The 95,069-nt window shown below is 74.1% G+C and carries 96 protein-coding genes and 1 pseudogene; 77 read left to right on the top strand and 20 right to left on the bottom strand.

Annotated elements, in window-relative coordinates; translation table 11 throughout:
• Positions 1-230: 230 nt before the first annotated feature.
• From ACFY3U_RS09975 to ACFY3U_RS09885, 19 genes are all read left to right on the top strand, one after another.
• Positions 231-854: a hypothetical protein gene (locus ACFY3U_RS09975; protein ID WP_387198832.1), complete on the top strand. Its 624-nt coding sequence runs from the start codon at positions 231-233 to the stop codon at positions 852-854.
• A gap of 147 nt (positions 855-1,001) precedes the next feature.
• Entirely contained in the window at positions 1,002-1,463 is a 462-nt protein-coding gene (locus ACFY3U_RS09970; RefSeq protein ID WP_387197942.1) for a DUF948 domain-containing protein, read from the top strand.
• A 31-nt stretch (positions 1,464-1,494) separates the two neighbouring features.
• The gene (locus ACFY3U_RS09965; RefSeq protein WP_387197939.1) at positions 1,495-1,800 is read left to right on the top strand and encodes a hypothetical protein; all 306 of its coding nucleotides are present in this window, start codon (positions 1,495-1,497) and stop codon (positions 1,798-1,800) included.
• The gene (gene alaS, locus ACFY3U_RS09960) at positions 1,797-4,475 is read left to right on the top strand and encodes an alanine--tRNA ligase (RefSeq protein ID WP_387197936.1); all 2,679 of its coding nucleotides are present in this window, start codon (positions 1,797-1,799) and stop codon (positions 4,473-4,475) included. Before ACFY3U_RS09965 ends, alaS begins: the two co-directional genes overlap by 4 nt.
• Before the next feature lie 73 nt (positions 4,476-4,548).
• Positions 4,549-5,010, top strand: a complete 462-nt coding sequence (gene ruvX, locus ACFY3U_RS09955; protein WP_387197933.1) for a Holliday junction resolvase RuvX — start codon at positions 4,549-4,551, stop codon at positions 5,008-5,010.
• Positions 5,007-6,209, top strand: a complete 1,203-nt coding sequence (gene mltG / locus ACFY3U_RS09950) for an endolytic transglycosylase MltG (protein WP_387197930.1) — start codon at positions 5,007-5,009, stop codon at positions 6,207-6,209. The genes ruvX and mltG overlap by 4 nt, the downstream gene beginning before the upstream one ends.
• A 25-nt stretch (positions 6,210-6,234) precedes the next feature.
• Positions 6,235-7,053 (top strand): shikimate dehydrogenase, encoded by an 819-nt coding sequence (locus ACFY3U_RS09945; protein WP_387197927.1) that lies wholly within the window; start codon positions 6,235-6,237, stop codon positions 7,051-7,053.
• Between the two features lie 121 nt (positions 7,054-7,174).
• Positions 7,175-8,722 (top strand): family 16 glycosylhydrolase, encoded by a 1,548-nt coding sequence (locus ACFY3U_RS09940; RefSeq protein WP_387197924.1) that lies wholly within the window; start codon positions 7,175-7,177, stop codon positions 8,720-8,722.
• 90 nt (positions 8,723-8,812) lie between these two features.
• On the top strand, positions 8,813-10,048 hold the full coding sequence (locus ACFY3U_RS09935; protein WP_387197921.1) for a hypothetical protein: 1,236 nt from the start codon (positions 8,813-8,815) through the stop codon (positions 10,046-10,048).
• Positions 10,049-10,333: 285 nt separating this feature from the next.
• Entirely contained in the window at positions 10,334-11,161 is an 828-nt protein-coding gene (locus ACFY3U_RS09930) for a phosphatase PAP2 family protein (protein WP_387197918.1), read from the top strand.
• Positions 11,162-11,245: 84 nt separating this feature from the next.
• Positions 11,246-12,187, top strand: a complete 942-nt coding sequence (locus tag ACFY3U_RS09925; protein ID WP_387197915.1) for a glycosyltransferase — start codon at positions 11,246-11,248, stop codon at positions 12,185-12,187.
• Positions 12,188-12,219: 32 nt separating this feature from the next.
• On the top strand, positions 12,220-14,271 hold the full coding sequence (locus ACFY3U_RS09920) for a hypothetical protein (protein ID WP_387198829.1): 2,052 nt from the start codon (positions 12,220-12,222) through the stop codon (positions 14,269-14,271).
• A 148-nt stretch (positions 14,272-14,419) separates the two neighbouring features.
• Positions 14,420-16,060: a Wzz/FepE/Etk N-terminal domain-containing protein gene (locus tag ACFY3U_RS09915; RefSeq protein ID WP_387197912.1), complete on the top strand. Its 1,641-nt coding sequence runs from the start codon at positions 14,420-14,422 to the stop codon at positions 16,058-16,060.
• 34 nt (positions 16,061-16,094) lie between these two features.
• Positions 16,095-16,991: a glycosyltransferase family 2 protein gene (locus tag ACFY3U_RS09910; RefSeq protein ID WP_387197909.1), complete on the top strand. Its 897-nt coding sequence runs from the start codon at positions 16,095-16,097 to the stop codon at positions 16,989-16,991.
• Positions 16,984-18,504: an O-antigen ligase family protein gene (locus tag ACFY3U_RS09905; protein ID WP_387197906.1), complete on the top strand. Its 1,521-nt coding sequence runs from the start codon at positions 16,984-16,986 to the stop codon at positions 18,502-18,504. Before ACFY3U_RS09910 ends, ACFY3U_RS09905 begins: the two co-directional genes overlap by 8 nt.
• On the top strand, positions 18,501-20,129 hold the full coding sequence (locus ACFY3U_RS09900) for a lipopolysaccharide biosynthesis protein (protein WP_387197903.1): 1,629 nt from the start codon (positions 18,501-18,503) through the stop codon (positions 20,127-20,129). The genes ACFY3U_RS09905 and ACFY3U_RS09900 overlap by 4 nt, the downstream gene beginning before the upstream one ends.
• 13 nt (positions 20,130-20,142) lie before the next feature.
• Entirely contained in the window at positions 20,143-21,030 is an 888-nt protein-coding gene (locus ACFY3U_RS09895) for a sulfotransferase domain-containing protein (protein WP_387197901.1), read from the top strand.
• A gap of 121 nt (positions 21,031-21,151) precedes the next feature.
• Positions 21,152-22,330 (top strand): chorismate synthase, encoded by a 1,179-nt coding sequence (gene aroC, locus ACFY3U_RS09890; RefSeq protein ID WP_387197898.1) that lies wholly within the window; start codon positions 21,152-21,154, stop codon positions 22,328-22,330.
• Between the two features lie 61 nt (positions 22,331-22,391).
• A complete protein-coding gene (locus ACFY3U_RS09885) occupies positions 22,392-22,898 on the top strand; it encodes a shikimate kinase (RefSeq protein ID WP_387197895.1) in 507 nt (168 codons plus the stop codon).
• Here ACFY3U_RS09885 and ACFY3U_RS09880 read toward each other — a convergent pair.
• Positions 22,888-23,625, bottom strand: coding sequence for an alpha/beta fold hydrolase (locus tag ACFY3U_RS09880; RefSeq protein ID WP_387197891.1), 738 nt, complete (start codon positions 23,623-23,625; stop codon positions 22,888-22,890). The two genes, ACFY3U_RS09885 and ACFY3U_RS09880, sit on opposite strands and share 11 nt — an antisense overlap.
• Positions 23,626-23,706: 81 nt before the next feature.
• Between ACFY3U_RS09880 and ACFY3U_RS09875 the strand changes: the two genes are divergently transcribed.
• Positions 23,707-24,687 carry a helix-turn-helix transcriptional regulator gene (locus ACFY3U_RS09875; RefSeq protein WP_387197887.1) on the top strand — a complete coding sequence of 327 codons (981 nt, stop codon included), beginning with the start codon at positions 23,707-23,709 and terminating at the stop codon, positions 24,685-24,687.
• 39 nt (positions 24,688-24,726) lie between these two features.
• On the opposite strand, the gene ACFY3U_RS09870 is transcribed toward ACFY3U_RS09875, so the two are convergent.
• Positions 24,727-25,497, bottom strand: a complete 771-nt coding sequence (locus ACFY3U_RS09870; protein WP_387197884.1) for a cytochrome c oxidase assembly protein — start codon at positions 25,495-25,497, stop codon at positions 24,727-24,729.
• Positions 25,494-26,015: a DUF2243 domain-containing protein gene (locus tag ACFY3U_RS09865; protein WP_387197881.1), complete on the bottom strand. Its 522-nt coding sequence runs from the start codon at positions 26,013-26,015 to the stop codon at positions 25,494-25,496. The genes ACFY3U_RS09870 and ACFY3U_RS09865 overlap by 4 nt, the downstream gene beginning before the upstream one ends.
• Positions 26,016-26,169: 154 nt before the next feature.
• Here ACFY3U_RS09865 and aroB point away from each other — a divergent pair, with 154 nt between their 5' ends.
• From aroB to nusB, 4 genes are all read left to right on the top strand, one after another.
• On the top strand, positions 26,170-27,246 hold the full coding sequence (gene aroB / locus ACFY3U_RS09860; RefSeq protein ID WP_387197879.1) for a 3-dehydroquinate synthase: 1,077 nt from the start codon (positions 26,170-26,172) through the stop codon (positions 27,244-27,246).
• The gene (aroQ, locus tag ACFY3U_RS09855) at positions 27,243-27,683 is read left to right on the top strand and encodes a type II 3-dehydroquinate dehydratase (RefSeq protein WP_387197876.1); all 441 of its coding nucleotides are present in this window, start codon (positions 27,243-27,245) and stop codon (positions 27,681-27,683) included. The genes aroB and aroQ overlap by 4 nt, the downstream gene beginning before the upstream one ends.
• Before the next feature lie 564 nt (positions 27,684-28,247).
• Positions 28,248-28,805, top strand: coding sequence for an elongation factor P (gene efp, locus ACFY3U_RS09850; RefSeq protein ID WP_358042926.1), 558 nt, complete (start codon positions 28,248-28,250; stop codon positions 28,803-28,805).
• Positions 28,806-28,828: 23 nt separating this feature from the next.
• Positions 28,829-29,239 (top strand): transcription antitermination factor NusB, encoded by a 411-nt coding sequence (gene nusB / locus ACFY3U_RS09845; RefSeq protein ID WP_387198826.1) that lies wholly within the window; start codon positions 28,829-28,831, stop codon positions 29,237-29,239.
• An 81-nt stretch (positions 29,240-29,320) separates the two neighbouring features.
• Here the strand turns inward: nusB and ACFY3U_RS09840 are convergent, their stop codons facing one another.
• Positions 29,321-29,809 carry a transcriptional regulator gene (locus ACFY3U_RS09840; protein WP_013285505.1) on the bottom strand — a complete coding sequence of 163 codons (489 nt, stop codon included), beginning with the start codon at positions 29,807-29,809 and terminating at the stop codon, positions 29,321-29,323.
• A 289-nt stretch (positions 29,810-30,098) separates the two neighbouring features.
• On the opposite strand from ACFY3U_RS09840, the gene pyrR reads away from it, so the two are divergent.
• From pyrR to ACFY3U_RS09745, 19 genes and pseudogenes are all read left to right on the top strand, one after another.
• Entirely contained in the window at positions 30,099-30,683 is a 585-nt protein-coding gene (gene pyrR / locus ACFY3U_RS09835; RefSeq protein WP_387197873.1) for a bifunctional pyr operon transcriptional regulator/uracil phosphoribosyltransferase PyrR, read from the top strand.
• Positions 30,680-31,606: an aspartate carbamoyltransferase catalytic subunit gene (locus ACFY3U_RS09830; protein ID WP_387197870.1), complete on the top strand. Its 927-nt coding sequence runs from the start codon at positions 30,680-30,682 to the stop codon at positions 31,604-31,606. Before pyrR ends, ACFY3U_RS09830 begins: the two co-directional genes overlap by 4 nt.
• Entirely contained in the window at positions 31,603-32,880 is a 1,278-nt protein-coding gene (locus ACFY3U_RS09825; protein ID WP_387197867.1) for a dihydroorotase, read from the top strand. The genes ACFY3U_RS09830 and ACFY3U_RS09825 overlap by 4 nt, the downstream gene beginning before the upstream one ends.
• Before the next feature lie 175 nt (positions 32,881-33,055).
• A complete protein-coding gene (gene carA, locus ACFY3U_RS09820) occupies positions 33,056-34,252 on the top strand; it encodes a glutamine-hydrolyzing carbamoyl-phosphate synthase small subunit (protein WP_387198823.1) in 1,197 nt (398 codons plus the stop codon).
• The gene (gene carB, locus ACFY3U_RS09815; protein ID WP_387197864.1) at positions 34,245-37,622 is read left to right on the top strand and encodes a carbamoyl-phosphate synthase large subunit; all 3,378 of its coding nucleotides are present in this window, start codon (positions 34,245-34,247) and stop codon (positions 37,620-37,622) included. Before carA ends, carB begins: the two co-directional genes overlap by 8 nt.
• A 100-nt stretch (positions 37,623-37,722) precedes the next feature.
• Entirely contained in the window at positions 37,723-38,748 is a 1,026-nt protein-coding gene (locus tag ACFY3U_RS09810; RefSeq protein ID WP_387197862.1) for a quinone-dependent dihydroorotate dehydrogenase, read from the top strand.
• A 122-nt stretch (positions 38,749-38,870) separates the two neighbouring features.
• The gene (locus ACFY3U_RS09805; protein ID WP_387197859.1) at positions 38,871-40,145 is read left to right on the top strand and encodes an adenosylmethionine--8-amino-7-oxononanoate transaminase; all 1,275 of its coding nucleotides are present in this window, start codon (positions 38,871-38,873) and stop codon (positions 40,143-40,145) included.
• 25 nt (positions 40,146-40,170) lie between these two features.
• A complete protein-coding gene (pyrF, locus tag ACFY3U_RS09800; RefSeq protein ID WP_387197856.1) occupies positions 40,171-41,007 on the top strand; it encodes an orotidine-5'-phosphate decarboxylase in 837 nt (278 codons plus the stop codon).
• A gap of 178 nt (positions 41,008-41,185) precedes the next feature.
• Complete coding sequence (mihF, locus tag ACFY3U_RS09795; protein WP_387197853.1) at positions 41,186-41,503, top strand: integration host factor, actinobacterial type; 318 nt, start codon at positions 41,186-41,188, stop codon at positions 41,501-41,503.
• A 25-nt stretch (positions 41,504-41,528) separates the two neighbouring features.
• A complete protein-coding gene (locus tag ACFY3U_RS09790; protein WP_387197850.1) occupies positions 41,529-42,068 on the top strand; it encodes a guanylate kinase in 540 nt (179 codons plus the stop codon).
• Positions 42,069-42,115: 47 nt separating this feature from the next.
• On the top strand, positions 42,116-42,379 hold the full coding sequence (rpoZ, locus tag ACFY3U_RS09785) for a DNA-directed RNA polymerase subunit omega (protein ID WP_007075826.1): 264 nt from the start codon (positions 42,116-42,118) through the stop codon (positions 42,377-42,379).
• A 15-nt stretch (positions 42,380-42,394) separates the two neighbouring features.
• On the top strand, positions 42,395-43,603 hold the full coding sequence (gene coaBC, locus ACFY3U_RS09780; protein ID WP_387197847.1) for a bifunctional phosphopantothenoylcysteine decarboxylase/phosphopantothenate--cysteine ligase CoaBC: 1,209 nt from the start codon (positions 42,395-42,397) through the stop codon (positions 43,601-43,603).
• Between the two features lie 100 nt (positions 43,604-43,703).
• Complete coding sequence (gene metK, locus ACFY3U_RS09775) at positions 43,704-44,894, top strand: methionine adenosyltransferase (RefSeq protein WP_387197844.1); 1,191 nt, start codon at positions 43,704-43,706, stop codon at positions 44,892-44,894.
• A gap of 59 nt (positions 44,895-44,953) precedes the next feature.
• Complete coding sequence (locus ACFY3U_RS09770; RefSeq protein WP_387197841.1) at positions 44,954-46,873, top strand: primosomal protein N'; 1,920 nt, start codon at positions 44,954-44,956, stop codon at positions 46,871-46,873.
• A 217-nt stretch (positions 46,874-47,090) separates the two neighbouring features.
• Positions 47,091-48,068 carry an AAA family ATPase gene (locus ACFY3U_RS09765; RefSeq protein WP_387197838.1) on the top strand — a complete coding sequence of 326 codons (978 nt, stop codon included), beginning with the start codon at positions 47,091-47,093 and terminating at the stop codon, positions 48,066-48,068.
• 265 nt (positions 48,069-48,333) lie between these two features.
• Positions 48,334-48,540 (top strand): annotated as a pseudogene (locus ACFY3U_RS09760) (cytochrome P450); the annotation flags it as partial.
• Between the two features lie 42 nt (positions 48,541-48,582).
• The gene (gene def / locus ACFY3U_RS09755) at positions 48,583-49,143 is read left to right on the top strand and encodes a peptide deformylase (RefSeq protein WP_387197835.1); all 561 of its coding nucleotides are present in this window, start codon (positions 48,583-48,585) and stop codon (positions 49,141-49,143) included.
• Positions 49,144-49,150: 7 nt separating this feature from the next.
• Positions 49,151-50,077 (top strand): methionyl-tRNA formyltransferase, encoded by a 927-nt coding sequence (gene fmt, locus ACFY3U_RS09750; RefSeq protein WP_387197832.1) that lies wholly within the window; start codon positions 49,151-49,153, stop codon positions 50,075-50,077.
• The gene (locus tag ACFY3U_RS09745; protein ID WP_387197829.1) at positions 50,074-51,705 is read left to right on the top strand and encodes a transcription antitermination factor NusB; all 1,632 of its coding nucleotides are present in this window, start codon (positions 50,074-50,076) and stop codon (positions 51,703-51,705) included. Before fmt ends, ACFY3U_RS09745 begins: the two co-directional genes overlap by 4 nt.
• Before the next feature lie 52 nt (positions 51,706-51,757).
• Here ACFY3U_RS09745 and ACFY3U_RS09740 read toward each other — a convergent pair whose 3' ends face one another.
• Together ACFY3U_RS09740 and ACFY3U_RS09735 are read right to left on the bottom strand one after the other, a co-directional pair.
• Complete coding sequence (locus tag ACFY3U_RS09740) at positions 51,758-52,648, bottom strand: septum formation family protein (RefSeq protein ID WP_387197826.1); 891 nt, start codon at positions 52,646-52,648, stop codon at positions 51,758-51,760.
• Between the two features lie 76 nt (positions 52,649-52,724).
• Positions 52,725-53,606 (bottom strand): septum formation family protein, encoded by an 882-nt coding sequence (locus ACFY3U_RS09735; RefSeq protein WP_387197824.1) that lies wholly within the window; start codon positions 53,604-53,606, stop codon positions 52,725-52,727.
• Positions 53,607-53,863: 257 nt separating this feature from the next.
• Here ACFY3U_RS09735 and rpe point away from each other — a divergent pair, with 257 nt between their 5' ends.
• The 7 genes from rpe (at position 53,864) to ribH (ending at position 60,049) form a co-directional block, all read left to right on the top strand.
• The gene (gene rpe, locus ACFY3U_RS09730; protein ID WP_387197821.1) at positions 53,864-54,544 is read left to right on the top strand and encodes a ribulose-phosphate 3-epimerase; all 681 of its coding nucleotides are present in this window, start codon (positions 53,864-53,866) and stop codon (positions 54,542-54,544) included.
• 1 nt (position 54,545) lies between these two features.
• Positions 54,546-55,505 (top strand): response regulator, encoded by a 960-nt coding sequence (locus ACFY3U_RS09725; protein WP_387197818.1) that lies wholly within the window; start codon positions 54,546-54,548, stop codon positions 55,503-55,505.
• 381 nt (positions 55,506-55,886) lie between these two features.
• The gene (ribD, locus tag ACFY3U_RS09720; RefSeq protein WP_387197816.1) at positions 55,887-56,948 is read left to right on the top strand and encodes a bifunctional diaminohydroxyphosphoribosylaminopyrimidine deaminase/5-amino-6-(5-phosphoribosylamino)uracil reductase RibD; all 1,062 of its coding nucleotides are present in this window, start codon (positions 55,887-55,889) and stop codon (positions 56,946-56,948) included.
• Positions 56,949-56,950: 2 nt separating this feature from the next.
• Positions 56,951-57,562: a riboflavin synthase gene (locus ACFY3U_RS09715; protein WP_387197813.1), complete on the top strand. Its 612-nt coding sequence runs from the start codon at positions 56,951-56,953 to the stop codon at positions 57,560-57,562.
• The gene (pnuC, locus tag ACFY3U_RS09710; RefSeq protein WP_387197810.1) at positions 57,559-58,257 is read left to right on the top strand and encodes a nicotinamide riboside transporter PnuC; all 699 of its coding nucleotides are present in this window, start codon (positions 57,559-57,561) and stop codon (positions 58,255-58,257) included. Before ACFY3U_RS09715 ends, pnuC begins: the two co-directional genes overlap by 4 nt.
• Before the next feature lie 17 nt (positions 58,258-58,274).
• Positions 58,275-59,546, top strand: a complete 1,272-nt coding sequence (locus tag ACFY3U_RS09705; RefSeq protein WP_387198820.1) for a bifunctional 3,4-dihydroxy-2-butanone-4-phosphate synthase/GTP cyclohydrolase II — start codon at positions 58,275-58,277, stop codon at positions 59,544-59,546.
• 2 nt (positions 59,547-59,548) lie between these two features.
• Positions 59,549-60,049 carry a 6,7-dimethyl-8-ribityllumazine synthase gene (gene ribH / locus ACFY3U_RS09700; RefSeq protein WP_387197807.1) on the top strand — a complete coding sequence of 167 codons (501 nt, stop codon included), beginning with the start codon at positions 59,549-59,551 and terminating at the stop codon, positions 60,047-60,049.
• Positions 60,050-60,098: 49 nt separating this feature from the next.
• Here ribH and ACFY3U_RS09695 read toward each other — a convergent pair whose 3' ends face one another.
• From ACFY3U_RS09695 to ACFY3U_RS09685, 3 genes are read right to left on the bottom strand one after another with little or no spacing between them, the layout of a single operon-like run.
• On the bottom strand, positions 60,099-60,842 hold the full coding sequence (locus ACFY3U_RS09695) for an amino acid ABC transporter ATP-binding protein (protein WP_387197805.1): 744 nt from the start codon (positions 60,840-60,842) through the stop codon (positions 60,099-60,101).
• Position 60,843: 1 nt separating this feature from the next.
• Entirely contained in the window at positions 60,844-61,689 is an 846-nt protein-coding gene (locus ACFY3U_RS09690) for an amino acid ABC transporter permease (RefSeq protein WP_387197802.1), read from the bottom strand.
• Entirely contained in the window at positions 61,686-62,555 is an 870-nt protein-coding gene (locus ACFY3U_RS09685) for an ABC transporter substrate-binding protein (RefSeq protein WP_387197799.1), read from the bottom strand. Before ACFY3U_RS09685 ends, ACFY3U_RS09690 begins: the two co-directional genes overlap by 4 nt.
• Positions 62,556-62,728: 173 nt before the next feature.
• On the opposite strand from ACFY3U_RS09685, the gene ACFY3U_RS09680 reads away from it, so the two are divergent.
• The 9 genes from ACFY3U_RS09680 to pheT all read left to right on the top strand — a co-directional run bounded on the left by ACFY3U_RS09680 (position 62,729) and on the right by pheT (position 70,876).
• On the top strand, positions 62,729-62,992 hold the full coding sequence (locus ACFY3U_RS09680) for a phosphoribosyl-ATP diphosphatase (RefSeq protein WP_088973679.1): 264 nt from the start codon (positions 62,729-62,731) through the stop codon (positions 62,990-62,992).
• A gap of 46 nt (positions 62,993-63,038) precedes the next feature.
• Complete coding sequence (hisG, locus tag ACFY3U_RS09675) at positions 63,039-63,884, top strand: ATP phosphoribosyltransferase (protein WP_387197796.1); 846 nt, start codon at positions 63,039-63,041, stop codon at positions 63,882-63,884.
• A 117-nt stretch (positions 63,885-64,001) separates the two neighbouring features.
• Positions 64,002-64,475 (top strand): PH domain-containing protein, encoded by a 474-nt coding sequence (locus tag ACFY3U_RS09670; RefSeq protein WP_387197793.1) that lies wholly within the window; start codon positions 64,002-64,004, stop codon positions 64,473-64,475.
• A 373-nt stretch (positions 64,476-64,848) separates the two neighbouring features.
• Positions 64,849-65,499, top strand: coding sequence for a translation initiation factor IF-3 (gene infC / locus ACFY3U_RS09665; protein ID WP_387197790.1), 651 nt, complete (start codon positions 64,849-64,851; stop codon positions 65,497-65,499).
• 19 nt (positions 65,500-65,518) lie between these two features.
• On the top strand, positions 65,519-65,713 hold the full coding sequence (gene rpmI, locus ACFY3U_RS09660) for a 50S ribosomal protein L35 (RefSeq protein ID WP_387197787.1): 195 nt from the start codon (positions 65,519-65,521) through the stop codon (positions 65,711-65,713).
• Between the two features lie 32 nt (positions 65,714-65,745).
• Entirely contained in the window at positions 65,746-66,138 is a 393-nt protein-coding gene (rplT, locus tag ACFY3U_RS09655) for a 50S ribosomal protein L20 (RefSeq protein WP_387197784.1), read from the top strand.
• A gap of 32 nt (positions 66,139-66,170) precedes the next feature.
• Positions 66,171-67,010: a TrmH family RNA methyltransferase gene (locus ACFY3U_RS09650; protein ID WP_387197781.1), complete on the top strand. Its 840-nt coding sequence runs from the start codon at positions 66,171-66,173 to the stop codon at positions 67,008-67,010.
• 212 nt (positions 67,011-67,222) lie between these two features.
• Positions 67,223-68,290, top strand: coding sequence for a phenylalanine--tRNA ligase subunit alpha (gene pheS, locus ACFY3U_RS09645; protein ID WP_387197778.1), 1,068 nt, complete (start codon positions 67,223-67,225; stop codon positions 68,288-68,290).
• Positions 68,291-68,329: 39 nt separating this feature from the next.
• A complete protein-coding gene (gene pheT / locus ACFY3U_RS09640; protein ID WP_387197775.1) occupies positions 68,330-70,876 on the top strand; it encodes a phenylalanine--tRNA ligase subunit beta in 2,547 nt (848 codons plus the stop codon).
• A 147-nt stretch (positions 70,877-71,023) separates the two neighbouring features.
• Here the strand turns inward: pheT and ACFY3U_RS09635 are convergent, their stop codons facing one another.
• Together ACFY3U_RS09635 and ACFY3U_RS09630 are read right to left on the bottom strand one after the other, a co-directional pair.
• Positions 71,024-71,332: a hypothetical protein gene (locus ACFY3U_RS09635; RefSeq protein WP_387197773.1), complete on the bottom strand. Its 309-nt coding sequence runs from the start codon at positions 71,330-71,332 to the stop codon at positions 71,024-71,026.
• Positions 71,329-71,556 carry a ribbon-helix-helix protein, CopG family gene (locus ACFY3U_RS09630; RefSeq protein WP_387197771.1) on the bottom strand — a complete coding sequence of 76 codons (228 nt, stop codon included), beginning with the start codon at positions 71,554-71,556 and terminating at the stop codon, positions 71,329-71,331. The genes ACFY3U_RS09635 and ACFY3U_RS09630 overlap by 4 nt, the downstream gene beginning before the upstream one ends.
• Positions 71,557-71,721: 165 nt before the next feature.
• Here ACFY3U_RS09630 and argC point away from each other — a divergent pair, with 165 nt between their 5' ends.
• The 8 genes from argC to argH are packed head-to-tail and all read left to right on the top strand — an operon-like array spanning position 71,722 to position 80,183.
• The gene (argC, locus tag ACFY3U_RS09625; RefSeq protein WP_387197768.1) at positions 71,722-72,723 is read left to right on the top strand and encodes an N-acetyl-gamma-glutamyl-phosphate reductase; all 1,002 of its coding nucleotides are present in this window, start codon (positions 71,722-71,724) and stop codon (positions 72,721-72,723) included.
• On the top strand, positions 72,720-73,892 hold the full coding sequence (gene argJ, locus ACFY3U_RS09620; protein WP_387197765.1) for a bifunctional glutamate N-acetyltransferase/amino-acid acetyltransferase ArgJ: 1,173 nt from the start codon (positions 72,720-72,722) through the stop codon (positions 73,890-73,892). Before argC ends, argJ begins: the two co-directional genes overlap by 4 nt.
• Positions 73,889-74,815, top strand: coding sequence for an acetylglutamate kinase (gene argB / locus ACFY3U_RS09615; RefSeq protein ID WP_387197762.1), 927 nt, complete (start codon positions 73,889-73,891; stop codon positions 74,813-74,815). The genes argJ and argB overlap by 4 nt, the downstream gene beginning before the upstream one ends.
• A complete protein-coding gene (locus tag ACFY3U_RS09610; RefSeq protein ID WP_387197759.1) occupies positions 74,812-76,071 on the top strand; it encodes an acetylornithine transaminase in 1,260 nt (419 codons plus the stop codon). The genes argB and ACFY3U_RS09610 overlap by 4 nt, the downstream gene beginning before the upstream one ends.
• Entirely contained in the window at positions 76,068-76,994 is a 927-nt protein-coding gene (argF, locus tag ACFY3U_RS09605) for an ornithine carbamoyltransferase (protein WP_387197756.1), read from the top strand. Before ACFY3U_RS09610 ends, argF begins: the two co-directional genes overlap by 4 nt.
• Positions 76,991-77,503, top strand: coding sequence for an arginine repressor (locus tag ACFY3U_RS09600; protein WP_387197753.1), 513 nt, complete (start codon positions 76,991-76,993; stop codon positions 77,501-77,503). The genes argF and ACFY3U_RS09600 overlap by 4 nt, the downstream gene beginning before the upstream one ends.
• On the top strand, positions 77,500-78,705 hold the full coding sequence (locus tag ACFY3U_RS09595; protein ID WP_387197750.1) for an argininosuccinate synthase: 1,206 nt from the start codon (positions 77,500-77,502) through the stop codon (positions 78,703-78,705). Before ACFY3U_RS09600 ends, ACFY3U_RS09595 begins: the two co-directional genes overlap by 4 nt.
• A gap of 14 nt (positions 78,706-78,719) precedes the next feature.
• A complete protein-coding gene (gene argH, locus ACFY3U_RS09590; RefSeq protein WP_387198817.1) occupies positions 78,720-80,183 on the top strand; it encodes an argininosuccinate lyase in 1,464 nt (487 codons plus the stop codon).
• A 33-nt stretch (positions 80,184-80,216) separates the two neighbouring features.
• Here argH and ACFY3U_RS09585 read toward each other — a convergent pair whose 3' ends face one another.
• Positions 80,217-80,573 (bottom strand): MmcQ/YjbR family DNA-binding protein, encoded by a 357-nt coding sequence (locus tag ACFY3U_RS09585; RefSeq protein WP_387197747.1) that lies wholly within the window; start codon positions 80,571-80,573, stop codon positions 80,217-80,219.
• Positions 80,574-80,732: 159 nt separating this feature from the next.
• Positions 80,733-81,191: a hypothetical protein gene (locus ACFY3U_RS09580; RefSeq protein ID WP_387197744.1), complete on the bottom strand. Its 459-nt coding sequence runs from the start codon at positions 81,189-81,191 to the stop codon at positions 80,733-80,735.
• Between the two features lie 176 nt (positions 81,192-81,367).
• Here ACFY3U_RS09580 and ACFY3U_RS09575 point away from each other — a divergent pair, with 176 nt between their 5' ends.
• From ACFY3U_RS09575 to ACFY3U_RS09565, 3 genes are all read left to right on the top strand, one after another.
• Positions 81,368-81,997 carry a DNA-3-methyladenine glycosylase gene (locus ACFY3U_RS09575; protein ID WP_387197741.1) on the top strand — a complete coding sequence of 210 codons (630 nt, stop codon included), beginning with the start codon at positions 81,368-81,370 and terminating at the stop codon, positions 81,995-81,997.
• 87 nt (positions 81,998-82,084) lie between these two features.
• Positions 82,085-83,164 (top strand): WD40/YVTN/BNR-like repeat-containing protein, encoded by a 1,080-nt coding sequence (locus tag ACFY3U_RS09570; protein WP_387197738.1) that lies wholly within the window; start codon positions 82,085-82,087, stop codon positions 83,162-83,164.
• 88 nt (positions 83,165-83,252) lie between these two features.
• Entirely contained in the window at positions 83,253-83,444 is a 192-nt protein-coding gene (locus ACFY3U_RS09565) for a MoaD/ThiS family protein (protein ID WP_387197735.1), read from the top strand.
• 81 nt (positions 83,445-83,525) lie between these two features.
• Here the strand turns inward: ACFY3U_RS09565 and ACFY3U_RS09560 are convergent, their stop codons facing one another.
• Both ACFY3U_RS09560 and ACFY3U_RS09555 read right to left on the bottom strand, forming a co-directional pair.
• Complete coding sequence (locus ACFY3U_RS09560) at positions 83,526-84,068, bottom strand: DapH/DapD/GlmU-related protein (RefSeq protein ID WP_387197731.1); 543 nt, start codon at positions 84,066-84,068, stop codon at positions 83,526-83,528.
• Positions 84,069-84,109: 41 nt separating this feature from the next.
• On the bottom strand, positions 84,110-84,508 hold the full coding sequence (locus ACFY3U_RS09555; protein WP_387197729.1) for a DUF3224 domain-containing protein: 399 nt from the start codon (positions 84,506-84,508) through the stop codon (positions 84,110-84,112).
• 131 nt (positions 84,509-84,639) lie between these two features.
• On the opposite strand from ACFY3U_RS09555, the gene ACFY3U_RS09550 reads away from it, so the two are divergent.
• Together ACFY3U_RS09550 and ACFY3U_RS09545 are read left to right on the top strand one after the other, a co-directional pair.
• Positions 84,640-85,782 (top strand): LLM class flavin-dependent oxidoreductase, encoded by a 1,143-nt coding sequence (locus ACFY3U_RS09550; protein WP_387197726.1) that lies wholly within the window; start codon positions 84,640-84,642, stop codon positions 85,780-85,782.
• Positions 85,779-86,399, top strand: a complete 621-nt coding sequence (locus ACFY3U_RS09545; RefSeq protein WP_387197723.1) for an FMN reductase — start codon at positions 85,779-85,781, stop codon at positions 86,397-86,399. The genes ACFY3U_RS09550 and ACFY3U_RS09545 overlap by 4 nt, the downstream gene beginning before the upstream one ends.
• Before the next feature lie 3 nt (positions 86,400-86,402).
• Here the strand turns inward: ACFY3U_RS09545 and ACFY3U_RS09540 are convergent, their stop codons facing one another.
• Positions 86,403-87,278, bottom strand: coding sequence for a universal stress protein (locus ACFY3U_RS09540; RefSeq protein ID WP_387197719.1), 876 nt, complete (start codon positions 87,276-87,278; stop codon positions 86,403-86,405).
• 215 nt (positions 87,279-87,493) lie between these two features.
• Here ACFY3U_RS09540 and ACFY3U_RS09535 point away from each other — a divergent pair, with 215 nt between their 5' ends.
• The 4 genes from ACFY3U_RS09535 (at position 87,494) to ACFY3U_RS09520 (ending at position 90,664) form a co-directional block, all read left to right on the top strand.
• The gene (locus tag ACFY3U_RS09535; RefSeq protein ID WP_387197716.1) at positions 87,494-87,964 is read left to right on the top strand and encodes a cyclic nucleotide-binding domain-containing protein; all 471 of its coding nucleotides are present in this window, start codon (positions 87,494-87,496) and stop codon (positions 87,962-87,964) included.
• Positions 87,965-88,047: 83 nt separating this feature from the next.
• Positions 88,048-88,551: a GNAT family N-acetyltransferase gene (locus ACFY3U_RS09530; RefSeq protein ID WP_387197713.1), complete on the top strand. Its 504-nt coding sequence runs from the start codon at positions 88,048-88,050 to the stop codon at positions 88,549-88,551.
• Positions 88,552-88,561: 10 nt separating this feature from the next.
• The gene (locus ACFY3U_RS09525) at positions 88,562-89,194 is read left to right on the top strand and encodes a hypothetical protein (protein ID WP_387197710.1); all 633 of its coding nucleotides are present in this window, start codon (positions 88,562-88,564) and stop codon (positions 89,192-89,194) included.
• Positions 89,195-89,338: 144 nt separating this feature from the next.
• A complete protein-coding gene (locus tag ACFY3U_RS09520) occupies positions 89,339-90,664 on the top strand; it encodes a hemolysin family protein (protein WP_387197707.1) in 1,326 nt (441 codons plus the stop codon).
• 18 nt (positions 90,665-90,682) lie between these two features.
• Here ACFY3U_RS09520 and ACFY3U_RS09515 read toward each other — a convergent pair whose 3' ends face one another.
• The 4 genes from ACFY3U_RS09515 to ACFY3U_RS09500 all read right to left on the bottom strand — a co-directional run bounded on the left by ACFY3U_RS09515 (position 90,683) and on the right by ACFY3U_RS09500 (position 93,100).
• Positions 90,683-90,991 carry a PRC-barrel domain-containing protein gene (locus tag ACFY3U_RS09515; protein ID WP_387197704.1) on the bottom strand — a complete coding sequence of 103 codons (309 nt, stop codon included), beginning with the start codon at positions 90,989-90,991 and terminating at the stop codon, positions 90,683-90,685.
• Positions 90,978-91,358 carry a hypothetical protein gene (locus ACFY3U_RS09510; RefSeq protein ID WP_387197701.1) on the bottom strand — a complete coding sequence of 127 codons (381 nt, stop codon included), beginning with the start codon at positions 91,356-91,358 and terminating at the stop codon, positions 90,978-90,980. The genes ACFY3U_RS09515 and ACFY3U_RS09510 overlap by 14 nt, the downstream gene beginning before the upstream one ends.
• The gene (locus ACFY3U_RS09505; RefSeq protein ID WP_387197698.1) at positions 91,355-92,581 is read right to left on the bottom strand and encodes an NRAMP family divalent metal transporter; all 1,227 of its coding nucleotides are present in this window, start codon (positions 92,579-92,581) and stop codon (positions 91,355-91,357) included. Before ACFY3U_RS09505 ends, ACFY3U_RS09510 begins: the two co-directional genes overlap by 4 nt.
• A 129-nt stretch (positions 92,582-92,710) precedes the next feature.
• A complete protein-coding gene (locus tag ACFY3U_RS09500) occupies positions 92,711-93,100 on the bottom strand; it encodes a PaaI family thioesterase (RefSeq protein WP_387197695.1) in 390 nt (129 codons plus the stop codon).
• A gap of 99 nt (positions 93,101-93,199) precedes the next feature.
• On the opposite strand from ACFY3U_RS09500, the gene tyrS reads away from it, so the two are divergent.
• Entirely contained in the window at positions 93,200-94,483 is a 1,284-nt protein-coding gene (gene tyrS, locus ACFY3U_RS09495) for a tyrosine--tRNA ligase (protein WP_387197692.1), read from the top strand.
• Positions 94,484-95,069 lie beyond the last annotated feature (586 nt).

The following is a 95,069-nucleotide window of genomic DNA, read 5'->3' as shown; positions in this document are numbered from 1 at the left end:
ACTCGGGCCGGCTCACGCGCCCCCGGCCCGGCGAGGACGAGAACTCCGGTCGGATCACCCGCCCCGGGCCGGCCGGTGGCGCGCCCGGGGCGGGCGACGACGCCCCGGTGGTACGCGCGGCGGCCGTGGTCCGGCCGGCGGGTGGCCCACCCACCGACGACGGCGGTGACTCCGGCGAGGCCGTGGGCGCGGGCGGACTGCGCGGCGCCCGCTCCGAGCTGCGCCGACAGATGCGCGAGCGGCGCCGGCTGCGGCTCGGCGTCCTGGTGCTGGTCACCCTGGTGGTGCTCGGCGCGGTGCCGCTCTACTTCGGGGTCCGGACGCTCAGCCACGACCCGGTCTTCGACACCCTGGACGGGCTGGCGGTGCCCGGCTGGGCGGCCACCAAGACGGTGGACAACGTCAGCGGCAGCCGGTGGTGCCTGCAGGACTGCCGGCTGCGGGAGCGCACCGTGGAATCCGAGCGGGCGCCCGAGGAGACCGCGCGGGTTTACCAGCAGGCGCTGGCCGCCGACGGATGGCAGCCGTGGCAGGTCGCCCGCTGCCCCGAGGAGAAGCAGAAGGGCAGCTACACCTGCTGGCGACGGGACGAGCTGACCCTGGATCTCTGGGTCCGCCAGCCGACCTGCGTGCCGCCGCCGGTCAACGGCGAGCCGGCCGTGCCGCCGTCCCCGGTGGCCAAGCCCGCTGCGGGCGACTGCGCCGGCTCGTTGGTGTCGGTGAAGGTGCGTAACGCGATCGACGACGAGCGGACCCGGCCCCAGCCGAGCACCGATCCGTCGCTGACCGGTGAGGATCCGTACCCGACGTTCACCGATGACCCGCTCGGGGAGCTGACCCGCTCACCGTCGTGAGCCGGTTTCCATCACGGACGGTAGGGTCTGGGGCTGGCACGCCCCGCTGACCGGGTCGGGCCACCTGCGGGTGGCCGGGCGGCGGCGGGGTAGGAACGGTCGCGCGTTCGGGGCGCCGGGTCCCGGACCTGTTTGAGGAGGACATGCGTGGATGGTGGACAGATCGCTGCGCTGATCGCGGCCGGCGCGTTCCTGATGCTGGTGCTCGTGCTGGCGGTGCCGATCCTGCGGCTGCGACACACCGTGGACGCCACGACCCGCATGATCACCGAGCTGAACGACCGCACCGGCCCGCTGCTGGGCGACGTCAACACCACGGTGAAGAACGTCAACACCGCGCTGGAGCAGGTGCAGACCTCGCTCGACGGGGTCAACCTGCAGCTCGCCAAGGTCGACACCATGACCACGCACGCGCAGAACGTCACCGCGAACGTCGCCAACCTGGCGACCGTGGTCTCCGCCGCCGCCGCCAACCCGCTGGTCAAGGTGACCGCCTTCGGTTACGGCCTGCGCCGGGCCGCGTCGGCCCGCCGCAACGCGGAGACCGAGCGCGAGGTGCGCGACACCATCAAGTCCCAGCGTCGCGCCGCGCGTCGCGGCAACCGCTGACCGCGCCGGGGCGAGCAGGAGGGATCGAGGCATGAGGCGACTGTTCTGGCTCGGCATCGGGGTGGCCGTGGGTGTGCTCGTGGTCCGCAAGGTGACCCGCACCGCGCACGCGTACACCCCGGCCGGCATCGCCGGTGGGCTGTCGCAATCCGCTGGCGGTCTGCTGGAGGAGCTGCGTAGCTTCGTGGAGGACGTCCGGCTCGGGATGGCCGAGCGCGAGCAGGAGATCCACGACGCGTTCGCCCGCGGCGAGGCGTTCGACGACCAGTTCGCCGAGCTGCGGGAAGACCCGCGCATCGGCGACCGAGAGATCTTTCCGGAGGAGCACCAGCGATGAAGACGGCGGAGATCAAGCGGCGGTACCTCGCCCACTTCGAGGCGAACGGGCACACCGTGGTGCCGTCCGCTCCGCTGCCCGCCATCAGCGACCCGAACCTGCTGTTCGTCAACGCCGGCATGGTGCAGTTCGTCCCGTACTTCCTGGGCCAGCAGAACCCGGCGTACCGGCGGGCGGTCAGCGTGCAGAAGTGCCTCCGCACGCCGGACATCGACGAGGTCGGCAAGACCAGCCGGCACGGCACGTTCTTCCAGATGAACGGCAACTTCTCCTTCGGTGACTACTTCAAGGACGGGGCAATCCCGCTGGCCTGGGACCTGGTCACCAAGCCGGTCACCGAGGGCGGCTACGGCCTCGACCCGGAGCGGATCTGGCCGACGGTCTACCTCGACGACGACGACGCGTACCAGATCTGGCGGTCGGTCGGGGTGCCCGCGGAGCGCATCGTGCGCCGCGGCAAGAAGGACAACTACTGGTCGATGGGCATCCCCGGCCCGTGCGGGCCGTGCTCCGAGCTGTTCTACGACCGCGGCCCGGAGTACGGGCGCGAGGGCGGCCCGGAGGTCGACGAGGACCGCTACATGGAGTTCTGGAACCTCGTCTTCATGCAGTACGAGCGGGGTCCCGGCGCCGGCAAGGAGGACTTCCCGATCCTCGGGGAGCTGCCGGCCAAGAACATCGACACCGGCATGGGCCTGGAGCGGATGGCCTCCATCCTGCAGGGCGTCGACAACCTGTACGAGATCGACGAGGTGCGGCCGATCCTGGACCGGGCGGCCGAGCTGACCGGCAAGCGTTACGGCGCGCACTCCGGCCACGTGGCCAGCGAGTCCCACCCGGACGACGTGCGGCTGCGGGTGGTCGCCGACCACGTGCGCACCGCGCTGATGCTGATCGGCGACGGGGTCACCCCGAGCAACGAGGGCCGTGGCTACGTGCTGCGCCGGATCATGCGCCGCGCCATCCGGGCGGTCCGGCTGCTGGGCTGGCAGGAGCGGGCCCTGCCCGAGCTGCTGCCGGTGGCCCGGGACTGCATGTCCCCGTCGTACCCGGAGCTGGCGCAGGAGTTCGACCGGATCTCCCAGTACGCGTACGCCGAGGAGGAGGCCTTCCTCTCCACCCTGCGCGCCGGCACCACCATCCTGGACACCGCGATCGCCGAGACGAAGTCGGCCGGCAAGCCGGCGCTCTCCGGCGACAAGGCGTTCCAGCTGCACGACACGTACGGCTTTCCGATCGACCTGACCCTGGAGATCGCCGGCGAGCAGGGCCTGCAGGTGGACGCCGAGGGCTTCCGCCGGCTGATGGCCGACCAGCGCAACCGGGCCAAGGCCGACGCGCAGGCCCGCAAGACCGGGCACACCGACGTGTCGGCGTACCGGTCGGTGCTGGACGACGGCGGCGCGGTGGAGTTCACCGGCTACACCGAGCTGAACCGGGAGTCGCGGGTCCGCGCGCTGCTGTCCGGCGGCGCGCCGATCGGCGCGGCGGCCGAGGGCGACACGATCGAGCTGGTGCTGGACACCACCCCGTTCTACGCCGAGGGCGGTGGCCAGCAGCCCGACCAGGGTGTGATCACCGTGGGCGGCGGGCAGGTCGAGGTCTTCGACGTGCAGCAGCCGGTGCCGGGCCTGATCGTGCACCGGGCCAGGGTGCTGCGCGGCGAGGTGCGCGCCGGCGAGACCGGGTACGCCGAGATCGACGTGACCCGGCGGCGGGCCATCTCCCGCTCGCACACCGCGACCCACCTGGTGCACCAGACCATGCGCAACTTCCTCGGTGAGTCGGCCACCCAGGCCGGTTCGCTGAACGCGCCGGGTCGGCTGCGGTTCGACTTCAACACCCCCAGCGGGGTGGCGCCGAGCGTGCTGCACGACGTGGAGCAGCAGGTCAACGAGGTGCTGCTGGCCGACCTGGAGGTGCACGCCTTCGTCACCACCCAGGAGGAGGCCCGCCGGATCGGCGCGATGGCGCTGTTCGGCGAGAAGTACGGCGAGCGGGTCCGGGTCGTCGAGGTCGGCGACTACGCCCGCGAGCTGTGCGGCGGCACGCACGTGGCCCGCTCGGCCCAGCTGGGCCTGGTGAAGATCCTCTCCGAGGCCTCGGTGGGTTCCGGCGTACGCCGGATCGAGGCCCTGGTCGGGATGGACGCCTTCGGCTTCCTGGCCCGGGAGCACCTGCTGGTCTCCCGGCTGGCGGAGCTGTTCCGGGTGCCGGGCGAGCAGGTCGCCGACCGGGTGGAGCAGACCGTCACCCAGCTGCGCGACGCCGAGAAGGAGCTGGAGAAGCTCCGCGCCCAGCTGGTGCTGGGCGGGGCGGCTGCGCTGGCCGGGCAGGCCAAGGACGTCCGCGGGGTGGCGTACGTCGGGACCGAGGCGCCGGAGGGCGCGGCCGGCAACGACGTGCGGACCCTGGCCCAGGAGATCCGCGGCAAGATCGACCCGGCTCGGCCGGCGGTGGTCGCCGTGGCGGCCCGGTCGAACGGCAAGGCGTCCCTGGTGGTGGCCGTCAACGCGGCGGCCCGGGGCCGCGGCCTGGCGGCGAACGACCTGGTGAAGGCGGCCTTCTCCGGCCGCGGCGGCGGCAGCCCGGACGTGGCGCAGGGCGGTGGCCTGCCGGCGGCGGAGGCGCCGAAGCTGCTGCTGACGGTCGAGAAGGCGATCGCCGACGCGTGATCGGTTACGGTGTTACGACAGGGCGGACCGGCTGGTCCGCCCTGTCGTGTGTCGTCGGGAAGGGTGACGCTTGGTGAGCGGGTCGTCCCATGGGGTCCGGTTGGGCGTGGACGTCGGCCAGGTGCGCGTGGGCGTGGCCCGCTCGGACCCGCACGGCGTGCTGGCCACCCCGCTGGTGACCCTGGCCCGCGACCTGACCACCGGCCCGGACGCCGTGCCGACCGACCTCACCGAGCTCGCGCACCTGGTCAGGGAGCACGAGGCGGTCGAGGTGGTGGTCGGCCTTCCGGTCAACCTCGCCGGCCGACACGGCCCGGCGGCCCAACACGTTACGGCGTATGTGAGCCGTTTGCGTGATGTGATAGCGCCGGTCCCGGTGACGCTCACCGACGAGAGGATGTCGACGGTCGTCGCGTCTCGTAGGCTGGCGGAGCGTGGCGTCCGGGGGAAGCGCCAACGCGCGGTGGTCGACCAGGCCGCCGCGGTCGAGATCCTGCAGAGCTGGCTGGACGCGCAGCGGAGGCGGACGGAATGATCGACGATCTGGACCTCGGGTTCGACGAGCCGGACCGGAGCGAGAAGGGCCGGCACCGGCGCGGCTACGTCGAGCGACGCAACGGCGGGAAGTCCGGCGGCGGTCGGGGCAAGACGGTCTTCGCCCTGCTGATGGCCCTGGTCCTGCTGGGCGGGATCGGCGGCGGCGCCTACGTCGGGTTCGACCGGATCCGCAACCACTTCGTCACCCCGGACTACGAGGGCGCCGGCACCGGCCAGGCGCTGGTCGAGGTGAAGCAGGGCGCGCTGATCGCCGACATGGGTGACGCGCTGGTCGCGGCGGACGTGGTGAAGAGCACCAAGGCCTTCGTCGATGCGGCGGAGGACAACGCGCTGTCCAAGAACATCCAGCCGGGCCTCTACAAGCTGCGCAAGCAGATGAGCGCCAAGCTGGCGCTGGGCATGATGCTGGACCGGAAGAACAAGGTCACCAACGAGGTGACCATCCCCGAGGGGCGCACCGCCAAGAACGTCTACAAGATCCTCTCGGACAAGACCAAGATCCCGGTCAAGGAGTTCGAGGCGGCGGCGAAGGACCCCGAGGCGCTGGGTGTGCCCGACTGGTGGTTCACCCGCAAGGACGGCAAGCCGGTCACCAAGTCGATCGAGGGTTTCCTCTACCCGGACACTTACGAGATCCCGCCGAACGCGACCGCCGAGGTGATCCTCAAGGACATGGTCGCCAACTTCCTGGACGTCACCACCCAGAGCAAGTTCGTCGAGACGGTGGAGTCGAACCTGGGCGGGGTCAGCCCGTACGAGGCGCTGATCGTGGGCTCCCTCGCGCAGGCCGAGGCGGGCAACAAGGACGACCTGGGCAAGGTCGCCCGGGTGGCCTACAACCGGGTCTACAAGGAGTTCCCCTGCAACTGCCTGGAGATGGACGTCACGGTCAACTACTACCTGGAGCTGACCGGGCAGAAGACCAAGACGTCCGCCCAGATGACCCAGGACGAGCTGACCGACGAGAAGAACCCGTACAGCCGGAAGCTCAAGGGGCTGCCCCCGACCCCGATCAACAACCCCGGCAAGCAGGCGATGCAGGGCGCGATGCAGCCGCCCGCCGGCAACTGGTTCTACTTCGTGGCGATCGACAAGCAGGGCCATTCCGCCTTCGCGGAGACGTACGCCGAGCAGAAGCGCAACGAGGCCAAGGCCAAGCAGGCCGGGATCATCTAGGCGTGCCGGGCGACGGGGGAGGGGCGTGACGGTGCATCGGGCCGCCGTGCTCGGGCGGCCGATCGCGCACTCGCTCTCGCCGGTGATCCACAACGCCGGGTACGCCGCCGCCGGGCTGACCGGGTGGTCGTACACCCGGGTGGAGTGCGGGGCGGCGGAGCTGCCGGGCCTGGTCGCCGGCCTGGGCCCGGAGTGGGCCGGCCTGTCGGTGACCATGCCTGGCAAGGAGGCGGCGCTCGCGGTGGCCGACGAGGTCGCGCCGGTCGCCGCCGCGGTCGGCGCCGCCAACACGCTGGTACGCCGCCCGGACGGCTCCTGGTACGCGGACAACACCGACGTGGACGGCATGGGTGACGTGCTCACCGCGGCGGGAGTGACGCCGGGCGCCACGGTGACCGTGCTCGGCGCCGGCGGCACCGCCCGCGCCGCGCTCGCCGCCTGCGCCCGGCTCGGGACCGGCCCGGTGACCGTGGTGGCCCGCCGCCCGGCGGCGGTCGAGGCGCTGCGGCCGGTCGCCGACGCGCTCGGCGTCGCGATGACCGGCGCCGGCTGGGACCGGGCCGCCGGGGGCGGCGCCGCGGACGTGCTGGTCTCCACCGTGCCGAAGGGGGTCGCCGACCCGCTCGTCGGAACGGTCCACTGGGGACCGTCGACGGTGCTCTTCGACGCCCTCTACGACCCGTGGCCCACCCCGCTGGCCGCCGCCGCGCTGGCCGCCGGTCGGCCGGTGGTCTCCGGCCTGGACCTGCTGCTGGCCCAGGCCGTCGGCCAGTTCGAGCGATTCACCGGCGTGCCGGCCCCGGTGGACGCGATGCGGGCGGCGCTGGCGGCGGCCCGCCGCTGACCAGCGGCGGGCTCTCTTATGCTTTGGTTAAGTCCTGGTGGCGCGCGGGTGGCTCCCGGGCGGCTGGCGGGCCCGTCGCTACGCTGCTGCCGGTAAGCGCCACCGACACAGGGAGTGTTCCTTGAGCGGGAACGGTATACACCGCGTCGCACCGGCCGCCCGCGGCCGCCGCAAGGCCGTCGTCCTCGGCGTGCTCGGCGCCGGCGTGGTCGCCGGGCTGGTCGCCACGATTATGCCCCTGCTGGCGGGGGAGGTGCCGCCGCTGGTGCTGACCGCGAGCGCGGACACCACCGCCACCCAGGTGCCGCAGGACGGCGACAACGGGGTGAAGACCACGCTGGCCAGCTGCCCCCGGCTCTGCGACGGCAACCGCAATGGCCAGCGCGACGCGCTGCTGGAGTTCGCGGTGACCGGGCTGCCGGCCGACGCCACCGACGTGCGCGCCACCCTGCGGGTGTACGCCTGGCAGCCGTTCAGCAGCCGGATCCGGGCGTACGCCGCCCAGGGCACCGCCGCCGGCCCGGGCTCCTGGGACCAGCGGCCGACCCTCGGCCCGGCGCTCGCCGCGGTCGACCGGGTCACTCCCGGCTACAACTCCTGGGACGTCAGCGCCGCGGTCACCGGCAACGGGCGGGTCACCCTCGCGCTGGCCCAGGAGAGCTTGAACACCCGGATCTACTGGGCCTCCCGGGAGAACGCCAAGGCCGCCATCCGGCCCCAGCTGGTGCTGACGTACGGGCGGGACGGCCGGGCGCCGGCCCGCCCGCCGGTCACCGCGATCCCGCCGACGCTCCGGCCGCCCGCGCCGACGCCCGGCCGGACGCCGTCGTCCCGCCCCACCGCCGCCCCCACCACCGCGGCGCCGACCAGTACGGCGCCCACGCCGCCGCCGACCAGCACGGCGCCCACGACCGCCCCCGCGCCGGCGTCCACCGCGCACCCCGACGCCCAGCTGCCGGGCTGGCGGCTGGCCTGGGCGGACGAGTTCGACGGGCCGGTCGTGGACCGGTCCCGGTGGAACCTGCGCAACGGCGAGGCCCGCGACATCGACCGCGGCTGCAACGTGGACGACCCGGCCAACACGTTCACTTCCGGCGGCTTCCTGACCCTGCGCGCCGAGCGGCGGAGCACCGCGTGCGGCTCGCGGACCCGCGAGTACACCCAGAGCTACCTGGACACCATCGGCAAGGCGTCGTTCCGGTACGGCCGCTTCGAGATCCGCGCGCAGTCGCCCAACGGGCCGACCGACTCCCGTGGGCTCTGGCCGGCGTTCTGGCTGCGCCCCGACGACGGCGGCAAGGGCGAGATCGACGTGGTCGAGCTGCCCGGCGGCGCCGACTGGTACCGGGCGGCCACCCAGTCGATCTTCTACGACTACACCCCGGTCAAGCAGGACCAGCGCTGGTACCTGCCGAACGGCGGCTACCCCGGTGACGGCTTCCACACGTACACCGTCGAGTGGGAGCCGGGCGTGCTCCGCTGGTACGTCGACGGCCGCCAGGTCTGGCAGCGCGACCGCGCCAGCACGCCCTGGTTCGACCAGGCCTTCGCCAAGCCGTTCAACCTGCGGCTGAACTTCCAGGTCGGCGGCTGGCTCGGCGACCCGGACGCGGCCACCCGGTTCCCCGCCGACTTCCGCGTCGACTACGTACGCGTCTGGCAGCGCTGACCCGGGATGCGTGACGTGGTGGGCGCCGCCTAACGTGTCCGCCGACACGGTGCCGGCCGGTGGGCCGGCCCCGGGGCGGAGGGGGCGGGGATGACGCGGGCGGCGGATCCACGGGAACGGTGCGACGGGCTGGGCTGGGTGACCCGGGCGGTCCTCGGCGACCCCCGGCTCCGGCTGGAGGTCGGGGGAGCGCCGGCCGAGCCCGGTCACCACGTCGTCGCCCGGTACGCCGTGGTGCCGTCGGTGCAGCGGGCGCGGTTCCTGCTGCCGCTGGCGTCCCGCCGGGTCGGGGCGGCGTCGACGCTGGCGTACAACGCGCTGCGGCCGCCCCGGGTGCGGGCCGACCGGCTGGCCGTCGGCGTGCTGGCCGCGCTGGGCGCCACCCGGCTGGCCGGGATGCCGGTGCTGACCGTCGCCGTGCCGGCCGGCGCGGACCCGGCCGAGCTGCTGCTGGCCGAGCACCTGAGCCGGGTTGAGGGCCGGCCGCTGCACGCGGCGATCGGCGTCCGGCCGCCCGACCCGCACCACAAGCCGACCCTGCAGCTGTTCGACGACCGGGGCGCCGCTGTGGCGTACGCGAAGATCGGTTGGAACGACGCGACCCGGGCGATGGTCCGCGCGGAGGCCGCCGCGCTGCGGGCGCTGCCCCGCGACGCCGGCGCCTTCCCCGACGTGCCGCGGCTGCTGCGCGAGCTGAGCTGGGGTGACCTGGCGGTGACCCTGGTCGAGCCGATGCCGGCCCGGGTGCGCCGGCCGCGCCGACCGGAGCGGCCCGAGGTGGCCGCGATGCTGGCGGTGGCCCGGCGGGGCGGCCCGCCACGGGCGGCGCGACCGCTGGCCGGCTCGCCGTTCCTCGCCGACCTGACCGCCCGCTCGGCGCGGGCCGGCGGGGCGGTCGACGCCGCCCTGGCCGCCCTGCTGGCCCGGGACGGCGCGACCACGATGGAGTTCGGCGACTGGCACGGCGACTGGGTGCCGTGGAACCTCGGCGCCCACCGCGGCCGGCTGGTCGCCTGGGACTGGGAGAACAGCGGAACGGACCGCCCGGTCGGGTTCGACCTCGCCCACCAGGGCTTCCAGTGCGCGCTGTCGCTGCACGGCCGGCCCGCCGCCGAGGCCACCGCGGCGATGGTCGGGGTGCTGGACCGGCACGGCGCCGCCGTCGGCCTCGATCCGGTCCGCCGCCGGCTGGTGGCGGACGCCTACCTGGTCGAGCTGTGGCTGCGGACCGCGGAGCTGGCCGCGGGCGGCGGTGGCTGGAGCGAGAAGCTGCATCCGGCGCTGCTGCAAGTGTTGGACGACCGGCTGGCGCAGCCCGGTCGCTGACCGGCCACTGTCGGCCTGCCGACGCGCAAATGTGAGGAAAAGCCGCGGAATCCCCGCCGGCGCTACCGTTGCCGCCGCTGCGTCCACTACGGTGGCACCACTCGACACGCGGCCAGGGGACGGCCGGAGTCGATCCGGTCCGGGTGGCGTGGGGATGCCGGCGGGCCGCGGGGTGTGGGGACAGGCCCGGCCGTCGGCCGGGACGGCAGGGAGACCGATGGCAACGGCGTTCGTCACCGGACGGGCCGCGGGCGCGCGGGTGCGCCACGACGGCGGTGCCCGCCGGTGACCCTGATCTACACGCTCGCGTTGCTCGCCGTGCTGGTGCCGGTGGTGGCCGTCCCGGCGGCGGCCCGCCGCGCGCCGGCCGTCCGCTCCGGTCGCGCCGCCGAGCGGCTGCGCGCCACCGTCGAGGCGCTGACCGGCGCGCTCGGCCGGCCCGGCGCCGCGCTCGTCGTGCTGCTCGCCGGTGCGGCGGCGGTGGTGGCGGTCTGCTGGCCGCTCGGCGAGGCGCTGTCCCGGCTGGAGCCGCACGTCGACCACCCGGTCTTCGACTACGTGCACGCCCGGCGGGTCACCGGCTGGGCCGAGCTGACCTCGTTCGTCACCGCCATGGGAGACCGGTACCCGCTGAAGTGGGTGACCGTGGTCGCCGCCCTCGCCCTCGCGGTGGCCTGGCGGCGCCGGCGGTGGTGGATCCCGCTGGTGGCGATGCCGCTGCAGTTCGTGGTGGAGCAGTACACCCAGCAGATCCTCGCCCGGGTCGTCGACCGCGGGCACCCGCCCACCGACCTCGGCACCTACCCGTCCGGCGGCTGCGCCCGGGTGCTGCTCACCCTCGGCACCGTCGCGGTGCTCGCCGCGATGACCTGGCGGATCCCGCGCCGCGGCCGGATCGCCCTGGCCACGGCGGTGGCGGTGCTCGCCGCCGTCGAGGGATACACCCGGATCTACGCCGAGAAGCACTGGCTCACCGACGTGCTCGGCGGGTGGATCTTCGGCACCCTGCTGCTCGGCGTGCTGACCGTGACGCTGCTGACCGTCGACGGCCGGCTCCGCCCGCCCCGGCGGCGACCCGTGCCGGCCCGGGAGGACGTCATGACCGGCGGGTGAGCCCCCGGCCCCGGGCGGCGCACCCCTCACCAGCGCCCGCCCGGCGCCGCACCACACCCCTCGACACGGAAGACGGGCAACGACGTGACCACCCTTCTCGTCGCCTCCACCGGCGGGCACCTCGCCGAGCTGCACGACCTGGCGCCGCGGCTCGGCGTGCAGGACGACTGCGTCTGGGTCACCTTCGACTCGCCGCAGAGCCGCTCCCTGCTGACCGGCCAGGAGGTCATCCACGTGCCGCCGGCGACCAGCCGGGACGCGGTCGGCGCGCTGCGGGACCTCGCCGCCGCCCGTCGGGTGCTGCGCGGCGGCCGGTTCCGCCGGGTGATCAGCACCGGCGCGAGCGTCGCCATGTCGTTCTTCCTGCCCGCCGCCCGACGCGGGCTGGACTGCCACTACATCGAGAGCGCCACCCGGACCGAGGGGCCGTCGCTGACCGGCCGGCTGGTCGCCCGGGTGCCCCGCACCCGGCTCTACACCCAGTACCCGGGCTGGGCCGACGGTCGCTGGCGGTACGGCGGCTCCATCTTCGACGGTTACCGGGCCACCCGGTCGGCCCGCGACCGGCCGGTGACCCGGGTCGTGGTCGCGCTCGGCACCCACGAGCGGTTCGGCTTCGCCCGGCTGCTGACCCGGCTGGTCGACGTGCTGCCGCCCGAGGCGGAGGTCCTCTGGCAGGTGGGCGCCACCCGGGTCGATCGGATGCCGCCGGACGCCCACCGCCAGGTGCCGTACGCGCGGATGCAGCAGGCCATGCGGGACGCCGACGTCGTGGTGACGCACGCCGGGGTCGGGTCCGCGCTGGCCGCGCTGCGGGCCGGCAAGCGGGCGGTCTACGTGCCCCGTCGGACGGGGCACGGCGAACACGTCGACGACCACCAGGTCGAGATGGCCCGGGAACTGGACCGGCGGGGCCTGGTCCTCGCCCGGGAGGCCGACGCGGTCACGGTCGAGGACCTGGCGGAGGCGGCATCGTGGACGGTCGCCTCGACCGGTACGGTCACTCCGTTCCGGTGGGCGGCGTGATGCCCGGCCGGGTGGCCCGGGCCGGTCGGTCGATGGCGCGGCACGTGCTGCGCCAGCAAGCTACGCATGATCTCACTTCGTCATTGGGGGCGCCAGTGCTGTCCAGATCGTCGTTCCGCCCGGTGTTGGGGCGGTGGCTCGCCGCGCTCGTCGCGCCGGTCCTCGCCGTGGGGTTGCTCGCCGCGCCGGCCCGCGCGGAGGGACTCCCGCCGGTCGCCAGCACGTTGACGTCGCCCAACCCGGCGGACAACATCCCGCACGCGCAGAACGGTGACACCAAGGCGTTCGCCGAGATCGGCGACACGGTCTACGTGGGTGGCGCCTTCACCTCGATCAAGGCCGCCGCCGACAGCGGCTGGACCGCGCGCCGCTACCTGTTCGCGTACGACCGGAACACCGGCGCGCTGAAGCCCGGCTTCACCCCGGCGCTCGACGGCCCGGTGCACGCCCTCGCGGTCAGCCCGCAGGGCAAGCTCATCGTCGGCGGCGCCTTCGGCACGGTGAACGGGGCGGCCCGCAAGAACCTGGTCGCGCTCGAACCGACCACCGGCGCCACGGTGGCCTCCTTCGTCGGCCGCGGCGACGGCGGCCTGGTGCGGCGGACGGTCGTCGCGGGCGGGAAGCTCTACATCGCCGGCGCCTTCCACTACGTCAACGACACCGCGCACTCGCTGCTGGCCCGGCTCGACGCCAGCACCGGCGCGATCGACCAGGGCTTCAAGATCGACGCGAGCGTCGCCCGCAGCAGCAGCGAGCTGGTCTGGGGCCTGGCCGTCTCACCGGACGCGAAGACCCTGGTGGCGGTCGGCAACTTCACCACGGTGAACGGGCAGGAGCGCAACCAGGTGGTGGTGGTCGACCTGAGCGGCACCCCCGCGGTGGCCAACTGGAGCACCCAGCGGTACGTGGCGCCCTGCTACTCCGGCTTCCCGTTCTACGCCCGGGACGTCGACTTCTCCGACGACGGCAGCTACTTCGTGATCATCGCCGACGGCGGGCGGGGCGACGGGGCGTACTGCGACGCGATCGCCCGGTTCGAGACCTCGGCCCGCGGCAGCGCCCAGGACGCCACCTGGGTCAACTACACCGGCACCGACTCGGTGACCTCGGTCGAGGTGGCGGACAACGTGGTCTACGTCGGCGGCCACTTCCGCTGGCTGAACAACGCCAACGGCAACGACAGCGCCGGGGCCGGCGCGATCAACCGGTTCGGTCTGGGCGCGCTCGACCCGATCAACGGCTTGCCGCTGAACTGGAACCCGACCCGCTCCGGCGCGCCCACCGGCACCACCACCTGGGGACCGATCATGTGGGAGCTGTGGCGCGGCAGCAACGGACTGCTCGCCGGCTTCGACTCCGACGGCCTGGGCAACGAGTACCACGGCCGGATGGGCCTGTTCCCGCTGGCCGGCGGGCGGACCGCCCCGGCCGTCAACGCGCCCGCCACCGCCTCCGGGAACCTGTACGTCTCCACCGGGTCCGGCAAGGCGACCATGGTGCCGTTCAACGGCACCACGCTCGGCACCCCGGTCGCCACCAGCCAGCCGAGCCTCACCGGGGCCGGCGCCGCCTTCTCGGTCGGCAACAAGCTCTACTGGTCGAAGACCGACGCGAGCGCGCCCAGCGGCAGCTACCTGGACGTGTCGATCTTCTCCGCCGGCGCGGTCGGCTCGCCGTGGATCAGCAGCGGCTACAACAACTGGTTCGACGCCGCCGCGATGACCGGGGCGTTCTACCTCGACGGCCGGATGTACTACACCAGGGCGGGCGCCAACCAGCTGTTCTACCGCTACCTGGAGCCGGACGGCTACATCGTCGGCTGCACCGAGTTCACCCTGCCCAGCCAGGGCGTCGCCTGGGGTTCGGTGCGCGGCATGGCCTGGGTCAACGGCAAGATCCTGTACGGCAACACGGACGGCTCGCTGCGCGCCGTACCGTTCGACGCGACGGCGGTCGACGGCGCCGCCTCGGTGCAGCTCGCGGCGGCCGGCTCCGGCGTGAACTGGTCCAGCCCGACGCTGTTCTTCGTGAGCGGCTCGGCGACCAGCCGCAACCGCGTCGGCGTCCCGTCGACGAACCGCTGACCGGTCGGGCCGCCCCGCACCCGGCGGGGCGGCCCGGACGGCTGTCGACCACAGGTGAACGGTCGGCGACAATGAGACGACACCCGCCCCCGGCGCCGCCCGCGCGCCGGGGGCACCGGCCTACCAGCAGCACCCGAGGACCTGACTGATGGACCTGACCGACGTCGCTCCCGCCCGGCAACGCCCGGTCGGCCTGGTCGAGCTGGCGCGCATCCCGCTGCGGCGGTGGCGCACCGTGCTCGCCGTCGCCGGGCTGGTGCTGCTTGCTGTGCTCGGCTACGTGTTCGTGCTGCCGGCGTCGTACACGGCGACCACCTCCGTGGTGGTGCGGCCGGTGGTCACCGACCCGTTCTCGGTGCCGTCCGGCGGGGCCGACCGGGCGGTCAACATGACCGCGGAGACCGGCATCGCGGCCAGCAACGACGTCATCGACCGGGTCTCGGCGATCACCGGCCGGGACACCGAGGACGTGGCCGACAGTCTCGAGGTGGAGACCCCGGTCGGCGGCCAGGTGCTGCGGTTCAGCTACACCGCGCACCACGAGCGGGAGGCGGTCGACGGCGCGAACGGCGCCGCCCGTGGCTACCTGGAGCTGCGCCGGGGCATCTACGAGACCCAGCGGGCCGCGGTGCTCAAGTCCTACGACGACACCATCGCCCTGGTCACCGCCCAGCGCACCACGACCCAGCGGTCGTTGCCGGCCAACCAGAACACGGCCGACCCGTCCCCACGCACGAGCGCCCTGCTCGATCAGCTGCGGGCGCTCAACGATCAGCTCGCCACCCTCGCCGAGCAACGCTCCAAGATTGCCTCGGCCGACCTGAGCCCCGGCTCGGTCACCAGCGCGGCCCGCTCCCCGGTGCCCTCCAGCCGGGACGCCGCCCCGCTGATCCTGGCCGCCGGGCTGCTCGGGGGGCTGCTGCTGGGTGCGCTGGTGGCCTTCGTCCGCGAGTCGCTGGACCGCCGGGTGCGGACCTCCGCCGAGGCCGGTGCGATCGCCGGCGTGCCGGTGCTCGGCACGGTCGGCCGGGACCGGCACGGCATGCTGGACGAGCCCGACCTGCGCTATCTGGTGCTGGCGCTGGGCAGCTGGGCGGACGGCAGCCGGCCGAAGCCACTGGTGCTGCTGTCCACCGTCGCGGACGAGGGGCGCGAGCAGGTCGCCGCGGGCGTCGCCACGGTGCTCGCCCAGGACGGGCACACGGTCCGGCTCGGCGTCACGCCCGAGGCCCGGGAGCGGATCCGCCCGCTGCTGCAGGACGCCGCGCGCCGCCACCCGGCGGTCGAGCCGGCCCGCTCCCGGACGCCCCGACCCCGACCGGCGCCGACGCCGACGGGCGCGGAGCCCACCCCGTCCAGGCCCGAGGACACCGTGGTGATGCCGGCGGTCCGCAAGCCGCGGCCGTTCCCCACCCCGGACGCCAAGAACGGCGGCGTCTACCGGTCCACCACCACGACCACGTCCGACAAGACCGAGGTGATCCCCGTCCGGCCGGTCCAGTCCGCGACCGGCGCCCCCGCCGAGGGCGGCGAGCAGGTCCGGATCGGGACCGGCACGGTCCGCCTGGTCGAGCTGAACGCGCCGGCCGGCGACGGCCTCACCGTGCTCGACGCGCCGTCCGCGCTGCACGACGAGCGGGGCGTACGGGCCGCCCGGGACGGCCGGGCGGTGCTGGTGGCCGGCCGCGACCGCACCCGCACCGACCAGCTCGGGCGCCTCGCCGAGCGGTTGCGCGCGGTCGGGGTGGAGCCGTTCGGCCTGGTGGTGACGGGGGCCGGCCGTGACTGACCGGCCCGGGGGCCTGACCACGGGGTACCCGCCGGTGACCGTCGTCGTGGCCACCCGGGACCGGCCCGGCCTGCTGGAGCGGGCGGTCCGCGCGGTGCTCGACCAGGACTACCCCGGCCCGGTCGACTGCGTGGTGGTGTACGACCACACCGAGCTGCGGCCGCTGGAGCTCGACGTGCCCGCCGGGCGGACCCTGCGCTACGTGCCCAACACCCACCGGCGGGGGCTGCCCGGTGGCCGCAACACCGGCGCCGAGGTGGCCACCGGCGAGTTCATCGCGTTCTGCGACGACGACGACGTCTGGCTGCCGGCCAAGCTGCGCCGCCAGGTCGAGCTGCTGGCCCGACGACCGGACGCCGCCGCGGCCAGCTGTGGCATCCGGCTGGAGGGGCCCGGCATCGCCAAGGAGCGGCGGCTGGACCGGCCCGAGGTCACCCTGGCCGACTTCGTCGAAGACCGGGTGATGGAGGTGCACTCCAGCACGATCCTGGTCCGGCGTACCAGCTGGGCCGCGATCGGCCCGGTGGACGAGGAGCTGCCCGGCGGCTACGGCGAGGACTACGAGTGGCTGCTGCGGGTCGCCGCGCACGGCCCGGTGGCGCTCGTCCCCGAGGTGCTGGTGGTGGTGGACTGGCACGGCGGCTCCTTCTTCTTCGGCCGCTGGGCGATGATCGTCGACGCCACCCGTTACCTGCTCGACAAGCACCCCGAGCTGGCGGGCAGCCGCACCGGCCTGGCCCGGCTGCACGGCCAGATCGCCTTCGCGCTGGCCTCCGGGCGGCGCCGCCGGGAGGCCGTCCGGGAGCTCGGCCGGGTGGTCCGGCTCAACCCGCGGGAGAAGCGGGTGCTGGTCACCGTGCCGGTGGTGCTCGGAATGCTGTCCGGGGAACGGGTGCTGCGGCTCGCCCAGCGCCGGGGCCGGGGTGTCTGACCACCGGCCCGGTGCCCGCCCGGCGCCGCCCGGGCCCCCGCCCCTGCCGACCTGGCCGCTGCTGGCCATGTTCGGCCTGGTGCCGATCTGGTGGGCGCTCGGCGCGTTCTACCTCGGCTGGTCGGTGTTCGGGGTGCTGCTGCTCGCGCTGCTGGTCGCCCGGGGACGGGTCGCGCTGCCCGCCGGCGCCGCCTGCTGGCTGGTCTTCCTCGCCCTGGTGCTGCTGAGCGCCACCCGACTGGACCGGGGCACCGCGTACCTCACCTCCGGGCTGCGCCTCGGTTACCTGGTGACGGCGCTGGTGGTCGGCGTCTACGTCTACAACCTGGTCCGCGACGGCGTCCCGTGGGACCGGGTGCTGCGCCCGCTGGGCTGGTTCTGGCTGGGGCTGGTGGCGCTCGGCTGGCTGGGCGTGCTGATGCCCCGTTTCGCGCTGACCACCCCGGTGGAGCTGCTGCTGCCCGGCGGCATCTCCGGGGAGCGGTTCATCCAGGCGCTCACCCACGTGCGGGCCAACGAGTTCAACCCGGTGTCCCGCAACCCGATCTACCGCACCGCCGCGCCGTTCCCGTACACGAACAACTGGGGTACGGCGTACGCGCTGCTGGTGCCGGTGGTGCTGGCGTACCTGGCGTCGGTGCGTACCGGGCGGTTCCGGGTGCTGCTGATGGTGTCGCTGCCGCTGTCCGTGGTGCCGGCGTTCCTGACGCTCAACCGGGGCATGTTCCTCGGCCTCGGCGCCGGGCTGCTCTACCTCGGGCTGCGGGCGCTGGTCCGCGGCAACGCCAGGCTGATCGCCTCGATCGTCGGCCTGGTCCTGCTGGTCTGGGTGGTCAGCCTGGTGGTGCCGGTGCAGGATCTGATCACCGACCGGGTGAGCAGCACCGACACCAACGTCGACCGGCTCGACCTGTACCTGCGTACCTGGCAGGCGGTCCAGCGGTCGCCGCTGCTCGGGTACGGCGCGCCGAACAACGTCGACACCACGCTGGCCGAGGAGCCGTTGGGCACCCAGGGCATGGTGTGGCAGGTGCTCTACAGTCACGGCATCCCCGCGCTGCTGACGTTTCTGCTGTGGATCGTCCTGGTCACCCGGCGGTTGGCCGTCGCGGTCTCCCCGGCGGGCCACTGGCTCAGCACCATTCCGGTGATCGCGGTGGTGGTGATCCCGGTGTACTCCTACATCGACCCGAACATGTCGGTGATCTTCTTCGCCGTCGGGGCCGGCCTGGCGGCGGTCAGCGGCCCGGTCAACCGGGCGGTGACGCCGGCGTCCGGAGTCCGCCTCGGCCGCCTTCGCGGGCCGGCCCGGCCGGCCCGCGAACCGGTGGTCGCGACGGCCCGGGTGACCGCCACCGGCACCGCCGTGCCGAAGGCGGTGGCCTCGGCGTCGGTGCCGCTGACCGACCCGGCCGTGGCGGCCCGCCCGCCGGCGATCCCGCGCCCCCGCGCCGGCGAGACCACGTCACCGACCCCGCCGGGCACCCGGAAGGCCGAGGGGGAGCGCCGATGAGCCGACCCGACGCGGAGCCGACGGCGCTCACCAGGATCCCCCGCCAGGCCGCCCCACCCGCCGTCGAGACCGCCCCGCCGGGCGTCGACGGACATCCGCCGGCCGGCCCGGGCGGCGGGGCTCGGCTGCCGTCGTCGGGCGGGGTCGAGGTGCGCCGCAGCGCCCGCAACGGCGCCGTCGGGCTGGCCGGCGCGGCGGTCAACGGTCTGCTGGGCTTCGTCCTCACCGTGGTGATCGTGCGGGGCTTCGGCGCGGCCGGCTCCGGCGCGCTGTTCACCGCCATCGGCGTGGTGTCCATCCTCGGCGCGGTCTGCTGCGCCGGCGCGGACACCGCGCTGGTCTGGGCGCTGCCCCGCCGGCGGGCCGGCGCCGACGGGGACGCCGCTCGGCTGCTGCCGGTCGCGGTGCTGCCCGCGCTGCTGCTCAGCGCGGTGGTCGCCGCGGTCGGGGCGGCGACCGCCGGCCGGCTGGCGCCGGTGCTGCTCGACGACCCGGCCGGGCCCGCGCTGCTGCGGCTGGCCTTCCTGGCATTGCCGGCCCTGGTCGCGATGACCGTGCTGCTCGCGGCCGTCCGGGCGGTCCGGCCGGTGACGGCCGTGGTCGGCATCCAGTACGTCCTGGTGCCGCTGGCCCGGCCCGCGCTGCTGCTCGCCGCGGTGGCGACCGGTGCGGGCGTGCTGACCGGCTTCGCCGGCTGGCTGCTGCCGGTGGCGCTGGCGGTGCTGGCCGCCACCGCCCTGCTGGTCCGGCCGCTGGGGCTGACCGCGGGCGCGCGGCTGCGGCCCACCGGCGCGGACTGGCGCACCCTCTGGGGCTTCGCGCTGCCCCGGGCGGTGTCCGCCGCGATCGACGCCAGCGGCATGTGGGTCGGGGTGCTGCTGACCTCCGCGCTGGCCGGGGCGGCCCAGTCCGGCGTGTTCGCCGCCGCCGGCCGGTACGCGCTGGCCGGGCTGCTGGTCATGCAGGGGCTGCGGGTGGCGGTCGCCCCGCAGCTGTCCCGGCTGCTCGGGCAGGGTCGGGCGGCCGACGCGGCGCTGGTCTACCGGCGGGTCACCATCGCGGTGGTCGTGCTGAGCTGGCCGGCGTACCTGCTGCTGGCGGTGTTCGCGCCGGGCTTCCTGAGCCTGTTCGGCGACGGGTTCGCGGCCGGGGCCGGCCCGCTGGCCGTGCTGGCCGGCGCGATGATGGTCAACTCCGGGGTCGGCATCGTGCAGACCATGCTGCTGATGAGCGGCAACAGCCGCCGCCACCTCCAGGCCACCCTGGCCGGGCTGGCGCTCACCGTCGGGCTGGGCGTGCTGCTGATCCCCGGCCACGGTGCGCTCGGGGCCGCGTACGCGTGGACCGCCGGCGTGGTGGCGGAGAACGTGCTGGCCGCGGTGGCCGCCCGGGCGGCGGTGGGTGAGCCGCTGCTCACCCGGTCGGTGCTGCTGGCCGCGGCCGGCGCCGGCGGGGTGGCCGGCGCGGTGGCGGCGGCGAGCGCGCTGCTGGCCGGGCGCGGGGTGGCCGGCCTGGCGCTGGCCCTGGCGGTGCTGGCGGCGGTCGCCGTCGGGCTGCTGCTGGACGGTCGGGTCCGCCGGCTGGTCCGCTCCGCGGTGGCGATGATCCGGCCCAGGCCGGCGTGACGAAAGGACGAGCATGACGATCCGGGACCGGCTCAAGGCGGCGGTGCCGCACCAGGTCAGCGCCGGGGTCCGCGGCGGCCTGGTCCGGTACGGGGAGCACACCGCCGACCGCCGGCCGCTGCCGGACTTCCTGATCACCGGCACCAAGCGCGGCGGCACCACCTCGCTCTGGCGGTACCTGCTGGAGCACCCGCTGGTGCCCCGGCTCTTCCCCGCCTGGAACACCAAGACCTCGCACTACTTCGAGGAGAACTGGGGTCGGGGCGAGACCTGGTACCGGTCGCACTTTCCCACCGAGCGGCAGCGTCGGGCCCTGGAACGGCGGCACGGCGGGCCGGTCCGGGTCGGCGAGGCGGCACCGCTGTACATGTTCCACCCGCTGGTGCCGGGGCGGGTGGCCGAGCTGATGCCCGACGTACGACTGATCTTCCTGCTCCGCGATCCGGTGGAGCGGGCGTACTCGCACTGGAAGGAGCGGCGCACCGAGGGGAAGGAGCCGCTGGGCTTCGCCGAGGCGTTGGCCGCCGAGCCGGAGCGCACGGCGGGGGAGCGGGAGCGGCTGATCGCCGACCCGACGTACGTCAGCGAGGCGTACGACTGGTACACCTACCGGGCCCGGGGTCGCTACCTGGAGCACCTGCAGCCCTGGCTGGAGCTGTTCCCGGCGGAGCAGCTGCTGATCCTGCCCAGCGAGACGCTCTACGCCGAACCCGCCGCCACCCACGCCCGGGTGTTGGAGTTCCTCGGCCTGCCGGCGCAGCGGCTGACGCGGTACGAGGCGCACAACCACCGGCGCAGCGGCTCGATGGACGAGTCGGTCCGGGCGGAGCTCGCCGCCCATTTCGCCCCGCACAACGCGGCGCTGGCGAAGCGGCTGGGCATGCGCTTCGACTGGTCCTGACCGGGTCGGCGGCCGGCGACGGGGCTGCGGGAACGGCCGCGCCGGGCGCGGTCGGCGTCCGCAGGACGGGACGCGGCGGCCGGCACGTCGCGGCCACCCTGGGGCGTGACAGACTGACGCGGTGTTGCGCTGGCTGACTGCAGGTGAATCCCACGGACCCGCTCTCGTCGCGATGCTCGAGGGGGTGCCCGCCGGGATCGAGGTGACCACCACCGAGATCGCCGACGAGCTGGCCCGCCGCCGGCTCGGCTACGGCCGGGGCGCCCGGATGGCCTTCGAGCGGGACGAGGTCGAGGTGATCGGCGGGCTGCGGCACGGTGTGACGCTGGGCAGCCCGGTCGCGATCCGGGTGGGCAACTCCGAGTGGCCCAAGTGGCAGACCGTGATGGCCGCCGACCCGGTCGACGCCGACGAGCTGGCCGGTCAGGCCCGCAACGCGCCGCTGACCCGACCGCGGCCCGGCCACGCCGACCTTGCCGGCATGCAGAAGTACGGCCACACCGACGCCCGCCCGATCCTGGAGCGAGCCAGCGCGCGGGAGACCGCCGCCCGGGTCGCGGTCGGCACCGTCGCCAAGGCGCTGGTCCGGCAGGCGCTCGGCATCGAGATCGTCTCGCACGTGGTCGAGCTCGGCCCGGTCGCCGCCAAGCCGGGCCTGCGCCCCCGCCCGGAGGACGCCGAGCGGATCGACGCCGATCCGCTGCGCTGCCTCGACCCGGAGGCCAGCGCCCGGATGGTCGCCGAGGTCGACGCCGCGAAGAAGGCCGCCGACACGCTCGGCGGCGTGGTCGAGGTGCTGGCGTACGGGGTGCCGCCGGGCCTGGGCAGCCACGTGCAGTGGGACCGCAAGCTCGACGCCCGCCTGGCCACCGCGCTGATGTCCATCCAGGCGATCAAGGGCGTGGAGATCGGCGACGGCTGGCAGCAGGCCCGCTCCCGGGGCTCCGAGGCGCACGACGAGATCATGCCGACCGCGACCGGCGTCCGCCGGGTGACCGACCGGGCCGGCGGCCTGGAGGGCGGCATCACCACCGGCGAGCCGCTGCGGGTACGGGCCGCGATGAAGCCGATCTCCTCGCTGAACCGGGCGCTGGCCACCGTGGACGTCACCACGGGCGAGCCGGCCACCGCGATCAACCAGCGCTCCGACGTCTGCGCGGTGCCCGCCGCCGCGGTAGTGGCCGAGGCGATGGTGGCGCTGGTGCTGGCCGAGGCGGCCACCGAGAAGTTCGGCGGCGACTCGGTGGCGGAGATCCGCCGCAACCTCGCCGGCTACCTCGACGCGCTGGTGATCCGGTGACCGGCCGGGCCGCCGGGGACGCCCGGGCGCCGCTGACCGCAGGCACCCGGCGGAGCGTGCGGTGACGAGGCCGGTCTGCGTGCTGGTCGGTGCCCCCGGCTCGGGCAAGACCACCGTCGGCGAGCGGCTCGCGACGCTGCTCGGGGTGGGGTTCCGGGACACCGACGCCGACATCGAGGCGATGGCCGGCAAGCCGATCCCGGAGATCTTCATCGACGAGGGGGAGGCGCACTTCCGCGCGCTGGAGCGGGCCGCGGTGGCGGCGGCGCTGGCCTCGCACGCCGGCGTGCTCGCCATCGGCGGCGGCGCGGTCCTCGCCGAGGAGAACCGCGCCGCGCTGATCGGCCAGCCGGTGGTGCACCTGTCGGTGGAGTTGCCGGACGCGGTGAAGCGGGTCGGGCTGGGCGCCGGGCGACCGCTGCTGGCGATCAACCCGCGGGCCACCCTGAAGCACCTGATGGACCAGCGCCGACCGCTCTACGCCGAGGTGGCCACGGCGACCGTGGCGACCGACGGGCGCACACCCGAAGAGATCGCCGCGGAGATCGCCGCCCTGCTCAAGGCGTGACCCCGGCGGCGATCTCGTCGAGCAGCCCGGCGAGCGCCGCCGGCTCGCTCAGCATCGGCCAGTGGCCGGTGGGCAGGCCGCGCAGCTCGGCGCCGGCCAGGCCGGCGAAGAACGGGTGCCCCTGGTCGATCATCTCGGCGACCGTGTCGACCGGGAACGTGCAGGCGACCAGCGCGGCCGGCACCGGCCGGCCACCGGTGCGCCGGACCGGGTCGGTGGCGGCGCGCAGCGGCTGCGGGGTGGACCGCCGGCGCAGCAGGGCCAGCGCTTCGTCGTCCAGCCCGGCCAGGCCGTCCGGGTTGTCGGCCGGCCGCCAGGCCGGCGGTGGCAGCAGGTGCCCGTCCCCGATCTCCGCCCGTAGCCGCTGCTGCTCCTGCGGCGGGTTGCTGTCGAACTGGGCCGTCCCGTCCGGCAGCGGGCCGCTGTCCACGTAGACGACCTTCCCGATCCGGTCCGGGATCCGGTCGGCGGCCTGGGTCACCGGCATACCGCCGCCGGAGTGCCCGACCAGCATCACGTCCCGCAGCTCCTCGGTCTCGATCAGCGCGGTGATGTCGGTGGTGTGGGTGTCCAGCCCCACCTCCGGGTCGGCCAGGTGGGCCCGCTCGGCGACCCCGGTGAGGGTCAGTGGGAACACCTCGTGGCCGCGCCCGCGCAGGTCGGCGGTCACCTCCCGCCATGCCCACCCGCCCAGCCAGAATCCTGGTACCAGCACGAACGTCGCCATCTCGACTCTCCCTCGCTCGATGTCCGGCTGCACCGTAGGCTCGATACCGGACAGTTTCCGCCCGGAATCGCGAGGTGTCCCGTGTCACATCCTGCCGGCCGGGTGCTGGCGATGCTCGAACTGCTGCAGAGCAACCATCGGCTCACCGGCGCGGAGCTGGCCGACCGGCTCCGGGTCGACGAGCGCACCGTGCGCCGGTACGTCACCACCCTGGTCGACCTCGGCATCCCGGTCATCGCCGAGCGGGGCCGGTACGGCGGCTACCGGCTGGGCCCCGGCTACAAGCTGCCGCCGCTGATGCTCACCGACGACGAGGCGGTCGCCGTGCTGCTCGGCCTGGTCGCGGCGGAACGGCTGGGGCTGGGCACGGAGGCGCCGGCCACCGCCACCGCCCTCGCCAAGATCCGGCGGGTGCTGCCGGCCCCCCTCGCGGAGCGGCTCGCCGCCGTCCAGGACCACCTCGGCTTCACGCTGCGCCGGGCCGACCCGGCGCTGCGCCCGGCCACCGACACGCTGCTCGCCCTCGGTGCGGCCGCCCGGCGGCGGCGTCGGGTGACGCTGGACTACCGCTCCTGGCGGGGCGAGCCGTCGCGGCGGCAGCTCGACCCGTACGGGCTGGTCTTCCACACCGGGCGCTGGTACGTCACCGGGTACGACCACCTACGCGCGCAGGTGCGCACGTTCCGGCTGGACCGGATAGCCGCGGTCGACACCGGACCGGAGACGTTCACCGTGCCCGACGATGTCGACCCGGTGGCCCAGGTGACCCGGGCGCTGGCCGACGTGCCGTACACGCACGCCGTCGAGGTGCTGCTGGAGACCGACGCGGCCACCGCCCGACGCCGCCTCCCGCCCACCGTCGGCGAGCTGACCGAGGTCGCGGGCGGGGTGCTGCTGCGGACCCGCGCCGAGCGGCTCGACGGAATGGCGCAGCTGCTGGCGGGGCTCGGCTGGCCGTTCACCGTCCGCCACCCGGACGCGCTGCGCGACGCCGTCCGCGTTCACGCGACCCGTCTCGCGGCCTGGGCGGATCGGCCGGATGACGCCGCACCGCCCGACTGAGCACGCCGTGCCGGCACCGGCCACGGACGGACTCCCGCTTCACGCCGACGACGGCACCGGCCCGGGGCGGGCCCGTCGGGCCGCCGGCCGCCAGGTGGCCAGCAGGGCGAGGGCGAGCAGGATCTCGGCCAGGTCGCCGCCGTAGTACATCAGCGTCGCCGCCGACCGCAGCTGCGCCGCCGGCGCGACGGTGTCGACCAGGCCGGCGTACATCAGCTGGGCCAGGGTGGCGTGCGCGGCGACCGAGAGCCCGAGCACGACCAACCGCAACGGCACCCCGGGCCGGTGCGGGCCGGGGTCTGGGCCGGCGATCGCCCAGGTGAAGACGTACCCGCTCGCGAGGAAGTGCAGCAGGACCAGGCCGTGCAGCCCCGGGTGGGCCAGGGTGGCCCGGTACAGCGGGGTGAGGTGCAGCGCGTACAGGCCACCGGCGGTGAGCAGCAGACCGGTGATCGGGTGGGCCGCCGTCCGGGCGACCGGGCGGCGCAGCACCCGCAGCACCGCCCGCCCGACGTCGCGCCGTACCGTGCGCAGGGCCAGGGTGCCGGGCGCGCCGAGCACCAGGCCGAGCGGGGCGAGCATGCCGACCAGCAGGTGTCGCCACATGTGCCCGACCGGGTCGTGGCCGGGCACCAGCAGCGCCGCGGCGAGCAGCGCGCAGCCCGCGCCGAAGCTCGCGGTACGCCGGTGGCTCCACCCACCGCGCCCCGGGTCGCGCTGGCGCAGCGCCGTGGCCAGGTAGACCCAGAACACCACCAGGGGTACGAGCAGCAGCGGGTCGACGCCGCCACCGGGTCCGGTGTGGCTCACCGCCGGTCGGCGGTGACGTCCACCGTGCCGGCCCGGCGCTGCACCCCCCAGCCGGCCGCGACCAGGGCCGCGCCGAGCACCAGGAAGCCGACGTCCCACGCGGTCTGGTGCGGGCCGCCGCGCACGTGGTGGATGCCCAGCAGGTGGTGGTCGACCACCCCCTCGACCAGGTTGAACAGTCCCCAGCCGACCAGCGCCCAGCCCCACAGCGCGGGGGAGCGCCACAGCCGGCCGCGTGAGCGGGTGACCCGGGCGTACAGCAGGGCCAGCCCGGCGAGCACCGCGACCCAGGTGACCACGTGGAACAGCCCGTCCCACAGGGTGTTCATCCGCAGCCCCGGCACGGTGTCCACCGGGTAGGCCTTCACCCCGATGTGGTCGCTGCCGGTGCTGCTGAGCATGTGGTGCCACTGCAGCACCTGGTGCAGCACGATGCCGTCGACGAACCCACCCAGCCCGACGCCGAGGATCACGGCGGGCAGCCGGATGTCCGCCCCGTCGATCGTGGTGCCCGCCATCGGACCACCTCCAGCTCGTCGGGCCTGTGCTCTCGCCGCGTCCGCGGCCCCACCGGTTGAACGCCGCAGGGCGGCGGCGGGACGCGTCCCGGGCCGCCACCAGCAGGTGGACGCCGGCGGTCCGGGGGCAGATCCTCGACTAGGCTGCCGGACGATGGACGAGGTGACCCGGATCCCGGTCGGCGGCGAGCGGCCGTACGACGTACTGGTCGGACGCGATCTGCTCGACCCGCCGCTGCGGCTGCTGCCCGGCGCGGAGCGGGTGGCGGTGCTGCACGCGCCGCCGCTCAAGGCGCTCGCCGACACGCTGGGCGAGCGGCTGCGGGCCGCCGGCGTGGTGCCGCTGCCGATCGAGGTGCCCGACGCCGAGGCCGGCAAGCGGATCGAGGTGGCCGCCGACTGCTGGGAGCGGCTCGGCGCGGCCGGCTTCACCCGGGTCGACGCGGTGGTCGGGGTGGGCGGCGGCGCGGTCACCGACCTGGCCGGGTTCGTCGCGGCCTGCTGGTTGCGCGGGGTGCGCTGGGTGCCGGTGGCCACCTCGCTGCTCGGCATGGTCGACGCCGCCGTGGGCGGCAAGACCGGCGTGAACACCTCGGCCGGCAAGAACCTGGTCGGGGCGTTCCACCCGCCGGCCGGGGTGATCTGCGACCTGTCGACGCTGGACAGCCTGCCGCCCGCCGACCTGGCCGCCGGCCTCGCCGAGGTGGTGAAGTGCGGCTTCATCGCCGATCCGGTGATCCTCGACCTGATCGAGCGGGACCCGGTCGCGGCGGTGGACCCGACCGGGCCGGTGGCCCGGGAGCTGATCGAGCGGGCGATTCGTGTGAAGGCCGACGTGGTCGCGGGAGACCTGCGCGAGTCCGGGGTACGCGAGGTGCTCAACTACGGGCACACCCTGGCCCACGCCATCGAGAAGGTGGAGGGCTACCGCTGGCGGCACGGCCACGCGGTGGCGGTCGGCACGATGTACGCGGGGGTGCTCGGCCGGCTGGCCGGTCGGCTCGACGCGGCCACCGCGCGGCGGCACCGGGACGTGCTGGCCGCGCTCGGCCTGCCCACCAGCTACCCGGCCGACGCCTGGCCGGCGCTGCTGGCCGCCATGCGGGTGGACAAGAAGGCCCGGGGCAGCCGGCTGCGGTTCGTGGTGCTGGACGGTCTGGCCCGCCCGGGAATCCTGGACGGCCCGGACGACGACCTGCTGCACGCCGCCTACCGGGAGATCTCCTCGTGAGGGTGTACGTGCTGAACGGGCCGAACCTCGGTCGGCTGGGCACCCGCCAGGTCGACGTGTACGGCCTGACCAGCTACGCCGACCTGGCGGCGGGCTGCGTCGAGACCGGTCGGGAGCTGGGCCTGGACGTGGTGGTGCGGCAGACCGACGCCGAGCACGAGCTGCTCGGCTGGCTGCACGAGGCGGCCGACGAGGGCGCCGCGGTGGTGCTGAACCCGGCCGCCTGGTCGCACTACTCGATCGCGGTACGGGACGCCTGCGCGCTGCTGCGCGGCCCGCTGGTCGAGGTGCACATCTCCAACATCCACGCCCGGGAGGAGTTCCGGCACCACTCGGTGGTGTCGGCGGTGGCGACCGGGGTGATCTGCGGGCTGGGCGTGGACGGGTATCGGCTGGCCCTGCAGCACCTGGCGGCCCGCCGGGACGCGGCCGGCTGAACCGGCCACCCCGGCTGATGGCCCCCGCGCCGGCCGCCCCTGCGGTGCCGTGCCTCGCGCCCGCGGGCTTTGGGTCGTGCCTTGTGCCCGCGTCGGTGGCACCTCGGACGCCGTCCCTCCCGCCGGCCGTACCGGCGGGGTCCGGTTCTCGCGGCACCGAGCCGTGCCGGGCCGTCCCGCCCACGGAGGCGAACCGACACGGTCACTGCACGTGACCTGGGTGATAGTCACCCTCGGTGAGGAGCTCGACCCGGAGCGATCCGCCACCGCCGGCCGCTTTGCTCTGCTGCCATATGCGCACCACCACGGTGAGCTGGGCAAACCTGAAGTGCTGTGGCAGGTGTCACCGGAGGCGTGGATCACCGAAGGTGACTGTCGCGTCGGTGGCAGCAGAGCAAAGCCGCCGGCGGGGGGTGGCGGGGGTGCCGAAGCGCGACAACGGTGAGTGGTCACCGCTCGGGGCACGGGTGTCGAGGGCCGGGCCCGACCAGCGCCGGAGTCACCGGTTGGCGGCAGCTAGTAGACTTGCCAGGTCTGTCCGCCAATTGATGATCAAGGCAGGAAATGGCATCCACCAACGACCTCAAGAACGGCCTGGTACTCAACCTCGACGGGGAGCTCTGGGCCGTCGTCGAGTTCCAGCACGTCAAGCCCGGTAAGGGTGGGGCGTTCGTCCGCACGACGCTCAAGAACGTGCTGTCCGGCAAGGTCGTCGACAAGACCTTCAACGCGGGCACCAAGGTCGAGACCGCCACCGTCGACAAGCGCACCATGCAGTACCTGTACGCCGACGGTGAGGACTTCGTCTTCATGGATCTGGAGACGTTCGACCAGATCACCGTGCTCGGCGGCACCGTCGGCGAGGCCGCCAACTACCTCCTGCCGGAGGCCGAGGCGACCGTCGCCACCCACGAGGGCGTGCCGCTCTACATCGAGCTGCCCACCTCGGTGGTGCTCGAGGTGACCTACACCGAGCCGGGCCTGCAGGGTGACCGCTCGACGGGCGGCAACAAGCCGGCCACCGTCGAGACCGGCGCCACCGTCCAGGTGCCGCTGTTCATCACCACCGGCGAGAAGATCAAGGTCGACACCCGCGACGGCCGTTACCTCGGCCGATCCTGATGGCCGAGGGTCCCAAGCAGCAGATGCCGTCGCGCCGCAAGGCGCGGAAGCGGGCGCTGGACGTGCTCTACGAGGCCGATCTGCGCGACCGGCCGGCCGCCGAGGTGCTGGCCGGCTACGTCGAGCGGATCGAGCAGCCGCGACCCGAGCACCTCGGGTACGCGGTCGGCCTGGTCGAGGGGGTGGCCACCCACCTCGACCGGATCGACGAGCTGATCGCCAGCTACGCCGAGGGCTGGACGCTGGACCGGATGCCGGTGGTCGACCGCAACCTCGCCCGGATCGCCGTCTACGAGCTGCTCTACGTCGACGAGATCGACGACGCGGTGGCGATCAGCGAGGCCGTCGAGCTGGCCCGGCAGATGTCCACCGACGACTCGCCGCGCTTCCTCAACGGCATCCTCGGCCGGATCGCCGAGTACGCCACCCGCTGAGCCGCGGCGGCGTCCCGCTGGCACCCGTACCACGAGAAGGGCCCGAGCCGGTCGGCTCGGGCCCTTCTCGGTGCGGGTGGTTCAGGAGGCGAAGAACGCCCGCGGGTCGGCGACCAGCACGCCGTGCTCGGTCAGTCGCTCGATCAGGCCGGACGGCGAGGCGTCGTAGACGATCGCCAGCGCGCGCAGGTCGTCGGCGCGGATGGAGAGCACCCGGCCGTTGTAGTCGCCGCGCTGCTGCTGGATGGCGCGGGCGTACCGGGCGACGTAGGCGAGGTCCTCGGAGGCCTCGTCGTAGAGCCGTTCCAGGTCCAGGACGATCTTGCTGGTGGGCTCGTGGCGCACCCCGCTGCCGTCGGGCAGCAGCTCCGAGACGGGAACGCGGTAGAAGTCGGCCAGCTCCGCCAGGCGGGACACGGTGACGGCCCGGTCGCCGCGCTCGTACGAGCCGACCACCACGGCCTTCCACCGACCGTTCGACTTCTCCTCCACCCCCTGCAGGGACAGGCCCTGCTGCTGGCGGATGGAGCGCAGGCGGGCGCCCAGCGACTTGGCGTATTCAGAGGGCATTCGGACACTCCCAGTGCTGTGCTTTGGGGTTCTCCCAGCGATCGCTACGGAGCGTGACGGTACGGGGATTGCGACACGCGGTCAAGTGGTGACGTCGCGAGCGCCGGAAAGCCCGGTGCCAGTTGTCCGCATTTCGCCACGCTGATCCGGGGATCAGCGGGTGCCGGCGAGGAAGCCGGTGACCGCTGGTAACGTGGCGTGAAGCTCCGGCCCGGGCCGTCCGCGACCCGACCGGAGACCCCGACGTCCTTTAACGACCCGTCCCGTGAGGCGGGGAAGGAGGTCCGCCGTGGCCTGCCCACCGGCTGTCCAATCGTCGCAGGAGCGACAACCCTCGGTGAAGGTGATCCTCGCCAGCGCCGACGTCCAGCGCGTCGTCGACCGGATCGCCCACCAGATCCTGGAGAAGACCCAGGGCGCCGCCGACACCGTGCTGCTCGGCATCCCCACCCGGGGCACCCCGCTCGCCCGGCGGCTCGCCGCCCGGATCAGCACCTTCGAGGACGTCGACGTCCCGGTCGGCGTGCTCGACATCACCCTCTACCGCGACGACCTGCGCCGGCACGCCACCCGCGCGATCGGCCCGACCGAGCTGCCGCCCGGCGGCATCGACGGCAAGAGGGTGATCCTCGTCGACGACGTGCTCTTCTCCGGTCGCACCGTGCGCGCCGCCCTCGACGCCCTCAACGACGTCGGCCGCCCCGCCTCGGTGCAGCTCGCCGTGCTGGTCGACCGCGGCCACCGGGAGCTGCCGATCCGGGCCGACTACGTCGGCAAGAACATCCCGACCTCGCTCGCCGAGAGCGTCAGGGTCACCCTCGCCGAGACCGACGGCGCCGACGAGGTCAAGCTCTTCGGGGGGTCCCCCTCATGATCAGGCACCTGCTCTCCGGCGCCGACCTGGACGCCGACACCGCCACCCGGATCCTGGACACCGCCGCCGAGATGGCCACGGTCGCCGGCCGCGAGGTCAAGAAGCTCCCCGCCCTGCGCGGCCGGACCGTGGTGAACCTCTTCTACGAGGACTCCACCCGGACCCGGATCTCCTTCGAGGCGGCCGCCAAGCGGCTCAGCGCCGATGTGATCAACTTCTCCGCCAAGGGCTCCAGCGTGACCAAGGGGGAGAGCCTCAAGGACACCGCGCTCACCCTCCAGGCGATGGGCGCCGACGCGGTGGTCGTCCGGCACCCGGCCTCCGGCGCCCCGCACCGGCTCGCCAACTGGGTGGACGGGTCGGTGGTCAACGCCGGCGACGGCACCCACGAGCACCCGACCCAGGCGCTGCTCGACGCGTACACGATGCGGTCCCGGCTGGGCCGGCTCGCCGGCCTGCACGTCGCGGTGGTCGGGGACGTGCTGCACTCCCGGGTGGCCCGCTCCAACGTGCTGCTGCTGTCCACCCTCGGCGCGAAGGTCACCCTGGTCGGCCCACCCACGCTGATCCCGGTGCACATCTCGCCCGCGCTCGCGCCCGGCACCGACGTGTCGTACGACCTCGACGCCGTGCTGCCGAACGTCGACGTGGTGATGATGCTGCGGGTGCAGCGGGAACGGATGAACGACTCCTACTTCCCCTCCGCCCGCGAGTACGCCCGCCGCTACGGGCTGGACGGCCCGCGGATGCGCCGGCTGCCGGAGCACGCGATCGTCATGCACCCCGGCCCGATGAACCGGGGGATGGAGATCACGCCCGAGGTCGCCGACTCGCCCCGCTCCACCATCGTCGAACAGGTCGCCAACGGGGTCTCCGTGCGGATGGCCGTGCTCTACCTGCTGCTCGGAGGGAACAACCGGTGACCGCGTACCTGATCAAGAACGTGAGCGTCGTCGGCGCCGCGCCGACCGACCTGCTGATCCGCGACGGCGTGGTGGCGCGGACCGGCGCGGGCCTGACCGCGCCGGACGCCACCGTGCTCGACGGGACCGGGCTGGTCGCCCTGCCCGGCCTGGTCGACCTGCACACGCACCTGCGCGAGCCCGGCCGGGAGGACGCCGAGACGGTGGAGACCGGCTCCCGCGCCGCCGCGCTGGGTGGCTACACCGCGGTCTGCGCGATGGCCAACACCTCGCCGGTCGCGGACACCGCCGGCGTGGTCGAGCAGGTGTGGCGGCTCGGCCGGGAGGCCGGTCTGGTCGACGTGCAGCCGATCGGCGCGGTCACCGTCGGACTGGCCGGTGAGCGGCTGGCCGAGGTGGGCGCGATGGCCGACTCGGCGGCCCGGGTGCGGATCTTCTCCGACGACGGGCACTGCGTGGCCGACCCGAAGCTGATGCGCCGCGCCCTCGAATACGTCAAGGCGTTCGACGGGATCGTCGCGCAGCACGCCGAGGAGCCCCGGCTCACCGAGGGCGCGCAGATGCACGAGGGCGAGGTCTCCACCCGACTCGGCCTCACCGGTTGGCCGGCGGTCGCCGAGGAGGCGATCATCGCCCGGGACGTGCTGCTGGCCGAGCACGTCGGCAGCCGGCTGCACGTCTGCCACGTCTCCACCGCCGGCAGCGTCGAGGTGCTGCGGCACGCCAAGGCACGCGGGGTACGGGTCACCGCCGAGGTGACGCCGCACCACCTGCTGCTCACCGACGAGCGGGCGGAGACGTACGACCCGGTCTTCAAGGTCAACCCCCCGCTGCGTACGGCCACCGACATCGCCGCGCTCCGGGCCGCCCTCGCCGAGGGCGTGATCGACGTCATCGCCACCGACCACGCCCCGCACGCGGTGGAGGACAAGGAGTGCGAGTGGGCGTACGCCCGGCCGGGCATGCTCGGCCTGGAGACCGCGCTCTCCGTCGCGCTCGACGTGCTCGGCCCCGAGTGGGACCTGATCGCCGAGCGGATGTCCCGGGCCCCGGCCCGGATCGCCGGCCTCGACGGGCACGGGATCGACCCGGCCCCCGGCGTGCCGGCCAACCTGACCCTGGTCGACCCGGCCGCCCAGCGGGTGATCGAGCCCGCGGAGCTGGCCAGCCGCAGTCGCAACACCCCGTACGCCCGCATGACGCTGCCGGGTCGCATCGTGGCGACCTTCCTGCGCGGCGAGCCGACGGTCCTGGACGGAAAGGCTGTCAAGTGATCCGAGCGAGGAACGTAGCGGAGCGGAGTCCCGCAGTCCGGATCGAAGGGGATCTGATCCGAGCGAGGAACGTAGCGGAGCGGAGTCCCGCAGTCCGGATCGAGGGGGATCCGATCCGAGCGAGGAACGTAGCGGAGCGGAGTCCCGCAGTCCGGATCGAAGGAGGCACAGCATGGTGAAGCGTAGAGGCGCGATCCTCGTGCTGGAGGACGGGCGGACGTTCCACGGCGAGGCGTACGGCAGCGTCGGTGAGACCTTCGGCGAGGCGGTCTTCAACACCGGCATGACCGGCTACCAGGAGACGCTGACCGACCCGTCGTACCACCGGCAGGTGGTGGTGCAGACCGCGCCGCACATCGGCAACACCGGCGTCAACGCCGAGGACGACGAGTCGTCCCGGATCTGGGTCGCCGGGTACGTGGTGCGCGACCCGGCCCGGATCGGCTCGAACTGGCGGGCCACCGGCGGCCTGGAGGACAGGCTCGCCGCCGAAGGCGTGGTCGGCATCAGTGGCGTGGACACCCGGGCGCTCACCCGGCACCTGCGCGAGCGGGGCGCGATGCGGGTCGGCATCTCCAGCGTCGACGACGACCCGGCCGCCCTGGCCGACCGGGTCCGCCGGTCGCCGCAGATGGTCGGCGCGGACCTGTCCGCCGAGGTGACCACCGAGAAGCCGTACGTGGTCGAGGCGGTCGGCGAACACCGGTTCACCGTCGCCGCGCTGGACCTGGGCATCAAGCGCAACGTGCCGCGGCGGCTGGCCGCCCGCGGCGTCACCACCCACGTGCTGCCCGCCGGCTCCTCCATCGACGAGCTGCTGGCCACCGGCGCCGACGCGGTGTTCCTCTCGCCCGGCCCGGGCGACCCGGCCACCGCCGACGTGCCGGTGACGCTGGCCCGCGAGGTGCTCGCCCGGAAGGTGCCGCTGTTCGGCATCTGCTTCGGCAGCCAGATCCTCGGCCGGGCGCTCGGCTTCGGCACCTACAAGCTGGGGTACGGCCACCGCGGCATCAACCAGCCGGTGCTCGACCGGGCCACCGGCAAGGTCGAGGTGACCAGCCACAACCACGGCTTCGCGGTCGACGTGTCGGGTGCCGGCCAGGGCGCGGTCGTGCCCGACCAGGTGATCGACACCGACTTCGGCGGCGTGCGGGTCTCGCACGTGTGCCTCAACGACAACGTGGTCGAGGGGCTGCGCGCGCTCGACGTGCCCGCCTTCACCGTCCAGTACCACCCGGAGGCGGCGGCCGGCCCGCACGACGCGGACTACCTCTTCGACCGCTTCGCCGAGCTCATCGAAGGCCGCACCGGCGGCGGCAGCCGTACCGGCGGCGCCGGCCGCACCGACAGCGAGGGGCGCAGCGATGCCTAAGCGCAAGGACCTCAAGCACATCCTGGTGATCGGCTCCGGGCCGATCGTGATCGGGCAGGCCTGCGAGTTCGACTACTCCGGCACCCAGGCCTGCCGGGTGCTGCGCAGCGAGGGGATCCGGGTCAGCCTGGTCAACTCCAACCCGGCGACGATCATGACGGACCCGGAGTTCGCCGACGCCACCTACGTCGAGCCGATCACCCGGGAGTTCGTCGAGCTGGTCATCGCCCGGGAGCGGCCCGACGCGCTGCTGGCCACCCTGGGCGGCCAGACCGCGCTGAACACCGCGGTCGCCCTGCACGAGGCCGGCGTCCTGGACAAGTACGGCGTGGAGCTGATCGGCGCCAACATCGAGGCGATCAACCGGGGCGAGGACCGCCAGCTGTTCAAGGAGATCGTGGCCAAGGCCGGCGTACGGCTGGGGTTGCCCGACCCGGCGGGCCTGGTGCCCCGCTCGCGGGTCTGCCACTCGATGGACGAGGTCCGCGAGACCGTCGGCGAGCTGGGCCTGCCGGTGGTGATCCGGCCGTCGTTCACGATGGGCGGCCTGGGCTCCGGCATGGCGCACACCGATGAGGACCTGGAGCGGATCGCCGGCTCCGGCCTGGCGGCCAGCCCGGTGCACGAGGTGCTCATCGAGGAGAGCGTGCTCGGCTGGAAGGAGTACGAGCTCGAGCTGATGCGCGACCGCAACGACAACGTGGTGGTGGTCTGTTCGATCGAGAACGTCGACCCGATGGGCGTGCACACCGGCGACAGCGTCACCGTGGCGCCGGCCATGACGCTCACCGACCGGGAGTACCAGAACCTGCGCGACCTGGGCATCGCGGTGCTGCGCGAGGTCGGGGTGGACACCGGCGGCTGCAACATCCAGTTCGCGGTGAACCCGGTCGACGGCCGGATCGTGGTGATCGAGATGAACCCGCGGGTGTCCCGCTCGTCGGCGCTCGCGTCCAAGGCGACCGGCTTCCCGATCGCCAAGATCGCGGCGAAGCTGGCCATCGGCTACACCCTGGACGAGATCCCGAACGACATCACGCTGAAGACCCCGGCGGCGTTCGAGCCGACCCTGGACTACGTGGTGGTGAAGATCCCCCGGTTCGCGTTCGAGAAGTTCCCCGGCGCCGACCCGGAGCTGACCACCACGATGAAGTCGGTCGGTGAGGCGATGAGCCTCGGGCGCAACTTCACCGAGGCGCTGAACAAGGCCATGCGCTCGATGGAGACCAAGGCAGCCGGCTTCTGGACGGTGCCGGATCCGGCCGGCGCGACGAAGGAGAACACCCTCGCCGCGCTGAAGATGCCGCACGACGGTCGGCTCTACACCGTCGAGCGGGCGCTGCGGCTCGGCGCGTCGATCGCCGAGGTGGCCGAGGCGTCCGGCGGGATGGACCCCTGGTTCCTGGACCAGATCGCCGGCCTGGTCGAGCTGCGCGCCGAGATCGTGGACGCGCCGGTGCTCGACGCCGACCTGCTGCGCCGGGCCAAGCGGGCGGGGCTGTCCGACCGGCAGCTCGCCGCGCTGCGCCCCGAGCTGGCCGCCGAGGACGGCGTCCGGACCCTGCGCCACCGGCTCGGCGTCCGCCCGGTCTACAAGACGGTGGACACCTGCGCCGCCGAGTTCGAGGCGACCACGCCGTACCACTACTCGACGTACGACCAGGAGACCGAGGTCGCGCCGTCGGACCGGCCGAAGGTGCTCATCCTCGGCTCCGGCCCGAACCGGATCGGCCAGGGCATCGAGTTCGACTACTCCTGCGTGCACGCGGTGCAGGCGCTGCGCGGCGCGCCGGTCGGCCCCGGCACGGACGCCGTCGGCTACGAGACCGTGATGGTCAACTGCAATCCGGAGACCGTCTCCACCGACTACGACACCGCCGACCGGCTCTACTTCGAGCCGCTGACCTTCGAGGACGTGCTGGAGGTCTGGCACGCCGAGGACACCTCCGGCAAGGCGGCTGGTGGGCCGGGCGTGGTCGGGGTGGTCGTGCAGCTCGGCGGGCAGACCCCGCTGGGCCTGGCCCAGCGGTTGAAGAACGCCGGCGTGCCGATCGTGGGCACCTCGCCGGAGTCGATCCACCTGGCCGAGGAGCGCGGGGCGTTCGGCGCCGTGCTCGCCCGGGCCGGCCTGCGCGCGCCCGCGCACGGCATGGCCACCTCGTACGACGAGGCGAAGGCGATCGCCGACGAGATCGGCTACCCGGTGCTGGTCCGGCCGTCGTACGTGTTGGGCGGGCGGGGCATGGAGATCGTCTACGACGACCCGACGCTGCGCGACTACATCGGCCGGGCCACCGACATCTCCCCGGACCACCCGGTGCTGGTGGACCGGTTCCTCGACGACGCGATCGAGATCGACGTGGACGCGCTCTGCGACGCCGACGGCGAGGTCTACCTCGGCGGCGTGATGGAGCACATCGAGGAGGCCGGCATCCACTCCGGCGACTCGTCCTGCGCGCTGCCGCCGATCACCCTGGCCGGCTCGCACCTGAGCGAGGTGCGCCGCTACACCGAGGCGATCGCCCGGGGCGTCGGGGTGCGGGGCCTGCTCAACGTCCAGTACGCCCTGAAGGACGACATGCTCTACGTCCTCGAGGCGAACCCGCGGGCGTCCCGGACGGTGCCGTTCGTCTCCAAGGCGACGGCGGTGCCGCTGGCCAAGGCGGCGGCCCGGATCGCGCTCGGCGCGACCATCGCGCAGCTGCGCGCCGAGGGGCTGCTCCCGGCGACCGGGGACGGTGGCAGCCTGCCGGCCGACGCCCCGATCGCGGTCAAGGAGGCGGTGCTGCCGTTCAAGCGGTTCCGCACCCCGGCCGGCAAGGGCATCGACTCGCTGCTCGGCCCGGAGATGAAGTCCACCGGCGAGGTGATGGGCATCGACACCAACTTCGGCCACGCCTTCGCCAAGAGCCAGTCCGCCGCGTACGGGTCGCTGCCGACCAGCGGCAAGATCTTCGTCTCGGTGGCGAACCGGGACAAGCGGGGCATGATCTTCCCGATCAAGCGGCTGGCCGACCTGGGCTTCGAGATCGTCGCCACCGCCGGCACCGCCGAGGTGCTGCGCCGGCACGGCATCGCCTGCGAGCAGATCCGCAAGCACTACGAGGCGGGCGAGGGCGAGGACGCGGTGTCGCTGATCCTGGGCGGCGACGTGGCGCTGGTGGTGAACACCCCGCAGGGCTCCGGCGCGAGCGCCCGCTCCGACGGGTACGAGATCCGCAGCGCCGCCGTCACCGCCGACATCCCGGCGATCACCACCGTCCCCGGCGCCGCCGCCGCGGTCATGGGCATCGAGGCGAGGATCCGCGGCGACATGCGGGTCCGCCCCCTCCAGGACCTGCACGCCACCCTCCGGGCGGCCACCCAGTGACCCGCCAGAGCTGGTTGATCATGACGTTGACCGCGGTCAGGGAGATCGACTTCGCCGGTAACCTCATGATCAACGCGAGGTTTGCACCCGGGAGGGTGCGGTGATCTTCGAGCGCGGGGTTCGGCCGGTGCTGTTCCGGCTGGGGGGCGGGGACGCCGAGGCGGCGCACGAGTGGACGTTGCGGCGGCTGGCCGCCGTGTCCCGGCGGCCGGGGGCGGTGGCGGCGCTGCGGGCGCGGTACTTCCGGCGGGCGCCGCGGACAGTGTTCGGGGTGGAGTTCCCCAACCCGGTCGGGCTGGCGGCGGGGATGGACAAGGACGGGGTGGCCCTGCCCGCCTGGTCGGCGCTCGGCTTCGGCTTCGTCGAGGTCGGCACGGTCACCGCGCACGCCCAGCCGGGCAACCCCCGGCCGCGGTTGTTCCGGCTGCCCGACAGCGAGGCCGTGGTCAACCGGATGGGCTTCAACAACGCGGGGGCCGCAGCACTGGCCGCCCGGCTGGCGGCGCTGCCCCGGCCGCTCGGCGTGCCGCTGGGCATCTCGCTGGGCAAGTCCAAGGTCACTCCGCTGGACGAGGCGGTCGAGGACTACCTGGCCTCGTACCGGGCGCTGCGCGGGCACGGCGACTACTTCGCGGTCAACGTCTCCTCACCGAACACCCCCGGTCTGCGCTCGTTGCAGGACCGGGCGCACCTGGACGCGCTGCTCGCGGCGCTGGTGGGGGAGAAGCCGGTGCTGGTGAAGATCGCCCCGGACCTGACCGACGCGGCCGTCGCCGAGCTGCTGGAGGTGTGCCTGGCCCGGGGTGCGGCCGGCGTCATCGCCACCAACACCACGCTGGGCCGCGACGGCCTGGCGCCGGCTGACCGGGAGGGCGGCGCGCAGACCGGTGGCCTGTCCGGCCGTCCGCTGGCCGCCCGGGCCCGCGAGGTGGTCGGCTTCGTGCACCGGGAGACCGGCGGGCGGCTCCCGGTGATCGGCGTCGGCGGCATCCTCGACCCGGACGACGCGACCCGGATGTTCGACGCTGGCGCGTCCCTGGTGCAGCTCTACACCGGCTTCATCTACCGCGGCCCGGCCCTGATCCGCGCCGCGGTCGCCCGCGCCACCCCCCTTCCGCCCCCCTGACCCCCGCGCCCGACCCGCGCCTCGCGATCTTGCACTTTGTGCCCCGGCGAAACGGGCGTAACGGGGCAGCACGGGGGCCGAAAGTGCAAGATCGCCGGGGCAGGTGAGAGGGAGGGGGAGAGGTGCGGGCTGAGGAGATCATCGCCGCCGATCGGGCGCACGTGTGGCACCCGTACGCGGCGGTGCCGGCGGCGGGCGATCCGTACGTGGTGGAGAGCGCCCGGGGGGTACGGCTGCGGCTGGCCGACGGGCGTGAGCTGGTGGACGGGATGTCGTCCTGGTGGGCGGCGATCCACGGTTACCGGCACCCGGTGCTCGACGCGGCGGTCACCGACCAGCTCGGCCGGATGAGCCACGTGATGTTCGGCGGGCTGACCCACGAGCCGGCCGTCCGGCTGGCGCGGACCCTGGTCGAGCTGGCGCCCGAGGGGCTGGAGCACGTCTTCCTGGCCGACTCCGGGTCGGTCAGCGTCGAGGTGGCGATCAAGATGTGCCTGCAGTACCAGCGGGCCACCGGCCGGCCCGAGCGGCGCCGGCTGGCCACCTGGCGCGGCGGCTACCACGGCGACACGTTCCATCCGATGAGCGTGTGCGACCCGGAGGGCGGCATGCACCACCTCTGGGGCGACCTGCTGCCCCGGCAGGTGTTCGCCCCGGTGCCGCCCGGCGGGTTCGACGATCCGCCGGACCCGGCGTACCTGACCGCGCTGACCGACGCGGTGGCCCGGCACGCCGACGAGCTGGCCGCGGTGATCGTGGAGCCGGTGGTGCAGGGCGCCGGCGGGATGCGCTTCCACCACCCCGGCTACCTGCGCGCGTTGCGCGAGGTGACCCGGCGGCACGGGGTGCTGCTGATCTTCGACGAGATCGCCACCGGGTTCGGGCGCACGGGCGCGATGTTCGCCGCCGACCACGCCGGGGTCAGCCCCGATGTGCTCTGCGTCGGCAAGGCGCTCACCGGCGGCTACCTCACCCTGGCCGCGGCGCTGTGCACCCCGCGGGTCGCCCGGGGCATCTCGGCGGACGGGGTGCTGGCGCACGGGCCGACGTTCATGGGCAACCCGCTCGCGTGCGCGGTGGCCAACGCCTCGCTGGACCTGTTGCGGGCCGGGGACTGGGCCGGCCGGGTGGCCGGCATCGCCGAGGGCCTGCGCGCCGGTCTGGAGCCGCTGCGCGGCGCGCGGGGGGTGGCCGACGTGCGGGTGCTGGGCGCGATCGGCGTGGTGCAGCTCGACCACGAGGTGGACGTGGTCGCCGCGACGGCCGCCGCGGTGGACCGGGGGGTCTGGCTGCGGCCGTTCCGCGACCTGGTCTACACCATGCCGCCGTACGTGACCGACGACGCCGACCTGGCCCGGATCGCGGCCGGGATCGCGGCGGCGGTCGCGGCCGGCTGAACAGCGCGAGGAGAGAGGGAGACGGATGGACAGCTTCGGGACCCGGTTGCACCGGGCGGTCGCCGAGCGGGGACCGCTCTGCGTGGGGATCGACCCGCACCCCGGATTGTTGGCCCGCTGGGGGCTGCCGGACGACGTCGACGGGCTGGACCGGTTCGCCCGAACGGTGACGGAGGCGATCGGTGACCGGGTTGCGGTGGTCAAGCCCCAGGCGGCCTTTTTCGAGCGTTTCGGCTCCCGCGGAGTGGCCGTTTTAGAGTCAACTATCCGACAGTTGCGCGAGTGTGGATCGCTCGTTCTGCTTGATGCTAAGCGCGGGGACATCGGTTCCACGGTCGCCGCGTACGCCTCGGCGTACCTCGACCCATCCAGCCCGATGCATGTCGACGCGATCACCGCGAGTCCCTACCTCGGGGTCGGCTCGCTGGCGCCGATGTTCGACCTGGCGGCTACTTACGGTGGCGGCGTCTTCGTGCTGGCGCTCACCTCGAACCCGGAGGGCGCCGAGGTGCAGCGCGCCCGCACGGCCGGCGGTCGGACCGTGGCGCAAACCGTGATCGACGAAATTTCCCAGCTCAACCGGGGTGCCGAGCCGCTCGGCAGCTTCGGTCTGGTGGTGGGTGCGACGATCGGCGAGACCGGTCACGACCTGTCCGCGGTCAATGGCCCACTCCTCGCCCCGGGGCTCGGCGCACAGGGCGCGACGGCGGCGGACCTGCGGACCGTGTTCGGTCCCGCCCTCCCCGCGGTGCTGCCGTCGTACTCCCGGGAGGTCCTCGGAGCGGGCCCCGATCCGGCCGCCCTGCGGGCCGCGGCGGACCGCGCGCTGACCGACTGTCGGGCCGCCCTGGGTGGGGGCTGACTGACTGACGGCTCGGTCACTTTATGTTGATCTCCGTGCGCTCACGTTGCCGAAAGCGCCGACGACCGCTAGTTTTCCCCGCGCTGGGAACCACTGACCCCTTTGGTTGCCAGCAACCACACGTTTCACGACAGCGGCGGGGTTTCCGCCCGTCGCAAGAGGGACCCGAGGAGAACTGGTGCCGCTCCCGTCACTGACCCCCGAGCAGCGCGCTGCCGCGCTGGAGAAGGCCGCGGAGATCCGCAAGGCCCGTGCTGAGCTGAAGGAGCAGCTCAAGCAGGGCAAGATCACGCTCGCCTCCGTGCTCGACCGGGCTGAGTCCGACGACGTCGTCGGCAAGCTCAAGGTCTCGGCCGTCCTGCAGTCGATGCCGGGCATCGGCAAGATCCGGGCGACCCAGATCATGGAGAAGCTCAAGATCGCCGACAGCCGTCGGCTGCGCGGTCTGGGCGAGCAGCAGCGCAAGGCGCTGCTTGGAGAGTTCGCCGCCAACTGACCGCGGCAGCGTGTAGAAACAAGCGGTGAGCACGGATGGCGAGGCGCGCCCGGCGGCCCGGCTCACCGTCCTGACCGGCCCTTCGGGTGCCGGTCGGGGCGGTGTCGTCGAGGTGGTCCGGGCGCGTTTCCCGTTCGTGTGGGTCTCCGTCCCGGTGACCACCCGGGCACCGCGCCCCGGGGAGGTCGACGGCGTCGACCGGGTCTTCCGGGACGGGCCCGGCTTCGACCGGATGGTGGCCGCCGGCGAGCTGCTGGAGTGGTCCCGGATCGGCCCGTTCCGCCGGGGCACGGCCCGCGAGCCGCTGTGTTCCCGGCTCGCCGACGGGCACCCCGTGCTGCTGCCGATCGACCTGTCCGGCGCGCTCGCCGTCCGGGCCGAGCTGCCCGACGCGCGGGTGGTGCTGCTGGTGCCGCCCGGCCGGGCCGCGCCGGTCGCCGACGCCGCACCCGCCATCGCCGGACACACCGTCACGAACGACCGCACCGAGCGCGCCGCCGACGAACTGGTAGGCTTGCTCGGTTCTTCCTATCTGGCCCCCGCCCCGCCGCGCCTGCGCGGTTGAGCGACCAGCCGCGCTCGCGCGGACACTTCAGACGCAGAGGGTATTTCGTGGGATCCATCGCCAACCCCGAAGGCATCACCAACCCGCCGATCGACGAGCTGCTCGAGAAGACCACCTCGAAGTACGCCCTGGTGATCTTCGCCGCCAAGCGCGCGCGCCAGGTCAACGCCTACTACAGCCAGCTCGGTGAGGGCCTGCTGGAGTACGTCGGCCCGCTCGTGGAGACCACCCCGCAGGAGAAGCCGCTCTCCATCGCCATGCGCGAGATCAACGCGGGCCTGCTCACCGCCGAGCCGACCGACCAGCCGTAACAACCCGGCCCGCCGATGTCCGCCGAGATCGTCCTCGGAGTCGGCGGTGGCATCGCCGCCTACAAGGCGTGCGAGCTGCTGCGACTGCTCACCGAGTCCGGCCACCGGGTCCGGGTCGTGCCGACCGCGTCGGCGCTCCGCTTCGTCGGGGCGCCGACCTGGGCCGCGCTGTCCGGGCAGCCGGTCGCGGACGACGTCTGGGCCGACGTGCACGAGGTGCCGCACGTCCGGCTGGGCCAGCACGCCGACCTCGTGGTGGTCGCGCCGGCCACGGCCGACCTGCTCGCCAAGGCCGCCCACGGGCTCGCCGACGACCTGCTGACCAACACCCTGCTGACCGCCCGCTGCCCGGTGCTGCTCGCCCCGGCCATGCACACCGAGATGTGGGAGCACCCCGCCACCGTGGCCAACGTCGCCACGCTGCGCGCCCGGGGCGTGCGGGTGATCGAGCCGGCGGTGGGCCGGCTGACCGGGGCCGACAGCGGCAAGGGCCGGCTGCCCGCCCCGGCGGAGATCTTCGCGGTCGCCCGCCGGGCGCTGGCCCGGGGCGTCGAGGCGCCCGCCGACCTGGCCGGTCGGCACGTGGTGGTCACCGCAGGCGGCACCCGGGAGCCGCTGGACCCGGTGCGCTTCCTCGGCAACCGGTCCTCCGGCAAGCAGGGGTACGCCTTCGCCCGCGCGGCCGTCGCCCGGGGTGCCCGGGTGACCCTGGTGTCGGCCAACGTCGCGCTCGCCGACCCGGCCGGGGTCGACCTGGTCCGGGTGGGCACCACCGAGGAGCTCCGCAAGGCCACCCTGGAGGCGGCCGCCGACGCGGACGCGGTGGTGATGGCGGCCGCTCCGGCCGACTTTCGCCCGGCGGCCTACGCGCCCGGCAAGATCAAGAAGACCGACGACGGCAGCGTGCCGACGATCGAGCTGGTCACCAACCCGGACATCGCCGCCGAGCTGGGCGCCCGCCGCCGCCCGGAGCAGGTGCTGGTCATCTTCGCCGCCGAGACCGGGGACGCCGAGGCCAACGGGCGGGCCAAGCTGGCCCGCAAGCGCGCCGACCTGGTCGTGGTCAACGAGGTCGGCGTGGACCGGGTCTTCGGCGCCGAGACCAACGCGGCGACCGTGATCGGTGCGGACGGCTCGGTCGCCCGGTTGACCGAGCGCGCCAAGGAGGACCTGGCCGACGACGTCTGGAATCTCGTGGTCGCCCGCCTGCCCGGTCCTGCTTGATTTCTGCTCACTTACTGAATCGCCCGACCCGGATACGGCCCGCGATGGCTAAACTGCCGCGGAGCGACCGTTAGAGAGTTTCCACATGCTTAGGAGTGCCGTGACACGTCTCTTCACGTCCGAATCGGTCACGGAAGGCCACCCGGACAAGATCGCCGACCAGATCAGCGACGGCATTCTGGACGCCCTGCTCACGCAGGACCCGCACAGCCGCGTCGCCGTGGAGACCCTGATCACCACCGGTCAGGTGCACGTCGCCGGTGAGGTCACCACGAAGGCCTACGCCGACATCCCGACCATCGTCCGGGAGACCATCCTCGGCATCGGGTACGACTCGTCGAAGAAGGGCTTCGACGGCGCCTCCTGCGGCGTGAGCGTCTCCATCGGCTCCCAGTCGCCGGACATCGCCCAGGGCGTCGACAACGCCTTCGAGCTGCGGACCGGCTCGTCGGAGAGTGCGCTGGACGCGCAGGGCGCCGGCGACCAGGGCATGATGTTCGGCTTCGCCTGCTCGGAGACGCCTGAGCTGATGCCGCTGCCGATCGCGCTGGCGCACCGGCTGGCCCGCCGGCTCTCCGCGGTGCGCAAGGACGGCACCATCCCGTACCTGCGGCCGGACGGCAAGACCCAGGTCACCATCGAGTACGAGGGCCTGCGACCGGTCCGGCTGAACACCGTGGTGGTGTCCAGCCAGCACGCCGCCGACATCTCGCTGGACTCGCTGCTCACGCCGGACGTGCGGGAGCACGTGATCGCGCCGGAGCTGGAGGGCCTGGGTCTGGAGACCGACGGCTACCGGCTGCTGGTCAATCCGACCGGCCGGTTCGAGATCGGCGGCCCGATGGGTGACGCCGGCCTGACCGGCCGCAAGATCATCGTGGACACCTACGGCGGGTACGCCCGGCACGGCGGCGGCGCCTTCTCCGGCAAGGACCCGTCGAAGGTGGACCGCTCGGCCGCGTACGCGATGCGCTGGGTCGCCAAGAACGTGGTCGCCGCCGGCCTGGCCGAGCGGTGCGAGGCCCAGGTCGCGTACGCGATCGGCAAGGCGCACCCGGTCAGCCTCTTCATCGAGACGTTCGGCACCGAGACCGTGCCGGTCGCCTCGATCGAGAAGGCCGTCGCCGAGGTGTTCGACCTGCGCCCGGCCGCCATCATCCGCGACCTGAACCTGCTCCGCCCGATCTACCAGCAGACCGCCGCGTACGGCCACTTCGGCCGGGAGCTGCCGGATCTCACCTGGGAGAGCACCGACCGGGCCGCCGACCTCAAGTCGGCCGCGGGAGCCTGACCGGCACCAGGCACGGCGACCGGCGACCCGCACCGGGGTCGCCGGTCGCTCGCGTCTGCGTGGATGTGCCGCTGCCGCACCTGGACCGCCCCTTCGACTACCTCGTCCCGGCGAACCTCGACGCCGAGGCGGTGCCCGGCGTCCGGGTCAAGGTCCGTTTCGCCGGGCAGCTGGTGGACGGCTGGCTGCTGGAGCGGGTCGAGGAGTCGAGCCATCCGCGGTTGGCGTACCTGGAGAAGGTCGTCTCGCCGGAGCCGGTGCTGACCCCGGAGATCGCCGCGCTGGCCCGGGCCGTCGCCGACCGGTACGCGGGCAGCCTCGCCGACGTGCTGCGGCTCGCCGTCCCGCCCCGGCACGCCCGGGTGGAGAAGGAACCCCGCCCGACGCCCGCCCCGCCCGCCGAACCCGCGCCCGTGGAGGGCGCCCCCGACCCGCGTGGCTGGCGGGACTACCCGGCCGGGCCGGCGTACCTGCGGGCGCTCGCCGCCGGACGGTCCCCCCGGGCGGTCTGGTCCGGCCTGCCGGGTGAGGACTGGCCGGCCCGGTACGCCGACGCGGTGGCCGCCACCGTGGCCGGCGGCCGGGGCGCGGTGGTCGTGGTCGCCGATGCCCGGGACCTGGAGCGGTTGGACGCCGCGCTGACCGACGTCCTCGGGCCGGGCCGGCACGCCTGCCTCTCCGCCGCGCTGGGCCCGGCCCGGCGGTACCGGGCGTTCCTGACCGCCAGCCGGGGCGAGGTGCCGGTGGTGATCGGCACGAGGGCGGCCATGTTCGCCCCGGTGCCCGACCTGGGGCTGGTGGCGATCTGGGACGACGGCGACGACCTGCACGCCGAGCCGCGTGCCCCGTACCCGCACGCCCGGGACGTGCTGCTCACCCGGGCCCGGCTGGTCGACGCGGGAGCGCTGGTCGGCGGCTTCACCCGGACGGCCGAGGCCCAGCTGCTGGTGGAGACCCGCTGGGCGCACGAGGTGGCCGCGGACCGGGCCACCCTGCGGGCGCGTACCCCGTCGATCGCGCCGACCGGCGACGACCCGCAGCTGGCCCGCGACCCCGGCGCGGCCACCGCCCGGCTGCCCAGCCTGGCCTGGACCACCGCGCGGGACACCCTGCGGGCCGACGCCCCGGTGCTGGTGCAGGTGCCCCGCCGCGGCTACCTGCCCTCGGTGGCCTGCGCCCAGTGCCGCACCCCGGCCCGCTGCCCGCACTGCGCCGGCCCGCTCGCGCTGCCCTCGGCCACCGGCACGCCGGCCTGCCGCTGGTGCGGCCGGGTGGCCGCCGCGTACGCCTGCCCGGAGTGCGGCGGGCGGCGGCTGCGCGCCTCGGTGACCGGCGCCCGGCGTACCGCCGAGGAGCTGGGTCGGGCGTTTCCCGGCGTGCCCGTGCGCACGTCCGGACGGGAGGAGGTGCTGGCCACCGTCCCCGGCGGCGCCGGGCTGGTGATCGCCACCCCGGGCGCCGAGCCGGTCGCCGAGGGCGGCTACGGGGCGGTGCTGCTGCTGGACGCCTGGGCCCTGCTCACCCGGGCCGACCTGCGCGCCGGCGAGGAGACCCTGCGCCGCTGGCTGGCCGCCGCCGCGCTGGCCCGGCCGGCGCCGGCCGGCGGCCGGGTGGTGGTGGTGGCCGACGGCGCCCTTGCCCCGGTCCAGGCGCTGCTGCGCTGGGACCCGGGCTGGTTCGCCGCCCGGGAGCTGGCCGAGCGGCGCGAGCTGGGCTTCCCTCCGGCGATGAAGATGGCCAGCGTCACCGGCCCGGCCGCGGCGGTCGCCGACCTGCTGGCCGAGGCGCGGCTGCCCGACGACGCGGAGGTGCTCGGCCCGGTGCCGGCCGAGGAGGACCGGGAACGGCTGCTGGTCCGGGTGCCGCGGGCCCGCGCCGCCGCCCTGGCCGAGGCGCTGCACCTGGCCGCCGGCGCGCGCAGCGCGCGCAAGGCGGCCGAACCCGTCCGCCTCCAGGTCGACCCGCTCAGCCTGTTCTGAGACCCGGCTCACGACCCGCTCAGGGCGTCGGCTCGGGGGTCCGCGGCGGGGGTGGTCATCGAGGCGTCGCACACCGCGTCCGGTAAACAGCTGGCCGGTGCGTGATAGCATCGCCCGTCATGCCCGGGCGCACGGATGGCGCGAAATTCGGTGGAGCGCCTCGACCCGACGCCAGATCGATGATGTCAATCAGCCGGTGAGCAGGGGTGGACCAGTCGTGACCGTTCGTCAATCGATCGTCTTCAACGGTGACCTCGGCAGCGGCAAGAGCACCGTCTCCGTCGAGATCGCCAAGCGGCTGGGGCTGCGCCGGGTCAGCGTCGGCGACCTGTACCGGCAGATGGCCCAGGAGCGGCAGATGACCGCCCTGCAGCTCAACCTGCACGCGGAGCTGGACCAGGCGGTGGACGGCTACGTCGACCAGCTCCAGCGGGACATCGCCGCCTCCGGCGAGTCGCTGGTGATGGACTCCCGGCTGGCCTGGCACTTCTTCACCCATGCGCTCAAGGTGCACATGATCACGGAGCCGGGTGAGGCGGCCCGGCGGGTGCTCGCCCGCCCGTCCGGCCCGGCCGAGAGCTACACCTCGCTGGAGGAGGCGACGGCCAAGCTCCGCGAGCGCAGCGAGAGCGAGCGCAACCGGTTCATCGTCCGGTACGGGGTGGACAAGGCCCGGCTGCGCAACTACGACCTGGTCTGCGACACCACCCGCGCCCCGGCGACCGAGGTGATCGAGCGGATCGTCGACGCGTACGAGGGCCGGCTCGGCGCCGACGTGCTGCGCGCGGCGCCCCCGCTGCTGCTGCTCGACCCGGCCCGGGTCTACCCGACCGAGGACATCGCCACGCTGCGCGGGCTGTGGGAGTCGGAGTTCGTCGGCGAGGTCGCCGAGGCCGGCGACGAGGGCTTGGAGCCGCTGCGGATCGGTTACACCGGCGAGTACTTCTTCGTGGTCGACGGCCACCGCCGGCTCAGCGCCGCGCTGCAGAACGGCTTCCGCCTGGTGCCGGCCCAGCTGGTGGCCGAGGTCGACGAGCCGGTGGCGGGCGGGATGAGCGCGGTCGACTACTTCGCCGCGCACGTGCGCCCCGGCCTGGTCTACGACTGGCAGGCCGCCCACGGCACCAGCCTGCCGCTGCCCGAGCACGCCCTGCTCGGCGGCACCGTGCTGGCGGGGGAACCGGGCAGCGCCTGACCGGCTGCTGGGAAACCAGTCGCCGACTGCTCGTCCGCGCGGCCAGCGGGTCGCCCGCTGGCCGGGTGTCTCCATCCACCGGGCCGCTGCCTCGAAGGTGTCCTCCGGGGTGGAGTTGACCGCGATCGCCGCGCCGGGAGCATGCCGGCGTACCGGGTTGACCACGCCCGTACGGGATCGGCGGATCGACCGGAGCGGAGCAGAATGGGGGCTCGGGTCCGAATCGGGGAGGCCGGCCATGGATCCTGCCGACGCCCTCGCGGAGTTACGGGCCGCGCTGGCCCGGCTGGAGGCGCAGGTGGCCTTCCCGCTACTGCTGCGGCGGTTGCCCGGGCTGGCCCTCGCCGGCGAGCCGGAACGCCGGGTCCGGCTGACCCTGCGGGGGTACGCCACCCTCCCGGTCACCGTGGGTGCGCCGGTGCCGGACCCGGATCGCGGTACGCCGGCCGGAGCGGTCTCCGGCACTCCGTAGACTGGTACGGCAGCAGTCCGCCCAGCGAAGGAGCCACACCGAGTGACCGTCCAGCCCATCCGTCTGTTCGGGGACCCGGTGCTGCGCACGCCGGCCGATCCGGTCGTCGACTTCGACGTCGAGCTGCGCAAGCTCATCGCCGACCTCACCGACACGATGCGCGAGCAGAGCGGCGCCGGCCTGGCCGCGCCCCAGCTCGGCGTGGGCCTGCGGGTGTTCACCTTCGAGGTCGACGACGTGCTCGGCCACCTGGTCAACCCGGTGCTGGAGTTCCCCGACGCCGAGGAGCAGGACGGCCCGGAGGGCTGCCTGTCCATCCCCGGCCTCTACTTCGACACCAAGCGCCGGCAGAACGTGGTCGCCAAGGGCTTCAACGGCTACGGCGACCCGCTGCAGATCGTCGGCACCGGCCTGATGGCGCGCTGCGTGCAGCACGAGACCGATCACCTCGACGGGGTGCTCTTCGTCGACCGGCTGGACCCGGCCGGCCGCAAGGAGGCGATGAAGGCGATCCGCCAGGCGGAGTGGTACGACGCCGCCGCCCCGCCCACGGTCAAGCTCAACCCGCACGGCGCGGGCAGCCCCTTCGGTCTGGGTCGGTGACCGGCCGGTGCGTGTGATCTTCGCCGGCACGCCGGCCGTCGCCGTTCCCGCCCTGGCCGCCGTCGCCGCCTCCCGGCACGAGCTGAGCGCCGTGGTGACCCGTCCCGACGCGCCCGCCGGCCGAGGCCGCGGCCTGCTGCGCTCCCCGGTCGGCGCCTGGGCCGACGAGCACGGCGTCGAGGTGCTCACCCCGGCCCGTCCCCGCGAGCCCGACTTCCTCGACCGGCTGCGTGAGCTTGCCCCCGACTGCGTCCCGGTGGTCGCGTACGGCGCGCTGGTGCCGCCGGCCGCGCTGGAGATCCCCCGGTACGGCTGGATCAACCTGCACTTCTCGCTGCTGCCCGCCTGGCGGGGCGCGGCACCGGTGCAGCATGCTGTGCTGCACGGCGACGAGCTGACCGGCGCCAGCGTCTTCCAGCTGGAGGCGGGGCTGGACACCGGCCCGGTGTTCGGCACGCTGACCGACGAGATCCGCCCCACCGACACCTCCGGCGACCTGCTGGAGCGGTTGGCGCACTCCGGAGCCGGCCTGCTGGTCGCCGTCCTGGACGCGATCGAGGCGGGCGCCGCCCGGGCCGAGCCGCAGCCGGCTGACGGGGTGTCGCTGGCGCCCAAGCTGACCGTCGAGGACGCCCGGGTGCGCTGGACCGACCCGGTCTTCGCCGTGGACCGGCGGATCCGGGCCTGCACCCCGGCGCCTGGGGCGTGGACGACCTTCCGGGGCGAGCGGGTCAAGCTCGGCCCGGTCACCCCGGTGGCGAACGGCCCCGAGCTCAAGCCGGGCGAGCTGCTGGTAGAGCGCTCCCGGGTGCTGGCCGGCACGGCCACCCTGCCGGTGAGCCTGGGCGAGGTCCGGGCGGCCGGCAAGAAGGCGATGCCGGCGGCCGACTGGGCGCGCGGCGTCCGGGTCGGCGCCGGCGAGGAGCTCGCGTGACGGCCCCGAGCGACCGCCCCGAGCGGCCCACCGACGACCGCGCCGGGCGGCCCTCCGGCGGCCACCGCGGCCACGACGATCGCGCCGAACGGCCCGAGCGCCGCCACGACGATCGCGCCGAACGGCCCGAGCGCCGCCACGGCGACCGCACCGAACGGCCCGAGCGGCGGTACGGCGACCGGGGCGAGCGGTCTTCCGGCGGCCCGCGCGGCGACCGGCCCCAGCGCGGCGGCTTCGGCGCCGAGCGGCGGAGCTTCCGCCCGGCCCGGCCGGCGGTGGACCTGCCCCGGCACGCGGCGTACCAGGCCGTGGCGGCGGTGCACCGCGACGACGCGTACGCCAACCTGGTGCTGCCGTCGATCCTGCGGGAGGAGGGGTTGACCGGTCGGGACGCCGCCTTCGCCACCGAGCTGACCTACGGCTCGCTGCGGCACACCGGCACGCTGGACGCGATCCTCACCGACGCGGCCGGCCGGGACGTCGGGCGGATCGACCCGCCGGTGCGGGATGCGCTGCGGCTCGGGGCGTACCAGCTGCTGCACACCCGGGTGCCGGCGCACGCCGCGGTCTCCTCGACCGTCGACCTGGTCCGCTCGGTCGGCCCGGGCGCCACCGGCTTCGCCAACGCCGTGCTGCGCGAGGTGGCCACGCTGGACTCCGACGGCTGGGTGGCGAAGCTCGCCCCGTCGATGGAGAGCGACCCGCTGGGGCACCTCGCCCTGGCGTACAGCCACCCGCGCTGGATCGTCCGGGCCTTCGCCGACGCGCTCGGCGGGGACCTGGGCGAGACCACCCGGCTGCTGATCGAGGACAACGAGCGGCCCCCGGTGCACCTGTGCGCCCGACCCGGCCTGGCCGACCCGGTCGAGCTGGCCGACGAGGCGGGCGGCGCCCCGGGCGCCTTCTCCCCGTACGCGGTCTACCTGTCCGGCGGCGCGCCCGGCGACCTGCCGGCGCTGGCCGACGGCCGGGCGCACGTGCAGGACGAGGGCTCGCAGCTGGTGGCGAACGCGCTGGCCACCGCGCCGCTGGACGGCCCGGACGGGCGCTGGCTCGACCTGTGCGCCGGCCCGGGCGGCAAGGCGGGGCTGCTCGGCGCGTTGGCCGCGCAGCGCGATGCCCGGCTGACCGCGGTCGAGGTCGCCGAGCACCGGGCCCGGCTGGTCGCCCAGGCCACCCGGGGGTTGCCGGTCACCGTGCTGCACACCGACGGCCGGACGGTCGGGGCCGACCCGAAGCTGCCCGAGGAGCACTTCGACCGGGTGCTGGTGGACGCCCCGTGCACCGGGCTGGGCTCGCTGCGCCGCCGGCCGGAGTCCCGCTGGCGCCGGCAGCCGTCCGACCTGCCGCCGCTGACCCGGTTGCAGCGGGAGCTGCTCGCCGCGGCGCTGCGGGCGGTTCGGCCGGGCGGGCTGGTCGCGTACGTCACCTGCTCGCCGCACACGGTCGAGACGCACGTGACGGTGACCGAGGCGGCCCGCCGGGCCGAGGTGCCGGCCGACTTCGTCGACGCGCGTACGCTGCTGCCGGCCGGCATGCCGGGGCTGGGTGACGGGCCGACGGTGCAGCTCTGGCCGCACCGGCACGGCACCGACGCGATGTTCCTCGCGGTGCTGCGCCGCGGCTGACCGCGGGCGGTCCGGCCCGCGGCCACCGTCTCCCGTCGCCGGGGCCGGTGGGTCAGCGGGCCGGCAGGCCCCGGGTGCCGGCGGCGCGCAGCGAGCGGGTCAGCGTCCGGTCGCCGACCCAGAGGAAGCACTGCACGCCGCGGTTGCCGGCGCGCCACTCCCGCTCGAACGGGTGGTAGAAGATCGAGCCGGCGCGGTACGGCAGGTCGCTGTTGTCCGCTACGCCGGTGTAGCGCGCGATCACGCCCTGGCAGCCGCGGTGGACCGGGGTGCGGTCCCGGGTGAACGCGGCGTAGCTGACGTCCGGGGCCTGCCACACGCCCGCGAACTCGGCGTGGTGCTTCGCGGTGCAGGCGACCGGGACCATCGCCTCGACGTCGTCCTGCCGCACCGTCGGGTTGAAGCAGCCGAGCTTCAGCGGGCCGTTCCCGGCCAGCGCGCCGCGCAGGCTGCCGGTGCGGGTGTTGGCGGCCGGCTCGTCGAGGCTGCGCAGCTCGACCAGGTCGCAGCGGTACCAGCGGGCCCCGCCGCCCCAGGCCGGCGCGGACGGCAGGACCAGCGACAGGGCCAGCAGCCCCGAGCGCCAGTCCGCGCCGACCACCCGGCGGACCTGCCGGTCGCAGTCGGCGCGGGCGGTGCGGACGGCGGGCGAGCCGGCGGCCGGCGGGGTGGTCGGCCTGGCGTCGGCGCCGCGCAGCGTGCCCACGTGCACGGTCTCGGCCCGGTGCGGCCCGGCGCAGTCGACCGGGTTCCAGCCGCTGAGGTAGCCGACGTCCGACACGCCCGGGTGGCACGCTCCCACCGTGGGGACGAAGCCGCGCGGCGCGGCCAGCGCGGGCCAGTCGTCGGTGAGGTTCCGGTCCACCCCGACCGGCGCGCCGCAGCCGGACAGCGCCAGGGCCGTCAGCGCGCCGATCGTGACCGCCGTCCACCAGCGCCGCATGGCACCGACCTTTCCACCTCGCCACCACCTCGGCCGCAGCGGGCAGCCACGGAGCGGCAGCATACGGCACCGAGGCTCAGATCGCGGGGAGTCCCTTGGGCCCGGCGTCGCGCATCGAGCGGGTCAGCTTCCGGTCGTCGCTCCACAGGAAACACCGGATGCCCCGGTCGCCCTCGTCCCACTCGCGCCGCGACGGCGGATAGAAGATCGAGCCCGCGCGGTACGGCAGGTCGCTGTTGTCGGGCACCGCGGCGAAGCGGGCGATCAGCGCCATGCAGCGCCGGTGCACCTGCTGGTCGATCCGGAGGAACTCGGCCCAGCTCAGGTCCCGCTCGACGTAGACGCCGACGAACTCGGCCCGGTGCGGCTCGGTGCACAGCACCGGCGCCATGTAGTTGAGGTTGTCGCCGATCAGTTTCGGGTCGAAGCAGCGGTGGGTGAGCGGGTTGTCACCGACCAGCGCGCCGCGCAGGCTGCCGGTCCGGTTGACCGGGCGGGTGTTGTCGATGCTGTCGGTCTCGCTGAGGTCGCAGCGGAACCAGCGGGCGCCGCCGTTCCAGGCCTGGGCGGACGGCAGGGCGATGTTCAACGTCAGTCGGGCCGCGTGCCAGTCCCCGCCGATCACCTCCCGGGCGCGCTGGTCGCACTCGGCGCGTGCCGGCCGCAGCGCGGGCGAGCCCGGCTCGGGCCGCGTGCCGCCCGCGGCGGCGCCGGTGAAGGTGCCCACGTGCACCGCCTCGGCGAGGTGGCTGCGGGCGCAGCTCACGGTCTCGTAGGTGCCGGCCTGCACGACCGCGGTTATCCGGGGCAGGCAGGCGTCGGTGGCCGGCACGAACATCGCCGGTACGGGCAGCGCCGGCCAGTCGTCCACCAGATCGCCGTCGGCGCGGTGCGGCACGCACCCGCCCAGCATCGTCGCCGCGCCGGCCAGCGCCAGCGCCACGAGCCACCGTCGCATCGTCCGCCCTTCCGCAGGAGATGGCAGCCGGTCGCCGCCGCCCGCCGGCGTGGCGCGCCGCGGGGCGTCGGCATAGTGACCGTCCCTGATGGAGTGTTGCCGCGTTTCGGTCGATCGGCCAGTCACGGGTGGCCGATCGTCCGGTTTCCGGCCCCCTCGGGGGCCCATTCTGCACCACCGGTCACGCGCGGGTCACCGCGCGTTCCCGATGCCGCCGCGATGTCCACGGCCGGTTGCCGCGTTCGTACACTGGCCCGGTGACCGTACCGCCGCCGATCGTCGCGCCCAGCATCCTCGCCGCCGATTTCGCCCGCCTCGCCGAAGAAGTCCGCGCCGTCGAGGGGGTCGCCGACTGGTTGCACGTCGACGTGATGGACGGCCACTTCGTGCCGAACCTGACCATCGGCCTGCCGGTGGTGCAGAGCCTGCGGGCCGCCACCCAGATCCCGTTCGACGTGCACCTGATGATCACCGATCCGCGGCGCTGGGCGCCCGGCTACGCCGACGCCGGGGCGTACAACGTCACGTTCCACGCCGAGGCCTGCGACGATCCGGTCGCGCTCGCCAAGGACCTCCGCTCGGCCGGCGCGAAGGCGGGGCTGGCGATCGACCGGGACACCCCGATCGAGCCGTACCTGGACCTGCTGCCGAGCTTCGACACGCTGCTGATCATGACGATCAAGGCCGGCTTCGGCGGGCAGCGCTTCATCCCGCAGCTGCTGGACAAGGTGCGCGCCGCCCGCCGGCACGTCGACGCCGGTCACCTGGAGCTGCGCGTCGAGGTGGACGGCGGGATCGCCGCCGACACCATCGAGCAGGCCGCGGCGGCGGGCGCGGACGCGTTCGTCGCCGGCACCGCCGTCTACGGCGCGGCCGACCCGGCCGAGGCGGTCCGTCGCCTGCGCGGGCTCGCGGAGCGCGCGTCCCGCGGAGCCTGAGATGGAGCCGGCCGGCGACCGACCCGACGTCATCCTGGTCGTCGACGACGACGCGGACATCGCCCGGTTCGTCGAGTTCAACCTGCGGCTGCACGGCTTCGAGGTGATCCACGCCTCCGACGGTCAGGAGGCGCTCGAGGTGATCGAGCGGCAGCGACCGGACCTGGCCGTGGTCGACCTGATGATGCCCCGGATCGACGGCCTGGAGCTGACCCGCCGGCTGCGCGCCGACCCGATGACCTCGGCCCTGCCGGTGATCATGCTGACCGCGAAGGGGATGACCGTCGACAAGGTGCACGGGCTCAGCGCCGGCGCCGACGACTACCTGGTCAAGCCGTTCGACACCGCGGAGCTGGTGGCCCGGGTCAGCTCCACGCTGCGCCGCAACAAGGAGTTCCGGGAGGTCTCCCCGCTGACCGGGCTGCCCGGCAACAGCCGGATCCGCCGGGAGATCACCGACCGGGTCCGCAGCGGCGTCGACTACGCGGTCGGATACATCGACATCGACCGGTTCAAGAGCGTGAACGACCGGTACGGCTTCGTCCGCGGCGACGAGTTCATCTCCGCGCTGGCCCGCAGCCTGCACCGGGCGGTGGTCTCGATCGGGCTGCCGCCGGCCTTCCTGGGCCACGTGGGCGGTGACGACTTCGTGATCGTCTGCACCCCGGAGCAGATCCGCCCGCTGACCTCCCGCGCGGTGGTCGACTTCGAGAAGTCCGCCGACACCCTCTACGACCCGACCGACCGGGAGCGGGGCTTCGTCGAGCTGAAGGACCGCCGGGGCAACGTCCGGCGCGCGGCCCTGGTCACCCTCTCCATCGGGGTGTCCCTCTCCGACGCCGAGAAGCGCCTGACCGACCCGCTCGCCGCCATCGCGGTCGCCTCCGAGATGAAGACCGTGGCGAAGAGCCAACCCGGGTCGTACGTCGCGGTGGACCGGCGACGCGCCCAGGGTGTGTGAGGTAGGACGCGAGGAGTGGCGTCGAACCCGGCGGAACGTGTAAGACTTCCCATGTACCCACCACGCGCTGGCGGGGCTCGGTGAAATTCCGAACCGGCGGTGATCCACGGCCCGACCGTGGTAAGCCCGCGACCCGGACGGCTCAGGCCGCCCGGTGGACCTGGTGAGAATCCGGGGCCGACGGTTGGGGGCGGGAGGTTTCCGCACCCAGAAAGTCCGGATGGGAGACAGCGCGCGGGGACGGGGCGGGCCCGTGCGGCGCTGTGTCGGCGCGTGGGCTCCCCGGGGGCCGGCCACGCCGTACCCTCCGGTCCGCCGCCGCCTGCCCGCGGCTCCTCCCGTACCGCCCGCGCGCGGCTCGGCGAGTGAGAGGGCAGGGGCATGGCCGCGGTGTCCGTGGACGAGGCGATGCGCCGCGCCGTGGCGCTGGCCGCCCGCGGGCTCGGCACCACCAGCCCCAACCCGCTGGTCGGCTGCGTGCTGCTCGACCCGGACGGCACGGTCGTCGGCGAGGGCTTCCACGCGTACGCCGGCGGGCCGCACGCCGAGATCGTCGCGCTCGCCCAGGCCGGTGAGCGGGCCCGCGGCGGCACCGCGGTGGTCACCCTGGAACCCTGCGACCACACCGGCCGCACCGGCCCCTGCAGCCTCGCGCTGATCCAGGCCGGCGTCGTCCGGGTGGTGATCGCCGTACCGGACCCGAACCCGGTGGCCTCCGGCGGCGCGGCCACCCTGCGGGCCGCCGGCGTCCAGGTCGACCTGGGGGTACGCCGGGACGAGGCGGAGGCCGGCAACGTCGCCTGGCTGACCTCGATGCGCCGCGGCTGGCCGTACGTGATCTGGAAGTACGCGGCGACCCTCGACGGGCGGTCCGCCGCGGCCGACGGCACCAGCATGTGGATCACCTCCGAGGCGGCCCGGACCGACGTGCACGCGCTGCGGGGCACCGTCGACGCGGTGGTCGTCGGGGTGGGCACCGTGCTCGCCGACGACCCCCGGCTGACCGCCCGCAACCTGCGCGACGGCTCGCTGGCCATCCGGCAGCCGCTGCGGGTGGTGGTCGACTCGGCGGGGCGTACCCCGGCGGACGCCCGGGTCCGCGACGGGGCCGCCCGGACCTGGATCGCCACCGCCGCGGAGGTCGGCGCCGGCCCGGACGGCCGGGTGGACCTGCCGGCGCTGCTGGCCGAGTTGCACCACCGCGGCGTCCGGGCGGTGCTGCTGGAGGGCGGCCCGGCGCTGGCCGGCGCGTTCCTCGCCGCCGGCCTGGTCGACCGGGTGGTCGGCTACGTCGCGCCGAAGCTGCTCGGCGCCGGCCCGGCCGCGCTGGCGCACGCCGGCGTGACGACCATCGCCGATGCCATCGATCTGGAACTCACCGACGTTACGGCTGTCGGTCCCGACCTGCGGATCACCGCGCTGCCCCGGAAGAGGGAGGCCTGACTATGTTCACCGGCATCGTCGAGGAGTTGGGCGAGGTCGTCCGGATCGCCGACACCGGAGCCGACTCGGCGCTGGTCGCGATCCGCGGCCCGCTGGTCACCTCGGACGCCCGGCACGGCGACTCCATCGCGGTCAACGGGGTGTGCCTGACCGTGGTCGAGACCGACCAGGGGGTGTTCACCGCCGACGTGATGGGGGAGACCCTGCGCCGCTCGTCGCTCGGCGCGCTGCGGCCCGGCGCCCCGGTCAACCTGGAGCGGGCCGCCGCGCTGAACAGCCGGCTCGGCGGCCACCTGGTGCAGGGGCACGTCGACGGGGTCGGCGAGCTGCTCTCCCGGGAGCCCGCGCAGCAGTGGGAGACGCTGCGTTTCCGGCTCCCCGCCGCCCTGGCCCGGTACGTGGTGGAGAAGGGCTCGATCACCGTGGACGGGGTGTCGCTGACGGTGGCCGGCGTCGGGGACGACTGGTTCTCCGTCGGCCTGATCCCGACCACCCTGAAGCTGACCACCCTGGGCGGCCGGGCCGTCGGCGACCCGGTCAACCTGGAGGTCGACGTGCTGGCCAAGTACGTCGAGCGGCTGCTCGGCGACCGGCTGCCGGGAGGTGCCCGGTGACCGGGCCGCTGGGCTGGCTGCTCGAGGCGCAGGTCCACGTCGCCGGCTCGCCGGTGCTGGTCCGGGAGATCGTCGGCAACGTCTTCGGGCTGGCCTCCGCGCTGCTCGGGCTGCGCCGGCTGGTCTGGGCCTGGCCGGTCGGCATGATCGGCAACGCGCTGCTGTTCACCGTGTTCCTCGGCGGCGTCTTCGCCACCCCGCAGGCGCACGACCTGTACGGCCAGGCCGGCCGTCAGGTCTTCTTCTTCGCGGTCAGCGTGTACGGCTGGTGGCGCTGGTCGCGCAATCGCCGGGCCGGGGCCGGTGACGCGCCCGCGGTGACGCCCCGCTGGGCCACCGGCCGGGAGCGGCTGGGGCTGCTGCTGGCCGCCGCCGTGGGCACCGTCGCGGGGTACCCGGTGCTGGCCGCGCTGGGCTCCTGGGGGCCGCTGCCGGACGCCTGGATCCTCACCGGCAGCCTGCTCGCGACGTACGGCATGGCCCGCGGCTGGGTGGAGTTCTGGCTGATCTGGATCGCGGTGGACGCGGTCGGCGTGCCGCTGCTGCTGCGCGGGGGGTTCTATCCGTCGGCCGCCATGTACCTGGTCTACGGCGGCTTCTGCGTCTGGGGCTTCGCCGCCTGGTGGCGCGCCTCCCGGGTGGCCCGCACCGAGTCCCGGCCGATCCCGGCCACCTACACGGAGGTCGTGGCATGAGCGATCGGAGCGGCGGCATGGGCGAGCGGATCTTCGCGAGCATCGAGCAGGCGGTGGCGGATCTGGCCGCCGGCCGGCCGGTCGTCGTGGTCGACGACGAGGACCGGGAGAACGAGGGCGACCTGATCTTCGCCGCCGAGCTGGCCACCCCGGAGCTGGTCGCGTTCACCGTCCGGTGGACCTCGGGCTACATCTGCACGGCGCTGACCGAGGCGGAGTGCGACCGGCTGGACCTGCCGCCGATGCACCACACCAACCAGGACCGCCGGGGCACCGCGTACGCGGTCACCGTGGACGCCCGGGAAGGGGTCACCACCGGCATCTCCGCGGCCGACCGGGCGCGCACCATCCGGCTGCTCGCCGACCCGGGCACCGATCCGGCCGACCTGTCCCGCCCTGGGCACGTGGTGCCGTTGCGGGCCCGCTCGGGCGGGGTGCTGCATCGGCCCGGGCACACCGAGGCGGCGGTGGACCTGACCCGGCTGGCCGGGTTGCGCCCCGCCGGTGTGCTGTGCGAGCTGGTCAACGAGGACGGCACCATGATGCGGCTGCCGGATCTGGAGAAGTTCTGCGCCGAGCACGCGCTGACCCTGATCACCATCGCCGACCTGGTGGCGTACCGGCGGCGGCACGAGAAGCAGGTCGAGCAGGTGGCCGATGCCCGGATGCCCACCCCGTACGGGGTGTTCCGGGCCCTGGGCTACCGGGCCGAGCACGACCCGGCCGAGCACGTGGCGATGGTCTTCGGGGACCTCGGCGAGGGGGACGACGTGCTGGTCCGGGTGCACTCCGAGTGCCTGACCGGGGACGTGTTCGGCTCGCTGCGCTGCGACTGCGGGCCGCAGCTGCAGGCCTCCCTGGCCCGGGTCGCCCGGGAGGGGCGGGGCGTGGTGCTCTACCTGCGCGGGCACGAGGGGCGCGGCATCGGCCTGCTGCGCAAGCTGCAGGCGTACCAGCTGCAGGACCAGGGCCGGGACACCGTGGACGCGAACCTCGACCTGGGGCTGCCGGCCGACGCCCGGGACTACGGCACCGGCGCGCAGATCCTCTACGACATCGGCGTCCGGTCGATGCGGCTGCTGACCAACAACCCGGCCAAGCGGGCCGGCCTGGAGGGGTACGGCCTGACCGTCACCGGTCGCGAGGGCCTGCCGATCCGGCCGCACCCGGAGAACGTGCGCTACCTGCGGACCAAGCGGGACCGGATGGGGCACCTGCTGGACGAGCTGGACGAGGTGACCGAGGCCCCGCTGGGCCGGCCGGTCCCCGGCGACGAGATCGGAGCGTAGACATGGCGGGTTTCGGTGAGCCCGGGGTGGCGACGGTGGACGCCGCCGGGATGACGGTGGGGGTGGTCGCCGCGCGCTGGCACGGCGAGCTGACCGACCACATGCTGGACCGCGCGATCGCCGCCGCGGAGGCCTGCGGCGCCCGGACGGTGGTGGCCCGGGTGGCCGGGTCGGTGGAGCTGCCGGTGGTGGCCCAGGCGCTGGCCCGCCGGTGCGACGTGGTGGTCGCCCTCGGTGTGGTGGTCCGCGGCGCGACGGCGCACTTCGACTACGTCTGCCAGTCGGTGACCGAGGGGCTGACCCGGGTGGCGCTGGACGAGGGCCGCCCGGTGGCGCACGGGGTGCTCACCGTGGAGACCATCGAGCAGGCCCGGGACCGGGCCGGGCTGCCCGGTTCGGCGGAGGACAAGGGCTGGGCGGCCACCGTCGCCGCGCTGGACGCCGCCCTGGCGATCCGCGGGGTCGCGGCGGCCGGCACGCACCGGGTCGGCTTCGGCGGCTGAGGCCCCGAGGGCCCGGGCCGGCGGTGCCGCTCAGCGCCGGCGGTGCCGCTCAGAGCCGGCCGGCCTCGATGATGCGCCGGAGGAACTGCCGGGTACGCGGCTGGGTCGGCTCGCCGAGCACCTGCTCGGGTGGGCCGGCCTCCACCACCCGACCGCCGTCGAGGAAGCAGACCTGGTCGGCGACCTCCCGGGCGAAGCCCATCTCGTGGGTGGCCAGCACCATCGTCATGCCGTCGGCCTTGAGGTCCCGGATCAGCGCGAGCACCTCGCCGACCAGCTCCGGGTCCAGCGCGGAGGTCACCTCGTCCAGCAGCATCAGCCGCGGCGAGTTGGCCAGCGCCCGGACGATCGCCACCCGCTGCTGCTGCCCGCCGGAGAGCCGGTCCGGGTAGGCGTCGGCCTTGGCGCCGAGTCCCACCCGGTCGAGCAGCTCGCGGGCCTGCGCCTCGGCCTGGGCGCGGGCCCGCCGGTGCACCCGGCGCGGCGCCAGCGTGACGTTCTCCAGCACGCTCAGGTGCGGAAAGAGGTTGTACGCCTGGAAGACCATCCCGATCCGCCGGCGGACCACGTCCGGGTCCACCCGGGGGTCGGAGATCTCCTCCCCGTCCAGCTCGATGATCCCGTCGTCGATCTGCTCCAGCAGGTTGACGCAGCGCAGCAGGGTCGACTTGCCCGACCCGGACGCCCCGATCAGCGCCACCACCCGGTGCTCCTCGACGGTCAGGTCGAGCCCGTCCAGGACGACCTGGTCGCCGAACTCCTTGCGCAGGCCCCGGCAGGTCAGCACGGCCATGTCAGCCCCCGGACTGGCGTCGGGCCGAGCGCAGCGTCACCCAGTCGGTGACCGCGATCAGCGGAATGGCGAGCAGCACGAACAGCACTCCGGCCAGCAGGTACGGGGTGTAGTTGAAGGTCTGCGCGGTGGCGATCTGGGCGGCCCGGACGGCGTCGATCGGGCCGGCCAGGGAGACCAGGCCGACGTCCTTCTGCAACGCCACCACGTCGTTGAGCAGTGGTGGCGCGACCCGCCGCACGGCCTGCGGCAGCACCACGTGCCGCATGGTCTGCCGGTAGGTCAGCCCCAGCGAGCGGGCCGCCGCGAGCTGGCTGGGGTGGATCGACTCGATGCCGGCCCGGAACACCTCGGCCAGGTAACCGCCGTAGGTGAGCACCAGCGCCAGCCCGCCGAGCACCAGCACCGGGGGCATGCCCTGCAGCCGCAGGCCCGGCACGCCCAGGGTGAGCACGTAGAGCACGATGATCAGCGGCAGCCCGCGGAAGGTGTAGGTGTAGCCCGCGGCGAGCGCGCGGACCGGGAAGAAGACCGGCCCGCGCAGCGTCCGTAGCAGGGCGATCACCAGCCCGAGCAGCAGCGCGCCGGCGGCGCAGCAGACCAGCAGCCGGACGTTGAGCCAGAGCCCGGTGAGCACCTCGGGCAGGGCGTCGCGGGCGATGCCCGGGTCGAGGAACGATTCGCGTACCCGGTCCCAGCCGGGCGCTCCGGTGACGGCCAGGACGAGCAGCGTGCCGAGCGCCGCCGTGGAGGCGGCGGCGACCAGCACGCTGCGGAACGTCTGCCGGCGCCGGTACGCGGCCCGCCGCCGCTGCGCCGCCGAGGGGGTGTGGCGCAGCAGGGTCACCGCAGCTCGGCCGCCCCGGCCACCTGGGTGAGCCACTTCTGCTCCAGCTGCCTGAGCGTGCCGGCGTCGGTGAGCCCGCTCACCGCGGCGCTGACGCAGCCGGTCAGCGGCGAGCCCTTGTCCAGCAGCAGCCCGAACGCCTCGGGCGTGCCGACCTGCGGCACCTGGCCGACGATGGTGGCGTCGGTGAGCTCCGCCCCGGTGATGTAGAACGCGGTCGGCAGGTCCACCACCAGGCCGTCGAGCTGCCCGTTCTGCAGCGCCTTCTTGGCGTCGTCGTTGCTGTTGTAGACCTGGGGCTTCGCCGTGGGCTTGATCACGTCGGTGATGGCCCGGTAGCTGGTGGTGCCGACCTGGGCGCCGAGCTTGGCGTCGCGCAGGTCGGCCAGCGTGGTCTTCCCGGCGATCTTCGAGGACTTGAGCGCGATCACGGTCTGCCGGACGAGGTAGTACGGCGCGGAGAAGTCGACCGCGCGCTTGCGCTCCTCGGTTACGGAGAACTGGTTGACGTCGAAGTCGAACGCCTTGGGGCCGGGGGCGATCGCGGTGTCGAACTTGACCCGGGTCCAGGTGACGTCCGTACGGGCGTACCCCAGCTTCTCGGCGACCGCGTACGCCACGGCGGCCTCGAAGCCCTCGCCGTTCTCCGGCTTGTCGTTCTTGAACCACGGCTCGTACGCCGGCTGGTCGGTGGCGATGGTGAGCTTGCCGGGCGTGTGCGTCTTCAGGCTCTCCCTGGCGCAGGACGCGCCGGTGGAGCCGCTCGCGGCGGGGGTGGGGGTGTCCTCCTGCGGCGCGCAGCCGGCGGCCGCGACCAGGGCGACGACGGCGACGGCGAACGCGGCGGAACGTGAGCTGCTGACCATGGCGGACAGCGTAGGGCCCGATCCGCACCGCGCGGCATGGTGTCCCACCAGGTAGGTAGGGAATCGATGCCGGATCGATGCCGGGCCGTTGCCCGCCGCCGGCCGGACGTCGCGTCGCCGGGCGGCCGGACCCGCCGCGTCCGCGGGTCGGCCCGGGCTGGAAGAATCGTGGCGTGAAGACGTTCGAGGAGTTGTTCGCCGAGCTGCAGGCCAAGGCCGCCGCCGGCACCCCTGGCTCGGGCACGGTCGCCGCCCTGGAGAAGGGCGTGCACTTCGTCGGCAAGAAGGTCGTCGAGGAGGCGGCCGAGTCGTGGATGGCCGCCGAGCACGAGGGGCCGGAGCGGACCGCCGAGGAGATCTCGCAGCTGCTCTACCAGGTCCAGGTGCTGATGCTGGCCAGCGGTCTCGAGCTCAAGGACGTCTACCGACATCTCTGAGTGCGCCCCGTCGTCGATCAGACCCGAACCCGAGGAGCACTCCGTCATGCTGCGTGTCGCCGTACCGAACAAGGGCGCTCTGGCCGAGAAGGCCGCCCAGATGCTGCGCGAGGCGGGCTACCGCCAGCGCACCGACCCGAAGGACCTGGTCTGCCGGGACGAGCCGAACGACATCGAGTTCTTCTACCTGCGCCCGAAGGACATCGCCACCTACGTCGGCTCCGGTGACCTGGACGTCGGGATCACCGGCCGGGACCTGCTGATCGACTCCGGCGCACCGGCCGAGGAGGTGATGGACCTGGCCTTCGGCCGGGCCACCTTCCGCTTCGCCGCCCGCCCCGAGGACGTGCACTCGGTGCCGGAGCTGGGCGGCCACCGGATCGCCACCGCGTACCCCGGCCTGGTCGAGCGGTACCTCGGCGAGCTGGGCGTCAAGGCGGACGTGATCCGGCTGGACGGCGCGGTGGAGAACGCCATCCGGCTGGGCGTCGCGGACGTGGTCGCCGACGTGGTGGAGACCGGCGCCACGCTGCGCCAGGCCGGCCTGGTGGTGTTCGGCGACCCGCTGCTGCGCTCGTCCGCGGTGCTGGTGCACCGCGGGGGCGCGCCGGCCCACCCGCAGGCCGAGCAGCTCTCCCGCCGCCTGCACGGCGTGCTGGTGGCCCGCCGGTACGTGATGCTCGCCTACGACGTGCCGGCCGGCCTGCTGGACCGGGCCAGCTCGCTCACCCCGGGCATCGAGTCGCCGACGGTCTCCCCGCTGCACCGGGAGGGCTGGGTCGCCGTCCAGGCGATGGTGCTCCGCGACGACGTGCACCGGATCATGGACGAGCTCTACGACCTGGGCGCCCGGGCGATCCTGGTCACCAACATCCACGCCTGCCGCCTCTGACGCCGTCCGCCGGCCAGTCGCCGGGCACCGGCCGCCGCGGGCCTCCCGGTCGGGTGCCCGGCGGCGGCGCCGAGTGGCGGCGGTGGGCGGTGGGGGAGCGGGTGGCAGACTGGTGGGGTGAGTGACACCGAGCTGATCCGTCTGAAGCCCCGCCGCATCCGGCTGGTCTGCTGGGTCTCGGCGGCGGCGCTGGTGCTGGTCTTCAGCCTGCTGGCCACCTCGCTGACCGGCCGCACCGGCGACGGTTACGGCACCTTCCAGCGCGGCGACCAGTTCGCCATGATCGGCCTGGGCGTGCTCGGCGCGCTGGGCATCCTGCTGTTCACCCGCCCCCGGGTCGAGGCGGACACTCGGGGCGTGCGGGTGCGCAACCTGCTCGGCTCGTACGAGCTGCCCTGGGAGGTCGTCCGCGGGGTGCGCTTCGACCGGGGCGCCCCCTGGGCGAGCCTGGAGCTGTACGACGACGACCTGTTGCCGATGATCGCGTTGCAGGCCGCCGACAAGGAGACCGCGGTCGAGGGCGTCCGGGCGCTGCGCCGGCTGCACCAGGCGCACCTGGCCACCCTGGCCGGCGACCGCCCGATCGGCTGAGCCCCCGCCGCCACACCCGGGCCAGCCGTCCCGTCGCCCGATCGAACCGCCGGCGGGTCCGGTTTGGGAGGCGGCCACACCAGGGTGTAGTGTTGCCGAGTCGACCAGACTGCCCCCGTCATGACGTGTGGGCGGTCGCGAAGCGGAGCGCCTGCTCCCACCCGAGTCGCCGCGAAGGCGTCCGGGTCCGGTCCCCGGTTCCGGGCACGTCCCGGCGCCGGATGCGCGATCATGTGATCGTGCCGACCGGTCGAGCGGGCCCTGGCATGCGCCAGGGCCTTCTGCTTTCCGGGTCGGCTCCCGCCCGGGAGCCCGCGGAGTCGGCACCGTAGGAGCATCGACTCGAGGAGGCCCCATCAGCGTCGAACCACGCGTGAACGAGCAGATCCGGGCACGTGAGGTCCGACTGGTCGGCCCCGAGGGTGAGCAGGTGGGCATCGTCCCGCTGGAGCGCGCCCTGCAGCTGGCCGCGGACGTCGATCTGGACCTGGTCGAGGTTGCGCCGATGGCGCGCCCGCCGGTGTGCAAGCTCATGGACTTCGGCAAGTTCAAGTACGAGAGCGCACTCAAGGCGCGCGAAGCGCGGCGTAACCAGCAGCAGACCGTCATCAAGGAAATGAAGCTTCGGCCGAAGATCGACCCGCACGACTACGAGACCAAGAAGGGTCACGTGGTGCGGTTCCTCAAGGCGGGCGACAAGGTCAAGGTGACGATCATGTTCCGCGGTCGCGAGCAGAGCCGCCCGGAGCTGGGTTACCGGCTCCTGCGCCGGCTCGAGTCCGAGATCGGGGACCTGGGATACGTCGAGGCCGCGCCGAAGCAGGACGGCCGAAACATGATCATGGTGCTCGCCCCGCACCGGGCCGTGAAGGCCTCCGCGGTCGCCGCCACGGCGGCCCGCGGCGGACCGCGCGACCGGGTCGCGGACGAGACCGGCGCCCCGGTGGCCGACGAGGCTCCGGCGGCCGGCGAGACCGCAGCAGCCGGCGAGACCGGCCCGACCGCTGACATCAGCGGCCAGTAACAGGGAGAAGACGTTCCACATGCCGAAGATGAAGAGCCACACGGGTATGGGCAAGCGGGTGCGGGTGACCGGCAAGGGCAAGATCGTCGCCCAGCAGGCCGGCCTCCGGCACAAGCTGGAGAAGAAGCCCTCCACCCAGACCCGCCGGTTGACCGGCACCGTCGAGGTGGCCAAGGCTGACGTGAAGCGCATCAAGAAGCTGCTCGGCCGCTGACGCGCGCCACCTGAACCGAAGAAGGAGTTGAGATGGCACGCGTCAAGCGGGCTGTGAACGCCCAGAAGAAGCGTCGTACCCTGCTGGAGACCGCGAGCGGTTACCGCGGTCAGCGCTCCCGGCTGTACCGCAAGGCCAAGGAGCAGGTGCTGCACTCGATGCAGTACGCCTACCGGGACCGTCGCGACCGCAAGGGCGACTTCCGGCAGCTCTGGATCCAGCGCATCAACGCTGGCGCCCGGGCCAACGGCATGACCTACAACCGGCTGATCCAGGGCATGCGCCTGGCCGGCATCGAGGTCGACCGCAAGATCCTGGCCGACCTGGCCGTCAACGACGCCGCGGCCTTCGCCGCGATCGTCGAGCTGGCCCGCGCCGCCGTGGCGGCCGAGGGCACCGGTGGCGCCGCGGCCCAGGCCGCCTGACCCACCCGTAGCAGCAGATCGAGGCGTCTCCCATGCACTCACCAGCGCGCGGGAGGCGCCTCGACGCCGTCTCCGGCCCGTTCACCCCGCGTACCCCCAGGGTGGTCGCCGCCCGGCGGCTGCAGCGCCGCCGGGACCGCGAGGCCACCGGCCGGTTTCTCGCCGAGGGCCCGCAGGCGGTCCGCGAGGCGCTGGCCCGCGCCGGGACGGTCATCGAGCTCTTCGGTACGCCGGCCGCCCTGGACCGGTACGCCGACCTCGCGGCGAGGGCCGCCCACGCGGACGTGCCCGTCTCCGAGGTGACCGACGAGGGGCTGGCCGCGCTCGCCGAGACCGTCGCCCCGCAGGGGCTGGTCGCCGTCTGCCGGCACCTCGACGTGCCGCTGGCCGAGGCGCTGTCCCGCAGGCCGCGCCTGGTCGCGGTGCTCGCCGAGATCCGTGACCCGGGCAACGCCGGCACCGTGCTGCGCACCGCCGACGCGGCCGGCGCGGGCGCGGTGATCTTCGCCGGTGAGGCCGTCGACCCGTACAACGGCAAGTGCGTGCGGGCCTCGGCCGGCAGCCTCTTCCACGTCGACGTGGTCCGGGCGCCCGACCCGCTCGCGGCGGTCGGGGCGCTGCGGGCCGCCGGGCTGTCGGTCCTCGCCACCACCGGGTACGGCGACAGCGACCTGGACGACCTGATCGACCACGGCCGGCTCGACGCGGCCACCGCCTGGCTGTTCGGCTCGGAGGCGCACGGGCTGCCCGAGGAGCTGACCGCGGCGGCCGACGCCCGGGTCCGGGTGCCGCTGCACGGGCGCGCCGAGAGCCTGAACCTGGCTGCGGCCGCCGCCGTCTGCCTGTACGCTTCGGCGAGAGCACTGCGCTGACCGCGGGTCGGCGCATCCAGCAGGGGAGTCGACCACGTGATGAACGCGCCACGGCGTTCGTTTAGCCAGCCCGCCGGTGTCGGCGGGCGGCGGGCCTGACCCTTCCTCCTGCGCGTAACTCCCACCGGCGGGCTGCGGCGAAGCCGCGCGTCCGTAGACTCGCCTAGCCGCCCGAGAGGGCCGGCACCGCCGTGAGGGAGTGCCCGTACGCCATGAGCTACCGCAACGATCCGTACGACCCGAAGCAGGTCGCCCTGCTCGACCCGGCCGCCCTGGCCGAGGCCGTCGCCGCCGCCGAGAAGGCGTTCGCCGAGGCGGCCGACCCGGACGCGCTGACCGCGCTGCGCCCCGCGCACCTCGGTGACCGGTCGCCGGTGTCGCTGGCCCGCCGCGAGATCGGCGCGCTGCCGCCGGCCGCGAAGTCCGACGCCGGCAAGCGGGTCAACGAGGCCCGCCGGGCGATCGAGTCCGCGTACGCCGCCCGCGCCGAGGTGCTGGAGCGCGAGCAGGCCGCCCGGGTGCTGGTCGAGGAGCGGGTCGACGTGACCCTGCCGTACGACCGGCGGCCCCGGGGTGCCCGGCACCCGCTGAGCGTGCTGATGGAGACGATCGGGGACCTGTTCGTCGGGATGGGCTACGAGGTGGCCGAGGGCCCCGAGGTCGAGCTGGAGTGGACCAACTTCGACGCGCTGAACATCCCCGCCGACCACCCGGCCCGCGGCCTGATGGACACCTTCCACATCGCACCCGAGGGTTCGGGCCTCGTGCTGCGTACCCACACCTCGCCGGTGCAGGCGCGCACCATGCTGACCCGCAAGCCGCCGATCTACGTGGTCGTGCCCGGCCGGGTCTACCGCACCGACGAGCTGGACGCCACCCACGCCCCGGTCTTCCACCAGGTGGAGGGCCTGGTGGTGGACAAGGGCATCACCATGGCGCACCTGCGCGGGACGCTGGACCACTTCGCCCGGGCGATGTTCGGCGAGGGCGCGAAGACCCGCTTCCGGCCGCACTACTTCCCGTTCACCGAGCCGTCGGCCGAGTTCGACGTCTGGTTCCCGGAGCACCGGGACGGCCCGCAGTGGGTCGAGTGGGGCGGCTGCGGCATGGTCAACCCGAGGGTGCTGCGGGCCTGCGGCATCGACCCGGAGGTCTACTCCGGGTTCGCGTTCGGCATGGGCATCGACCGGACGGTGATGTTCCGGCACGGGGTCAGCGACATGCGCGACATGGCCGAGGGCGACGTCCGGTTCACCCGGGCGTTCGGGGTCGGTCAGTAGCGATGCGGGTCGAGTCACGAAAGACGGTGGTCTGAAGTCATGCGAGTTTCTGTCAGTTGGCTGCGGGAGTACGTCGATCTCCCCGCCGACCTGCCCACCGAGGACCTGGCGCAGGCGCTGGTCGACCTCGGCATCGAGGTCGACTCGGTGGTGGACCTGCGCGCCACGGTCACCGGCCCGCTGGTCATCGGCGAGGTCCGCGAGATCGAGGAGCTGACCGGTTTCAAGAAGCCGATCCGGCACTGCCGGGTCGACGTCGGCGACGCCAACGGCACCGGCGAGCTGCAGGAGATCGTCTGCGGGGCGCGCAACTTCGCCCCTGGCGACAGGGTCGTGGTGATCCTGCCCGGCGGGGTGCTGCCGGGGAACTTCGCGATCGGCGCGCGCAAGACGTACGGCCGCACCTCCGCCGGCATGATCTGCTCGGCCAAGGAGCTGGGCCTCGGCGACGACCACTCCGGCATCATCGTGCTGCCCGAGGGCGGCCCGGCCCGGCCGGGCGACGACGCGCGGCCCGTCGTCGGGCTCGACGACGTCGTGCTCGAGCTGGAGGTCACCCCCGACCGGGGGTACGCGCTGAGCCTGCGCGGGCTGGCCCGGGAGCTGGCGCACGCCCTCGGGGTGGGCTTCCAGGACCCGGCCGCGCGCGAGGTGCCCGGCGCCACCGAGCAGCCCGCGTACCCGGTGCAGGTGCGCGACACGGTCGGCTGCGACCGGTTCGCGGCCCGGATGGTGCGCGGCGTCGACCCCACCGCGGTCACCCCGGAGTGGATGCGGCAGCGGCTCACCGTGGCCGGGATCCGCAGCATCTCGCTGCCGGTGGACATCACCAACTACGTGATGCTCTGCCTGGGCCAGCCGATGCACGCCTTCGACGCCGACCGGATCAGCGGACCGCTGGTGGTCCGCCGGGCCGAGGCGGGGGAGAAGCTGACCACCCTGGACGGGGTCGCCCGCACCCTGTCCGAGGAGGACCTGGTGATCTGCGACGACACCGGGCCGGTCTCGCTCGCGGCGGTGATGGGCGGCGAGACCAGCGAGGTGCTCGCCTCCACCACGAATGTGCTCTTCGAGGCGGCGCACTGGGACCCGGCCACGGTGGGGCGTACGGCCCGCCGGCACAAGCTGTTCAGCGAGGCGGCGAAGCGCTGGGAGCGGGGCGTCGACCCGGCGCTGCCGCTGGTCGCGCTGGAGTTCGCGGTGCAGCTGATGACCGCCCACGGCGGCGGCACGGCCGGCGACGAGATCCTCGACATCGACCACGTGCGGCCGATGTCGCCGGTCACCATGCCGGCGGACCTGCCGACCCGGCGGATCGGCGTGACGTACCCGGCGCAGCGGGTGGTCGACCTGCTGGAGCAGGTCGGCTGCACCGTGGCGCGGGGCGCCGACCGGCTGGCGCAGGATCCGGGCGAGGTCGGCGTCGCCGCCGGTGACGCGGAGGTGCTGACGGTCACCCCGCCGAGCTGGCGTCCGGACCTGACCGACCCGGCCGACCTGGTCGAGGAGGTGGTCCGCCTCGACGGGTACGACCGGGTGCCGTCGGTGCTGCCCACCGCCACCGCCGGTCGGGGGCTCACCTGGCAGCAGCGCCGCCGCCGGGCCGTCGCCCGGTCGCTGGCCGAGCGCGGGTACGTCGAGGTGCTGGCGCACCCGTTCGTCGCCCCCGAGCTGCCCGACCTGCTCGGGCTGCCCGAGGACGATCCGCGCCGACCGGCCGTCCGGCTGGCGAACCCGCTGTCCGAGGAGGAGCCGCTGCTGCGCACCACGCTGCTCGGCCCGCTGCTCGGCATCCTCAAGCGCAACCTGGGCCGGGGCCAGCGCGACCTGGCGCTCTACGAGATCGGCACGGTCGTCCACCCGCGCCCCGGCGCCGGCCGCCCGCCGGCGATGGGCGTGAACCGGCGGCCCACCGACGCGGAGTTCGCCGCCGCCGACGCGGTGGTGCCGGACCAGCCGCGGCACGTCGCCGTGGTGCTGGCCGGCGAGGTCGACCCGACCGGCTGGTGGGGCGCGGGCCGTCCGGCCGGCTGGGCGGACGCGGTGCAGGCCGGTCGGGACGTGCTGGCCGCCGCCGGCATTCCGGCCGACCGGGTCGAGGTGCGGGCCGGTGAGTACGCGCCCTGGCACCCCGGCCGCTGCGCCGAGCTGCTGGTCGACGGCGCCGTCGTCGGTCACGCCGGTGAGCTGCACCCGACGGCGGTGGCGGCGCTGGAGCTGCCGCGCCGGACCAGCGCGATGGAGCTGGACCTGGACGCGCTGCCCGAGTCGGGCGTCGCGCCCGCGCCGACCGTGTCCACCTTCCCGCCGGCGCTGATCGACGTGGCGCTGGTGCTGGACGCCTCGGTGCCCGCGGCGCAGGTGGAGCGCGCCCTGGCCGAGGGGGCGGGTGAGCTGCTGGAGGACGTCCGGCTGTTCGACGTGTACGCCTCGGAGCAGCTGGGCGCCGGGCGCCGGTCGCTCGCGTACAAGCTCACCTTCCGCGCGCCGGACCGCACCCTCGCGGGCGAGGAGGCGGTGGCCGCCCGGGACGCGGCGGTCGCCGTCGTCGCGGAGCGCTTCGGCGCGACCCTGCGCGGCGCCTGACCGACCACGCCGACGGCCCCGACCCCGCTCAGCGGGTCGGGGCCGAATGAGACGGTTGAGCCCCGCTTCGCGCACCTGCTGTCGGCGTGACAGATCCTCGTGCAGGGTCAGTTGCTCCCGCCCGAAGCGGTCGCCGACCTTACGTGCTTACGCCAGCGTGAGCAGAGCGGTGACGATGGCGTTGGTCTGGCCGAGCGCCGCCGGGCCGATGTTGCCCAACGGCTCACCCAGAGCCGACACCGGAAGCCACTGGACGAGTTCCGGCAGGAGTGTGCCGGGCGGCTCGGTGACCGCGACGACCAAGGGCATCGCATCCGCGGTAGGAGTGCCGGGCACGAATGGGCAACAGATCACCCGCCCGGTCTGGGCCTGCAGATGCATCGAGTTGGACAGCACGGCCACCATCAACTGGGTCCGGGTGTCCAGACGTGGCGCGACGTCACCCGGTCGGATCACAGGCCGGACTCCAGGTTGGCTGCGTACACCTGCGCGGCGTAGGCGTCGATGTTGAGCGTCGGCACCGTCCGTGCGGTGTAGCCGGCCAGAGTGAGCCGGAGATGTTCGTTGCGCAGTGCCCGCTCGACCAGCTCCGAGCGGTTCAACCCCAGCTCTGCGGCGTCCGCGTCGGCCAGGGACAGGACCTGCGAGTCGATCGTCGCGGAGATCTTCTCTTTCGCCATACGTTCATCCTACCGGTCATCCCACTGTTCTCGGACGCGGTGTCGGTTGCCCTCGCAGGTCGACCACAGACCGCCCCTGGTGACTGCCCATGCGTTTCACTGCATGAACTTGCAGTGGCCCAGCGTGATGCTCTAGGCTCTCTGCATAGTCATGCGGAGGTGAGTATGGGCATCCGAGTCGCAGTCGCGGGGGCGAGTGGGTACGCCGGCGGCGAGCTGCTGCGCCTGGTCGCCGGGCACCCCGAGTTCGACCTGGTCGCCGCCACCGCGCACCGCCAGGCCGGTCAGCCCGTCGCCGCCGTACATCCGCAGCTCGCCGGGCTGGACCTGGTGCTCGGCGCGACCGACCCGGCGACCCTGGCCGACGCGGACCTGGTCTTCCTGGCCCTGCCGCACGGCGAGTCGGCGGCACTCGCCGCAGCCCTGCCGCACGCGGTCCGGGTGGTCGACCTGGGCGCCGACCACCGGCTGCGCGACGCCGACGCCTGGTCCCGCTACTACGGCGGGCCGTACGCCGGGGTCTGGACCTACGGCCTGCCGGAGCTGCCCGGCCAGCGGGCGGCGATCGCCGCCGCGACCCGAGTGGCCAGCACCGGCTGCTACGCCGCCGCCACCACGCTGGCCCTCGCCCCGCTGATCGTCGCCGACGCGGTGTTCCCCGCCGACGTGGTGGTGGTCGCCGCCTCCGGAACCTCCGGTGCCGGCCGGGCCGCCAAGGCCCACCTGCTCGGCAGCGAGGTGATGGGCGACCTGTCGCCCTACAAGGTCGGCGCCCACCAGCACGTGCCCGAGATCAAGCAGGCCACCGGGGCGACCAGCCTCTCCTTCACCCCGATGCTGGCCCCGATGCCGCGCGGCATCCTGGCCACCGTGACCGCCGTGCCGACCGGGGACGTCGACCCGCGCGCCGTGCTCGCCGACGCGTACGCGGACGAGCCCTTCGTGCACGTCCTGCCGGAGGGCTCCTGGCCGCACACCGCGGCCACCGCCGGCGGCAACTCCTGCCACCTGCAGGCCACCGTGGACGTCGACTCCGGCCGGGTGATCGTGCTCGGCGCGATCGACAACCTCGGCAAGGGCGCTGCCGGCCAGGCCGTGCAGAACGCCAACCTGATGCTCGGCCTCCCCGAGACCACCGGGCTGTCCACCTTCGGAGTCTCCCCATGAGTGTCACCACCCCCCGGGGGTTCCGCGCGGCCGGTGTCGCGGCGGGCCTGAAGAGCGGCGGCGCCCGGGACCTCGCGCTCGTCGTCAACGACGGTCCGGACGCCGGTGTCGCCGGCGTCTTCACCGCCAACCGGGTCAAGGCCGCGCCGGTGCTCTGGACCCAGCAGGTCGTCCGCGGCGGCGTGGTCCGGGCCGTGGTGCTGAATTCCGGCGGCGCGAACGCCTGCACCGGCCCGGCCGGCTTCCAGGACACCCACGCCACGGCCGAGCACACCGCCGCCGCGCTCACCGCGGCCAGCCCGCGGCTGCGGCTCGGCGCCGGCGACGTCGCGGTCTGCTCCACCGGCCTGATCGGCGAGCGGCTGCCGATGCCGAAGCTGCTGCCCGGCGTGCGCACCGCCATCCGCAGCCTCGCCCGCGACGGCGGCACCGCGGCGGCCGAGGCGATCATGACCACCGACACCCGGTCGAAGACCACCGTCGTACGCGGCGGCGGCTGGACCGTCGGCGGGATGGCCAAGGGCGCCGGCATGCTCTCCCCGGCCATGGCCACCATGCTCTGCGTGCTCACCACCGACGCGGTGGCCGGGCCGGAGCTGCTGGACACCGCGCTTCGCGCCGCCACCCGGGTCACCTTCGACCGGGTCGACTCCGACGGCTGCATGTCCACCAACGACACGGTGCTGCTGCTGGCCAGCGGCGCGTCCGGGGTCGAGCCCACCGATGCGGAGCTGACCGCAGCGGTCACCGCCGCCTGCCACGACCTGGCCCAGCAGCTGGTCGCCGACGCCGAGGGCGCCACCAAGCAGATCGCCGTCGAGGTGGTCGGCGCCGCCGACGAGGACGACGCGGTGGAGGTGGGCCGGTCGGTGGCGCGGAACAACCTGGTCAAGACCGCGCTGTTCGGCAACGACCCGAACTGGGGGCGGATCCTCGCCGCCGTCGGCACCACCGCCGCCGCGTTCCAGCCGGACGGGGTGGACGTCGCGGTCAACGGCGTCTGGGTGTGCCGGGCCGGCGCCGCCGCCGAGGACCGGTCGAAGGTCGACCTGACCGGGCGGGACGTCACCATCCGGATCGACCTGCACGCCGGCGACGACGCCGCGACGATCTGGACCAACGACCTGTCGCACGCGTACGTGCACGAGAACTCGGCGTACTCCTCATGACGCTGAGCACTGATCTCACCCTCGCCCAAGAGAAGGCGGCCACGCTGATCGAGGCGCTGCCCTGGCTGGCCCGCTTCGCCGGCGCCACCGTGGTGGTCAAGTACGGCGGCAACGCCATGGTCGACGACGAGCTGCGCCGGGCCTTCGCGGCCGACATGGTCTTCCTCCGGTACGCCGGCCTGAAGCCCGTCGTGGTGCACGGCGGCGGCCCGCAGATCTCCGCCATGCTGGGCCGGCTCGGCATCGCCAGCGAGTTCCGGGGCGGCCTGCGGGTCACCACCCCCGAGGCGATGGACGTCGTCCGGATGGTGCTGGTCGGTCAGGTCGGGCGGGAGCTCGTCGGGCTGGTCAACGCGTACGGGCCGTTCGCGGTCGGGCTGTCCGGCGAGGACGCGGGGCTCTTCACCGCGGTGCGGCGGCCGGCGTACGTGGACGGCGAGCCGGTCGACGTCGGGCAGGTCGGCGACGTGGAGTCGGTGAACGTGTCCGCGGTGACCGACCTGATCGCGGCCGGCCGGATCCCGGTCATCTCGACGGTCGCGCCGGACGTGGACGGGGTGCTGCACAACCTCAACGCGGACACCGCCGCCGCCGCGCTCGCCGTCGCCCTGGGCGCCCGCAAGCTGGTCGTCCTCACCGACGTGCCCGGCCTCTACGCCGACTGGCCGGACACCACCAGCCTGGTCAGCGAGATCACCGCGGACGACCTGGCGAAGCTGCTGCCCTCCCTGCAGGCCGGCATGGTGCCCAAGATGGAGGCCTGCCTGCGGGCGGTGCGCGGGGGAGTGCCCGCCGCGCACGTCGTCGACGGCCGGGTGGCCCACTCCACCCTGCTGGAAGTGTTCACCTCGGAGGGATTCGGCACGATGGTCGTCGACGCCCCGGCCGGGCCCGCGCGCACGGAAGGCCCGGTCGGATCATGAGCACACTGCGGGAACGCTGGGGCGCGTCCATGATGGACAACTACGGCACCCCACCGCTGGCGCTGGTCGCCGGCGCCGGCGCGGTGGTCTTCGACGAGGCCGGCCGGGAGTACGTCGACCTGCTCGGCGGCATCGCGGTCAACGCCCTCGGGCACGCCCACCCGGCCGTGGTGGCCGCCGTGTCCCGGCAGGTGGCCACCCTCGGGCACGTCTCCAACCTGTTCGTCGCCGAGCCGCCGGTGGCGCTGGCCGAGCTGCTGCTGGCGCTGGCCGGCCGGCCCGGCCGGGTCTTCTTCGCCAACTCCGGCGCGGAGGCCAACGAGGCCGCGTTCAAGCTGTCCCGGCTGACCGGGCGCGGCCACGTGGTGGCCGCCCGGGGTGGCTTCCACGGGCGGACCATGGGCGCGCTCGCGCTCACCGGCCAGCCGGCCAAGGCCGACCCGTTCCGCCCGCTGCCCGGCGACGTCACGCACGTGCCGTACGGCGACGCCGCCGCGCTGGCCGACGCGGTCACCGACGCCACCGCGATGGTGATCCTGGAGCCGATCCAGGGGGAGAACGGCGTGGTCGTCCCGCCGGCCGGCTACCTGGCCGAGGCCCGGCGGATCACCGACCGGCACGGCGCGCTGCTGGTGCTGGACGAGGTGCAGACCGGGGTCGGCCGTACCGGGCACTGGTTCGCCCACCAGGCCGAGGGCGTCGAGCCGGACGTGGTCACCCTGGCCAAGGGGCTCGGCGGTGGGCTGCCGATCGGCGCCTGCCTGGCCTTCGGCCGGGCCGCCGAGCTGCTCGCCCCCGGCTCGCACGGCACCACCTTCGGCGGCAACCCGGTCAGCTGCGCCGCCGCGCTCGCGGTGATCTCCACGATCGCCGGCGACGGGCTGCTCGACCACGTCAAGCGGGTCGGCGAGCGGCTGCGCCGGGGCGTCGAGGCGCTCGGCCACCCGCTGGTGACCGGCGTACGCGGCGCGGGTCTGCTGCTCGGCGTGGTGCTCGCCGCGCCGGCCGCCGGCGCGGTGACCGCCGCCCTGCGCGATGCGGGCTTCCTGGTCAACCCGGTGCAGCCGGACGTCGTCCGGCTGGCCCCGCCGCTGATCCTCACCGCCGCCCAGGTCGACGCCTTCCTGGCCGCCCTGCCGGCCGCCCTCGACGCGGCCGCGCCGGCCCAGGCCGCGCCCGCCCCGGCCGCCCGTGATGCGGCGGCGTCCCCGACCGCCGCGCCGGCCCCGGCGCTCGGTACGGAGGTCGACGCGTGACCCGGCACCTGCTGCGCGACGACGACCTGAGCCCGGCCGAGCAGTCCACCGTGCTCGACCTGGCGGCCCGGATGAAGGCCGAACGGTTCGCGTTCCAGCCGCTGGCGGGGCCGCGCTCGGTGGCGGTGCTGTTCGACAAGCAGAGCCTGCGCACCCGGATCTCCTTCGATGCCGGCATCGCCGAGCTGGGCGGCCACCCGCTGGTGGTGGACACCCAGGTCACCCACTTCGGCCGGGGCGAGACGCTGGCCGACGCCGGCCGGGTGCTGTCCCGCTACGTCGCCGCGATCGTGCTGCGCACCCACGGCGACGAGCGGATCGCCGAGGTCGCCGAGGGCGCCACCGTGCCGGTGGTGAACGCGCTCACCGACGGGTTCCACCCCTGCCAGCTGCTGGCCGACCTGCTCACCGTCCGCGAGCACTGCGGCGGCACACACGGCCGGACCCTGGCGTACGTGGGCGACGCGGCGAACAACATGGCCAACTCGTACCTGCTGGCCGGGGCGACCGCCGGGATGCACGTACGGGTCGCCGGACCGGTCGGCTTCCAGCCCGACCCGGCGGTGGTGACCCGGGCGGAGAAGATCGCCACCGGGACCGGCGGCTCGGTGAGCGTGCACACCGACCCGGTCGACGCGGTCCGCGACGCCGACGTGGTGGCCACCGACACCTGGACCTCGATGGGCCAGGAGGGCGACGGGCTGGACCGGCTCACCCCGTTCCGGCCGTACCAGCTCAACGCCGCGCTGCTCGGGTACGCCGCGGCCGATGCGATCGTGCTGCACTGCCTGCCCGCCCACCGGGGCGAGGAGATCACCGACGAGGTGCTCGACGGGCCGCGCAGCGCGGTCTTCGACCAGGCGGAGAATCGCCTGCACGCCCAGAAGGCGCTGCTGACGTTTCTCCTGGAGGCCTCCTCATGACCGCCCCGCTGACCCGTGCCGCCCGGCACGCCCGCATCGTCGAGTTGATTCGGGACAAGGCGATCCACTCGCAACCCGAGCTGGCCGACCTGCTCGCCGGCGACGGCATCCAGGTCACCCAGGCCACCCTCTCCCGGGACCTCAAGGAGCTGGGCGCGGTCACCGCGCGCGGCGGCGACGGGCGGGGCGTCTACCTGATCCCCGAGGACGGCCACCGGCCGCTGCGCGACGCCGAGGCCGCCCCGGCCCGGCTGGTCCGGCTGCTGCGCGAGCTGCTCAACGGGGTCGACGCCAGCGGCAACATCGCCGTACTGCGCACCCCACCGGGCGCAGCCCACTACCTGGCCAGCGCGTTGGACCGAGCAGGCCTGCCAGACGTCGTCGGCACCATCGCCGGCGACGACACCATCCTCGTCGTGGCCCGCGAGGCCGCCGGCGGGGCCGCGCTCGGCGACAAGCTCGCCGGCTGGGCCCACCGGGAAGAACACGTTGAAGGGAGCACCACATGACCGAGCGGGTCGTCCTTGCCTATTCCGGGGGTCTCGACACCTCCGTCGCCATTCCGTACCTCGCCGAGCAGACCGGCGCCGAGGTGATCGCGGTGGCGGTCGACGTCGGGCAGGGCGGTGAGGACCTGAACGCCATCCGGCAGCGGGCGCTGGACTGCGGCGCCGCCGAGGCCGAGGTGATCGACGCGCGCGACGAGTTCGCCGCCGACTACTGCCTGCCGGCCATCCGGGCCAACGCCCTCTACATGGACCGCTACCCGCTGGTCTCCGCGCTGAGTCGGCCGCTGATCGTCAAGCACCTGGTCGCCGGGGCTCGCAAGCACGGCGGCACGATCGTGTCGCACGGCTGCACCGGCAAGGGCAACGACCAGGTCCGCTTCGAGGTCGGCCTGGGCGCGCTCGCCCCCGACCTGAAGATCGTCGCGCCGGCCCGGGACTTCGCCTGGACCCGGGACAAGGCCATCGCGTTCGCCGAGGAGAAGGGCCTGCCGATCGACGTGTCGGCCAAGTCGCCGTACTCCATCGACCAGAACCTGTGGGGTCGCGCGGTGGAGACCGGCTTCCTGGAGGACATCTGGAACTCCCCGATCGAGGACCTCTACTCGTACACGTCGGACCCGGCGCAGGAGCGGGACGCCGACCAGGTGGTGATCACCTTCGACGGTGGCAACCCGGTCGCGATCGACGGCGAGACGGTCACCCCGTACCAGGCGATCCTGGAGCTCAACCGGCGCGCCGGCGCCCAGGGCGTCGGCCGGCTCGACATGGTCGAGGACCGCCTCGTCGGCATCAAGAGCCGCGAGGTGTACGAGGCCCCCGGCGCGATCGCGCTGATCACCGCCCACCAGGAGCTGGAGGCGGTGACCGTGGAGCGGGACCTGGCCCGGTTCAAGCGCGGCGTCGACCAGCGCTGGGGCGAGCTGGTCTACGACGGCCTGTGGTTCTCGCCGCTGAAGGACAGCCTGGACGCGTTCATCGCCGACGCCCAGCGGCACGTCTCCGGCGAGGTGCGGCTCACCCTGCACGGTGGCCGGGCCACCGTGACCGGCCGGCGCTCCGAGGCCAGCCTCTACGACTTCGGCCTGGCCACGTACGACACCGGCGACACCTTCGACCAGTCCCTGGCCAAGGGCTTCGTGCAGCTGTGGGGCCTGCCGAGCAAGATGGCCGCCGCCCGGGACGCCCGGTTGGGTGGCTCCTGACCGTGGGCACCACAATGGGTGGGGTGGACGACAAGAGCCTGACCGAGAACAGCGCCCCCGCCAACCGCACGAGCCTGTGGGGCGGCCGGTTCGCCGGTGGCCCCGCCGAGGCCCTGGCGCGGCTGTCGGTGAGCGTCCAGTTCGACTGGCGCCTCGCCCCGTACGACATCGCGGCCTCCCGGGCGCACGCCCGGGTGCTCGCGCGCGCCGGCCTGCTCGACCCGGAGGAGCTGGGCCGGATGCTGGCCGCGCTGGACGACCTGGAGGCGGCCTGCGCCTCCGGGCAGTTCCGCCCGACGATCGACGACGAGGACGTGCACACCGCCCTGGAGCGCGGCCTGCTGGAGCGGCTGGGCAGCCTCGGCGGCAAGCTGCGCGCCGGCCGGTCCCGCAACGACCAGGTCGCCACCGACCTGCGGCTCTACCTGCGCGACCACGCCCGCGGGGTGGCCGCCCGGCTGGTCGAGCTGGCCGACGCGCTGGTCGAGCAGGCCGAGCGGCACGTGGACACGGCCGCGCCGGGGATGACCCACCTGCAGCACGCCCAGCCGGTCACCTTCGGGCACTGGCTGCTGGCGCACGTGCAGCCGCTGCTGCGCGACCTGGAGCGGCTGCGCGACTGGGACCACCGGGCGGCGGTCAGCCCGCTCGGCGCGGGCGCGCTGGCCGGCTCCGGCCTGCCGCTGGACCCGATCGCGGTCTCCAAGGAGCTGGGCTTCCGCACCTCGTTCGCCAACTCCATGGACGCGGTCGCCGACCGGGACTTCGTCGCCGAGTTCCTCTTCGCCACCGCGCTGATCGGGGTGCACCTGTCCCGGCTCGGCGAGGAGGTGGTGCTCTGGACCTCGCACGAATTCGGCTGGGTGGAGCTGGACGACGCCTTCGCCACCGGCTCGTCGATCATGCCGCAGAAGAAGAACGCGGACGTCGCCGAGCTGGCCCGGGGCAAGTCCGGCCGGCTGGTCGGCGGGCTGATGAGCGTGCTGACCATGCTCAAGGGCCTGCCCATGACGTACGACCGGGACATGCAGGAGGACAAGGAGCCCGCCTTCGACGCGGTGGACACCCTGGAGCTGCTGCTGCCCGCGCTGGCCGGGATGATCTCCACGATGACGGTCCGGGTGGACCGGCTGGTCGCCGCCGCGCCGGTGGGCTTCTCGCTCGCCACCGAGGTCGCCGACTGGCTGGTCCGCCGGGGCGTGCCGTTCCGCGACGCGCACGAGATCACCGGCAGGCTGGTGGCGCTCTGCGCCGTCCGGGACAGCGCCCTCGACGAGGTCTCCGACGAGGACCTGGCCGCGGTGAGCGAGCACCTGGACCCGTCCGTGCGGGACGTGCTGTCGGTGCGCTCCGCGCTCGCCGCCCGGACCACCCCCGGCTCGACCGGGCCCGGCCCGGTGGCCGACCAGCTCACCACCGCCGCGGACCAGTTGGCCGGCTGGCGGGAGTGGGCCGCCGAGCGGGTCGTCCCGCGCTGAGGTCATCGGGGCCGGCGTGGCGACCCGCGCCGGCTATCCGGTCGCCGGCCGTTCCCGGCGGGGCAGCTTCGCCACCACCGCGTCGTACGAGGCGTCGGCCGCCTCGACCAGCTCGTCGTCCGGGATCTTGCCGTCCAGGCGCAGTGAGTTCCAGCCCGAGCGGCCGATGTAGGCGGACGCCCGGGCGTCGTCCGGGAACCGGTGCAGCCACTCGTCGGCGACCTCGCGGCTGGGCCCGCACTTCACGCCCAGCCGCGGCTCGCCGTCGGGCGCGCCGAGGAAGGCGAAGATCCGGCTGCCCACCTTCACCACCTCGTCGCCCTCCCAGGGGCGGTCCAGCCAGGCGCCCGGCTTCCCCAGGCAGTACGCCAGCATCTCGTCACGCGTCATCGCGTCCTCCCGGTGGCGGTGGGTGTCCGCCCAGTCTGGCCGAACCGGGCCCGGTCGGCGAACGGCCGACGGGGTGGAGTCTGGTCGTGACTCCACCCCGTCAACACCTCATTGAAGCGGTGCCTTCGGACCACCGCCTCCGAAGGCGCCCCCGGCTCGTCAGAGCGCGAGGGTGATGTTCCGCTCGGAGGTGAGCGAGTTGCACAGCGCGTCGCAGGAGTTGCCGGTGACCGTGCCGAACGCGACGCCCGGGACGAACCGGCGCTCGGTCGGGGTGACCGAGATGCGGATCTTCTGGGTGCCGGCCTCGCAGGTGACCTTGCGGGTGGTGGTGCCGGTGCTGATGTCCTCGCCGACCGCCTCGGCGACCTTGACGGTGAGGTCGACCTGGGTGGGCTGCGAGCAGGTGAGGGTGACCGGCACGAAGACCACCGCGCCGTTGGCGTCGATCTTGCCCGTTGCGGCGATGGCGATCGAGGTCAGCGGCGCGCCGTCGGTTGCGGCGGCGGCCTGCCGCACCGGGGTGCTGGCGCTGGCCGGCAGCGCGGCGGTGAGGGTGGCGCCGAGAGCGAGCGCGCCGGCGGCGAGCAGGGCCAGGCGGGGGGTACGAACGTTCATCCGAGTGTCCTTTCCGGACGGTGTAGGTCGCCGCCCGTTGCGGCGACATCGGATACACAGCCCGGTCACCGCCCCGGTTTCACTCGTCATGTGTCAGCTGGCCGACTGTCAACCGGGCTGCGCGGCGCGCATCCGTCGGGTTATGAGCGGGCCGGTGCACTGGGTACCGTCGGACCATGGACGCACCTCCGGACGAGACCACCCGCGGCTCGCTGGCCGCGCTGCTAGCCGGGCCGGTGCTGCCGGCCGCCCGGGGGCTGCTCGGCTGCCGGCTCGCCGCCGGCGGGGTCACCGTCCGGATCACCGAGGTCGAGGCGTACGCGGGGACGGCCGGCGACCCGGCGTCGCACGCGCACCGGGGACGGACCGCGCGCAACGCGGTGATGTTCGGTCCGGCCGGGCACGCGTACGTCTACTTCACCTACGGCATGCACTGGTGCCTGAACGTGGTCACCGGGCCGGCCGGCGAGGCCTCGGCGGTGCTGCTGCGCGCCGGCGAGGTGATCGACGGGATCGCGCAGGCCCGGTCCCGACGTCCCGCCGTACGCCGGGACGTCGACCTGGCCCGCGGCCCGGCGCGGCTGTGCGCCGCCCTGGGCGTCGACCGGGCCGCCTACGGCCTCGACCTGCTCGCCGACGGCCCGGTCCGGCTGCACCCGGCGGTGCCGCCGCTGCCCGAGGCGGCGATCTCCGCCGGTCCCCGGGTCGGGGTGACCGGCGCCCACGATGTGCCCTGGCGATTCTGGGTCACCGGTGATCCGACGGTCAGCGCGTACCGCCGGCACGCGCCGCGCCGGCGGGACTGAGCAGCCGTCGCGGCGTGTGCCTGGCAATTCTGTCGGTCGGTGTGGCCATAATCACGCCAGTGCTTCCCGACGGATCGGAGGACGGCCATGCCCAGCCTGCTGGCGATCGGCACCGCGAAGGGGCTCTTCCTGGCCACCCGCCAGGGCGGTCGCGACGATTGGGAGGTCAGCGGCCCGCACTTCCCGATGACCGGCGTCTACGCCGTCGCCATCGACCGCCGACGCGGCACGCCCCGGCTGCTGGCCGGCACGACCAGCTCGCACTTCGGGCCGAGCGTCGCCACCAGCGACGACCTGGGCGCCCACTGGGACGAGCCGGCGGCGGCGCCGGTCGCCTTCCCGGCCGACACCGGCGCCGCCCTCGGTCGGGTCTGGCAGCTCACCCCGGCCGGCCCGGGCCAGCCGGACGTGGTGTGGGCCGGCACCGAGCCCTCCGCGCTCTTCCGCTCCGAGGACGGCGGGCGCAGCTTCGACCTGGTGCGCTCGTTGTGGGACCATCCGCACCGGGAGCAGTGGGGCGCCGGCTTCGGTGGGCAGGCCGTGCACACGGTGCTGCCGCACCCGACCGACCCGCGGCGCGTCACCGTGGCGATGTCCACCGGCGGCGTCTACCGGTCGGCTGACGCCGGGGCGAGCTGGTCGCCGGCCAACACCGGCATCCGCGCCTACTTCCTGCCGGACGAGTGGCCCGAGTTCGGCCAGTGCGTGCACAAGATCGCCCGGGACGCCGGCAACCCCGACCGGCTCTACGCGCAGAACCACCACGGCGTCTACCGCTCCGACGACGACGGCCGCAGCTGGACGTCGATCGCCGCCGGCCTGCCCAGCGACTTCGGCTTCCCGATCGTGGCCCACCCCTCCCGCCCCGGCACGGTCTTCGCGTTCCCGTTGGTGGCCGACGGGGAGCGGTTCCCCACCGAGCACCGGTGCCGGGTCTTCCGCTCCGGCGACGCCGGCGACAAGTGGGAGCCGCTCACCGTCGGGCTGCCCGAGGGGCCGTTCTATCCGGCGGTGCTGCGCGACGGCATGTGCGCCGGGGACGCCTCCGACGTCTACTTCGGCACCCGCTCCGGCGAGGTGTACGCCAGCCGCGACGACGGCGACTCCTGGTCCCTGGTCGCCGCCCACCTGCCGGACGTGCTCTGCGTCCGCGCCGCGGAGGTCTGAGCGATGGTCACCGTGCTGGTCCCCGGCCCGCTGCGCGGCGAGGTGGGCGGCGCGAGCCGGCTGAGCGTCGACGCGACCGGGTCGGTCGGTGCCGTCCTCGACGCGCTGGCCGCCCGACTGGCCGCGGCTGGCCCGCCGGCTCCGCGACGAGCGCGGCGAGCTGCGCCGGTACGTCAACCTCTACGTCGACGGGGAGGACTGCCGGCACCTGGGTGGCCTGCTCGCCCCGGTGGCCGACGGCGCCGAGGTCCGGGTGCTGCCGTCGGTCGCCGGCGGCTGACCCGGCCGCCCACCGCCCACCGGCGACGGCGACGGCGACGCGCCGGTCGCCATCGCCGGGGGTACGGCCTCCCCGGCGCTCTCACCACCGCCGGCGTACGGCCGCCTTGGGGCCGGTCACCAGGCTGGCCGGCGGCACGTCGTCGGCCACCACCGCGCCGGCGGCGATCACGGCGTCCCGGCCGATGCTGACGCCGGGCAGGATTGTCGCGCCGGCGCCGATCCACACGTTCTCCGCCACGTCGATCGGCGCGCCGGTGAGGTAGAGCTTCCGCTCCGCGGGGTCGACCGGGTGGCCGCCGGTGATGAAGGTGACCTTCGGGCCGACCATCACCCGCTCGGCGAGCCGGATGCCGGCGTAGTCCAGGAACGTGCAGTTCTGGTTGATGAAGACCCGCTCGGCGAGCTCCAGGCGCAGGCCGTGGTCGGTGTAGAACGGCGGATAGATGGTGACCCGGGCGGGCAGCGGCCGGCCGAGGATCTGCCGGAACAGCTCCGCCTTGCCCGCCTCGTCCTCGAACGGCAGGGCGTTCAGCCGGGAGGTGAGCTCGGTGACCCGCAGGACCCGCTCGGCCATCGCCTGGAACTCGGGGCTGTGGATCCGCATGAACCGGTCGCCGGGCACGCCACCGGCCTCGCCGTCCGCGGCGGCCCCCTGCGCGGTGCTCAGGGCAGCTCGTAGTCGAGGACGTAGCGGTGGCCGCCGTCCGGGCCGCCGCTGATCTGCCCGCCGCCGCGCAGGCCGCGCAGCTCGTCGGTGCCGGAGTCGGGGACCACCGTCCAGGACAGCGACCCGGTCTCGCCCTCCGCGACGGCGTCGTGGTGCAGCACGAAGCTGCCCTTGCGACCGGCCAGGGCGCCGGTGAACCGCTCGAAGCCCGCGTACGCCGCCGACGTCTCCACCTGCGCCCGGCACATCAGGATCCGGGTCGCGCTGGTGCCGGTGAGGTCGCCGGAGAAGGTCTTGGTGATCCGGGCCTCGCCGAGCACCGCCCCCTCGGCCTCGTCGTACGCTTCCTGGTCCCAGCTGTCGAGGGTGAAGGTGCCCTCCGCGCGCGTGGTCATCCCGTCATCCTGCACCGCCGGGCGTGACCGGGGCCACCCCGCCACGCGGCCCCGGCGGAATAGTTGACTCGTCAAGTATGTTGTGCGCGACGTCCGGGTGACACCATCCCGGCCGACACGAGGAGCTGGTCATGCAGTTCGGAATCTTCACCGTCGGCGACGTCACGGTCGACCCGACCACCGGCCGGGAGCCGACCGAGCATGAGCGGATCAAGGCGATGCTGGCCATCGCGCTGAAGGCCGAGGAGGTCGGTCTCGACGTCTTCGCCACCGGCGAGCACCACAACCCGCCGTTCGTGCCGTCGTCGCCCACCACCATGCTCGGCTGGATCGCCGCCCGTACTGACCGGCTGCTGCTGTCCACCTCGACCACACTGATCACCACCAACGACCCGGTGAAGATCGCCGAGGACTACGCGATGCTGCAGCACCTGGCCGGCGGCCGGGTGGACCTGATGATGGGTCGCGGCAACACCGGCCCGGTGTACCCGTGGTTCGGCAAGGACATCCGCGCCGGCATCCCGCTCGCCATCGAGAACTACGACCTGCTGCACCGGCTCTGGCGCGAGGACGTGGTCGACTGGCAGGGCAAGCACCGCACCCCGCTGCAGTCGTTCACCTCGACGCCCCGCCCGCTCGACGGCGTGCCGCCGTTCGTCTGGCACGGCTCAATCCGCAGCCCGGAGATCGCCGAGCAGGCCGCCTACTACGGTGACGGCTTCTTCGCCAACCACATCTTCTGGCCCAAGGAGCACACCCAGCGGATGGTCGGCCTCTACCGGCAGCGCTACGCCCACTACGGGCACGGTTCGCCGGAGCAGGCCATCGTCGGCCTGGGCGGGCAGGTGTTCATGCGGCGCAACTCGCAGGACGCGGTGCGGGAGTTCCGGCCGTACTTCGACAACGCTCCGGTCTACGGGCACGGGCCGTCGCTGGAGGAGTTCACCCGGGAGACCCCGCTGACCGTGGGCAGCCCGCAGCAGGTCATCGACCGCACCCTGGGCTTCCGGGAGTACGTCGGCGACTACCAGCGGCAGCTGTTCCTCCTCGACCACGCCGGCCTGCCGCTGAAGACCGTGCTGGAGCAGCTCGACCTGCTCGGCGAGGAGGTCGTACCGGTGCTGCGCAAGGAGTTCGACAACCTGCGCCCGGCGCACGTGCCGGACGCGCCCACCCACGCCTCGCTGGTCGCGGCCGCCGGTGGGGCCAAGGACGGCACCGTGCACGCCGTCGACGACGTGACCGGCAAGGCGCCGGAGGGAGCGACCCGATGACCATCCGTACGCTCGCCGTCGTCTCGGCGGGGCTGAGCCAGCCCTCGTCCACCCGGCTGCTCGCCGACCAGCTCGCCGCGGCCGCCCGCGACGAGCTGGTCGGGCGCGGCGCGCAGGTGCGGCTGCACCAGGTCGACCTGCGCGACCACGCCCACGACGTGGTCAACAACCTGCTCACCGGCTTCCCGTCGGGCGCGCTGCGCGAGGCGCTCGACGCGGTGGCCGGGGCGGACGGGCTGATCGCCGTCACGCCGATCTTCAACGCGTCGTACAACGGGCTGTTCAAGTCGTTCTTCGACGTGCTGGAATCCGGCGCGCTGGTGGACCGGCCGGTGCTGATCGGCGCCACCGGCGGGACCGCCCGGCACTCGCTCGCCCTGGAGCACGCCGTGCGGCCGATGTTCAGCTACCTGCGCGCCGTGGTGGTGCCCACCGCCGTGTTCGCCGCCCCGGAGGACTGGTCCGGCGGCACGGCCGACGGGGCGCTGCGCGGCCGGATCCGGCGGGCCGGCGCCGAGCTGGCCGACCAGGTGGACCGGCGGGCGCCGGCCACCGGCCCGGCCGACCCGTTCGCCCTCACCACCGATTTCGCGACGCTGCTCGGCCGCGGCGAGTGAGGGTCACCCGGCGTACGGGTGGGCGACCAGCACGGGGCAGTGCGCGTGCTGGATCACCGCCTGGCTGACCGAGCCGAGCAGCAGCCCGGCGAACCCGCCCCGGCCGCGGGTCCCCACCACCAGCAGGGATGCCGAACCGCTCGCCTCGACCAGCCCGCGGGCCGGGCCGGCCGCCGGGACCGGGTGCTCGCGCACCGTCAGGTCCGGGTGGTCGGCCCGGACGGCCGCGGACGCCTCGGCGAGCAGCCGGACGGCCTCCGCCCGGTGCCCGGCCCGGGCCTCCTCGACCTCCTCCGGCACCGCCCGGTCCTCTCCGGGCGGCCCGACGTGCACCAGCACCAACGGCGCGCCGCGCAGCGCGGCCTCGTCGGCGGCGTAGCCGACGGCCAGCCGGGCGCCGTCCGAGCCGTCCACCCCCGCGAGCACCGGTCCGCCGACCGGCATCGGCTGCTCCTGCGGGCGGACCACCAGCACCGGGCAGCGGGCGTGCGCGGCGACCTGGCCGCTCACCGACCCGAGCAGCAGCCCGGCGAAGCCGCCCAGCCCCCGGCTGCCGACCACCACCAGCTCGGCCTCCCTCGACTCCTCCACCAGGGCGGCGCCCGGGCCGCCGGCCACCTGCCGCACCCGCACATCCAACCCGGGGAACCGGCCGGTCAGGTCGGCCGCCGTGCGGTCCAGCATCCGGCGGGACTCCTCCGTCGGTGCCGGCACCCCCAGGTCGTACGGGTTCAGCGGTACGCCGTAGCCGAGCGGGTGCAGGTAGCCGTGCACGAGGAGCAGTGGCCGCGAGCGCGCCAGCGCCGCCCGGGCCGCGTGCTCGGCGGCGACCAGGCTGGACGGCGAGCCGTCCACGCCCACCACGACGGGTCGGTTCATTCGGCGCTCCCATGGGTCGGTGCGGTCATTGTCGGCGGCGGGACCGCCCGGGCCGGGCCGGACGCGCCGAATCGCCCCCACCGGGCGCCGAGCGGCCGGCAGGCCCGGCCGGTGGTCTCGCCTCGGGACCAACGGCCCTGCCGGTGACCGCCCCGACCGGGGTGCGATGGAGGCGGCACGACCGACCGGGTCGCCGGTGGGCAGGGGGACACGTCATGACGCCGCTGGAGATGCTCCGCGACCATCCGTTCCTGGCCGGGCTGCCCGCGCAGTGGCTGCCCCGGCTCACCGGGTACGCCCGACCGGTGGTCTGGCACCCGGGCCACCGGCTGTTCCGCGCCGGCCTGCCGGCGGAACGGTTCTGGCTGGTCCGCGGGGGAGAGGTGGCGCTGGACTTCCCGGTGCCCGGCCGTGGCGACGTCGGGATCGAGACGATCGGCCCCGGCGGGGTGCTCGGCTGGTCCTGGCTCTTCCCGCCGTACCGCTGGCAGTTCGGCGCGGTCGCCGTCCGCCGGACCACCACCGTGGAGCTCGCCGCGGAGGGGGTACGCCAGCTGATGGCCTCCGACGACACCCTCGGTCGGGAGCTGACCACCCGGTTCATGGCGGTGGTGGTGGACCGGCTCCAGGCGTCCCGGGTTCGCCTGCTCGACCTGTACGGCTACCCGGCGTCCGCGGCCGGCTGATCCGCCGAGCTGGTCCGGCCGACCACGCGTACCCGCCGCGGGGCCGCCTCGGCCACGGCCCCCGGTGGGGTAGCCTCCGGGCCGTGCCCACCGACCTGCGGCTGCGTCCGGTACGCGACAACGACCTGCCGGCGTTCTTCGCCCACCAGCAGGACCCGGAGGCGAACTGGATGGCCGCCTTCGGCCCCGCCGACCCGGCCGACCGGGCAGCCTTCGACGCGCACTGGGCCCGGATCCGCGCCGACCCGCGCGTCGTCAACCGGGCGGTGCTGGTCGGCGACGAGGTGGTCGGCTACGTGGCGTCCTTCCCGGTCGACGACCGGACCGAGGTCAGCTACTGGATCGACCCGCGCCGGTGGGGGCGCGGGCACGCCACCGCCGCGCTGACCGCGCTGCTGCGCGAGCTGCCGGCGGGGCCGGTGCACGCCCGCGCCGCCAAGGACAACCGGGCCTCGCTGGCGGTGCTGCGCAAGTGCGGCTTCGTGGTGGTCGGCGAGGACTCCGGGTACGCCGCCGGTCGCGGCGCCGAGGTCGAGGAGTGGGTGCTGGAGCGGCCCGCCGACCCGGTTGACCAGCGCGGCAACTAGTCTCCCCCGGGTGAACTGGCTGGAACTCGTCGGCTGGGCCGGCTCCGCGTTGCTGGTCTGGTCCCTGCTGCAGACGCGCATCCTGCGACTGCGCGCGCTCAACCTGGTCGGCTGCCTGATCCTGATCGGCTACAACGCCGCGGTGCAGGTCTGGCCGATGGTCGGGCTGAACGTGGTGCTGGCCGTGATCAACCTGTGGTACCTGCGCCGGATGCTGGTCACCCGGCACGACGAGCAGACCTACCAGGCGGTCGAGGTGGGCGTCGGCGACCAGTTCCTGGCGCACACGCTGCGCACCCACGCGGCGGACATCGCCCGCTTCAACCCCGACTTCCGTTGGGAGTCGCACGGGCCGCGCCGCTCGGCGTTCCTGGTGGTCAGCGCGGACGAGGTGGTCGGCGTGGTGCTGTCGCACGCCGAGCCGGGCGGGGTGGCCCAGATCGACCTGGACTACGTGATCCCCAAGTTCCGCGACCTCACCCCGGGGGAGTTCGTCTACCGGCGCAGCAGCCTGTTCACCGACCGCGGTTTCCGCCGGGTGGTCAGCCCACCCGGCATGGTCGCCCCGTACTACCACCGGCTGGGCTTCCGCCCCGAGGGCGACGCGTACGTGCTGGACCTGCCCGAGCCGGTGGCCGCCTGAGCCGAGGCCCCCCGCGTCCACCGGTCGGGAGGATTCGCCGAGGGCCCGGTGGGGCACACTGGGGGGCGTACGCCGGCCGGGTCCACCGTCCGGCGGTGCCGGCCGTGGTGGCGGGCGCGGGTCGCGTGAGGGAGAGAACCAGGCGTGCAGAGCTACTGGAGCCAACTGGCCCTGGTCGGAGTCCTGGTGGTCGTCAACGCGCTCTTCGCGGGCAGCGAGATGGCCCTGGTGTCGCTGCGGGACAGCCAGCTGCAACGACTGGAGCGGACCAGCAACGCCGGCCGGGTGCTCGCCCGGCTGGCCAAGGACCCGAACCGCTTCCTGGCCACCATCCAGATCGGCATCACCCTGGCCGGCTTCCTCGCCTCGGCCGCGGCCGCGGTGTCGCTGGCCAGGCCGCTGGTGCCGCTGTTCGGCTTCCTCGGCAACGCGGCCGAGACGGGTGCCATCGTGCTGGTCACCCTGGCGCTGACCTTCGTCACCCTGGTCTTCGGCGAGCTGGCCCCGAAGCGGATCGCCATGCAGTCCGCCGAGCGCTGGGCACTGCTGGTGGCCCGGCCGCTGGACGTGCTGGCCACCTTCACCCGGCCGGCCGTCTGGGCGCTCGGCGCCACCAGCGACCTGGTGGTCCGCCTGTTCGGGCTGAACCCGAAGCACGAGCCGGAGGAGATCGGGCCGGACGAGCTGCGCGACATCGTCGCCGGCAACCACGGCTTCACCAAGGAGCAGCGGACCATCATCGCCGGCGCGGTGGAGATCGCCGACCGGCAGCTGCGCGCGGTGCTCGTACCCCGGTTGCAGGTCTTCACGCTCGACAGCGGCACCACCGCGGAGGCGGCGCGGCTGGTGCTCGCCGCGACCGGCCACTCCCGCGCGCCGGTGGTCCGGCACGGCGGCCTGGACGACGCGGTCGGCGTGATCCACCTGCGTGACCTGGTCGGCGTCCCGGACGACCGCACGATCGACGAGTGCGCCCGCCCGGCGATGCTGCTGCCCGACTCGCTGCCGGTGGTGGACGCGTTGCGCCAGTTCAAGGCGGAACGCCAGCACATCGCGCTGGTGGTCGACGAGCGCGGCGCGGTTGACGGGATCGTCACCCTGGAGGACATCCTCGAGGAGATCGTCGGGGAGATCTACGACGAGACCGACCGGGACGGCCGGTCGGTGCGCACCGAGCCGGACGGCGCGCTGGTGCTGCCCGGCACGTTCCCGGTGCACGACCTGACCAACATCGGCGTGGAGGTGCCCAACCGCCCGCCCGGCGACTACACGACCGTCGCCGGCATGGTGCTGTCCTGCCTGGGGCACATCCCCACCGTCGCTGGGGAGAGCGTCACCATCGACGACTGGGAGCTGGAGGTCGCCGACATCGACCAGCGGGCGATCACCCAGGTTCGGATCCGCGCGGCCACGCCGCCACCGGCCGAGCCGGTGGACGCCGAGCCGGTGCTGGACGAGGCCCGCAGCTGACCTCCCGGCCGGCCGTGGTCAGGCCGGCGGGTCGCCGAACGGGAAGCCGGGCACCGGGGGCAGCAGCTGCACCCGGTCGGCGGGCAGCTGGCGGATCTCCCTGCTCACCGCCCGGGCCAGCACCCGGATCAGCCACGGCCCCGACGGCCGCTCGGCGCCGAACAACCGCCCCACGGCGCGGCTCCACCGGTACCGGTCCACCAGCACGTCGGTCAGCCGCAACCGGCCGTCCGGCAGAGTGCCGCGCACCACCACGTCCACCACCGTGCCGAGCCGCCGCCCCTGCAGGTCGTACGCGGTCCGGCCGATCAGCTCACCCGCTCGCACGGGACGCCCCCGGGATCCGGGCGATCAGCCGCCGGCGCAGCCACTCCTCCACCGGCGACTCGGGCAGCTCGGCGGCCCGCGCCCGCAGCCGCACCGCGCTGCCCACGCCGACCACCAGCGAGAATGGGATCCGCCGGGGCCGCGCCGGTGGGTCGGCGACGAACCGGTCGGCGACCGCCACCAGCAGCCGTCCGGTCACCCCGCCGATCCGCGGGCCGAGGGCCGCGTGCCCGCTGAGCAGGTACGCCACGTACGGATAACCCTCCTCGTCGACGGCGAACTCGAGGTCGTCGACCTTGCCCACCGGGCAGCCGTCGACGTCCACGATCTGCCGGTCCAGCAGCTGCCGGCCCACCTGGACCCTCATCGCCCCATCCCGGTGCCCACCGCCAACGGGATCGCGGCGACCGACGCGGCGACGATCAGCACCAGCACGGCCACGCCGAGCAGGTTCATCGCCGGCCCGTTCACCCGGTCGCCCAGGTACGCCCGGTCGTTCGCCACGATCAGGATCGGCAGGTAGGTCAGCGGCAGCACCACCGCGCTGAACACCAGCATGTACTCCGTCAGCAGCACCGGGTCGACGGTGGTGAACAGCAGCAGCACCCCGATCAGCACGCTGACCAGCAGCACGGCGTGGAACTGGGCCGCCTCGCGGGGGCTGACCCGCTTGCCCCACTGCCAGCCGAAGTACTGCGCCGCCGCGTACGCGGTAGAGAGCCCGGTCTCCAGCGCCGCACCAAACGTGACCGCGAAGAAGGCCAGGGCGGCGATCGCCAGCCCCACCCCGCCGAACGCGAGCACGACCGGCTCGGCCGCATCGGCCAGGGTCGACAGGGTGTGGCCGGTCGGGTGGAACACCACGGCCGACGTGGCGATCAACGACAGGGAGAGGAATCCGCCGATCGGGAAGCCGACCAGCACGCTGCTGCGGGCGTCGGCGAGGTCGGCCACGCCCCAGCGCTCCTCCACCCCGCCGGATGAGAAGAAGAACACCTCGTACGGGCTGACCGTGGAGGCGAACAGCGCCACCGTGACGAACCAGTACGCCCCCCCGCCCTGCCCGGCGGTCCCCGGTTGCAGCATCCCGCGGGCGAGGGCGCCCCAGTCGGTGGGCAGTCGCAGCAACGCGACCGCGAAGACCACCAGCGCCAGCCCGGCCAGCCCGAAGACCCGCTCCATCAGTTGGAACCGCATCCGCCACAGCACCAGCCACACCGCGAACCCGGCGATCGGGATCCAGAGCAGGTAGCTCACCCGTGACGCCAGCTGCAGCGCGAGCGCCACCCCGCCGATCTCGGCCGCCAGGGTGAGCACGGTGACCAGATAGGAGGCGACCAGGTTGAGCAGGGCGAGCCTCGGTCCGAGCCGCTCCCGGACCAGGTCGAACACCGCTCGGCCGCTCACCACCGCGATTCGGCCGGCCATCTCCGCGTACGCGCAGATGCTGACCACCCCGACCAGCAGCACCCAGGCGTGAGCCATCCCGAACCGCGCGCCGGCCTGGCTGGCGGCGACGAGATCACCGATGTCGACGAAGCCGCCGATGGCGGACAGCACCCCGAGCGCGAGGGCGAAGAGCCTTCTCACGTCGTCACGTCACGTCGTCACGTCGGGAGGGGCTCGGCCGGTGTCATCGCCACCGACGATATCGGCGCGGACCGCTCTTTTCCGGCGATTCGCCTGACGTCCGGCCGGGTTCCGCCCGCGCGGCGGCGGTCAGCCGGTGGTGAGGTTCTGCAGCCGCACCTGCCCCCGCGACACCAGGCGTCCGGCCGAGTCGGTGATCTCCACCTGCCAGAGCTGCTGGCTGCGTCCCTGGTGCACCGGGGTGCCCACCGCGGTCAGCTCGCCGTCGCGCACCGCGCGGAGGAAGTCGGTCTGGTTGGACACCCCGACCACCGTGCCCCGGTCGCCGAACCAGAGCGACCCGCCCACGCTCGCCGCGGTCTCCACCACCGCGCAGTACACCCCGCCGTGCTGGATGCCGAACGGCTGGTGCAGCTCGGGGCGTACCTCCCAGCGGATCACCACCCGGTCCGCGCTGACCTCGTCCAGCCTCAGCCCGAGCAGGCCGACCAGCCCGCCCGTCAGCTCCGGTGTCTCCACGTCCGCTCCTCCTCGCCTCGCGCGCGCGGCCAGCCTAGTCGCCGGCCGTCGGCAAACCCGGTACGGACCGGGGCCGGGCATGGGGGAGAATCGGCAATCGTGACCGACAGCAACCTCCCGCCGGGGCGGGACTCCCTGACCGAAGACCTGCGGTGGCGGGGCCTGATCCAGGACTCCACCGGTCCCGACGAGCTGCGCGAGCTGCTCGACGGCCCGATCGCCACCTTCTACGTGGGCTTCGACCCGACCGCCCCCAGCCTGCACGTCGGCAACCTGATGCAGGTGGTGACCGCGCGTCGGCTCCAGCTCGCCGGGCACCGGCCGTTGCTGCTGGTTGGCGGGGCGACCGGGCAGATCGGCGACCCGAAGGAGAGTGCCGAGCGCACCCTGAACCCACCCGAGGTCATCTCCGGCTGGGTGCGGCGGATCCACGACCAGCTCGCGCCCTTCGTCTCGTACACCGGGGAGAACGCCGCGCAACTGGTCAACAACCTGGACTGGACCGGCGAGATGTCGGTGGTGGAGTTCCTCCGGGACGTCGGCAAGCACTTCCCGGTGAACAAGATGCTGGCCCGGGAGGTGGTGAAGGCCCGGCTGGAGACCGGCATCAGCTTCACCGAGTTCAGCTACCAGCTGCTGCAGGCGAACGACTTCTTCGAGCTGCACCGCCGGCACGGCTGCCAGCTCCAGTACGGCGGCTCCGACCAGTGGGGCAACATCACCGCCGGCGTCGACTACGTCCGGCGGCGCGGCGCCGGCCCGGTGCAGGCCTTCACCACGCCCCTGGTGACGAAGTCCGACGGCACCAAGTTCGGCAAGAGCGAGACCGGCGCGGTCTGGCTGGACCCGGAGATGACCAGCCCGTACGCCTTCTACCAGTTCTGGGTCAACGCCGACGACCGGGACGTCAGCCGCTACCTGCGCTACTTCAGCTTCCGCTCCCGGGAGGAGATCGAGGCGCTGGAGAAGGAGACCGCCGAGCGTCCGGCGGCGCGGTCGGCCCAGCGCGCGCTGGCCGAGGAGCTGACCGCCCTGGTGCACGGCGAGCACGAGGCGGCCCAGGCGGTCGCGGCCAGCCAGGCGCTCTTCGGTCGGGGCTCGCTCGACGACCTGGCCCCGGAGACGCTGCGGGCGGCGCTGGCCGAAGCCGGCCTGGTCCAGCTGGACGAGCTGCCCGACGTGGCCGGGCTGCTGCGCGACGCCGGCCTGGTGGCTGGGCTCAAGGAGGCCCGACGGGTGATCACCGAGGGTGGTGCCTACCTGAACAACAACCGGATCACCGACGTCGACGCGACGGTCGACGAGCAGGACCTGCTGCACGGCCGGTACCTGGTGCTGCGCCGCGGCAAGCGCTCGTTCGCCGGCATCCAGCTGCGGAGATAGTCGCCGGTCAAGGTTGTGACGCGGGACGCCCCCGGCGAAGTTGACGATCAACTTGCCGGGGGCGTAACTTTCTCTCTGCCAGCGCGGAACGGACGTAACGGGTGAAAGCCCACCGGCCGGAGCGCTAGCGGCGGAGGTTCCGGCGTGCGGGGTGTTCACTCCCCGATGCGCCGGCCGGGCGGTGCTCCGGGTCGGCCAGGGGGTCGATTTGGCGGGGCGGAACCGACCGGGTAGAGTTCTCCGTCGGCAGGGATCCGGGCGAGTACGCGGGCAACCGCGGCGGCCGGCCTGCCGAACCCACCGAAGAACAGCGGCGTGAGCCGGTGGAAATGGTGGTGCCCGGAATTGGTTTGACGGGTGACGGATCGGGATACGCCGGTTTGACACTCGGAAAACGGCCGGGTAACGTAGTAAAAGTGCTCGGCGCGAGAGCGGCGGGTGTAGCGGACGAAATGCCCCGGTCCGGGGCCTCACGGTGTGGGGTTTCGGGCGGTGTGTGGTTGTTCTTTGAGAACTCAACAGGGTGCTTGATAAGCCAGTGCCAATTGTTTTATACCCCGCGCTGGTCAGGCTTGTGTCTGGCTGG

Origin of the sequence: Micromonospora sp. NPDC000089 (assembly GCF_042899365.1) — a bacterium.
Lineage (GTDB): Bacteria > Actinomycetota > Actinomycetes > Mycobacteriales > Micromonosporaceae > Micromonospora.
Note: the sequence above shows the minus strand (reverse complement) of the source record. Positions and strands in the feature narration are given on the sequence as shown.

Coding starts and splice junctions, on each gene's coding strand:
- ACFY3U_RS09975 (WP_387198832.1), top strand. CDS start 231: ATGCGCGAGCGGCGCCGGCTGCGGCTCGGCGTCCTGGTGCTGGTCACC.
- ACFY3U_RS09965 (WP_387197939.1), top strand. CDS start 1,495: ATGAGGCGACTGTTCTGGCTCGGCATCGGGGTGGCCGTGGGTGTGCTC.
- alaS (WP_387197936.1), top strand. CDS start 1,797: ATGAAGACGGCGGAGATCAAGCGGCGGTACCTCGCCCACTTCGAGGCG.
- mltG (WP_387197930.1), top strand. CDS start 5,007: ATGATCGACGATCTGGACCTCGGGTTCGACGAGCCGGACCGGAGCGAG.
- ACFY3U_RS09935 (WP_387197921.1), top strand. CDS start 8,813: ATGACGCGGGCGGCGGATCCACGGGAACGGTGCGACGGGCTGGGCTGG.
- ACFY3U_RS09920 (WP_387198829.1), top strand. CDS start 12,220: ATGGCGCGGCACGTGCTGCGCCAGCAAGCTACGCATGATCTCACTTCG.
- ACFY3U_RS09915 (WP_387197912.1), top strand. CDS start 14,420: ATGGACCTGACCGACGTCGCTCCCGCCCGGCAACGCCCGGTCGGCCTG.
- ACFY3U_RS09900 (WP_387197903.1), top strand. CDS start 18,501: ATGAGCCGACCCGACGCGGAGCCGACGGCGCTCACCAGGATCCCCCGC.
- ACFY3U_RS09895 (WP_387197901.1), top strand. CDS start 20,143: ATGACGATCCGGGACCGGCTCAAGGCGGCGGTGCCGCACCAGGTCAGC.
- ACFY3U_RS09880 (WP_387197891.1), bottom strand. CDS start 23,625: ATGGCGACGTTCGTGCTGGTACCAGGATTCTGGCTGGGCGGGTGGGCA.
- ACFY3U_RS09865 (WP_387197881.1), bottom strand. CDS start 26,015: ATGGCGGGCACCACGATCGACGGGGCGGACATCCGGCTGCCCGCCGTG.
- aroB (WP_387197879.1), top strand. CDS start 26,170: ATGGACGAGGTGACCCGGATCCCGGTCGGCGGCGAGCGGCCGTACGAC.
- efp (WP_358042926.1), top strand. CDS start 28,248: ATGGCATCCACCAACGACCTCAAGAACGGCCTGGTACTCAACCTCGAC.
- nusB (WP_387198826.1), top strand. CDS start 28,829: ATGCCGTCGCGCCGCAAGGCGCGGAAGCGGGCGCTGGACGTGCTCTAC.
- ACFY3U_RS09840 (WP_013285505.1), bottom strand. CDS start 29,809: ATGCCCTCTGAATACGCCAAGTCGCTGGGCGCCCGCCTGCGCTCCATC.
- ACFY3U_RS09830 (WP_387197870.1), top strand. CDS start 30,680: ATGATCAGGCACCTGCTCTCCGGCGCCGACCTGGACGCCGACACCGCC.
- carB (WP_387197864.1), top strand. CDS start 34,245: ATGCCTAAGCGCAAGGACCTCAAGCACATCCTGGTGATCGGCTCCGGG.
- pyrF (WP_387197856.1), top strand. CDS start 40,171: ATGGACAGCTTCGGGACCCGGTTGCACCGGGCGGTCGCCGAGCGGGGA.
- coaBC (WP_387197847.1), top strand. CDS start 42,395: ATGTCCGCCGAGATCGTCCTCGGAGTCGGCGGTGGCATCGCCGCCTAC.
- ACFY3U_RS09740 (WP_387197826.1), bottom strand. CDS start 52,648: ATGCGGCGCTGGTGGACGGCGGTCACGATCGGCGCGCTGACGGCCCTG.
- ACFY3U_RS09735 (WP_387197824.1), bottom strand. CDS start 53,606: ATGCGACGGTGGCTCGTGGCGCTGGCGCTGGCCGGCGCGGCGACGATG.
- ACFY3U_RS09725 (WP_387197818.1), top strand. CDS start 54,546: ATGGAGCCGGCCGGCGACCGACCCGACGTCATCCTGGTCGTCGACGAC.
- ribD (WP_387197816.1), top strand. CDS start 55,887: ATGGCCGCGGTGTCCGTGGACGAGGCGATGCGCCGCGCCGTGGCGCTG.
- ACFY3U_RS09715 (WP_387197813.1), top strand. CDS start 56,951: ATGTTCACCGGCATCGTCGAGGAGTTGGGCGAGGTCGTCCGGATCGCC.
- ACFY3U_RS09705 (WP_387198820.1), top strand. CDS start 58,275: ATGGGCGAGCGGATCTTCGCGAGCATCGAGCAGGCGGTGGCGGATCTG.
- ribH (WP_387197807.1), top strand. CDS start 59,549: ATGGCGGGTTTCGGTGAGCCCGGGGTGGCGACGGTGGACGCCGCCGGG.
- ACFY3U_RS09695 (WP_387197805.1), bottom strand. CDS start 60,842: ATGGCCGTGCTGACCTGCCGGGGCCTGCGCAAGGAGTTCGGCGACCAG.
- ACFY3U_RS09685 (WP_387197799.1), bottom strand. CDS start 62,555: ATGGTCAGCAGCTCACGTTCCGCCGCGTTCGCCGTCGCCGTCGTCGCC.
- hisG (WP_387197796.1), top strand. CDS start 63,039: ATGCTGCGTGTCGCCGTACCGAACAAGGGCGCTCTGGCCGAGAAGGCC.
- rpmI (WP_387197787.1), top strand. CDS start 65,519: ATGCCGAAGATGAAGAGCCACACGGGTATGGGCAAGCGGGTGCGGGTG.
- rplT (WP_387197784.1), top strand. CDS start 65,746: ATGGCACGCGTCAAGCGGGCTGTGAACGCCCAGAAGAAGCGTCGTACC.
- ACFY3U_RS09650 (WP_387197781.1), top strand. CDS start 66,171: ATGCACTCACCAGCGCGCGGGAGGCGCCTCGACGCCGTCTCCGGCCCG.
- pheS (WP_387197778.1), top strand. CDS start 67,223: ATGAGCTACCGCAACGATCCGTACGACCCGAAGCAGGTCGCCCTGCTC.
- pheT (WP_387197775.1), top strand. CDS start 68,330: ATGCGAGTTTCTGTCAGTTGGCTGCGGGAGTACGTCGATCTCCCCGCC.
- ACFY3U_RS09630 (WP_387197771.1), bottom strand. CDS start 71,556: ATGGCGAAAGAGAAGATCTCCGCGACGATCGACTCGCAGGTCCTGTCC.
- argC (WP_387197768.1), top strand. CDS start 71,722: ATGGGCATCCGAGTCGCAGTCGCGGGGGCGAGTGGGTACGCCGGCGGC.
- argJ (WP_387197765.1), top strand. CDS start 72,720: ATGAGTGTCACCACCCCCCGGGGGTTCCGCGCGGCCGGTGTCGCGGCG.
- argB (WP_387197762.1), top strand. CDS start 73,889: ATGACGCTGAGCACTGATCTCACCCTCGCCCAAGAGAAGGCGGCCACG.
- ACFY3U_RS09610 (WP_387197759.1), top strand. CDS start 74,812: ATGAGCACACTGCGGGAACGCTGGGGCGCGTCCATGATGGACAACTAC.
- ACFY3U_RS09600 (WP_387197753.1), top strand. CDS start 76,991: ATGACCGCCCCGCTGACCCGTGCCGCCCGGCACGCCCGCATCGTCGAG.
- ACFY3U_RS09595 (WP_387197750.1), top strand. CDS start 77,500: ATGACCGAGCGGGTCGTCCTTGCCTATTCCGGGGGTCTCGACACCTCC.
- argH (WP_387198817.1), top strand. CDS start 78,720: ATGGGTGGGGTGGACGACAAGAGCCTGACCGAGAACAGCGCCCCCGCC.
- ACFY3U_RS09585 (WP_387197747.1), bottom strand. CDS start 80,573: ATGACGCGTGACGAGATGCTGGCGTACTGCCTGGGGAAGCCGGGCGCC.
- ACFY3U_RS09580 (WP_387197744.1), bottom strand. CDS start 81,191: ATGAACGTTCGTACCCCCCGCCTGGCCCTGCTCGCCGCCGGCGCGCTC.
- ACFY3U_RS09575 (WP_387197741.1), top strand. CDS start 81,368: ATGGACGCACCTCCGGACGAGACCACCCGCGGCTCGCTGGCCGCGCTG.
- ACFY3U_RS09570 (WP_387197738.1), top strand. CDS start 82,085: ATGCCCAGCCTGCTGGCGATCGGCACCGCGAAGGGGCTCTTCCTGGCC.
- ACFY3U_RS09555 (WP_387197729.1), bottom strand. CDS start 84,508: ATGACCACGCGCGCGGAGGGCACCTTCACCCTCGACAGCTGGGACCAG.
- ACFY3U_RS09550 (WP_387197726.1), top strand. CDS start 84,640: ATGCAGTTCGGAATCTTCACCGTCGGCGACGTCACGGTCGACCCGACC.
- ACFY3U_RS09545 (WP_387197723.1), top strand. CDS start 85,779: ATGACCATCCGTACGCTCGCCGTCGTCTCGGCGGGGCTGAGCCAGCCC.
- ACFY3U_RS09540 (WP_387197719.1), bottom strand. CDS start 87,278: ATGAACCGACCCGTCGTGGTGGGCGTGGACGGCTCGCCGTCCAGCCTG.
- ACFY3U_RS09535 (WP_387197716.1), top strand. CDS start 87,494: ATGACGCCGCTGGAGATGCTCCGCGACCATCCGTTCCTGGCCGGGCTG.
- ACFY3U_RS09510 (WP_387197701.1), bottom strand. CDS start 91,358: ATGAGGGTCCAGGTGGGCCGGCAGCTGCTGGACCGGCAGATCGTGGAC.